This is a genomic window from Cyclobacteriaceae bacterium (assembly GCA_013141055.1).
GTDB lineage: Bacteria > Bacteroidota > Bacteroidia > Cytophagales > Cyclobacteriaceae > ELB16-189.
This window is the reverse complement of record JABFRS010000001.1, coordinates 634,386-749,728: the sequence shown is the minus strand read 5'-3', so window position 1 is coordinate 749,728 and position 115,343 is coordinate 634,386. Positions and strand designations below refer to the sequence as shown.

General features: G+C 42.0%; 93 protein-coding genes and 2 pseudogenes (2 of these 95 cut by a window edge). 45 read left to right on the top strand and 50 right to left on the bottom strand.

Annotation, left to right across the window (positions count from 1 at the left end; genetic code table 11):
- Positions 1-582, bottom strand: the beginning of a protein-coding gene (argG, locus tag HOP08_03270) for an argininosuccinate synthase (GenBank protein ID NOT73922.1). The gene continues 618 nt to the left of window position 1, outside the view; only the first 582 of its 1,200 coding nucleotides appear in the window; its start codon is at positions 580-582; its stop codon lies beyond the left edge, outside the window.
- A 92-nt stretch (positions 583-674) separates the two neighbouring features.
- Positions 675-1,412, bottom strand: a complete 738-nt coding sequence (locus HOP08_03265) for a GNAT family N-acetyltransferase (protein ID NOT73921.1) — start codon at positions 1,410-1,412, stop codon at positions 675-677.
- Between the two features lie 378 nt (positions 1,413-1,790).
- On the opposite strand from HOP08_03265, the gene HOP08_03260 reads away from it, so the two are divergent.
- Positions 1,791-2,369 (top strand): DedA family protein, encoded by a 579-nt coding sequence (locus HOP08_03260; protein NOT73920.1) that lies wholly within the window; start codon positions 1,791-1,793, stop codon positions 2,367-2,369.
- A 2-nt stretch (positions 2,370-2,371) separates the two neighbouring features.
- Here the strand turns inward: HOP08_03260 and HOP08_03255 are convergent, their stop codons facing one another.
- The 5 genes and pseudogenes from HOP08_03255 to HOP08_03235 all read right to left on the bottom strand — a co-directional run bounded on the left by HOP08_03255 (position 2,372) and on the right by HOP08_03235 (position 9,204).
- On the bottom strand, positions 2,372-4,831 hold the full coding sequence (locus HOP08_03255) for an FtsX-like permease family protein (GenBank protein ID NOT73919.1): 2,460 nt from the start codon (positions 4,829-4,831) through the stop codon (positions 2,372-2,374).
- Between the two features lie 152 nt (positions 4,832-4,983).
- The gene (locus HOP08_03250; protein NOT73918.1) at positions 4,984-6,846 is read right to left on the bottom strand and encodes a PAS domain-containing sensor histidine kinase; all 1,863 of its coding nucleotides are present in this window, start codon (positions 6,844-6,846) and stop codon (positions 4,984-4,986) included.
- A 220-nt stretch (positions 6,847-7,066) separates the two neighbouring features.
- The gene (locus HOP08_03245; protein NOT73917.1) at positions 7,067-8,323 is read right to left on the bottom strand and encodes an MFS transporter; all 1,257 of its coding nucleotides are present in this window, start codon (positions 8,321-8,323) and stop codon (positions 7,067-7,069) included.
- A 14-nt stretch (positions 8,324-8,337) separates the two neighbouring features.
- Positions 8,338-8,613, bottom strand: coding sequence for a hypothetical protein (locus HOP08_03240; GenBank protein NOT73916.1), 276 nt, complete (start codon positions 8,611-8,613; stop codon positions 8,338-8,340).
- A gap of 4 nt (positions 8,614-8,617) precedes the next feature.
- Positions 8,618-9,204, bottom strand: a pseudogene (locus HOP08_03235) (TetR/AcrR family transcriptional regulator).
- Between the two features lie 102 nt (positions 9,205-9,306).
- Here HOP08_03235 and HOP08_03230 point away from each other — a divergent pair.
- Positions 9,307-9,537 (top strand): hypothetical protein, encoded by a 231-nt coding sequence (locus HOP08_03230; protein NOT73915.1) that lies wholly within the window; start codon positions 9,307-9,309, stop codon positions 9,535-9,537.
- On the opposite strand, the gene HOP08_03225 is transcribed toward HOP08_03230, so the two are convergent.
- Genes HOP08_03225 through HOP08_03215 form a run of 3 tightly spaced genes read right to left on the bottom strand, consistent with a single transcriptional unit; the run spans position 9,538 to position 12,050 of the window.
- Positions 9,538-10,281, bottom strand: coding sequence for a ThuA domain-containing protein (locus HOP08_03225; GenBank protein ID NOT73914.1), 744 nt, complete (start codon positions 10,279-10,281; stop codon positions 9,538-9,540).
- Positions 10,278-10,988, bottom strand: a complete 711-nt coding sequence (locus HOP08_03220) for a hypothetical protein (GenBank protein NOT73913.1) — start codon at positions 10,986-10,988, stop codon at positions 10,278-10,280. Before HOP08_03220 ends, HOP08_03225 begins: the two co-directional genes overlap by 4 nt.
- Positions 10,989-11,006: 18 nt before the next feature.
- Positions 11,007-12,050 (bottom strand): nucleoid-associated protein, encoded by a 1,044-nt coding sequence (locus tag HOP08_03215; GenBank protein ID NOT73912.1) that lies wholly within the window; start codon positions 12,048-12,050, stop codon positions 11,007-11,009.
- A gap of 76 nt (positions 12,051-12,126) precedes the next feature.
- Here HOP08_03215 and bla point away from each other — a divergent pair, with 76 nt between their 5' ends.
- A complete protein-coding gene (bla, locus tag HOP08_03210) occupies positions 12,127-12,846 on the top strand; it encodes a BlaB/IND/MUS family subclass B1 metallo-beta-lactamase (GenBank protein ID NOT73911.1) in 720 nt (239 codons plus the stop codon).
- Here bla and HOP08_03205 read toward each other — a convergent pair whose 3' ends face one another.
- Positions 12,847-13,332, bottom strand: coding sequence for a nuclear transport factor 2 family protein (locus tag HOP08_03205; protein NOT73910.1), 486 nt, complete (start codon positions 13,330-13,332; stop codon positions 12,847-12,849).
- 139 nt (positions 13,333-13,471) lie between these two features.
- Between HOP08_03205 and HOP08_03200 the strand changes: the two genes are divergently transcribed.
- Positions 13,472-14,494 (top strand): LLM class flavin-dependent oxidoreductase, encoded by a 1,023-nt coding sequence (locus tag HOP08_03200; GenBank protein ID NOT73909.1) that lies wholly within the window; start codon positions 13,472-13,474, stop codon positions 14,492-14,494.
- 119 nt (positions 14,495-14,613) lie between these two features.
- On the opposite strand, the gene HOP08_03195 is transcribed toward HOP08_03200, so the two are convergent.
- Positions 14,614-14,874, bottom strand: coding sequence for a hypothetical protein (locus tag HOP08_03195; GenBank protein NOT73908.1), 261 nt, complete (start codon positions 14,872-14,874; stop codon positions 14,614-14,616).
- 162 nt (positions 14,875-15,036) lie between these two features.
- Here HOP08_03195 and HOP08_03190 point away from each other — a divergent pair, with 162 nt between their 5' ends.
- On the top strand, positions 15,037-15,636 hold the full coding sequence (locus tag HOP08_03190) for a hypothetical protein (protein NOT73907.1): 600 nt from the start codon (positions 15,037-15,039) through the stop codon (positions 15,634-15,636).
- Positions 15,637-15,666: 30 nt separating this feature from the next.
- On the opposite strand, the gene HOP08_03185 is transcribed toward HOP08_03190, so the two are convergent.
- The 12 genes from HOP08_03185 to HOP08_03130 all read right to left on the bottom strand — a co-directional run bounded on the left by HOP08_03185 (position 15,667) and on the right by HOP08_03130 (position 36,330).
- Positions 15,667-16,713 (bottom strand): DUF3089 domain-containing protein, encoded by a 1,047-nt coding sequence (locus HOP08_03185; GenBank protein NOT73906.1) that lies wholly within the window; start codon positions 16,711-16,713, stop codon positions 15,667-15,669.
- Positions 16,714-16,725: 12 nt separating this feature from the next.
- Positions 16,726-17,085 carry a hypothetical protein gene (locus HOP08_03180; protein NOT73905.1) on the bottom strand — a complete coding sequence of 120 codons (360 nt, stop codon included), beginning with the start codon at positions 17,083-17,085 and terminating at the stop codon, positions 16,726-16,728.
- A 3-nt stretch (positions 17,086-17,088) separates the two neighbouring features.
- Positions 17,089-18,186 carry an AI-2E family transporter gene (locus HOP08_03175; GenBank protein NOT73904.1) on the bottom strand — a complete coding sequence of 366 codons (1,098 nt, stop codon included), beginning with the start codon at positions 18,184-18,186 and terminating at the stop codon, positions 17,089-17,091.
- 119 nt (positions 18,187-18,305) lie between these two features.
- The gene (locus HOP08_03170) at positions 18,306-19,055 is read right to left on the bottom strand and encodes a hypothetical protein (protein ID NOT73903.1); all 750 of its coding nucleotides are present in this window, start codon (positions 19,053-19,055) and stop codon (positions 18,306-18,308) included.
- A 68-nt stretch (positions 19,056-19,123) separates the two neighbouring features.
- Positions 19,124-21,547: an FtsX-like permease family protein gene (locus HOP08_03165; GenBank protein ID NOT73902.1), complete on the bottom strand. Its 2,424-nt coding sequence runs from the start codon at positions 21,545-21,547 to the stop codon at positions 19,124-19,126.
- A 44-nt stretch (positions 21,548-21,591) separates the two neighbouring features.
- On the bottom strand, positions 21,592-24,060 hold the full coding sequence (locus HOP08_03160; GenBank protein NOT73901.1) for an FtsX-like permease family protein: 2,469 nt from the start codon (positions 24,058-24,060) through the stop codon (positions 21,592-21,594).
- Between the two features lie 167 nt (positions 24,061-24,227).
- The gene (locus HOP08_03155) at positions 24,228-25,478 is read right to left on the bottom strand and encodes a 7TM-DISM domain-containing protein (GenBank protein NOT73900.1); all 1,251 of its coding nucleotides are present in this window, start codon (positions 25,476-25,478) and stop codon (positions 24,228-24,230) included.
- Between the two features lie 114 nt (positions 25,479-25,592).
- A complete protein-coding gene (locus tag HOP08_03150; protein NOT73899.1) occupies positions 25,593-27,980 on the bottom strand; it encodes an FtsX-like permease family protein in 2,388 nt (795 codons plus the stop codon).
- A 77-nt stretch (positions 27,981-28,057) separates the two neighbouring features.
- Complete coding sequence (locus HOP08_03145) at positions 28,058-30,469, bottom strand: FtsX-like permease family protein (protein NOT73898.1); 2,412 nt, start codon at positions 30,467-30,469, stop codon at positions 28,058-28,060.
- Positions 30,470-30,474: 5 nt separating this feature from the next.
- Complete coding sequence (locus tag HOP08_03140) at positions 30,475-32,904, bottom strand: FtsX-like permease family protein (GenBank protein NOT73897.1); 2,430 nt, start codon at positions 32,902-32,904, stop codon at positions 30,475-30,477.
- Between the two features lie 122 nt (positions 32,905-33,026).
- Entirely contained in the window at positions 33,027-35,021 is a 1,995-nt protein-coding gene (locus HOP08_03135; protein ID NOT73896.1) for a KUP/HAK/KT family potassium transporter, read from the bottom strand.
- Between the two features lie 7 nt (positions 35,022-35,028).
- The gene (locus HOP08_03130; protein NOT73895.1) at positions 35,029-36,330 is read right to left on the bottom strand and encodes an NAD(P)/FAD-dependent oxidoreductase; all 1,302 of its coding nucleotides are present in this window, start codon (positions 36,328-36,330) and stop codon (positions 35,029-35,031) included.
- Positions 36,331-36,471: 141 nt separating this feature from the next.
- On the opposite strand from HOP08_03130, the gene HOP08_03125 reads away from it, so the two are divergent.
- Positions 36,472-37,218 (top strand): hypothetical protein, encoded by a 747-nt coding sequence (locus HOP08_03125; GenBank protein NOT73894.1) that lies wholly within the window; start codon positions 36,472-36,474, stop codon positions 37,216-37,218.
- Between the two features lie 58 nt (positions 37,219-37,276).
- On the opposite strand, the gene HOP08_03120 is transcribed toward HOP08_03125, so the two are convergent.
- From HOP08_03120 to HOP08_03110, 3 genes are read right to left on the bottom strand one after another with little or no spacing between them, the layout of a single operon-like run.
- Complete coding sequence (locus tag HOP08_03120; GenBank protein ID NOT73893.1) at positions 37,277-38,278, bottom strand: calcium/sodium antiporter; 1,002 nt, start codon at positions 38,276-38,278, stop codon at positions 37,277-37,279.
- A 27-nt stretch (positions 38,279-38,305) separates the two neighbouring features.
- Complete coding sequence (corA, locus tag HOP08_03115; protein ID NOT73892.1) at positions 38,306-39,331, bottom strand: magnesium/cobalt transporter CorA; 1,026 nt, start codon at positions 39,329-39,331, stop codon at positions 38,306-38,308.
- Positions 39,328-40,206 carry a mechanosensitive ion channel family protein gene (locus HOP08_03110; protein NOT73891.1) on the bottom strand — a complete coding sequence of 293 codons (879 nt, stop codon included), beginning with the start codon at positions 40,204-40,206 and terminating at the stop codon, positions 39,328-39,330. The genes corA and HOP08_03110 overlap by 4 nt, the downstream gene beginning before the upstream one ends.
- A gap of 94 nt (positions 40,207-40,300) precedes the next feature.
- On the opposite strand from HOP08_03110, the gene HOP08_03105 reads away from it, so the two are divergent.
- Complete coding sequence (locus HOP08_03105) at positions 40,301-41,275, top strand: polyprenyl synthetase family protein (GenBank protein ID NOT73890.1); 975 nt, start codon at positions 40,301-40,303, stop codon at positions 41,273-41,275.
- Positions 41,276-41,296: 21 nt separating this feature from the next.
- Here the strand turns inward: HOP08_03105 and HOP08_03100 are convergent, their stop codons facing one another.
- A complete protein-coding gene (locus tag HOP08_03100; GenBank protein ID NOT73889.1) occupies positions 41,297-41,755 on the bottom strand; it encodes a hypothetical protein in 459 nt (152 codons plus the stop codon).
- A 133-nt stretch (positions 41,756-41,888) separates the two neighbouring features.
- Positions 41,889-43,328, bottom strand: coding sequence for a redoxin domain-containing protein (locus HOP08_03095; protein NOT73888.1), 1,440 nt, complete (start codon positions 43,326-43,328; stop codon positions 41,889-41,891).
- A gap of 168 nt (positions 43,329-43,496) precedes the next feature.
- On the opposite strand from HOP08_03095, the gene gldA reads away from it, so the two are divergent.
- The 5 genes from gldA to dnaN all read left to right on the top strand — a co-directional run bounded on the left by gldA (position 43,497) and on the right by dnaN (position 48,990).
- Positions 43,497-44,426, top strand: coding sequence for a gliding motility-associated ABC transporter ATP-binding subunit GldA (gldA, locus tag HOP08_03090; protein NOT73887.1), 930 nt, complete (start codon positions 43,497-43,499; stop codon positions 44,424-44,426).
- A complete protein-coding gene (gldF, locus tag HOP08_03085) occupies positions 44,423-45,151 on the top strand; it encodes a gliding motility-associated ABC transporter permease subunit GldF (protein ID NOT73886.1) in 729 nt (242 codons plus the stop codon). The genes gldA and gldF overlap by 4 nt, the downstream gene beginning before the upstream one ends.
- Positions 45,145-46,848, top strand: a complete 1,704-nt coding sequence (gene gldG, locus HOP08_03080) for a gliding motility-associated ABC transporter substrate-binding protein GldG (protein ID NOT73885.1) — start codon at positions 45,145-45,147, stop codon at positions 46,846-46,848. The genes gldF and gldG overlap by 7 nt, the downstream gene beginning before the upstream one ends.
- A gap of 3 nt (positions 46,849-46,851) precedes the next feature.
- Positions 46,852-47,799, top strand: a complete 948-nt coding sequence (locus HOP08_03075) for a DUF4340 domain-containing protein (protein NOT73884.1) — start codon at positions 46,852-46,854, stop codon at positions 47,797-47,799.
- Positions 47,800-47,865: 66 nt separating this feature from the next.
- Positions 47,866-48,990, top strand: a complete 1,125-nt coding sequence (gene dnaN, locus HOP08_03070; protein ID NOT73883.1) for a DNA polymerase III subunit beta — start codon at positions 47,866-47,868, stop codon at positions 48,988-48,990.
- 75 nt (positions 48,991-49,065) lie between these two features.
- Here dnaN and HOP08_03065 read toward each other — a convergent pair whose 3' ends face one another.
- A complete protein-coding gene (locus HOP08_03065) occupies positions 49,066-49,584 on the bottom strand; it encodes a hypothetical protein (protein NOT73882.1) in 519 nt (172 codons plus the stop codon).
- Between the two features lie 133 nt (positions 49,585-49,717).
- Complete coding sequence (locus HOP08_03060) at positions 49,718-50,608, bottom strand: MBL fold metallo-hydrolase (protein NOT73881.1); 891 nt, start codon at positions 50,606-50,608, stop codon at positions 49,718-49,720.
- 203 nt (positions 50,609-50,811) lie between these two features.
- Here HOP08_03060 and HOP08_03055 point away from each other — a divergent pair, with 203 nt between their 5' ends.
- Both HOP08_03055 and HOP08_03050 read left to right on the top strand, forming a co-directional pair.
- Entirely contained in the window at positions 50,812-51,723 is a 912-nt protein-coding gene (locus tag HOP08_03055) for an ABC transporter ATP-binding protein (GenBank protein ID NOT73880.1), read from the top strand.
- Between the two features lie 3 nt (positions 51,724-51,726).
- Positions 51,727-52,497, top strand: coding sequence for an ABC transporter permease subunit (locus HOP08_03050; protein ID NOT73879.1), 771 nt, complete (start codon positions 51,727-51,729; stop codon positions 52,495-52,497).
- Positions 52,498-52,514: 17 nt separating this feature from the next.
- On the opposite strand, the gene HOP08_03045 is transcribed toward HOP08_03050, so the two are convergent.
- Entirely contained in the window at positions 52,515-53,075 is a 561-nt protein-coding gene (locus HOP08_03045; protein ID NOT73878.1) for an aminoacyl-tRNA hydrolase, read from the bottom strand.
- A 167-nt stretch (positions 53,076-53,242) separates the two neighbouring features.
- The gene (locus tag HOP08_03040) at positions 53,243-53,545 is read right to left on the bottom strand and encodes a hypothetical protein (GenBank protein NOT73877.1); all 303 of its coding nucleotides are present in this window, start codon (positions 53,543-53,545) and stop codon (positions 53,243-53,245) included.
- Between the two features lie 482 nt (positions 53,546-54,027).
- On the opposite strand from HOP08_03040, the gene asnB reads away from it, so the two are divergent.
- Positions 54,028-55,857 (top strand): asparagine synthase (glutamine-hydrolyzing), encoded by a 1,830-nt coding sequence (gene asnB, locus HOP08_03035; GenBank protein NOT73876.1) that lies wholly within the window; start codon positions 54,028-54,030, stop codon positions 55,855-55,857.
- Here the strand turns inward: asnB and HOP08_03030 are convergent.
- The 3 genes from HOP08_03030 to HOP08_03020 are packed head-to-tail and all read right to left on the bottom strand — an operon-like array spanning position 55,854 to position 58,527.
- A complete protein-coding gene (locus HOP08_03030; GenBank protein NOT73875.1) occupies positions 55,854-56,429 on the bottom strand; it encodes an LUD domain-containing protein in 576 nt (191 codons plus the stop codon). The genes asnB and HOP08_03030 overlap by 4 nt on opposite strands.
- Positions 56,426-57,793: a lactate utilization protein gene (locus tag HOP08_03025; GenBank protein ID NOT73874.1), complete on the bottom strand. Its 1,368-nt coding sequence runs from the start codon at positions 57,791-57,793 to the stop codon at positions 56,426-56,428. The genes HOP08_03030 and HOP08_03025 overlap by 4 nt, the downstream gene beginning before the upstream one ends.
- Complete coding sequence (locus HOP08_03020; GenBank protein NOT73873.1) at positions 57,793-58,527, bottom strand: (Fe-S)-binding protein; 735 nt, start codon at positions 58,525-58,527, stop codon at positions 57,793-57,795. The genes HOP08_03025 and HOP08_03020 overlap by 1 nt, the downstream gene beginning before the upstream one ends.
- 133 nt (positions 58,528-58,660) lie before the next feature.
- Here HOP08_03020 and HOP08_03015 point away from each other — a divergent pair, with 133 nt between their 5' ends.
- The 5 genes from HOP08_03015 to HOP08_02995 all read left to right on the top strand — a co-directional run bounded on the left by HOP08_03015 (position 58,661) and on the right by HOP08_02995 (position 64,145).
- A complete protein-coding gene (locus tag HOP08_03015; GenBank protein ID NOT73872.1) occupies positions 58,661-58,999 on the top strand; it encodes an MmcQ/YjbR family DNA-binding protein in 339 nt (112 codons plus the stop codon).
- Positions 59,000-59,078: 79 nt separating this feature from the next.
- Complete coding sequence (locus HOP08_03010) at positions 59,079-60,035, top strand: helix-turn-helix domain-containing protein (GenBank protein ID NOT73871.1); 957 nt, start codon at positions 59,079-59,081, stop codon at positions 60,033-60,035.
- 67 nt (positions 60,036-60,102) lie between these two features.
- Positions 60,103-60,897 carry a DJ-1/PfpI family protein gene (locus HOP08_03005; GenBank protein NOT73870.1) on the top strand — a complete coding sequence of 265 codons (795 nt, stop codon included), beginning with the start codon at positions 60,103-60,105 and terminating at the stop codon, positions 60,895-60,897.
- 38 nt (positions 60,898-60,935) lie between these two features.
- The gene (locus tag HOP08_03000; GenBank protein ID NOT73869.1) at positions 60,936-61,226 is read left to right on the top strand and encodes a DUF1272 domain-containing protein; all 291 of its coding nucleotides are present in this window, start codon (positions 60,936-60,938) and stop codon (positions 61,224-61,226) included.
- A gap of 123 nt (positions 61,227-61,349) precedes the next feature.
- Positions 61,350-64,145, top strand: a complete 2,796-nt coding sequence (locus tag HOP08_02995) for a peptidase (GenBank protein ID NOT73868.1) — start codon at positions 61,350-61,352, stop codon at positions 64,143-64,145.
- Positions 64,146-64,160: 15 nt separating this feature from the next.
- On the opposite strand, the gene HOP08_02990 is transcribed toward HOP08_02995, so the two are convergent.
- On the bottom strand, positions 64,161-64,364 hold the full coding sequence (locus HOP08_02990) for a hypothetical protein (GenBank protein ID NOT73867.1): 204 nt from the start codon (positions 64,362-64,364) through the stop codon (positions 64,161-64,163).
- A 201-nt stretch (positions 64,365-64,565) separates the two neighbouring features.
- Positions 64,566-64,886: a hypothetical protein gene (locus HOP08_02985; protein NOT73866.1), complete on the bottom strand. Its 321-nt coding sequence runs from the start codon at positions 64,884-64,886 to the stop codon at positions 64,566-64,568.
- Positions 64,887-65,102: 216 nt separating this feature from the next.
- On the opposite strand from HOP08_02985, the gene HOP08_02980 reads away from it, so the two are divergent.
- Complete coding sequence (locus tag HOP08_02980) at positions 65,103-66,194, top strand: galactose mutarotase (GenBank protein NOT73865.1); 1,092 nt, start codon at positions 65,103-65,105, stop codon at positions 66,192-66,194.
- A 14-nt stretch (positions 66,195-66,208) separates the two neighbouring features.
- Here HOP08_02980 and HOP08_02975 read toward each other — a convergent pair whose 3' ends face one another.
- The gene (locus HOP08_02975; protein NOT73864.1) at positions 66,209-67,360 is read right to left on the bottom strand and encodes an FAD-dependent oxidoreductase; all 1,152 of its coding nucleotides are present in this window, start codon (positions 67,358-67,360) and stop codon (positions 66,209-66,211) included.
- 6 nt (positions 67,361-67,366) lie between these two features.
- Positions 67,367-67,933, bottom strand: a complete 567-nt coding sequence (locus HOP08_02970; GenBank protein ID NOT73863.1) for a hypothetical protein — start codon at positions 67,931-67,933, stop codon at positions 67,367-67,369.
- 220 nt (positions 67,934-68,153) lie between these two features.
- Here HOP08_02970 and HOP08_02965 point away from each other — a divergent pair, with 220 nt between their 5' ends.
- The 19 genes and pseudogenes from HOP08_02965 to HOP08_02875 all read left to right on the top strand — a co-directional run bounded on the left by HOP08_02965 (position 68,154) and on the right by HOP08_02875 (position 91,211).
- A complete protein-coding gene (locus HOP08_02965; protein ID NOT73862.1) occupies positions 68,154-69,413 on the top strand; it encodes a c-type cytochrome in 1,260 nt (419 codons plus the stop codon).
- Between the two features lie 67 nt (positions 69,414-69,480).
- Positions 69,481-72,591 carry a TAT-variant-translocated molybdopterin oxidoreductase gene (locus tag HOP08_02960; protein ID NOT73861.1) on the top strand — a complete coding sequence of 1,037 codons (3,111 nt, stop codon included), beginning with the start codon at positions 69,481-69,483 and terminating at the stop codon, positions 72,589-72,591.
- A gap of 37 nt (positions 72,592-72,628) precedes the next feature.
- Complete coding sequence (gene nrfD, locus HOP08_02955) at positions 72,629-74,023, top strand: polysulfide reductase NrfD (protein NOT73860.1); 1,395 nt, start codon at positions 72,629-72,631, stop codon at positions 74,021-74,023.
- A 13-nt stretch (positions 74,024-74,036) separates the two neighbouring features.
- Positions 74,037-74,564, top strand: a complete 528-nt coding sequence (locus HOP08_02950) for a DUF3341 domain-containing protein (GenBank protein ID NOT73859.1) — start codon at positions 74,037-74,039, stop codon at positions 74,562-74,564.
- Between the two features lie 13 nt (positions 74,565-74,577).
- Positions 74,578-75,213, top strand: coding sequence for a cytochrome c (locus HOP08_02945; protein ID NOT73858.1), 636 nt, complete (start codon positions 74,578-74,580; stop codon positions 75,211-75,213).
- A gap of 24 nt (positions 75,214-75,237) precedes the next feature.
- Positions 75,238-76,629 carry a quinol:cytochrome C oxidoreductase gene (locus HOP08_02940; GenBank protein ID NOT73857.1) on the top strand — a complete coding sequence of 464 codons (1,392 nt, stop codon included), beginning with the start codon at positions 75,238-75,240 and terminating at the stop codon, positions 76,627-76,629.
- Positions 76,630-76,712: 83 nt separating this feature from the next.
- Positions 76,713-77,744: a cytochrome c oxidase subunit II gene (locus HOP08_02935; protein NOT73856.1), complete on the top strand. Its 1,032-nt coding sequence runs from the start codon at positions 76,713-76,715 to the stop codon at positions 77,742-77,744.
- Between the two features lie 15 nt (positions 77,745-77,759).
- Positions 77,760-79,643: a cytochrome c oxidase subunit I gene (locus tag HOP08_02930; protein ID NOT73855.1), complete on the top strand. Its 1,884-nt coding sequence runs from the start codon at positions 77,760-77,762 to the stop codon at positions 79,641-79,643.
- 77 nt (positions 79,644-79,720) lie between these two features.
- Positions 79,721-80,680: pseudogene (locus HOP08_02925) on the top strand (COX15/CtaA family protein).
- Between the two features lies 1 nt (position 80,681).
- Complete coding sequence (gene cyoE / locus HOP08_02920) at positions 80,682-81,578, top strand: protoheme IX farnesyltransferase (protein NOT73854.1); 897 nt, start codon at positions 80,682-80,684, stop codon at positions 81,576-81,578.
- Between the two features lie 14 nt (positions 81,579-81,592).
- A complete protein-coding gene (locus HOP08_02915) occupies positions 81,593-82,186 on the top strand; it encodes a cytochrome oxidase subunit III (protein NOT73853.1) in 594 nt (197 codons plus the stop codon).
- Between the two features lie 70 nt (positions 82,187-82,256).
- Positions 82,257-83,030: a cytochrome oxidase subunit III gene (locus HOP08_02910; protein NOT73852.1), complete on the top strand. Its 774-nt coding sequence runs from the start codon at positions 82,257-82,259 to the stop codon at positions 83,028-83,030.
- A gap of 20 nt (positions 83,031-83,050) precedes the next feature.
- On the top strand, positions 83,051-83,371 hold the full coding sequence (locus tag HOP08_02905; GenBank protein ID NOT73851.1) for a cytochrome C oxidase subunit IV family protein: 321 nt from the start codon (positions 83,051-83,053) through the stop codon (positions 83,369-83,371).
- A gap of 71 nt (positions 83,372-83,442) precedes the next feature.
- Positions 83,443-83,931 (top strand): hypothetical protein, encoded by a 489-nt coding sequence (locus HOP08_02900; GenBank protein NOT73850.1) that lies wholly within the window; start codon positions 83,443-83,445, stop codon positions 83,929-83,931.
- A 1-nt stretch (position 83,932) separates the two neighbouring features.
- Positions 83,933-84,457, top strand: a complete 525-nt coding sequence (locus HOP08_02895; GenBank protein ID NOT73849.1) for a DUF420 domain-containing protein — start codon at positions 83,933-83,935, stop codon at positions 84,455-84,457.
- Between the two features lie 8 nt (positions 84,458-84,465).
- The gene (locus HOP08_02890) at positions 84,466-84,720 is read left to right on the top strand and encodes a hypothetical protein (GenBank protein ID NOT73848.1); all 255 of its coding nucleotides are present in this window, start codon (positions 84,466-84,468) and stop codon (positions 84,718-84,720) included.
- 67 nt (positions 84,721-84,787) lie between these two features.
- On the top strand, positions 84,788-85,060 hold the full coding sequence (locus tag HOP08_02885) for a DUF983 domain-containing protein (protein ID NOT73847.1): 273 nt from the start codon (positions 84,788-84,790) through the stop codon (positions 85,058-85,060).
- Positions 85,061-85,090: 30 nt separating this feature from the next.
- On the top strand, positions 85,091-88,726 hold the full coding sequence (locus HOP08_02880) for a HAMP domain-containing histidine kinase (GenBank protein NOT73846.1): 3,636 nt from the start codon (positions 85,091-85,093) through the stop codon (positions 88,724-88,726).
- A gap of 121 nt (positions 88,727-88,847) precedes the next feature.
- Positions 88,848-91,211, top strand: a complete 2,364-nt coding sequence (locus HOP08_02875; protein ID NOT73845.1) for an FtsX-like permease family protein — start codon at positions 88,848-88,850, stop codon at positions 91,209-91,211.
- Between the two features lie 13 nt (positions 91,212-91,224).
- Here the strand turns inward: HOP08_02875 and HOP08_02870 are convergent, their stop codons facing one another.
- A complete protein-coding gene (locus HOP08_02870) occupies positions 91,225-91,977 on the bottom strand; it encodes an ATP-binding cassette domain-containing protein (protein ID NOT73844.1) in 753 nt (250 codons plus the stop codon).
- Entirely contained in the window at positions 91,977-92,711 is a 735-nt protein-coding gene (locus HOP08_02865) for an ABC transporter permease (protein NOT73843.1), read from the bottom strand. The genes HOP08_02870 and HOP08_02865 overlap by 1 nt, the downstream gene beginning before the upstream one ends.
- Before the next feature lie 38 nt (positions 92,712-92,749).
- Between HOP08_02865 and HOP08_02860 the strand changes: the two genes are divergently transcribed.
- From HOP08_02860 to HOP08_02840, 5 genes are all read left to right on the top strand, one after another.
- On the top strand, positions 92,750-93,454 hold the full coding sequence (locus HOP08_02860; protein NOT73842.1) for an SDR family oxidoreductase: 705 nt from the start codon (positions 92,750-92,752) through the stop codon (positions 93,452-93,454).
- A 67-nt stretch (positions 93,455-93,521) separates the two neighbouring features.
- Positions 93,522-95,480: a (E)-4-hydroxy-3-methylbut-2-enyl-diphosphate synthase gene (gene ispG / locus HOP08_02855; GenBank protein NOT73841.1), complete on the top strand. Its 1,959-nt coding sequence runs from the start codon at positions 93,522-93,524 to the stop codon at positions 95,478-95,480.
- A gap of 2 nt (positions 95,481-95,482) precedes the next feature.
- Positions 95,483-95,695: a hypothetical protein gene (locus tag HOP08_02850; GenBank protein ID NOT73840.1), complete on the top strand. Its 213-nt coding sequence runs from the start codon at positions 95,483-95,485 to the stop codon at positions 95,693-95,695.
- Positions 95,696-96,046, top strand: a complete 351-nt coding sequence (locus tag HOP08_02845) for an MmcQ/YjbR family DNA-binding protein (GenBank protein ID NOT73839.1) — start codon at positions 95,696-95,698, stop codon at positions 96,044-96,046.
- Between the two features lie 101 nt (positions 96,047-96,147).
- Positions 96,148-96,897, top strand: coding sequence for a hypothetical protein (locus tag HOP08_02840; protein NOT73838.1), 750 nt, complete (start codon positions 96,148-96,150; stop codon positions 96,895-96,897).
- On the opposite strand, the gene HOP08_02835 is transcribed toward HOP08_02840, so the two are convergent.
- The 8 genes from HOP08_02835 to HOP08_02800 form a co-directional block, all read right to left on the bottom strand.
- Positions 96,898-97,590: an SOS response-associated peptidase gene (locus HOP08_02835; GenBank protein ID NOT73837.1), complete on the bottom strand. Its 693-nt coding sequence runs from the start codon at positions 97,588-97,590 to the stop codon at positions 96,898-96,900.
- Positions 97,591-97,602: 12 nt separating this feature from the next.
- Entirely contained in the window at positions 97,603-98,532 is a 930-nt protein-coding gene (locus HOP08_02830; protein NOT73836.1) for an alpha/beta fold hydrolase, read from the bottom strand.
- Positions 98,533-98,589: 57 nt separating this feature from the next.
- Positions 98,590-99,120, bottom strand: coding sequence for a putative metal-dependent hydrolase (locus HOP08_02825; protein NOT73835.1), 531 nt, complete (start codon positions 99,118-99,120; stop codon positions 98,590-98,592).
- 55 nt (positions 99,121-99,175) lie between these two features.
- Positions 99,176-99,997: a TerC family protein gene (locus HOP08_02820; GenBank protein ID NOT73834.1), complete on the bottom strand. Its 822-nt coding sequence runs from the start codon at positions 99,995-99,997 to the stop codon at positions 99,176-99,178.
- A gap of 359 nt (positions 99,998-100,356) precedes the next feature.
- Positions 100,357-112,641, bottom strand: a complete 12,285-nt coding sequence (locus tag HOP08_02815) for a T9SS type A sorting domain-containing protein (protein NOT73833.1) — start codon at positions 112,639-112,641, stop codon at positions 100,357-100,359.
- Between the two features lie 143 nt (positions 112,642-112,784).
- Positions 112,785-114,005 carry a hypothetical protein gene (locus HOP08_02810; GenBank protein NOT73832.1) on the bottom strand — a complete coding sequence of 407 codons (1,221 nt, stop codon included), beginning with the start codon at positions 114,003-114,005 and terminating at the stop codon, positions 112,785-112,787.
- A gap of 6 nt (positions 114,006-114,011) precedes the next feature.
- Positions 114,012-115,088, bottom strand: a complete 1,077-nt coding sequence (locus tag HOP08_02805) for a PorT family protein (GenBank protein NOT73831.1) — start codon at positions 115,086-115,088, stop codon at positions 114,012-114,014.
- A 5-nt stretch (positions 115,089-115,093) separates the two neighbouring features.
- A protein-coding gene (locus HOP08_02800) for a High-affnity carbon uptake protein Hat/HatR (GenBank protein NOT73830.1) crosses the window boundary here: on the bottom strand, positions 115,094-115,343 show its 3' portion. Its footprint extends 2,912 nt past the window's final position; the window shows 250 of its 3,162 coding nt (coding positions 2,913-3,162); its start codon lies off the right edge, out of view — the gene reads right to left on this strand; its stop codon occupies positions 115,094-115,096.

Genomic DNA, 115,343 nt, shown 5'->3' with positions numbered 1-115,343 from the left:
CATCGAGTTAAGAGTTTCTTTGCCACCCACGGATGTTCCCCAAAGACCTTTATTAATAGAGTACTTCGCTTTTTCGAAATTGTAGATAACACCCTTTGATTTCAGGTATTCTATTTCCGCCTCACGGCTAAGTTTCATGTCACGAATAGGAGTGATGATCTCCAGTCCGGGCCCGAGGATCTGGATGACCATGTCAAAACGAACCTGATCATTTCCTGCACCAGTGCTGCCATGAGCCACGGCATCTGCGCCGATCTGCACGGCATAGTTAGCCGCGGCCAACGCCTGAGACATTCTCTCTGCACTAACGCTGAGTGGATAGGTGCCGTTTTTCAAAACATTACCGAAGATCAGGTACTTGATTACTTTGTCATAGTAATTTTTAGTTTCCTCTACGGCCTTATGAGAGGCTACTCCCAGGGCAAGAGCGCGCTTTTCAATTTCTGCCAGTTCTTCTTTGGAGAATCCTCCCGTATTTACCGTAAGGGTATGAACTTCATAGCCAAGGTCTTTTGATAAATAGATAGCACAGTAGGAAGTATCCAATCCGCCACTGAATGCTAAAACGACTTTCTTCTTCATGTTCAATTAAAATGGAGTCCAAATATACCCACACCGTTTGGGCGAGTATATTTTTATTTCAGTTAGTTAAAATTCTTTGATTTCGCCTGATATCACCAGAAGAACAGGAAGCTGAGAATGGAGTTTTTCCTTTCTTCAGGTTCGTCCTTCTTGCGCCAGCCTTTCAGCATGACGAATTGCTTGAGCCTCATAAATCGTTCGTAGATCTTTGAGTTAAGGGCGAACTCTTTGCTTTCCCTGGCTACTGGTACTGGAACCTGAGCGGCAATGCGAGCTGCCTCTTCAGCAGCTTTTTCTGCAGGGTCGTAGAGCATGGCGGTGCACATGCAATTCTTGCGACCTTTGCTCATGAGAATTTCGTAGTTCACGCAACTCCGGCAGCCTTTCCAGAACTCTTCATCGTTGGTGAGTTCAGAATAGGTGACAGGCTCATAACCGAGATCAGAGTTGATCTTCATTACAGCCAGTCCGGTGGTGAGGCCAAAAATCTTAGCATCTGGATATTTCTTCCGCGAAAGCGCAAAGACCTTGTTCTTGATCTCCTTGGCTACTCCTGATTTGCGGAAAGCTGGAGATACGATCAGTCCGGAATTCGCGACATATTTCTCATGCTCCCAGGCCTCGATGTAGCAAAATCCAACCCATGTGCCGTCGGGAGTGACAGCAATGACTGCTTTGCCTTCTTCCATCTTCATTTCGATGTAGTCCGGCGAACGCTTGGCGATACCGGTGCCGCGCGCTTTGGCCGATTCTGCCATCTCTGTGGTGATGGTCTCGGCATATTTTTTATCGTCCGGAGTTGCCTCGCGAACTATAATGTTCTGATCCACTAGGGTAATGTTGATTAAATTAAAAAACGATAGAAAGTAGAAAAAGCATCCCTGCTTGTGCAGAAACGCGATATAAGCGTGGAATGCTTATCAAATCCTGATCTGCCTTCGGAAACTTCTGATCACTGCGGGGAGTGAGATAAACCAACTGCGGACCAGGCTATCGAAGGAGCCCGTAATCGCTGCAAAGGTGAAGTTGTTTTTCAATTTCGTTGTTACAAGTTAATTGGTAGTAATCGCTATTAACGTCCACTAAAAATTTGTACAAAAATAAAGGATAAATAAGTTATCATACCAATAAACCTTCAACGATTTTTAAAAGAAAAAGATTTCAATTGAAGTAAATCTTGAAGTGATACCTTGTACGTAATTATTGAAATGGAAGAGTTTCTTCATCAGTACGGCTACATCGCGCTAGCGATCGGAACATTCTTTGAAGGTGAGACCGCCATCCTCGTTGCCTCTTCATTAGTAAGCAGTGGCTTCTTTAAATGGCCTTACACGGTCTTATTTGGCTTTTTTGGTTCATTCGTAAGCGACTGGCTTTACTTTACCATCGGGCGACTGAATGGGAAATACTTTGTCGACAAGAGGCCAAACCTCAAAGCAAAGCTGGCGCCCACACAGAAGTTTTTCAAAACTCACCGCCTCCAGATTCTTTTCAGCTACCGCTTTCTTTATGGCTTCCGGGTGATCCTGCCCCTCATGATCGGGATGAGCGACATCAAAGTAATTCAGTTTTTAGGCTACAGCATCCTTGCCGGACTTATGTGGGCAACGACTGTAAGTTCGGTAGGATACATTGCGGGAGTGGCTTTTGAACTCACTCCACGCTCCTTTGAGGAAAATGTACTTTTTATCGTGCTGGGCTTTTCCATGTTTGGATTGCTCGTCGGATACTCCGTAAAGCGGTATGCGGAGAGTAAAATGAAAGTTCCACATACCGATCTCCCATAAGCTTATTCGTGGTGCAAGGTGTTGGCTGGATTGGTCATGGCCGCCTTGACTGTTTGAATACTTACCGTCACCAGGGCAAGAACAATTGCCAGGATTGCTGCAAGTGCATAAATGGCAATGTTCATATCAATGTGATAAGCAAAGCCATTGAGCCATCTTCCCATGAAGATCCAGGCAAGAGGCCATGCGATTACATTGGCAATCAGAATCAGAATGACAATTTCTTTTGACAGCAATGTCAGAATATTGGGAACAGATGCTCCCAGAACCTTTCGTATTCCGATCTCTTTGATTCTCTGAAGTGTATTAAAAGTTGCTAGTCCAAATAATCCAAGACAAGCAATGAATATGGCCAGGCCAGAGAAGATTGTAAACAACTGACTTTGCTTCTGTTCACTTTCGTAGAGGTAATTGTATCGGTCTGATAGAAAATCGTATTCAAAAGGGCGCTTTGGCAGAAATTCTTTCCAAACCTTTTCTACGTGGGCAATTCCTTCCTGGAAATTTTCATGAGAGATTTTAATAGACAGGTTATAGTAGTTGTCCGACTTCACCTGGAAGAATACAATCGGAATAATGCGCTGATGCAGTGATTCGAAATGGAAATCTTTCACAACCCCGATCAGTTTGCCTTTTCTGTTTCCATAATTAAAATCCTTGTTGATTCCATCTTCAGGATTATTCCATCCATATTCCCGTGCTGCTGTTTCGTTAATTACAAAAGCGCTGGTGTCATCGGTTCTGATAGCTTTATCAAAATCGCGCCCCGCGACAAATTGAACTCCAAATGTTTTGAAGAATTCCGGATCAGTGTATACCATCTTTGTTTCCACCTGTGTTGATACCAGACTATTACCTTTGACAATGGAAGCGGTGCCATTGCTGTTGAGTAACCGATTGGTGGGAATCAACGTAGACCGGCCTACATTTTTTACATGAGATGATTTTGTCAGTTCATTATAGAACGAGTCAAAGTTTTCTGCTACATCATTGTAGGCGCGCAGGGTGATAACCTGATCTTTATCATATCCCAGATCGCTGGCGTTAAGGAAACCAAGTTGTTGAAAAATAACAGCGGTTGAAATGATCAGGAATGTGGAGATTACAAATTGTGCAACAACGAGCACTTTCCGGATTTCTCCTCTTCCTTTTGTGGAACCGGATTGTCCTTTCAAGACTAATGCGGGGTTATAGGAAGAGATGACAAATGCAGGGTAAATTCCCGCGAGTACGCCTACAAATGTTGTGAAAGCAATGAGACCTGCATAGATTTTCCAGTTTTGAATCAGGTTGAGAGAGAGTTCTTTATCTGTAAAGTCATTGAGCCAGCCAATAGCAATGGATGAAAATACCAGGGAAAGGGCCATTGCAAGGAACGATATCAAAATGGATTCGCTGAGATACTGATTTATGAGTTGATTCTTGTAAGCCCCAACTGCTTTTCGAAGACCTACTTCTTTGGCTCTGGTGCTTGCTCTTGCTGTTGAAAGGTTGACAAAATTGAAGCATGCTATGAGGATGATGAAGAGTCCGATGACTCCCATGATGTAAACATTGTTCATACTGCCGTTTGCTTCCAGTTCATCATCACGGTGTGAAAGCAGGTGAATGTCTTTAACCTTTTCAACATGGAGCTTGGTAGTTTTTGAAGCATCGAATGTAGGAGGAGCGCCAAACACTCGAATTGCATATGGTCCGAAATGCTTATTCAGGAAGGCGGGCATTTGGGCTTCCAGCTTTTCCGGATCGGCACCTTCTTCTAAAACGACATAAGTTCCAAATGCATTATTTCCCCAGTTGGTCTCCAGTCGTTTTCTTCCGTATACCAGACTGTCGTTGAGCGTGCTGAAGGAGACCATCATTTCAGGATGCCAGTGTGATTGAGTGGGGAAGCTTTTGTAGATCCCCGTTACTTCCAATTCATATTTATTGCTTCCAATAAGATGTTTACCGACAGCATTTTCATTTCCAAAATATTTTTCTGCTGCTTCTTCCGTTAGCATAATGGAGAACGGCTTTTCCAGTGCTGTCTTTGGGTCACCGGCGATCACTTCAATATCAAAAATCTTAAAGATGTCGGGCTCTACAACAAACAGCTTTTCCTCTGTGAATACTTTAGTTTGTTCACCATTTTCTTCGATTCCCAATACGAACCTGAAGTTGATGGCGCGCGCCATGGTTTCAATCTCTCCAAAATCATTTTTTACAAGGGGACCGATCGGAGGGGCAACATTTCCAAGTTTAAGATTGGTTGATCCATCCTGTGAAAGAAAGTCACGGGTGATGCGATATGTTCTGTCTGATTTTTCACTGTATCGGTCATATCCGGTTTCATCAGAAACATACAGATATATCATTAGCGCACAGCTCATGGCAAGAGCCAATCCGGCAATATTGATAAAAGCAGTTAGCTTATTGCGGAAGATGCTTCTGAAGGCGGTCTTGAGATAATTTCTGATCATAGGTTACTGTGTTGATAGTAAGTATGGTCATTGGTTTACCAATTTCAATCCAAAATTAAAATGATTGAAAACGCTGCGTTTATAGGTTAATTACCAATGAGGAGTGTTCGTGAAGGGGCAAACGTGGTCGTATGCGGACAGATCTGCTTGTATTAATCCTGACTCTCGGTATTCCTGTTTGGGATTATCACAACAAACTCAGATCCTATTCCATAGTTGGATTCGACTCTGATTGTGCCGCCGATTTTCTGAACGGCTTCTTTAACAATGTATAATCCGAGGCCGGATCCGGTTCCATTGGCGGAGGCACGGAAGAACATATCGAAGACCTTATCTTTTGAATCTTTAGGAATTCCTTCACCATTGTCAATCACCCTGATCTCTGCCGATTGTGAATTTGATTTGATGAGGACTTTAAGGCAAGGATCATCTTTTCTCAGATCGGCATACTTCAAGGAGTTTGAAATAAGATTGTTGAATATGATTTCCAGTCTACTCGGAGCTGTATAAAAATCCTGAGATTGATCAATGCTGATCATCTTTCGGATCTTGCTGACATTTTCCATGTATTGGAATTGCTCCAATGTTGCATGGACCAATTTTTCAAAACTTACTTTTTCGCATTCTACTGGCAGGCGTGTATTTCTGGAGTGATCAACAATGTCTTTAATAAAGCGATCTAGTCTCAATAAACTTTTTTCCTGCATGTCAAGCATGAACGTCATGTTATCCATGTCTTTTTCCAGGCGTGCAACTTCCACCAATCCAAGAAGTGAGGCGATAGGTGCACGAAGATCATGAGAAGCACTGTAAACAAACCTGTCTAGCTCGGTATTGATTTTGATGAGCTCTTCATTGCGATCCAATAATGCTTGCTGTGTTGCCTTTCTTTCTGTGATATCACTTTCGATAGCAACCCACTGTACTACTTTTCCGGATGCATCCCGAATCGGTTGAACTTCAATCGACACCCAGTATTCCCCACCGGTTTTAGTATAGTTGATGATCTCTACATTTTTGAACCCAAGGCCAGCGCGGAATTTCTCGCGGATAAAATCAGAAGTAATCCGGTCAGTCTTTGGTCCGCGCAATAAACTTCCTGGTTTTTTACCGACGACTTCTTCAAGTGTATAGCCAGTAAGTCGTGTGAAAGCAGGATTAACCCAGTTTATTTCGCCATTTACATCTACCAATAAGACGATATTGGTAGTTGCATTGACAACAGTTGCAAGTTTTTTATTGGTCTCATCAGTTCTCTTCCGTTCACTGATGTCTCTGACGATTGCCTGAAGCTGTTGTTCTCCATCGTGATGAAAGACGTTTAAAGATACTTCCGCTTCAAAAGGAGTTCCGTCATAACGGGTATGTCTCCATTCAAAAAATTGTGGTTCACCCTTGAATGCGGCTGCGATTTTTTCAGGCGCCACTTCTTCTGATAACCGGCCGTTCGATTGTCGCAAGGGTGAGAATCGTATAGGCGTCTGTCCAATGATCTGATCACGCGTGCATTGAAAGATCCTTAGTGTTGCTTCATTACAATCAAGAAACGTTGAGCGGTTCATCGTAAAGATGGCATCATGTGCAGAGTTGAAAAGTGTTCGCAATCTGAATTCACTTTTCTGAACGGTCTCCGATGCTTTCTTGCTTTCCGTGATGTCACATGAAACCCCAACGACGTTCTTTACTTTTCCATTACAATCAAAAACAGGAGAGAAACTTGTGGCATAAGTAATTCCGTCAATCGTTGCTTCTGTGGTGATCGCTTCACCGTTCAATGCTCTATTAACAATGTCAAGCAGGATAAGATCTTCCTGGAAGAGATCGAAGACTGATAATCCTGAAGAAGAGCCTGGTTTGAATCCAAAACAGGCAAGATCAAATCCTTTAGAGTAAGTGAGAATGCCATCTTCATCGATCAAAAACGTTTCGACAAAAAGCGGTCCTCCACTGTTTTTGTTGGATACCGGGTTTGTCACCACGATTTCTGAATCATTCCGAAACACTTCTTCTTTCATGTACGAACAACGCAACTTAATACTTAAGAGAAAACGGGAGGACACTCACTGGTCGGGCGACCAATGAGATAAAGTTAATGGATTTCAGGCCGGATTCAATAGGGCTATGTCCCTCACATTGAATGTTTTCCGGGTAATTTTAAGAGGTTAAAGCTGTATACTTCCTATATATGGAATCCAGCACAGCGATAAAGGCCAATTCTGAACGAATGGACTGATTTTATCCTGCTGCCTTATTTACTGCCGCGCCTTTCCTCTTGATAAACCTGTTGAGGAAGTACATCATGATAATCGTGATAGTAATGGATCCCGTAACAGTGTATCCAAGGATATCATAGCGTTCAAGATAACCACCCGGTGTTTGAACAACGATCTTACCTGCAATAACAGCGGCGAAGCCACCGGCAACCTGTGCGATGGATGAATTGATTCCCATGAATGCACCACGATCTTTTGGTTCGGGTATGGCGGTCATCAATGCTGACGACGATATCATACGAGATGACACCCCGACAAACATCAATGCATTGATAATGATCAGAATCCACAATGGAGTTACTCCGAGATTACAATAGATGAGTATGGTTGCAATGGCGAGCAATGATCCGAAAAAGAACACTTCATACTTTCCGATCTTATCGCTGAGTTTACCGATCAATGGTCCTGTGATAACGGTTACAATTCCAGTGATGATGTAGACGTAATTGAATTGATCGAGTGTCATCCCAAGATTATTGATGGCAAACGTACTGCCAAAAGGCATCAGCATAAAACCACCGGTTGCCAATAAGATTGTTGCGGCAAAAGCTCTCAGATAATTCGGTTGAGAAAGAGTATTAAGAAGATGGTTAAAAGCATTTCCATCCCCAGGATTCTTGAGATGAATGTCAACCGGCTTCATGTAAACAATGATTGCAATTCCAACAGCAATACTAAGACCGACGATCATAAAGAAAGGGGAGTGCCATCCCCAATATTCTGTAAGCTTGAGCCCGATAGGAATTCCCAGGATCTGACAACTTGCGAAGGCCATTTGTACAAAGCCCATAACTCGGCCTCTAACTTCCATTTTAAAAAGATCGGTAATGATAGCAAAGCTGACCGATCCAATGACGCCTCCGAATATTCCTGTAACAATCCGGGCAATTAATAGAAGGTGGTAATCTTTTGCGAGAGCACAGAATAGTGTTCCTAAAATGAATCCCGCATAAAAGAAAAGTAAGAGCTTTTTGCGGTCGAATTTATCGGCGAAGCCAGCGGCAAGAAACCCGGAGGCGCCAGCACTAAACGCATAGGCAGAGACTACCCATCCGAATTGCTCGGTGGTGATGGTGAGCTCTTTCAGAAGAATGACACCCAAAGGTGCCAATACCATAAAATCAAGAATGATGGTAAATTGAAGTATGGCGAGAATAGCTATGATAAATACCTGATAAGGAGTGAAAATCTTTCCTCCTGAAGGCTGAGTTGATTCCATTGATAGTTGTTTAATTAGTCGGGAAGTTCTTCACAAGAGTATCCTGCCCTATGAACTAATTGTTGAATGTCTGATAATTTTAATTGCTGTGACTCGACTCTGAATACACGGTCAATGTCATTCAAATCAACACTCCATTTTTTAATCCTGTATTCTTCGGATAAAAAGCGGGTCAGCAAAGTGACGTCCTGCTGTGAAAGGATATTGGTTTTTAAAACATACACATCATTTTCATTTCGGATCGATGCGTTGTCGGAATATTTTGAAAGCTCTATTGTAGGGTAGGTCATAGTATTATTTTTTTAATGCCTTCATGACAACCTGGAAGGCTTGTTTCATTTTTTTCTCATCAAAAACAAATTTGCTGCCCATCATGGACTTGTTGGATTGATGAAAACGGATCAATGTATAAAGTGGGGCATAAGCGATCGACCAGAAGACCTCAACGGGCAACTCAATCATTTCGTTTCTCTTGATCGCATTATTAAAGAAGAGGGTCATGGCTTTTTTAAAGCTGCTTTCCTTTATGTCCTTGTGATGGATAAGTGGTGAGTTTCTGAACTGCTCCATGAAACAGAAATTGTGGGGATAATTAATGGAGTATTCAAACCGGTTCTTCCACTGTTGCCACATTCCTTCTTCAAATTCCATTTCGGGATCAAAGTCTTTTAAAATCACCTCTGCGAAAAGCTTCTCTGTCCCGATAAATAACTGGTTCAGTAAATCTTCCCGATTCTTATAATAGAGATAAATGGTAGCAGGGGATACATTCGCTGCTTTGCCAACTGTTGCATGCTCAGCCCATCAAAACCATCTTTTACGATGATTTCGAGAGCTTTTTCCTTGATTGCCTGCTCTTTGCTTTCGTCTCTTGTGCGCATAACGTTGCAAATATAAATGAATGTTCATTCTTTTATAAAAACCGTGTCTTTTATTTTTACTTAATTTGATTTCGATTCGAAAACTAAAAAGTCAGCCCGTCCATGGACCTCATATCAAAAGTGATTCTCGGTGTTGGAAACAAAGGAGGGATGGGAAATGTAATGGAGGCGCTGGGCTACACTTCCGCAGATTTTCAAAAAGGATTTGATCTTGCCAACGAAATGCAGAATCGTGATCTGGTAAAGATGATCTATTCAAACTTCTCACAGAACAACATCGTGGTGGAATTTACTCTGCTTGGAAAAGCCGCCTACGAGAGTCTACCCCGTTAATCAATTTTCTTTTAGCGCCCATTTAATTCCACCCAGCAGATGCTGTAAAAACATCGGGTCCTGATAATATTCAGTCTTGTGGCCAAGAGAAGTATAGAACTGGCGTCCACCTTCAAACTCGTGGCACCATGCAATTGGAAAAAAATCTCCAAAAGTAGTTCCAGGATAGACTTTCTTTTCTTCATCCTGAATGCCAGTAAGATCTGCCGCCAGCAATACATGAATATCCGGATTCAGATTATTAATAAAGTAACACTCGTCTTCCCACGACCAGGGATTAGAGAGGGATTTTGTTGCAGGATGGTTCCCATCAATTACTTTAATGTTGAATTTCTGAAGCTTTGGATGGCGAACAAATTTCCCACCGAGCATTGCCCAGAACCATGGCCATTGTCTTTCTGATCCTGAAGCCGAATGAATTCCTACAAACGAGCCGCCGCGATGTGTATAATCAACAAAAGCCTGTCGTTGTTCTTCAGATGTAAATGCTTCGTTGTTGGAGTTTGCAAAAATTATGCAACTGAATTTCTTTAACTGTTCTGTTGTGAAGATAGAGGGATCATCGGTTGACTGCGATGCATAGCCGTTGGCATCGCAAAGCTTTGTTAGCGCAGCAACACTTGCGGAAATATTGTCGTGAACAAAACCCTTTCCGTTTTTTGTATAGATTAGAATTTTCTTCTGAGCTTTCGCTTCATTGAATACCAAAGCGATGGAAATAAAAATCAATACTAAGCTCTTCATTTTAATTCGACTTTTTCAAAAAGTGCTTTCTCTGCAAGAAGTTTCTCCCTGATCCTCTCTCCACATTCTTTATTGTTTTTGGAGGATCGGTTGGAAAGATGGATTCTCATTTCTCCGATTAAATACTCATCATATAAAGCTTTTGACCTGGAGGCAGTGAGTGGGATTGTGAATTCGAGATTCCTTAAATGATAATCTTCTTTATGTTTACTTGATTTTGCATTCCAATGATTGATCTGGTGTAGAAGTATCTCATTTTCATTGACAATGATCTGACTGTAATATCCAGGCCGATAGTCATCGCCGGAATTGCAATTGTATCCTTGTTTAGCAATGGCATCTGCAATTTCAAAATAGCGGTGTGTAAGGGCGCTATAATTGTTAAAATTGGTGGTCATCGGAAAATTGTCTACCGGTTGGTGATGAAGAATGAATTTTTTTAACTCCTCTTCCCGATCTTTCTTCTCGCAATATATTTTTTCCAATACGGGCTTATTGCTTTTTATTTCAAATCTGCACATGATATACAATTGACCTGTATGATCTTCAGCACCATTATGAATACGCAGTTCAAGCTTTATGAATGAATAGCTTAATGAAACAGATTTGCTTAAATCCTCCTTCACAAATGTCTGTTCGCGATCTTTCACCGCTGACAGCAGTGTAAGATAATCCTGTAATCCATTCAACAGCTCAATTGCGCTCATTCTGAAATGATGAATTCGTTAAAACTCTTCCCGGTAATAAATCTTATAATATTTTCTTCCATCTGCGTCAGTTCCGCGCTCGATCAACTCTTTGTCGCCGTGAATATAGATGTGAAAATTCTTATCCAGCTTTAAAACGCTTTTAAAGATTCTGGCTTGTTTCTTAACTGCAAAAGTTGAAATACCAAAATCGTCCTCCATTGTTATATCATGAACGGTGCGATAATTTGTATCAAATTTTTTGAATGACTCGATGATCTCAGGTTGTTGTAATACTTCCTTTTCAAAGTTGTTTCTGTCAAAATTGTCCTTCTTCTTAAAGTAATCCAGGGATCTGTTCAGAACATCAATCTGATCTGTCTTTGTGACTTCGAAGTCGTCTGTGAATTGCCCTGTTATATAATTCTTTGTTAATTCGAGGAATTGCTTTGTATGATGATAGCCGTCATTCCGGGGTTTGGCCATCAGGAACAATTCTTTCCAGTAATGTGCTTCAGATTTGTTTGATTTATCGATGATGCACAGTTTATAACCCGATTCTTTTTCGTCGTTGAAGATCAGGCAACCCTTATCAAGTTTTTCAACATTGATGCCGTCTTCATATTGAAGATTGAAATCTGAAGATGTTGCATCCAGCTTCAGAAAGGGCTGACGGTTTTCTGATTTAAAAATTCCAAGAGCATTGACGAGCTTTCCGTCTACCTCAATATCGGTAAAGTAGCCTACAAAAAGATCTCCTGATTTTATCTGTGGATGTACCGAAATTTCGTAGAGAAGTTTGGCAATGTTGACTGAAGTGGGATGAAATAAATTCTTGCTATCAAAGACCTGTGAAGCGAAACTATAAAGTGGATTTAATTTGAAATCCTCGTTGCTGAAGGAAAACGAATAGAATTCAGGGTGGGTGAAAGGAGAGAGGAAGAATTGTTTCACAAGCGCCAGGAGCTTTTCGTTTGGAATTGCCAGTTCGCTTTTGGACAGAAATAGTGTCTCTTCACGTGTAATATTTCCTACCTGATGAACAGATACTTTTTCCAGGTTGCAATCCGAATAATCAATCATAGTCCTTTAAGAAGGTTTCAAAAGTATTAAATTAAATTTTGAAATAAATCGACTTATTTTTGGTTGAATAAATGATATGAAATTGCGCAGCATCCTGCTTATATTCTTTATTGCATCGGTTTCCTCTCATGCTCAGAATATGAGAATTAGAGAGATTAAACCTGATTTTTATGTTTACACTACCTACAATTACTATAATGGAGCCCTCGTTCCATCCAATAGTATGTATGTTGTAACGACCGAGGGAGTTGTGATGATTGATACACCCTGGAAAGCTGAGGAGCTCCTTCCTCTTCTGGATAGTATTCAGCGAAAGCATAAGCAAAAGGTGGTGCTTTGTATCTCCACTCATTATCACGCGGATCGTACTGCTGGATTGGAACTTTTGAATCTGAATGGTATTAAAACCTACACCAGCAGAATGACGTGGGACCTTAGTGGAAAATACGGGGAGAAGCAGGCCTCACATGCCTTTTCAAATGACACAACATTTATAGTAGGCAATCATGCTTTTCAAACCTATTATCCCGGTGAAGGACATACGAAGGATAATATCGTCGTATGGTTTGGTAAGGAAAGAATATTGTATGGTGGATGCTTTATTAAAAGCACTGAAGCTACCGGACTTGGCAATGTTGCGGACGCAAATATTAAAGCATGGCCGATCTCAATGAAGAATACGATAATAAAATTCCCAGCACCAGATATTGTGATACCGGGTCACCAGGCGTGGTCTGATAATAAATCCCGGGAGTCTACGCTGAAGCTTTTAAAAAATAATGCAGAGAAGAAGTAATTACTGAATCTTTCCGTTGATATATTTTTTTACAATGGTTTCTTCTTTAGGAATATGTTTTTTGGAGACTGGAGTAATTTGTGCCTGAATGCACTTCCATTCATCGTTCTCTTTTATGTAAATGTCTGTGTAAATCGTGTGGTTCGTTTTCTCGACACCGTCCTTAAGATTTATACCTTTTGTAACGGAACTGACAAGGGCTGTATTTCCGAATATTTTAATATCCTGTTTTCTAAAATCAAAATAGATCAGACTGCTAGTGTATCCTGTTGCCCACTCTTCGAGGTACTTCTTTCGCTTCGTTCTGTTTCCATCGATATCAATCAGCGTAAAATCCTTATGTAGTATTTTGTTATGAGATGCAGTGTCATTCGTAATAAAATTATTAATGAATCTGGCATTCAGTGCTTTGAGCTTTGTCATGTCATCCTGAGCATGCAGGGTCATTGCAAGGAGCATTGAAAAGAGTGTAAGAAGTGATTTCATTTTTGTCGATTGGGAGCTGTAAACATACATTGTCTAAGTGTTTTTTCCGATAGCCTGAATTAAGGGATAAAATTTACAGAAACGGGCACTAGTTTTCACAAACTCTTGTTATCGGGCATATCTCAAGTAAATCATCAGGATGAAATTGAAATTAAGTGTACTTGATCAGACTCCTATACGGAGAGGGAGCAATGCCAAGGAAGCATTACAGGAGAGCATTCAGCTTGCCCGACATGCAGATAAGCTTGGCTATTCAAGATATTGGATATCTGAGCATCATAATATTGGCACTCTAGCATGCGCGGCGCCGGAAGTGCTGATCGCCCGTCTGGCAGGAGAAACCAGAAATCTTCGCTTTGGATCGGGCGGTATTATGCTGCCGAATCATAGTACGCTAAAGATGGCCGAGAATTTCAGATTGCTGGAAGCACTTTACCCTGGACGTATTGATCTTGGAATAGGTCGTGCTCCCGGTGGTGACCGTCTTACGGCATCGCTGCTCAATCCTTCCAATACTTTTAATCCTCAGGAGTATGTTCAGCAGATTGTTGATCTGAAAGCATTTCTTTCCGGTGCTTCAGAAGCAGGAACTGTTCATGAAAAAGTCAAAGCAATTCCCCAGGTTGATTCAGCGCCAGCACTCTGGATGCTGACGTCAAGTGGTGAAAGCGCTTTTATCGCAGCGCATTTTGGAATGGCGCTTTCCTACGCACAATTTATTAATCCTGTTGGAGGGGCAGAGGCTATTAAGGCATATCGTGAAAGATTCAAACCATCTGATGAATTGAAAGTTCCACAGGCAAGTGCTGGGATTTTTGTTTTTTGTGGTGAGACTGAGGAAAAAGCAGAACAGGTTCAGGCAGTGATGGACTATCGTCTTCTTAGTATTGAGAAAGGAAAAATTGATGAGGCCCCTTCATATGAATCAATCAAATCATATTCTTACTCGATGGATGAAATGATGAGGGTGAAGCAAAATCGCAGACGAATGATAACAGGCACTCGTGAGATTGTGAAAGAAAAGATTAGTCAGCTTGCGAAAACTCTCGATGTTGAGGAGGTGATGATAGCAACATTTGCGGATACTCAAGAAGAAAGACTTCAATCATATGAGATCATCGCAGATGCTTTCGATCTAAAAACTTTCAATCTGGTTCATTAATCTATTTCTTATCTCCTTTTTTATTGTTGATGAACCAAAAGATGGCAATCATTCCAATCATGACTGGAATAATAATGGAAACTAGTAATCCTGTATTCATAGATTAATGATTTAAACTCTTATTTCTTTCCTGATTTAAGTTTATTAGAAGCGTTCTCCCCAGCCTGCATTGCATTCTCAAGAGTTATTGCCATTCGTTCTTGTGCTCTCATTGCCTCTTCGGCGTTCTTTTTCGCCATTAGCTCCGCTTGCTCCGCCCTGTTAATATTTTCCATAGCAAGCGCTTCCTGCTCATCAGCTCTGTTTTTCTGACTGTAGCCATAAACTATGGCCGTCACAGACATAAAGGCAAGAATGGCAATGATTATGTTCTTTTTCATAGTGTGAGGGTATACTTCAAGTTACAGTTTTCCTTAAAAATTCCGAGAATCCTTAATTGATTTTCCTGTCTTTCACCGATCCTACCTTTGACTTAACTGAAATTTTAGCGCTTTCAAACACTCAGAATTGGAATGCAGCTATATATAGCATAAGTTTCTGTCATGAAATATCTATTTGCATTGATCGGGTTGTTGGCTTTTCAATCTCTCCTGGCACAGGTTACGGAAACTGCCAGTGTGGATGAAAAGTCGACGTTGAGGGAGCGTTACGTGGTGATGAAGGCAAAATCACAGACTTACAATGATTATAAAGTTGTTAAGGAATTTGTCCTGGATGGCGTGTGGAAGATCACAATGGATTCTTTAAATTCAGGAAAAGCAGTTCTGAGAGAAACCAGGAATAAAGTCACTGCCCTGGAAACAGAATTGCAAAGTATAAAAACAACTCTTCTGCAGAAGGAAGCTTCGATGGAGGAAATTACTTATGCAGGAACTCATATCAATGTTCTTGGGATTGATTTTGAAAAGAAAATGTTTATTACCATCTCGGCAGTAACCGTGATTGGTCTTCTGGTGCTGCTGGGAGCTTTAGGTGCAAGACTAAAATCACAACAAGCAACGATCAGTGAGAAATCAGATCTTATTGATTCAACAAATAATGAGTTTGAGGATTATAAGAGAAAGGCTCTGGATCGTCAGACCAAACTTTCCCGCGAACTTCAGAATGAGAGGAATAAGCTTACGGAGATCAAGAGAAGTTAAGATAGCAAGTGCAGTATTCCCCTGAATAGCTTACTTTATTTTTTCAAAACTCTCTATCCTCAACTGAACATTTTCCCGGATGTTCATGTAAAAGAAATTCATGTCTGCTATATGCCATCTCCTTACGCGTATTAAAAAGCGACCAGGGATGTAAGGCTTGTTGATCCACAAAACTCCTTCATGATTCTGAGCGTCAACGAGATTTGGTACAAATGTAAAATGACGACCCACACCACCATGATTTAATTCTTTGGCAGCGAAGTCGCTGCTGGAGTTCCAAAGAAGAGGATTTGTGGAAAGAGAATGCCGGAAGTATTTCTCATAATTATCCGGAAAGAATTTTCTTGCATAAGTATTCCAGGATGCCCATACTGCGACTTCATCAGGCTTTTCTGTTGGATGGATAAATCTGAACTCATCAGGCTTGATAGCACGACCTGCCAGATAAGCAACTACCAATTGTTTTTGTAAATCTTTTCCGTCAAAATAATCTCTTAAGAGTCTCATGGCATGATAGCTGCCCTGGCTATGAGAAGCAATCACAATAGGACGACCATTGTTATAATGCTTTAAATAATATTCGAAGGCTGCCTGAACATCTTTATAGGCCAGATTCAAAGCGCTGTTTCCATCATTTTCGTCCTTTGCGTAAAATGAGTAAAGATGTGCCTGCCGGTAGTAAGGTGCATAGATTCTGCAGGAGCCATTGAAGATACTTGCCTGATTCAGAATCGTTGTTGTCTGTGTTTTGTAATTGATATTCTTATCACCAATGTCGGCGTTCCACAGATATTGATTCTGAGGTTCTTCCGTAAAAGTTGTTGGAAAGACAAAGAACACGTCTGCCTTTGCCTGATCTTGGGTGTTCTTAAGATTCGATTTCAGAGGTACGCTATCCGCTGCATCCGCTTTGCCGGGAAGTGAAGCCCACTGCTCTTCCTTGCTATAGTCGGGGGCAGATGGAATGGGCGAATCGGCAAACTTCTTTTCTATTACGTATACGCCTTTGCTGCAGGCACTGGATATAATAATGCTAATAAAGATGAAAAGATGAGCTTTAGAAATTTTCCGGATCACTATGATTGTTATTTATTTTTTTGAAATGAACCACGCCCAAAGAATGAAAAGAAATTGGAATGGAACCCGCAGGATTGCTTTGCCCTGACTTCCCATTGCCGGATTGTCTCGGAACACATCCCAGATATGAATGGGGAGAAAAATAACCATCAATATTAAGATCCCCATTCCAGCGCGACTTCTGTAAGCAGGAATAATTGCTCCAATACCCAGTATTACTTCAATCGCACCAGTTATGTAATTGACCATGAGTTTTGGAAAGAAGTCGGGAATCAGTGGATCATACATTTCAGGTTTTATGAAATGATTGACGCCACCGATGATCAGAAATATCCCAAACAGGATAGCGAGAATGGACCTTAGAGTTTTCATCGATCAGTTTTCAGTAATGATACTTTCATCTTTTATCTGCAGGCCTTCAATATCTCCATGTTCTGTCAGCATGATGGCAATTCCTCTGGTAGAGGGAAACTGCGCGAATGTAATCAGCATAATGGAAGTGAAGGGTACTGACAACAGCATACCCAGTAATCCCCAAACCGCCCCCCAGAAGGAAAGAGCTACGAGTACCACAAGTGGACTAAGGTTGAGTGATTTCCCCATGACCTTTGGTTCCACATAATTACCAATGATAACATGGATCATCATAATACTTCCGAAGACATACGCAAACGGCCATAGCGATCCAAATTGAAGAACAGAAAATACTGCAGGTAGGAGGGTAGAGATGAGAGATCCTACATAAGGAATGAAATTCAATCCGAAGATCAATAGTGCCCAGAGAAAAGCAAAATCAACACCGACGATGATCAACACAATGTACCCCAGGACAGCGATTGCGAGACTGACGAAGGCCTTTACGGTCATGTATTTATTGGTGGAATGATAGATTTGATTCATGAGCCTCGATATCTTGTCGGCTTGTCCTGGTGCGTTGAAGACCATCGACATTTTCTTAACGAATGAATTTTCTTCAAGAAGAAGGAAGATAGTGTAAACAATTACCAGGAATAGATTCCCAACGAGACTTGATGTTGAAGTCACCATTTCTTTGAGAAAGCCTTCAATGTCAAGTTCACCGATCTTGGTTTCAATATTATTGGTAAGATTTTCCATTCCAACACTATTTCCCAATGAAGCAATCATGGTATCAAGCGTTGCCCTGTAGGCAGGGTAATTAGTAATGATCTGATTGATATTGGCAACGAGTACACGGATTGAGCCTTCGATTACACCAATGATGATCAGTAAAGCAATGCCTCTTCTTAACCAGATATTCAGAGGTTTGCCACGAAATTTAATTTTTTCGATAAGACCATTAAAAGCTTTGATAAAATACCACAAGAGTATTCCGAGCGCCAATGGCTTGAGAAGTTCTTTGAAGAATATCAGCAGAAAAATGATGATGCCAGTGAAAAGGGCGGCGCACAATGCCTTGAAAAGTATTGATTCCGTGAAACGGGTTTCTTGCATAAATGATCGATAACCCTTAAAGCTAGTAAAAAGCTTTATAAAATGGCGGAGCAGCTATCGTTTCAAGTTGGGGAAAGTAATACTGAAGCACTTTGATGTGCTTCAGTATCTTGATTGTATTAATTAACGTTGATGGTAGCACGACCTAAAATGACTCTCTTGCTGATAATGGATGTTCCTTCAACATTGATTGTAGGTTCACCCAAAGCGTTAACACGAACTTCGTCAGACGCCGATACGCTTATTTTCCCCTCACCGTAAATGCGTGTTAAGGCAATTTCACTTTTAAGTCCACGTGTATCAATTTTATTCTCACCAAAAAGTCGATACACCTGACGATCCGTTGTACCAGATTTTATTTTTAAATCATTTTCTCCATACAATGAAGCTTTGAACTTCTTTGTAACCAATGATGCAAGACGTATTTCTGTTTCGCCATAGGCTTTAAGTTTGAACTTGTCGGATGTGAGTTCATCGTCACAGCGCAATTCCTGTTCACCACGCACCTCGATAGATTTCAATTCTTTATAGGTAACATAGGCAGTAACGGCTGAACCGGCATAAATTCCCCGCTTGTGAGTATGACCATTTTCAGTAATTCGTACCTGACGTTCCGTTACACGGGCATGATCAAGATAAATTCTAAGCTTATTACCCTTCACGACAGCATTTACTTTGCTTTCGGGGATATCATTAAAAATAAAACGAATGGACTCCTGATCGCCTTTTATCAGGATCACATTCACCCGCGGTGAGGCAATGATTTTTTCAAATGAAGATAGAATTCTGCTTTCGCTTTCCTGTGCCTGGCTTATCCCTGACAATAGTATTGCAGAAGCGAAAAGGAATGTTTTTATGATGGTTTTCATGAGTATTTAACTTTGTTTCCCCTATGACAACCATAAAGGTCATGACCCCTAGTCGGCGCAAAAAAAGATTAATCAGTCCTGAGGGATGTTACCGGATTGCTTCTGGCCACTTTTAGCGCCTGATAGCTTACAGAAAGAAAGGCAATAATCACTGTGACAAATCCGGCAAACAAAAAGAACCAGACGTGTAACGTGATATGATACGCAAATTGATCCAGCCACTGGTACATAATCCATCCACTGATAGGCCATGCGATAAGATTTGCAAAAAGTACAAGTTTCAGGATATCATAATTAAGCATCGCGCCGATCTCAAGCATTGTCGCCCCAAGGGCTTTGCGAATGCCAATCTCTTTTGTTCTTTGTTCGGCAGTAAATGTTGCTAGTCCGAAAAGTCCAAAGCAAGCAATGAGAATGGCAAGAATGGTGAAGAACACAAAGAGCTTACTGATCTGCTTTTCAGTTTTCTGTTTTGCTTCAAAATTCTTATCCAGGAAAGTGTATTCAAATGGAGTTTGTGGCGCAAATTTTTTCCAGGCATTTCGAATGAATGCAATTTTATCTTCAGGATCACCTGGTGAAATACGAATCGCCATTTCCCAGTTAGGCTCATATCCAAGAATTATGGCCATGGGCTGTATGGGATCTTTTAGAGATTGGAAGTTAAAGTCTTTCATGACTCCAATGACTTCACGAAGGGCACCCTTTTCTGAATCATAAGTTGTGAATAACTTCTTTCCTTCGAAATCCTTAAGATTTAATTTTTGAACAGCGGTTTCATTGAGGATCACGGTATTTGAATCTACTCCTGCATCTTTTGAAAAGAAGCGACCCTTTTCCATGGAATATCCCATTGTCTTGAGATGATCATAATCCATCTCATACACCGCCAATAGAAAATCCTTGTCCGATTCAGGTGATCTGAAAACAGATTGCCAGTCAATGTTTGGCGGGAGACGATTGCAATAGCTAGCAGAAAGGATTTCTGGATTTTTTAGAAGTTCATCTTTAAATGCACTGGCATTTTTTCCAAGATTTTTGGTATGTAAAAGATTGATAAGGTTATCCTTTTCAAAACCCAGATTTGTTTTTTGTAGATGCTGAAGCTGTTCATAAACAACAAGGGTGGCAATGATCAGGCAGGCTGAAATAAAAAACTGAAAAATAACAAGAATATTCCTGATGCCGTATCTTCTCCGTCTCGCGCGCAGACTTCCTTTAAGAACCTCAATTGGATTGTATTGTGTCAGATAAAAGGCGGGATAACTTCCTGCCAGAAGTCCTATGATAAAAATGAAAAGAAGACATCCAATAAAAAAGAATGGATGGGATAGTGTGAAAAAACTGAGATGCTTATCGGTAAAGAAATTGAATGGAATCAATAAAACAAGGACAAAGAAGCAGGCAATAAAAAACGCGATAAGAATATAGAGGTATGACTCCAATAAGAATTGCCTGATGATAATTCCATCTAACGCCCCGATCGATTTCCGAATACTTACTTCTTTGGCACGACTTACAGATCTGGCGGTTGATAGATTAACAAAATTGATACATGCCAACAATGTAATGAAGAGAGCAATGGCTGAGAACATGTAAATGTATTGCATGTTTCCGTTGATTTCGATTTCATCATCCAAATGCGATTTAAGGTGTATGTCCAGCATCGGCTGTGAGGAGAATTCCGCATTGTCACCACGTCTTTTAAACTGAGTCAGATTGATTTTTTGCTCTCTTCTTAGCTCTTCATCAATTTTATCTTCCAGAAGACTGAATATTTTATCCTCAGCTTCTTTTGGAGAAACGTTTTCTTTTAACTTGTAATAAGTAATTACTTTCCCTTGAATCCATCCTGAAGTTGCAAGTTCATCCCATGAATTCAATGAAAGAATAAGTGAGTAATGGAGATGTGAATTAACAGGAGCGTCTTTTGCGATCCCAGAAATCACAGCTTCGTACCCCTGTGCAAGCATAAGTTTTTTTCCGATGGGTGAGGAATCTCCGGCGCCTTTATAATCGAAATACCGTTGGGCAGCAGATTCAGAAATCACAAGTTTTCCAGCGCCTTTCAAAACTTCGTTGCGATCTCCAGCAACTAATTCAAAATTGAAAAAAGTAAAAAAGTTTGAATCTGCGAGCAGAAGATATTTTTCAGTAAAAGCCTTTTCACCAAAACGGACTGGGAATGTTGCCCACTTCGTTAATCTAAAAACTGATTCGACTTCGGGTATCTTTTTTTGGATGACCTCAGCGGCAGGGCTGCCTGTCAGTGTTGAATTGATCTTCTTTTGTTGAAAGTTCCCTTGAAAACCAAGTCGATATGTGCGCTCCGCATCAGGATGGAACCGATCAAAGCTCAATTCATCCTGAACATAAAGCAGAATCAGAAGACTGCAGGTGATTCCAACGGTAAGACCAAACACGTTAATGACCGTAAAGCCAACTTGTTTCAGCATGAAACGAAAGGCGATGGTCAGATAATTGTGGATCATTTAAGGCGAAACAATTCTCAAATTAAAGAATTTTCGGGTTTTATTTATTCGCTTCTTAATGAATCAACCGGATTATTCAACGCCGCCTTCACAGCCTGTGAGCTTACGGTCACCAGAGCGATCAGTACGGCCATGCCACCGGCAATTCCAAATATCCACCATTGAATATCAGTGTGATAGGCAAAATCCTGAAGCCATTTTTCCATCGCATACCATGAAACCGGAGTTGCAATTAGAATGGCAATGAATACTAGTCTTAGAAAATCGAAAGAAAAAAGATTAGTGATCTGAGACACATTGGCTCCCAGTACCTTTCTGATTCCAATTTCCTTTTTTCGCTGCTCTACGGTAAACGTTGCAAGTCCGAACAGGCCAAGGCAAGCAATAAAAATTGCAAGTCCAGACGCTAATGAGAAGACTGTTCCATATTGTTGCTCGGATTCATATTGCTGATTGTATCGCTCATCGACGAAGAAGAATTCAAAAGGATTTCCAGGGAAATTTTTCTTGTAGAGTTCTTCCAGTCTTTCAATATTATTCTTTATGTCAAGTGTATTGAGATTGACAGTAAAGTAATGAGCGTTATAAGCCGGAAAGAAAAGGATCGGGTCAATGGATTTTCTTAATGAAAGATGATGGTAGTCTTTAATGACTCCCACAATCTCATATTCGACAAGGTCTCCGCCAAATTTCTTAACCTCCGCAGCATTGCTGACTTTTTCTCCAACAGCCTCCAGTGGTGAAGCAAATCCCAACAGGCTTGCAGCAGATTCATTGATCATAACCTTGTCATTTGCAGAGAAACGTTTGGAACACATCTCAGCAGTAAAATTTTTTCCTGCACTGATGGAAATACCAAACAGGTTCAAATAATGATCGTCGATAAATGTAATGGAGTAATTGATTTCTTCATCTCCCGGACTGGGATTTTTACCAGTATATCCGCTCGTGTTGTAGTTGTAAAAAGTCCCAGGCACTGAGCCTGACATTGAATAATCCTGTATAAAACTTTGTTGAGATAAATCATTCAGGAATGCCCGGCTTCTTTGTTTGAAAGTGCTGTCTCGTCCTACTTCAGGTTCCATCATGGTCATCAATTGATTCAAGCTCACACCAAGATCCTTATTTTGCATATAGTCAAGTTGGCGATAGAGAATAATCGTAGAAGCAATCAGTAATACAGAGATGCTGAATTGAAAAACGACAAGCGTCTTGCGCATCAGAATTCCTTTTGCCGATTTGCTGAATACTCCTTTTAAGGTTTGTGAAGGATTGAAAGAAGAAAGGGCGAATGCGGAATAACTACCTGTTGCAAATGCGCCAATAAGAATAGTTAGAAACCCACCCAGCCACAGCCAGTTTTGTTTGAAAATACTGAGAGAAAGTTCCTGATGAACCAATTGGTTGTATGTTCCCTGTACAAGATTCACGATTGCCAAAGCAACCAGAAGTCCTATGCTATTTAGGAGGAGGGATTCGCCAAGAAATTGAACAGCCAGTTGTTTGCGGGTAGCTCCTATTACCTTGCGGATGCCAACTTCCTTGGCGCGTTTCAAAGCACTTGCCGTGGAAAGATTTACATAATTAAACCACGCGATCACCAGAATCATGATGGCGATACCTTCCAGGATGTATAGAAAGCTGAGGTTGCCTGAAGTTGTATAGTAATCGGAAAGAGATTCAGGCAAGTGAATGTTTGCCATGGGTTGAAGTCGTGCAATCTCCTGCTGATCAGAGTTTGCTTTCTTTATTGCTTCATTGAGTTTTGACTCCAAGGCCAGGTAATTTGCATTTTCTCCTGTTAATAAATATGTTTCGATAAACTGAGCATCGAAGTTGTCAAGACGAGCCCAGTCGCTTCCATTTAGATTGGCTGGATTGGCGAGTGTTTGAAGGGAGAGAATAAAATTATAATCTAAATCTGAATTGGCTGGAGCATTTTCAAAAATAGAAGTTACTGTATAAAGGCCGGAGCCGAATTCATTATTAAAGACCAGTGTCTTGCCAAGTGCATTGTTCTTTCCGAAGTACTTTTCTGAAATGGATTTTGAAATAGAAACGGTATTAGGTTGAAAAAGACTTTCTGATTTTCCTTCCAGGATTTTAAATGTGAAAAGCTTAAAAAAGCTTCCATCTGCATAGACAACTTTGTTTTCGCGAAAAGATTTTTCACTCTTTTTCCCCGATTCGCTAATGACAATTCCATTTCCTGCTCCATCCAGAACCCTGCAATAATCAATTACTTCTTCAAATTTATCTTTCGCTAAAGGCGCTAGCGCAGGAGGAAGAGAGGTCCATGTGTTGGTCTTACCCTGAAAGGAAACTTCATACAAAACCCTGTAGAGGTTGGGCAGGTTGGTGTGGAATTTATTTACACTTTTTTCAAAACTTACATATTGAAAGATGAGAATGAATGCAGCCATACCAAGTGAAAGCCCCACAACATTAATGGCAGTAAAGACCGGATTTTTCTTAAGATTTCGTAGTGCTGTAGTGAAGTAGTTACGGATCATGGTGTTCTTGGTTTTTGGAGAATAAACAAAGCAAACGTCCCTTTGGCTTTGTCCATAGCCAATTATTATTCCAATTTCAAATGATGATTAATGCTTGAAAAGAGCCCTTCTTTTAACCTATTATGGTCGGTATTGGTCGATGATGTTCGATTGCGGTCAGGATTGACCTATTGGTAGAGGTCCTTATATGTGAGCTTTGTAATTGATTTCGTCTTGCTTTTGATAATATTCAAATGCAGAAGTAATCCCATGCTCATGAGTGAAAACATAAGAACATAGCCAATGCCAAGGATCAATGGATTGTAAGAAAAGAGTCCTTCATAAGTGAATACGTCGTAACTGAAAATCATCAACCCCACAAAAATAGACACTGATAAATAGTTAGCACCAGTTCTCTGATTGATCCATCCTCGCAGAATGACATAGGCAGCGTAAAGTAAAAGTATTGCGCAGAAAGTAATGTATAACGGCAGCCATTGGGTAAATGAAACCGGTGAAGCAAAAAGAGTATAACTTATAAAAAGACAATTACTTCCCACTAAAAGGTACTTGAAGATCTTGTTCTCTTCTTTCGGAAATGCCCTTGTAAGAAAGAGTATTGCCCAGATCATTGTCAGGAAAAGTGTTATGTATTCAATTCTGACCATGGCTGTCCAATTGAAATCGGGCCAATAGGAAATAGCAACGTATAGATTTGAAAATCCGACCCGTACTGCCCAGGTAAGACATAAGAATGCGAAATACAGAATGATCTTTTTCCTTGAAACGAAGAGAAAGATGATAAGGAAGATCAATGTTATAACACCAAGACCGATGGCTTCAATGATGTTGCTGGTTACTGCAAGCGATCGGTTACTTTGCAATAGCTCTGAAGAACCAAGGAAAATGGGATCTTTTGAACCACCTTTGAAGTGATTGAAATTGGCAATCTGAAGCACAAGTTTTAATGTGTCATTTGAATTTTCAAAGGAAACCGTCTGTGGCATCCATTGCGGAGTAGTTAGTTCCGGTGACCTTCCCACTTTGCCGTTAACGGCTACTAGCTTATCATTCGCCCACAATGAATAGCTCGAGTAAATTTGAGGAATCTCCAGGGCCAATGATTTGGTCCCTTCCGGAATAAGGATGAAAAGGGCATATGTAGCATATCCGTCGCCCCTTTCAGGGAGTCTGGATTCGTTCCAAATCTGTGGAAACTTCGCAAAGCTTCCAGCGGTAGCAGCAATATTTTGAGAAACGATTAATTGATTTTCAAAGAAATACCATTCTCCGATAAGTGGAACTCTGACATCGTTCAGATTGATATTCCTGACGTCCATTATTCCGGCTTGCGGACCGGGCTTCGCACATACAAGAAGCACATTCAGTAAAAGAAAAAATGCTAAAAGGCAAAGCCTCAGATTTAACAGAAATCTCATGCTCGGGTTTAAAGGACATCGAAGGTAGTACTTTAAGCGTAAAAAAAAAGATCCTCCTTTTGTAAAAAAAGAAGGATCCGTACATGGGTGATTTATGCAACAAGTTGCACAGCACTACTCACTTCGTAGCGATTTGATAGGATTGGATGTTGCTGCTTTAAAGGATTCAAATCCAACAGTAAACCATGCAATAAAAATTGAAGCAATTCCGGCAAGAATAAAGATCATGATGCTGATATCTACCTGGTAAGCAAAACCCTGAAGCCATTTGCTCATGGCAAAATATGCGACTGGGGCAGCAATCACAAAGGAGATAATCACGAGCTTGAGGAAATCCTTAGAGAGCATTGCTGAAAGCTGAACAACGGAGGCCCCCATAACCTTCCGTATACCGATTTCCTTTGTTCTTTGCTCTGTTGTGTAGGCAGCAAGGGCGTATAGTCCAAGGCAAGCGATAAAGATGGCAAGACCCGCAAAGATCAAAATGATTTTACCGAGTTGTTGTTCGTTGTTATAGAGCGCCTGTAACTGTTGGTCAAGGAATACAAATTCAAATGCGCTTGGAATTATTTTTTTAAACTCAGTTTCGATTTGTGAAATAGTCTCGCTCATGTTGGCTGACTGGATTTTGACCAGCAGTAATTCATAGCCTTCTGTTTGAGCATTGTGGAAAGCATAAGCACCGATCGGCTCCCGTAAGCTTTTGAAATGAAAATCCTCCGTCACTCCAACAATCTCTGCTCTGGTTTCAAAACCCTGAACTTCAATCCGGCGGTTAATAGCTTCTTCAGGCGTAAACCCGAGGAATTCAACTGCTGTCCTGTTGAGAACGATTTGTATTGTTGTGTCTTCAGGACTTTTTTCCGGCAATGATTTCCCTGCAATAAGTTTTATACCCAAAGCATCCGTGATTCCGGCAGTAGCTCTTACAGTAACAAGGGGTTTGCTTCCGCCACTTCCATCGGGTGTAGCCAATGATCTTCCGCTTCCTTTTCCTCCTGGATAGGATTGTGATCGTGCAGTGCTGCTGACACCCGCTAATCCATCTACTATGGTTCTAAAGGAATTTATCTGTTGACGACTCTCTGCGCCTGTTGTACCGATGGCAATTACCTGTTCCGGTTGAAATCCAAGTTCTTTGCTCTTAATAAATTGTAGTTGCTGATAAAGAATCAGGGTACTGATGATGAGAATAATTGAAACAGAAAATTGTGCAACTACTAAACCCTTTCTTAATGATGAGTTGCCACCCAATCCTGAAACTTTACCCTTTAGTACATCTTTTGGAGAAAAGGAGGATAGGTACATTGCAGGATAGAAACCCGCCAGTACAGTCAAGAGAATTGCAATCATCAGCATTGCAGTCCAGAACAATGGGGATACCAGAAATGCACTCGTAAAAGTCTTTCCAGTAATCGAGTTGAATAATGGAAGTGAAAGACCTACAAAAAGAACACCTATCAATATGGCGAGCAACACAAACAACGAAGTTTCCAGATAGAATTTTCTGGCTAGCTGCTGACTGGTTGCTCCAAGGCTTTTTGTTATTCCTATTTCTTTAAATCTTCTTTGCGACTGGGCAGTGGAAAGATTCATATAATTGGCAGCTGCAATAAGAATAATGATTAATCCCAATCCTATAAGGATATTCAGTTGACTGAGATTTCCTTTGAGGCCGCCTGAATTTTCTACTACATCAGCATATTGTAAATGAACATTCTTCAGGGGATGAACATCAAGTGTGTACCAGCGACTATCCTTTTGAATATTCCGTACAAGAGCCTCTTCTATTTTTTTATCTAAAGCGGAGGGATCAGCATTTTCATGGAGTAGAACATATGTTTCAAAACTTGCATTTCCCCATGATTCGTTTGTGTTTCCCCAATGCCCGGCCATTGATGCAATAACTGGATATTGGAATCGTGAATTGCCTGGATGATTTTTAATAACTCCCGTAACTTCGAACATGCTTGTGTCACGATCAATCTTGAGATCCTTACCGATAACATCAAGTGTTCCAAAATACTTTATTGCGGATGCTTCTGTCAATACCACGGTATGGGGTCTTTCAAGGGCTGTTGAGGGATCACCATGAATAAAGGGCATATCAAAAATTCCAAAGATGGAAGCATCAGTCCATACGAGATGGTTCTCGGATGATTTTATACTTTCCGAGCCTACATAGGCTTTCCCTGTAAAGTTGTTTGGAAGGATCCGAACTGCCTTTTCAACTTCCGGCACCTCCTTTAATAATGTGGGTGCTATTTTATTTGCTACGCCATTCCATTTAGAAATTTCTCCGTTGAAATTAGCAGTCGTAGTGAGCTGATAAATTCTGTCAACCTTATCATGATGCCTGTCAAATGAAAATTCATCTGTTACGTAAAGTCCGATCAGAATGAAACAGGCCAGCCCGATAGATAGGCCGGAAAGATTGATAATGGTAAACGTCTTATTGCGCGCAAGGCTCCTGAATATGACTTTGAAGTAGTTTTTTAGCATAGGGCAGGGTATTTATTAACCCTATGACTTAATTGAAACTAATAAAGTTGCAGGGAAAGGCGTTTTTATTTCAAATATTATTCATTTCTCAGGGATTTGACCGGATTTGAGAAGGCCGCTTTGATGGTTTGCATGCTGACTACCAAAAGAGTTAGAAATAGTCCTGCAAAAAGAGTGATAAAAAATATGCTTGTATTGATGGGAGCCCGGAAAGCAAAACCCTGAAGCCATTTGCTCGCCAGATAATAGGAGATGGGGCAGGCAATGATGATGGCAATCAATACCAGCATGAGAAATTCAGAAGACAACATCCTTGTAACACTTATAACATTGGCACCAAGAACTTTCCTTATGCCGATTTCTTTTGTTCTGGATACGATCATAAACGAAACGAGCCCCACCAACCCAATGATGGCAACAATTATTGTGATTACTGAGAAAACTGTAAACACGGTTGTAAGCTTTTGCTCTGCACCATATTGCTTCTCAAAATTCTCATCCAGAAAAAAATACTGGAACTCATAACCATCGTAGTGTTTTTTCCATAGAGCTTGCAGGCTTGAGATGAGTTCGGTTGTATTCTCTGTAGTAAACTTCACAGCATAGCATCGGGAATACTGTGGATTGTAAGCCATTGTCATGGGATAGATGTCGCTTTGAAGACCAAATTCATGATAGTTCTTCACTACGCCAATCACAGTACCTGAAGGTGTGCCTGATGGAGAAGCTATCTTCTTGCCAATGGCATTCTCGGGATTTTCCCAGCCCATCATCTCGACAGTTTTTTCGTTGATAATTAAACCCTCAGATAATTCAGCGGTTCGACTTAGATCAAAATTGTGTCCTGATACTAATGTAAGCCCAAGTGTATTCAGATAATCTTCGTCGATAGTCATGTATTCTACGCTGATTGTTTCGTCCGCAGATTTTTCTGAAGCATGAGCCCATTGACCTACCCACCCAGGCCTTCCTGGTAATGCATTGGTGAATGTTACATGATCAACTGACGGGATTGACTTTAATTCGTTCTTAAGTGCTTCAGGCGATATCCGGTCTGCAGGAGCTTTGGAAACATTTAACACCAATACCTGATCTCCCTGGAAACCAAGATCACGATTCTTCATGTATCGGATTTGATCCTGAACTAACAGTGTACAAATAATCATCGTGGCGGAGATCATAAATTGAAAGACTACCAATACTCTTCTGAGTTGTGAGCCTTTTGGATTTGAAAACATTTTTCCCTTTAGTATTTCCGTCGGCCGAATGGCAGAAATAACCAATGCAGGATAATAGCCGGCCAGAAGAGAAACTGTTGCAATCAATAGTATAAAGCAAAGGATGAGTACGGGTTGTAAGAGAATGGATACCGAATATGATTTTCCAACCAACTGATTGAAGAATGGCAACAGTAATCCTACCAATACAAGCGCAAGGAAGAATGATAACATTGTAAGCGACAACGATTCTGCAAGGAACTGTCTGATCAGAGCCCAGCGGGAGGAGCCCACTACTTTTCTTAAGCCAACTTCTTTGGCCCGGTAAGCGGATCGTGCCGTAGATAAATTAATAAAATTGATACACGCCAAAAGAATTACAAAAACGGCAATGCCTGAAACCATGTACACTCGTGTAAGACTTCCTGTTGGTCCCATGCCATTCTTTGTCTTTAAATAAATATCCTTCATTGGATCAAAAGTCACGTACATGTATCTGCCGAATCGTTCCATGTCTGCCTTTACATAATCCATGTAAAGATTCCGTGATTTACTAATGAAGCTTGTATGATCCGCTCCTTCTGCCAGAAGTACATAATTTCTGATGTTAAGATTTCCCCAACCTTCCGAGAATGAGAATTCTCTATTGATTCTTGTCGTATAGGTTGCAAAGGATGAAAGAATATCAAATTGCATGTGAGATTGTGAAGGAACATCTTTCATTACTCCTGACACAACAAATGAAAGTGTATCAGCGAATGTCATTGTCTTACCTAATGCCTGCTGATCACCAAAGAACTTTCGTTCCATGGATTCAGTAATAACAACACTGTTAGGTTGTGATAGGGCTGTGGCCGGATTACCCTCCTTAAAAGGAAATGTAAACACATTGAAAAAATCTTCACTGACGTAATAGAGCTTTTGATCAAAACGTTTTCCTTCATGAATGACTTCAAGGCCTGACCCATTTCGGATATAGACCATCGCCTCTACTTCAGGATAATCTTTCTTCAGTAACGAACCAACAGGCCAGCCATTAGCGTCGAGTTTTCCTGTGATTTCGCCAGTCTTAATATCAGCCATCTCGGTACTTACTCTGTAAATTCTATCTGCTTTTGTGTGGAACTTGTCGAAGCTCAATTCATCCAGGATAAACATCAGAATGAAAATACCAGTAGTCAGGCCAAGCGCCAGCCCGATCAGATTGATGGTAGAATAGCCTTTGAACTTTATTAAAGTCCTGAATGCGATGGTAAAGTAATTTTTAAGCATAGTTTTTATTCGTTTCGCAAAGATTTGACAGGATTGACGATAGCTGCCTTGATTGATTCAAAACTCACTGTAACCAGGGCGATCATTAATGCTGCAAAGCCCGCCCACACAAACAGTAATGGATTGATTGGAATCTTATAGGCAAAACCCTCCAACCACTGATTCATTGCATACCATGCCAGTGGCACGGAAATGATAAAAGCGATCAATACGAGTTTTAGAAATTCTTTTGACATCATTCCTACAATCTGATTAATGTTTGCTCCCATAACTTTGCGGATTCCAATTTCTTTGAAGCGACGTTCAGCCATATAAGATGATAATCCATACAGGCCAAGGCAGGAGATAAGCATGGCAATCAAAGTGAAGCTGCTGATGATCCTGGATATTCGACGATCTTCATCATATTGTCTGGTGATGTTTTCATCAAGAAAGGTGTATTCAAAAGGTGTATCTGAAACCTGCTCTTTCCACGTCTTTTCAATGGCAGAAAGGGTTTCGTTGAAATTTCCAGTTTGTACATTGGCAATCATAAATTGATACTGAATAGTAGTATCAGCCATTTGGAACAGCGTTGGAAATATTTTTTCTTTTAAATCTGTATGATGGTAATTTTCAATAACACCGATGATTTCCCACCTTGTTTTATCTCCATGCCAGTCATTATTGATAAACTGACCGACGGCTTCCTGAGGATTAAAGCCAAGATTTTCCGCAGCCACCCTGTTGATCATGATTTTGTAATCACTTTCAGGTTTTCGGTTGTCCCCAAATGAACGTCCGGCAATAAGCTTTATATTCATCAATTCGGTATATCCATGATCTACCTGTACTCTTCTGATGTCAACAGCCGTTTCATTCTGTCCTCCATCTGGAAAAAAGAAAGAATCACTCCAGATAGGAGAGCCCGGTATATAATCCGTTCCGGCAACCTGTTTTATTGAACTTTGTTTCTGAAGCTCATGAAGTAGTTCATCATAGCTTTGACGAGCATTGTCTGTCCTTAAGGGTAAAACAATTTTGGCATGTGAATCAAAACCAAGGTCTTCATTTTGCATAAAGGTCAGCTGATCTGAAATGATCAACATGCTGCATACCAACGTAATGGCGATCATAAACTGAAATACGACCAGTGATCTCCTGAGCCATCCGGAAGAATTGCTCATCTTGAATTTTCCTTTCAACACTTCGGCTGGCTGAAAACCAGATAGATAAAATGCTGGATAACTTCCGGCAACAACCCCCGTAACAATCGCAATTCCGCTTAGAGCGAAAATGAAGAACATAATATTCTGTGTTGAAAACGAAATGGATTTCCCTGTTAACTCATTGAATAAGGGAAGGCCTGCCTGAACGAGAATGATACTTATGAGTATGGAGATCAACACAATGATCATAGCCTCTCCCAGAATTTGTCTGATTAAGGAGCCTCTTACAGCACCCATTACTTTACGAATTCCAATTTCGGCAGCACGTCTTGTCGCTTTTGCAGTTGAAAGATTCATGAAATTGATGCATGCGATCAATAGAATGAAAACAGCAATCGTAGCGATGATGTAGAGATAGGTGATGCGCGGACTTTGGTTAATACCTGATCGAAGGTAAATGTCTCCAACGGGTTCAAGACGAAGCGACTTCTTTCTCCCCATTGCCTTGAGGTCATCAGCAGCATGCTTCATCAACACTGCATTCATCTTTTTTATAACTTCATCTTTGTTGTGTCCGGGAATAAGTTTCAGATAGGAAGGAACAAAGTTCTGACCTACCCATTCACCCTCCGCCTCATCACTTGTCAGATATTCAGCCATCCCCACCGCAGTAGTCATAGATGTAAAAAAGTTGGCTTTCAAAAAACTCTTTCCCTCTTCGCGGAATACTCCCGTGATCTTAAAATCTGTAGCTTCTCTACCTTGACTGATATTGATGACTTTATCCAAGGCCATTCCATCGCCAAAAAGTTTATGTGCCAGCTCTTCAGAAATAACAACGGAGTTTGCTTCTGCCAGCGCGTTTCTGGAATTGCCTTGTAAAAGATTATACGTGAAAACTTCAAATAATGTAGAGTCCGCTATAAAGCCATTCGTTTCATAAAACATCTTGTCTTCATACTTGATCAGGTTTCGTGATACTCCGGGAGGATTGATGATACGAACCGCTGACTCAACCTCCGGAATTTCATTGCGCATGCTCATTGCAATAGGAGGAGAGGTAGAAGTCATTTCATTGAAACCCTGTTCAATTTCAAATTCAGTAATGATCCTGTAAAGATCCGGCAGACGTTTCTGATGCTTGTCATAACTCATCTCATCCTGGATGTAAAGGGATAACATCAGACAGCATCCAATTCCGAGTGAAAGGCCTAAGATGTTGATAAGAGAATATACTTTATTTCGGGAGAGATTCCGGAAAGCAATTTTCAGGTAATTGAAAAGCATAGCATTCGATTTTGGATTCTCTATTCCAAATCAATGCCATTATAAAAAGTTAGAATTTCAATGATTGCCCGCTATATACTTCTTTTCCTTGGGCGTAAATGGACGTAAGCGTCCAGAATCGGTCATTGATTACTGTTGAAATAACGGATTTCCTTTTCGCGTTCAGCTTCTTCTTTTTCTCGCTTGATCCTGACCTTGGCAACAGGTCCAACCATAATAGGAACGGTTTCCAATTCCACATTAGCAAGTTCAAGGCCGTACATCTGTTCCGTAGAAAGGCTGTGTCGCTTGATGAAACGATATCCCTGTATGATTAAATTATCAAAGGATGTCGTCTCGCTGTCGACAGAAGCAAGTGAATGAAGCATGATGAATTTAAAATCGGCCGGCATGCTATGCTTCTGCAAAGATTCGTAATGACTAATGAGATCAATTTCTCCGGTCTCCGCCATATCATGAAGAATCTTGTTGAACAAAAGATTCACACGGTGATCTGACTTGAATCCAAGTTTAATTCTGACAAAGAAACACTTTCGTGGAACGACAGTATCAACGGAATACTTGGAGGTATAAGGACTATCGACGGTATCCACATGAAGAAACCAGTATACGTCTGCCCGCTTGGGACGCTTCTTGAAAATTGAATAAATGATATTTGAATCAATGTATCGTTTACTATCGGCAACCGCCATGAATACAAGGTTGGTAGCCTCCTTCGGAATGGAAGTATCTTTCTGAAGATCCTGAATCAGGGGAACGTAATGTTTTAAGTCAACGAATTCTGTATGCCGATCGCGGAGATTTCGTGCCTTGAGCAAAATGAACATCACAATGAAGAAGATGGATGCGATGGCAAATGTAAACCATCCTCCATGCGGGAACTTATCAAGATTGGAGATCAGGAACATTCCTTCAATTGAGAAGAAGATCACCGCAAGCATGGTTGACCGGAGTCTTGACTTCTTCACCATCGTGAAATAGTAGACCAGAAGTGTTGTGGTCATCAGCATATCAATGGTGATCGCAAGTCCGTAAGCTCCTTCCATGTGGACGGATCGTTTGAAATACAACACCACGATGATCGTTCCGGCCAGCAATACCCAGTTGATAGCGGGCAGGTAGATCTGACCCTTCATCTTGCTTGGATAGCGCACACGCGTACTCGGCCATAGCTTTAGTTTCATGGCTTCATTCACAAGCGTGAATGTACCTGAGATCAATGCCTGACTTGCAATGATGGCGGCTGCTGTTGCTATGACGATACTAAAGATCAGCAATGCCTCAGGAATGATGGAGTAAAAAGGAATTCTATCATTGAGATAAGTTCCTTCCTGCGTCAACAACCATGCAGCTTGTCCGAAATAATTTAACAGCAAGCAACCTACCACAAACACCCAGCCAACACGGATGTTGTTTTTTCCGCAGTGACCCAGGTCAGAGTACATGGCTTCCGCTCCTGTAGTACATAAAAATACTCCTCCAAGGATCCAGAATCCTCCCGGGTATTGGACCAAAAGATTGAAAGCGTAATAAGGATTGATTGCTTTTAGTACTGTAAGATTTTGCGAAAGCTGGATCGCTCCGAAGATGCCGATAAAGATAAACCATACCGTCATGATCGGTCCGAAGATGGCGCCAACAACATTGGTTCCGAATTGCTGGAAAAAGAAAAGTAATATCAGGATCCCGATGACGATCGGAACTGTAGGAATGTTTGGATAGTCAATCGTAAGACCTTCTACAGCAGCTGATATACTGAACGCGGGCGTAATAAATCCATCCGCAATGATAGCTGCACAACCAATGATTGCTGGAAAGATTACCCAACCTGCTTTATACTTTCTTACTAATGCGTAGAGAGCAAAAATTCCACCTTCACCTTTGTTATCTGCATTGAGAGCGAGATACACATATTTAATAGTGGTGACGAGCGCCAGGGTCCAGAAGACGCAGGAAGCTCCACCGATCACCAGCTCTTCTGTAATTACTTTCGCATCAATGATCGCGCGAAAAACATAAAGGGGAGAGGTACCGATGTCACCATAAATGATCCCTAGTGATACCAGGACACCGGCAGCTGAAAGCTGATACTTGCTAAGATCTTTTGAACCTTCCATACTTTGATTAAATCTCCTCCTTCGGCCTTCCGATAATCAATCGATTGCTCCGGTCGAAAGAGATATAACTCCATAACCAGCTCAGGAAGGTAAATACTTTATTTCGAAACCCTGTGATCGACATCAAATGAACAAACATCCAGATGTACCAAGCAATGAATCCCTGGGTTTTGAAAACTTTTGTATCTACAACGGCCCTGTTTCTTCCTACAGTCGCCATGCTTCCCTTGTCGAAATATTTGAATGGCTTGATGGGCTGTTTCGCAACCATCCGCGCAATGTTTTCTGCAACTAATTTTCCCTGCTGCATGGCAGGCGGTGCCATCTGGGGATGTCCTTTAGGAAAATCCACGTCACCATCCATTAACGCCACATCACCTATGGCGAAAACATTTTCAAAACCCTTAACACGATTAAATGCATCAACCGATAGTCGATTGCCCTTTACGATGTTCTCTGGTTTAAGTCCTTCAATAGGATTGCCTTTAATGCCTGCCGCCCAAAGAACGGTACGGGAAATAAGTTTTTCTCCTGTGCTCAGCAACGCTTCATATCCATCATAGGATTTTACAGCAACGTTCAAATGAACTTTGACTCCCATCTCCGTAAGATACTGGAGAGCCTTTTCGGATGACTTCTCAGACATCCCACCTAATAATCTTTCACCGGATTCTACCAGATGGATATCCATCTTGGTCATGTCTAGCTCCTTATAATCTTTTGGAAAGACATTTTTTTTAAGTTCTGAAAGGGCACCGGCTAATTCTACTCCAGTAGGTCCACCTCCCACGATCACATAATCCATCAGGCTGTTTACAATTTCCTGATCATCGCTGAGAAGAGCATGCTCCATGTTGCGGAGAACTTTATTCCGGAGATGAATGGCATCCTCGATGGTCTTCATTGACATCGCGTTTTGTTCGATGTCTTTCATGCCATAGAAATTTGTTGTCGCACCGGAAGCAATTACTAAATAATCATAGGTTGCTTTTCCAATCGATGTCTCGATGGAATTTTCAGCAGGATTGATCTGAGTTACTTCACCAAGCCTGAAATAAAAATTGGGTCTGTAAGAAAATCTTTTCCGGAGGGGGAAGACAATTGCACTGGTTTCCAAACCGGAAGTTGCAACCTGATACAACAAGGGTTGGAAAGTATGATGATTGTAACGATCAAATAATACGACTTGAGCTTTGAGATGTTTGAGATTCCGAACTACTTCAAGGCCACCAAAACCACCACCAATAACGATGATACGAGGCTCGCCCAGGTCTGCAATACGCGTCTGCGTGATAATCGATTTGGGCATTAAGAGCTGGTAAAATCCTGAAAACCGGGTCAAATTTATGCCATTATCGAAGATTTTGTTGATTCATCTAAAAATAATTTAGGGTCGTAGCTTTACTCGGGGTAAACGATTGTATTTTTGCGCCCATCAAACCAAAATCTTATGAAGAAATTATTGATTGTAGTAACAATAGGTGCATTTTTCGCAAGCTGCGATACTGCTGAGAAGGAAAAAATGAAAAGCCAGCTCGACTCACTTCAAAATGAGTTGCAGGTAAGTCAGCAAATGTCGCAAACGTTGCAGGAAGTAGGAACATTGATGGATTCCATTGACGCCAGCCGTCAGGTACTTCGTGTAAACATGGTGGAAGGTACTACTTATGCTGCCTACACTTCACGTATGAAGGACCTCAATAACTACGTTAAGGAAACTCAATCCAAGATTGGTGACCTTGAGAAGTCTCTTAAAAAATCCAAGTCTAATGCTAATGCTTTCGCTGCAACAGTGAAGAAGCTGAAAGCAGATCTTGAGACAAAAAACAACGAGATCGCTTTATTGCAAACTAAAGTTCAGGAACTCGGCACTCAGAATGAGAACATGAAGATCACCATCGACCTTCAGGAAGCTGAATTAAATGACAAGTCTGCTCAAATTGAAACTAAAACTCAGGAGCTTGCTTTGATCGAAGCTAAGATTCAGGAGTTGATGATCCAGAGCAAGATGAGTGAATCAGATTCTTACTTTGCCCGTGGTCAGGCGGTAGAAGAAGCTGCTAACCGTACAAAATTAGCTCCCCGCAAGAAGAAAGATACTTACAAAGAGGCAATCGAACTTTACAAGAAAGCCCTTTCATTGGGTAACGATAAGGCTCAGGCCAGAATCGACGAACTTGAGAAGAAGGTGAACTAATCAATAAAGTCACTTCTAAAATGAAGAGGCTCTCCGGAAATGGAGAGCCTCTTCTTTGTTATGGAGTAATGATGGCCGCAGCAACAGGCGCAACTCCCGTGTCACTTGATACGAGATAGGCCGTGTACATGAAGTAGAGTCCAAGCAAAATAAGAGCTTCCCAACGATCCAGCTTTCGGGTATTCAGTGTAAACATGAAGACCATCAGCACTATGGTAGATCCAGCAAGAACCCAAAGGTCGAAATTCATTTGATCGTTATAGGGGATTGGATGAATAACGCCGGTAATTCCAAGGATGAAGAAGATGTTGAAGATGTTGGATCCAACAACGTTACCAATCGCGATGTCTGTATTCTTGCGATAAGCCGCCACACAGGAAGTTGCAAGTTCCGGTAATGATGTTCCGGCTGCCAGGATAGTCAATCCGATGAGTCTTTCGCTTAATCCAAAATAATGAGCAATCTCAATGGCATTATCAACAACCAGTTGTCCGCCAAAGATCAACATCACCAGTCCCAGTACCACCATTCCAACTGACAATGGCGTGCTGTAAATCTTGATAGGTTCACCTTCATCCATCTCAGCCGCCGTACGCATGGTGCGATAGATGTAGATCAGGAAGGCAACAAAAAATAACAATAGCATGATGCTGTCGAAACGGCTTAGAATGTTTCCATCAGAATCACCCCACAATGAATCATTTACGATGAGGTACAAAAGACCTGCAGCCATCAAAGACAGTGGAACTTCGAATTTTACAGTATTGCGTTGAACGATCAATGGATAGATCAATCCGGCAATACCGAGAATAAACAGAAGATTGAAATTGTTACTTCCGATGACGTTACCGAAAGAGGCATCGTTTTTTCCATCCAGCGCTGAAAGGAGACTGACGATCAGTTCTGGCATGGAGGTACCAAAGGCGACAACCGTTAAGCCAATCGCAAGATTAGAGATGCCGTATTTTTTAGCTGCAGAGGAGGCGCCATTCACAAGGAAATTGGCGCCATAGATCAGGACAGCAAACCCGACCAGGAGTAGGAGTATAGATAAAGCCATGCATTATAGAGGTTAGGGGAGAGTAAGTTAAAACCATTTTTTGTATTTGAAATACCGGATCATACCAAAAACAATAAGGGCCATAAAAATCATTACGGCAGGGTAACCGTAGCGGGTGTGAAGTTCCGGGAGATTGTCAAAGTTCATCCCGTATACGCCGGCAATAAACGTCAATGGCATAAATATCGTTGAGATCACGGTCAACACTTTCATCACCTCATTCATGCGTGTGTTCTGCGTGTTGATATGAATATCCATAAGACTTGATGTCAGATCTTTATAGGTATCCAGCGAGTCAATCAGGTGGACCACATGATCATAGACATCTGCAAAATACCGGTAATTAGCCTGGTCAATAAAACCGGACTCATCTTTCGTGAGCTTGCTCAGAGCATCCCGCAAAGGATAAAGGGCCTTCCTCAGATAGATCAACTCCTTCTTTATTTTCTGGATCTTTTGAAATTCTTTGTCGGTCGGATTTTTATAGATATCATCTTCAACTGTTTCGATCTGCTGACCTACTGCATCCAGAACGGAATAGTAATTATCAACAATGACATCAATCAGGCGATATAATAAATAGTCTGCTTTTCGAGTACGAACGCGTCCTGAGCTATGCTTGATGCGATCCCGTAGTGGTCCAAACAGATCTCCTTCTTTTTCCTGAAAGGAGAGAAGGAAGTCCTTTCCTAAAACGAAACTTATCTGCTCGTAATCTATCTTTCCATTCTTAATGGAGTAGAGCATTTTCATGGTGAAGAAAAGATGATCATCAAATTCTTCTGCTTTGGGTGTGTGTTCGCTGAGAATATCTTCTACCAGAAGTGAGTGGAGACAAAAATGTTCGCCGAGCTTTGATACGATAGACTTGTCATGAAGCCCATCCACATTGATCCAGTTGACGTGGTCCGATTTAAACTGCGTCAGTAATTCATCTACAGGAATATCAGCCTGCATGCCGTAGTCCTTATCATTATATTGGATGAGTTCCAGGATCACGTGATTCTCGCTGGGATTCTTGGAATCAATACCCAATGTTTTCTTTTTTGTCATTTAGGTAACGCGTTAAGTTGATCTTTGTATGTAATCATGCGTAGTGGTATTGCCATGTCGATGCCTTCCTTGTCAAATCTCAATTTGATTGATTTGTTAAGATCACATTTTAATTCAAAGGCATCAGTAGGATTATTGGTCCATGCGTAGGCGCGCAATTGTGTGGCAAGCTCGGTAAATCCCATTACCCTTACCATGACCTGATGTTCGTTCTTGGAAAGATCGATCTCGTTCCTGTTGTCAATGCACAGCGGGTGCCGGACTGCTTCTTCCTGAATTATTCTTTGTGCCAGATCAATATCGGCCTCCAGCGAAATACCGAGTTCTACAAACACACATATCTTCTCATCTGTTATCGTCGAGTTGACAATAACTTCATTGCTGATGACGGTGTTGGGAATAACGATTCTCTTGTTTTCAAAATCCTTGATAACGACGTGGCGAAGGGTAATATCTTCCACGTCACCTGTATAAAGCTGGCCGACCTTGATCCGGTCACCGACGCTGAAAGGTTTAAAGATCACCAGGAAAATCCCACTAATGATATTGGAGAATGCCTGCTGGGAAGCAAAACCCACTATGGCAGCAAGAATTCCTGCCCCCGTCATTATTGTGTTGCCCAATAATCTTAAGCTTGGAATCGAGCGGAAAATGATCACCACTGCGATCAACAGGATGATGAAGTCGCTGGCGTTTTTGAAGAAATTGTATCGGGTATGATCTACCTTGAGCTTTCGGGCTGCAGATTTAAAAAATCTGCCAACGATGAATCGAACAATTCGTCCCACCAGAAAAGCAATGCCCAACACAATGACTGCGAATACCACCTGTTCCCATTGCTTGTCCATTGCGTACATACGCCCTAAAATAGTCATTAGTCAATTCTCCATGTCACACAGGACCTGTTTTTTTGGGTTTTGATTTGTAAGGCACTTCACTATCCATTATTGGCTATTATATTGCGCGCCTATGCCCCTACGCCTGGACGACATTAAAGCACCGATTGCTAAAGAGATGGAAGAATTCGAACAGAAATTCCGTGCTTCCATGCATACAAAGGTGCTTTTGCTCGACAAAATCATGAATTACATTGTCAAGCGCAAGGGTAAGCAAATGCGCCCGATGTTTATCTTTTTGAGCGCCGGCACCTGTGGGCAAATCACAGAATCCACTTTCAGGGGCGCCTCTCTTATAGAATTACTCCATACCGCCACACTCGTTCATGATGATGTTGTAGATGACTCCGATTATCGCAGAGGTTTTTTTTCTATTAATGCATTATGGAAAAATAAGATTGCTGTCCTTGTCGGAGATTTTCTCCTTTCGCGGGGACTTATGCTTTCCATTGAGCATAAAGAGTTTGAACTTCTCAGCATCGTCAATCAGGCGGTCAATGAGATGAGCGAAGGAGAGTTGCTCCAGATGGAAAAGTCCCGTCAGCTTGATATCAGTGAAGATATTTATTATCAGATCATTCGTCAGAAGACTGCTTCATTGATCGCATCCTGCTGTGCAGTAGGCGCAAGTTCTGTTGGTGCGTCTCCTGAGGTCACTATGAAAATGAAAACTTTTGGTCAGCATATCGGCATGGCATTCCAGATCAAGGATGACTTATTCGATTACGGTGAGGATGAGATCGGTAAACCTCTTGGAATTGATATAAAGGAAAAGAAGATGACCCTTCCTCTGATTTATGCTCTTTCAAAAGCTTCATGGATGGAGAAGAGAAAGATCATCAGCATCGTGAAGAATGAAAGTGAAAAACCAAAGAAGGTCCGCGAAGTAATAGATTTTGTAAAGAAGTCAGGCGGAATAGAATACGCAAAAGAAGCAATGGACCGGTATTACAAGCAGGCCCTTGATATATTAAAAGATTTTCCTGAGTCTGTTTATAAAAACTCCCTCATGCAACTGGTGGAGTTTACCATTCAGCGGGTAAAATAACTTCTGAATCCTCAGATTGATTTAATGAACCTTTTCGCGTCCCGCTTCGAGGATAGCGTAATTCTTCCAGGTTTGAAAAGTCTGTTCGTCAAGAGTGTTGTCGGCCCGACCTGTATTGGATGGTTTGTAATTGCCCTCAAGTTCCCACCACTTTTTAGCATTTTCCTTAGCGGTGCTTTTGTCTACTTCAAAATAATTAATCACTGAATCAGAGATGATCCAGGGTTTTTCGATAGAGGCATATTTTTCAAAGATCATAGAACGCATCTGTGTTCCGCTCGTCTGATTTTTGAAGTGAGAAACTGTATATGATAATGTTTCAGGTTCCGTCATGATCAGATCCCAGTACTTTTTACTGGCAACGATCTGGGAGGTTGTCAGCAAATAGCCATATCCCTTTTCAAGAGGTTCTTTAGTAATTCCACAGGAAGCGCGGAATTCTTTTTTCTTTTTACCGAAGAGTGAGTCGAGAAGGGCCATGATAGGTCTGGTTAATATTGTATTAGATACTCTCTAACGGGTAAATAGTTGCATCTGCAACCCTTAATTTTTCAGAAAACGTATTAAATCAACAGAATCAGGGGTTGAATTGTCATAATGAGTGACAGGATCCTCAGGTTCCCTTTGGTTTGACAACCGCCTTGCGCTGAAGGAATTTCTCATAATTGATAAAGAAATCTTCCATTTTATCTACCGGTAAACCTTTAGCGATGATCTTCTTCTTTTCATCCAGGATATATACGGCGGGTGTCTGTTCTGCATAGTATAATTTTGAATGAGGACCTACATAACTTCGTGGACCATTTACTGTAATCCATGTCATCTTCATTTCCTTCATGTAGTTCTTCATCTTTACCATCGAAGTATCTGTACTCACAGCAAAGACCTCGACGTTGAATTTCAGCTTATTCTTATTGTAAAAATCCACCAGCTTCGGAGTTTCTGTTCTGCAATGACCGCAGTCTGGATCGAAGATGTAAAGTACGGTGTACTTCTTCTTGATATCGTACATTGATTTCTGCTGGAAGTTCTGATCCTGCATGATCAGGTTCGCACCGGTTTTACCAATAAGACTACCCCGAAGCTTTTCAGCCTGATCTTTCATATTCTTTTTCAAAGCATCATTAACCCAGAAGTCCATCAATCCACTCTGATAGTATTTATCATTGAGTCTGACATAAACTTCATCCAGCCCCATAATTCCAGGCCTTTGATATTTGTAAATACAAAGCCATAGCAGATATTTATAGGTCTCCTGATTCTTGCGAACCTTGGGAACAAGCCCTTCAATAGCTGCCATCAAACTGTCAGGTGTTTGTACAAAAAGCTTGTCAAGATATTCATTGACTTTCTCAGCATAGATTGGTTTCTGCATGTGAATGAAAGCTTCGTCCGCCAGATCCATGTTGTCAAAAAAATGTGCACGATAGTATTTCAACTGAAAGGAAGAATCAATAGAACCATCCGCTCTTTTAGGTGGTTCGGGAATTTCAATTGGCTGCGTCATCTTCAGCATGCGGGCTGATAACGTCCTTGGATACTTTGCAATGATCTCAGCCTGATGCGCCATCACAACGTCATTGATCTTTTGAAAACCCGCGCGGGCCTCTTTCTTTTTTTCTTCGCTGGCGGTACTATCTTTTAATACTTTAATGAAAGGGTCAGCCTCTTCATGACGCTGCATATTGTACAAGAGATTTTCAAAGAAGATCTTATTGTCTTCATCCCCGATCACTTTCATATTCTTTATGTAGTCTGCTGTACTGGTTTCCAGTAAAAAGTGCTGCTGTTCACTTACTACAAAATCAAAAACTCTAGACTTGCCTAAAACGAAATAATAAACTCCATCCGGAAGTCGCGTTTTATTGTCAAATGTCATCGCGCCGGTACTATTGACCTTTGCAGTGTCTCTTATATAAGTGGTCTCACCATAGGAATATGCAAGGAAAGCAGTGGTATCCTTCAGGCCTTTAACCTTAATATCAATCTTGTAGCCTTGAGCGACGGCGCAACCTGAAATCAAAACGGCAATAAGAGTATTCAGTATTTTCATAGCTTCTTTAACGGTGCAAATTTCTTCAATTTTTTTGTATTGAACGGCAATTAATGTTCCAGTTTTGTGCGAGGTGACCCTTTGAAGTTGTTATCTGCTTGTTAACGACTGTATTCTGGCCCGAAAGAGCGACTTCTTGTTCTTTTGCTTTATTTTGCGCCCGCATCGATGTCAATTAAAGTCTCCAACCTCACCAAACAGTACGGCTCCCAGAAAGCTGTTGACCAGATCTCTTTTTCAGTTAATGAGGGAGAAATCGTAGGTTTTCTTGGTCCCAATGGTGCGGGCAAATCCACCACCATGAAGATCATGACAGGATTTCTTCCCCCGACCCTGGGAACTGTCGAGGTGGGCGGCAAAAATGTGATGGACTATCCAATGGACGTCAAACAGATGACGGGATACCTACCTGAGCACAATCCCCTTTACCTGGATATGTATGTTCATGAATACCTGACATTCATGGCTGGCATTTATGGACTAAAGTCTTCTTCCAGGAAAGACCGTGTTATAGAAATGGTAGGTCTTTGTGGTTTGAATGAAGAGCAGAATAAAAGGATCGGAATGCTGTCTAAAGGTTATCGCCAACGCGTAGGCCTGGCTCAGGCTCTCATTCACAATCCTAAAGTTCTGGTGCTGGATGAACCCACTTCAGGGCTGGATCCCAATCAGCTTATTGAAATCCGGAACCTTATTAAGACTATCAGTAAAAACAAGACAGTACTTTTTTCAACACACATCCTGCAGGAAGTGGAGGCGTTATGTGACAGGGTAATTGTGATCAACAAAGGACATATCGTGGCAGACGACCGGCTTGAGAATCTGCTGCAAGGTGGAGGAAATTACCTGATTGTCGAATTTGCCAATCAGATATCACGTGATGAGCTGATGCTTGTAAAAGGTGTTGAACAGGTTGAACATATTGAGAATTTTAAATTCAGAATCAGATCACAGGCAGGTTCTGATATCAGGCCATTGCTGGTTTCACTCGCTGTTGAAAAAAATCTCTCCCTTATTGGCTTGAAAAAGGAAGAGAATTCACTTGAATCAATATTTGGTCAGCTCACCACATCAGAAGAAAAGAAGCAACCGGCATGAGTTATATCTTCTTTAAGGAGTTTAATAGTTTTCTCAATTCCCTTATCGGGTATCTGGTCATGGGAGTTTTTCTCATTGTGATGGGATTGCTGCTGTGGGTTTTTAAAGATACTTCGGTGCTGGAATACGGATACGCTGATATGAGCACGCTGTTTTCCTTTGGTCCTTATGTACTGATCTTCCTGGTGCCAGCGATTACCATGAGAAGCTTTGCGGAAGAAAAGAAAATGGGCACTCTTGAATTATTGATGACCAAGCCGTTAACTGAATTTGATATTGTCCTTGGAAAGTTCCTGGCATCTTTTGTTCTGGTGATTGTCTCTCTGGCACCGACACTGATTTATTATTTCACGTTGCGTGGATTGGGAAACCCTCCCGGAAATATTGATACACCTGGCGTCTTTGGATCATTTATCGGAATGGTTTTACTGGGGGGTGTATTCTGTTCTATTGGAATATTATCTTCTTCTCTTTCCACAAACCAGATCGTATCATTTATTCTAGCCGCATTTTTCTGCTACGTTTTCTATACAGGCATTGATTCCATGGCTTCACTTTTTACGGATGGTGAAAGCTCATTGCTGGTAAAACAACTGGGTATCATTTATCATTATGAATCGCTTAGCAAGGGATTGATTGATAGTCGTGATCTCATTTATTTCCTAAGCATCGGTGGCATTATGCTGCTCTCCACTAAAACCGTTTTATCAAGCCGATCATGGTAAACTGGGGAAGCAAGAAGTTTGGCGATATTCTTTTGCTGGCCGTTGGCCTGATGTTTGCCATCGTGCTGAATCAATTGGGATCATTCTATTTCTTCAGAGCCGATCTTACCGAAGAAAAAAGGTATACAATAAAGGAGCCTACAAAGGAATTGTTGAAATCCCTTGAAGACGATGTTTATATAGAAGTTTACCTTGAAGGTGATCTCAATGCGCCTTTCAGAAGACTCAGAAAGGCTGTAGAAGAGACGCTTCAGGAGTTCAGAATCTACTCAGACAATAAAATCCATTTCAGCTTTACAGATCCCGCGCTTGCGATCGGTCAGAATGCCCAGCGTGAATTCATGACTTCGCTGGCTTCAAAAGGAATTCAACCAATGAACATCATCGACAATAAAGATGGTCAGCGTTCTGAGAAACTTGTATTCCCAGGGGCATTGGTTTCTTATGGCGGTGCAGAAAAAGGTGTCATGTTATTAAAAGGAGATCGTGCCCAGAAATCAGAGGAGGTTCTGAATCAATCTATTGAAGGATTGGAATTTCAGTTAGCCAGTGCAATCCAGGTTTTATCAACGGCCGACAGAAAGAGTATTGGTTTTATCCGGGGTCACGGAGAATTGGATAGTCTCAATGTGGCAGGCTTGCAGAACAGTCTACTGGAATCATATGACGTCTTCGATGTTACACTCGATAAAAAACCTTTGCCGACGGAGTATGATGTTCTGGTCATTGCAAAACCAACACGCCAGTTTTCGGAATTGGATAATTATGCATTGGATCAGTACCTGCTAAAAGGAGGGAAGCTACTGCTCATGATTGACAGGTTGAATGCAGCGATGGATAGTGCTTCAGGCGAAAATTATTTTTCGTTGCCGTATCCATCCGGTCTGGAAGATCAGTTATTTCATTATGGCGTGAGGATCAATCAGAACCTGATTCAGGATCGTGTGTCCATGAGGTATCCGATTGTAACGGGTATTGTTGATGGCAAACCTCAAATGACTCCCATTGAGTGGCCATTCTATCCACTGATCAACCATTATGCCGATCATCCGATTACCAGGCATCTCGACATGAGTGCCTTGAAGTTTGTCAGCAGCATAGATTCTGTCAAAGCTCCAGGAATTAAAAAGACTCCGTTACTGTATTCGTCAGGATATTCAAGAGATATGACTGCGCCTGTGAAAATAAGTGTCGCCGATCTTCGTAAAGAAAAACCTGAAAGCTTTTCACAAGGACCATTTGTTCTCGCCTATCTGCTGGAAGGAAAATTCTCATCGCTATATAAAAACAGATTTCTTCCGGAAGGAGCAGATTCAACAGGATTCAGATCAGAAGGTGTTCATTCAAAAATGATCGTCGTCGGTGATGGCGATCTGGCACGCAATGATGTTCGTGGAGGCAAACCTCAGCCACTGGGTTATGACGCATTCTCCCGGTATACTTTTGCCAATCAGGAATTGATTATGAATATGATCGCCTACCTGACAGATGAAGCGGGATTGATCAGCACACGCAATAAGGAGGTGAAAGTTCGTCCTTTGGATAAAGAAAAGATCAAGAACAGCAGATTCTCACTTCAGCTTTTAAACCTTGTGTTGCCTATCGTTGCTATTGCGCTTTTTGGAATAGTAAAGATCTATGTGCGAAGGCGTAAGTACGGAAGCTTTGACAAGACAGAAGTAAAGACCGATCGATAGTTCATGCAGAGAAAAAGAAACATATATCTTCTCATTGTTCTGGTATTCCTAATACTGGTCAGCAGCTCATTGTACATTTTCGACGGAAGTGAAGTGAAGGTAGACATCGACCGTAATCTTTTTAAGCCTGCTGAGTCTGAGAAAATTGATCAGGTGACGATCCAATCGCCATCACAGAACATTGAATTAAAGTTTGACAACAATCATTGGAAGGTGAATAATACCTGGGAAGCAGATTCCAGAATGATTAAAGTGTTATTTGCAACTCTTACACAAGCTGAACCCAAAAGACCCGTTGCTGCAACATTAAGGGACTCTATAAAATTATTGCTTGAAAAAACGGGTACACGCATTTCACTTTCCGAAGGCGGACAGAAGATCCAGGAATTTATAACAGGAGGAAATGCAGCAAAGACGGAGACATGGTTTTTAAAAGAGGGGGATTCGCAACCTTATATTATGACGATTCCGGGTTACAGGGTTTATGTCGGAGGTATTCTTGAATTGGATGAAAATGGATGGCGCAACAAGAGGGTCTTCGATTTCTACTGGCAGAACTTCAAATCATTGACATCGACCTATCCAAAAGATCCCAAGCAGGGATTTGAGATCGAGAGAAAGAGCCGCTATTTCGGAATCAAAGACGTAGCCAATGCCGATACAACGAAGGTGAATGATTACCTGGATGCGGTTTCCCTGCTCTTTGCAAGCAAGTTCCTTTCCTCCGGACAAAAAAGGGTAGACAGTCTGATGACCACGGTGCCAGCAGTGAAGATCGAGGTCAGGGATATTGCCAACCGCAGCTTCACACTTGAATTATTTACACCTGGAAAACAGGACAATGAAGTCTACGGGCGCATGGCTGACGGTCAAATCCTTACCTTGGAGAAAAGTAAGGTAGCGGAGATTGTGAGACGAAAAGACTATTTCCTTATCAATAAGGGCAATTGAGATTCTTTTTTCAAAATCCATTTTCTTCCTACCTTAGCAGACTATAATTAAAACCACCGAATTTACATGAAGTTCATCGTTAACTCCAGCTACCTGCTGAAGCAACTCTCTTATATCAATGGCGTGATCACGACCAATCCGGTGGTTCCCATTCTTGAGAACTTTCTATTTGAGATCGACAAGAGCCGTTTGACCGTTACGGCGTCCGACTTACAGACCTCAATGATCACTGAGATCAATGTGGAATCCAAGGAACGCGGCAATATTGCTGTTCCGGCCCGCATCCTTCTTGATACCTTGAAGAACCTTCCTGACCAGCCAGTGACATTCTCTGTTGATGAATCAACGTACAGTATTGAATTGAGCTCTGACAATGGTCGTTACAAACTCTCCGGTGAGAATGCTACCGATTTTCCGAAAGTACCTTCTGTCAGCAACGACTTTTCTGCACAGATATCTTCTGAAGTATTGGCCCGTGCCATTAACAATACCATTTTCGCTACCAGCAATGATGAACTCAGACCTGCGATGACAGGAGTGTATGTTAACCTGGGAGAGAAGAACACAACATTTGTAGCAACCGACGGTCACCGTCTGGTGCGTTACCGCAGAACCGATGTTAAATCTGATAGCGGTAATACAATCATTATTCCCCGCAAGGCTTTGAATCTATTGAAGTCAACGCTGCCGTCTGAGAATACAGACGTTACCATCGACTTCAATACCTCTAATGCATTCTTCAAGTTTGGAAACATCCGTATGATCTGCCGCCTGATCGACGAACGTTTCCCGGATTATGAAAATGTAATTCCTTCTACCAGTACGATCAAGATGACGATCAGCCGCGCTGACTTCCTCAGCTCACTGAAACGTATTTCGATCTATGCCAACAAAACTACTCACCAGGTAAGGCTGAAGATCACAGGGAGCCAGTTACAGGTTTCTGCTGAAGATCTTGATTTCTCAAACGAAGCAAATGAGCGTCTGTCCTGTGAGCATGAAGGAGAAGATATTGAAATTGGTTTCAATGCACGTTTCATGATTGAAATGTTGAGCAATCTGGATACTGATCAGATCAAGTTGAATATGTCAGCACCAAATAAAGCTGGTGTGATTCTTCCTGTTGAAAAAGATAAAGCTGAAGACATCCTGATGCTGGTAATGCCGGTGATGCTGAATCAGTACGTATAAAGAGTTTTTACCTAAACCTGAAAAAGCCCCGGAAGTAAATGCCCGGGGCTTTTCTTTTTTTTGCTTGCTTATTTATTATTCTGACTTGACAGAAGCAGTTGCCTTTGGAGGATTGGATGAGAACTTTCCTTTTTCATCTACCCATACTCTTGAAGTCTTTCCCTGCTTGTTTTGAAGTTCGAGGTATGAACCTTTTTTATCAGGATCGGAAGCTTTCCAGTAACCTGTTACCTCACTGTTCTTATAAGCACTTTTGCTATATGCCGTCTTCAGATCTTCAGGAACATCCGCTCCATTCCAGTCAGACTGAGTATAGGTATCCATGTACTTTCCGTCAAGGTCATAACGGGTAAGGAATTTTTCACTTCCGATAGAATAGTTTGCATAGTAACCTTTGCCTTTGCTTTCATACCAGGTAACTTCTGATTTCCCAAGCTTGGTATTCCGATAGCTCAGGTCAGCCTGCAACCTGCGACTCACTGCCGGATCATTGATGGGCGTTCCCATCGTCGTTGTTTGAGTTTGAGCAAATCCGGTGGTAAGGGCAACTGCACAAAGCAATGCCGGAAGGAAATTTTTGATTATTTTTTTCATGATAGTTTGATTTGATTTAGTTTTGAAAAGTCTTGTTGGACTTTTTTCAAAAAAAACCATGCCAGCGATCATAAGAAGAATTACGCTATTCAGGCAAAGAAGAGTGGGGATATTTTTCCTTTATCCCGGTAAATCACTTGCCGCCCAGTAATTTATAAACCATCCCCAGGTATTGATCTGTAGTTTGTGCTCCGCCTTCTCCGAGAGCATTGTATTTTGCAAAGACTTTTTCTTTGGTTAGCTGATCGAGTGTCTTTCCTTTCTTCAAAGCTGCTTCTACAATGGCTGTAGTCTCCTTCAGCATGGCAACATAATTCTGAAAATCCTGCATCGAAGCAGGGTCACCATGCCCCGGAACAACCTTCGATGCGGGATCGGCTTCTTTAATAATTGCTTCAAGATTTTTAATGAGCTGCCTGATGTCGCCTCCACCATTCGTGTACACGGCTGGGAACATGCCGAAGAAGAACATATCTCCCATGTGCAGCACTTTTGATTTTGTGAAATAGATGACAGCATCTGAATCGGTATGTCCGTTGGGTAAATGGATCAGGCGGATTTCTTCGCCGTTGAAGTACAGGCTGGTTCTGTCGGTGAATGTGATGTCCGGTAGTCTTCCATGATCGGCAGAAGCACCCACTCTTTTCCTTACATTCTCATGAGCGATGATGGTTGTGTTTTTATCCAGCACAGCATTTCCCTGGATGTGATCACCGTGGAAGTGCGAGTTGAGGGCGAACTTCACTGGTTTATCGGAAAGTTTTTTCAATGCTGCCTGCACCTTTGGCATCATAGATATAAACATGTTGTCTGCGATCAGTATTCCATCTTCTCCAACAGAGGCTGTTATATTTCCGCCTCCAAAGCCTCCTGTACAATCAAGCATGTAAACGCCTGGTGTGAGGGTAGTGGTTCGGATCTTTATACTGTCAGGATTATCCTGAGCAGACATGTTCATGCAGGAGAAGAACGCAATCAGAAGTGTTGCGCATGAAGTAATTGCGGGAAGGCTTATTTTTTTCATGCGCGCAAGATTGACCCTTTTTTGTGTTTTTGAAATCACCCAAAAGCCGTTAATAATTCTGATGAGTTGTTAAGACAAATCAGAAAGGTTTATTCAATGTGCTATATGTGTAAAGGTGCATTGCTTAGTGGCCCAATGATCAACACCTCTGTAACATTTCCCTCCATTCATCGTCGAGCCATCAGTGAAACCAAAACACACCAATGGCAGACTATTGTTTGGAGACAACTGATCTCACCCACAGCTTTTCATCCACTGAGACCGTGCTCAATGGCATTAACCTGAAAGTAAAAGAAGGAAGCATCTACGGCTTTCTTGGCCCGAATGGCGCGGGGAAAACCACCACCCTGAGATTGATCCTCGGATTGCTCAGGAAGCAACAGGGTACCATCACCGTTTTTGGAAAGAGTTTCCATGATCACCGTCTTGAAATATTAAAAAATGTTGGATCACTTATCGAAAGTCCTTCGCTCTACGGACATCTCACAGCACATGAGAATCTTTTGTTGTTCCAGAAGATATTCCAATGTCCCAAATCCAATATCACGGAAGTCCTGGAGCGTGTTGGTCTGGCGAGTACTGGAACCAAAAAAGCCAGTCAGTTTTCCCTGGGTATGAAGCAGCGTCTGGGCATTGCGGTGGCGTTATTGCACAAGCCTGAATTCCTCATCCTCGATGAGCCTACCAACGGCCTTGATCCCAACAGCATGATCGAAGTACGTGAGCTACTTAAAAAATTAAATCATGAATTCGGCACTACTATTTTAATATCAAGTCACTTGCTTGCCGAGATTGAAAAACTCGTGATGGACGTAGGTATTATCAACAAAGGCAACCTGGTTTTCCAGGGAACACTGCCGGAGTTGAAGTCCAAACAACAGGGAGCATCCTTCATCGCGATTGCTACCAATGATAACTCTGCCGCTATACAGGTGTTGAATAAGCTTGGGATAACGGCCACCATCGAACCTGAAAAGCTGATCATCCCGGTGGTATCACGTGTGGAAATGGCAGATATCAATCACGAGCTTGTCACGCAAGGCATTGGAGTGTATGAGATCACTTCTATCAAGAATGATCTGGAGACAATTTTTATGGACCTGATAAACAACTGACCTATGATGACATTTGTACACAGCTTTCAAAGTGAATGGCTCAAGAGAAAAAGAAGCCTTGCAACATGGCTGGTGATCGTGGGTGGATTCTTTACACCCGTCATCGTAATTGCCGCACGACTGTTACAGCCGGAGAAAACCATTAAGACATATTCATCCCCTGACTTCTGGTTTCAATTGTGGAGAAATTCATGGGAGTCTATGGCGATCATGCTTCTTCCAATGGGTGTCATCCTGGCGACGAGTCTCGTTACCCAACTTGAGTACAAGAACAATACCTGGAAGCAGGTCCATGCATCGCCTGTAGGGCTGGCTACGCTTTACTTTTCGAAACTCAGCGTGATCATCTTTATGATGTTCCAGTTCTTTATTTTATTTAACATAGGAATTTACCTCTCCGCGATCATTCCTTACCTGGTAATGGATGTTGAGTATCCGTCCACTGCTATTCCATACATGACGTTCCTCAAAGACAATGCACTTTACTTCGTGGACTGTCTTCCTATCATCGGCTTGCAGTATTTGATAAGTCTTAGATTTAAGAATTTTCTTGTGCCGGTAGGAGCAGGACTGATCCTGCTTGTGGGATCCATTTTTTCAATATCGTGGAAGTACGGATACCTGGTGCCATATTCATATTGCATGTATCATTATCTGATGGGAATAGGGAAGGCCCATCCTGCGGGGAACACACATCTGATGGCGACGGGATATTTTCTATTGTTCACAGTGACAGGGTTCATACTGTTTGCCACAAAGAAGGAGAGAGGATAGAATAAAATAAAATATCTCTAGTTATTAAAGAAGTTCATCGTGCGTTCTACGCCGATGGTGCAGAAGGAAAGCGTGGTCTCGATGGCTTTATCCATGATGTCGGGAAGTGCTGTGAGTTCTTCTTTCCTGAAATTGCTTAATACAAAGTCTACCTGCTGACCTTTGGAGAAATCACTGCCGATCCCCATGCGGAGACGTGAGTATTCCTGACCACCCAGTACAAGCTCAATATTTTTCAATCCATTGTGACCGGCAGAACTGCCTTTGGTCTTGAGGCGCTGGCTGCCGAAGGGCAATGCGAGATCATCGACGATAACCAATAGATTTTCTTTTGGGATCTTGAGTTCTTGTAGCCAGTATGCGACGGCCTTGCCGCTCAGGTTCATGAAGGTGTTGGGTTTGATGAGGTGGACCTGCTTTCCTTTGAATTTGAATTCGGCTCTGTCGGCGAGGCGTTCTGTTTTGAACTCAAGTTTATGGACGTCGGCGAGGCGGTCGAGGGTGAGAAACCCGATGTTGTGACGGGTGAGTTCGTATTCTGGGCCGATATTGCCAAGACCGGCGATGAGGAATTTCATGGGGTAAAAATAATGCTTATGCTTAAATATTAAATTGTGATGTACTTCGATTTAATAAAGGACTTTTCATCTTTTAACTGACTGAAATATGACCTTTTGATCTGAATCGTGAAGCTCTCCGTTAGCCGTGGCGGGTGCGTCAACGAATGGCGCGGCGCCTTGATGACTCATTTTTCACCCAGCGACATCTTCATAAACTTTTTTACCTCTTTGTTAATATCATCAATCTCCTGAATACGCAGATGATGATTGTATTGCTGGTCACCTGGAACCTGAGCGATCTTATGAAAGCATAAGTTGTCTGTAAAAGGTTTGTTGAAAGGAAAGACCACATCCACGAAATTTTTACCCAGCCGGATTACGTAAGCCACTCTTGTCTTTCCGGCAATTGCAATCATCGACTTGGTAGGATGGATCGTAATCTTTCCGATTTTCTGATAGGCTTCTACAAAATTCCAGAAGAGTGCAATGGTGTGCTCTGATTTATTGCCAAGAAAATCATCAAGAACTTTGTCGCCGCAGGAATGAACCTGATTATTATTGACAAACTTCTGATGACAGAAAGGGCAGGTCCACATAAGATGACTCTACAATATCGATGTTTTAAGATATACTAACAATGCGGTAAATTCAGCAAAGACCGACCTTCCATTGTCCTAAACCACCTATGGAAAGAGCGAATAAAACTTACTGAATTTGTTTAACTTTACGTCCAAATCTGAAGTCGAATTTTCTTGCATTATTGTCCGTTTGGACAGCTTTTCGTGTAATGAAAGCTAATTTTTCAGTAGATTGTTAAACGACAAGGTATTGGTAAAGTTTAAATGAGGTAAGGAATTCTAAATTATCGATGTTGGTTTGACAACGGTCCGTATCAGGATATTTTCCTCAAGCATCTGTGATTTAAAATGTTAGACCCTGATCATCCAGGGGGCTAGTCTTAAATTGACCTATGTGTAGAATAGCGGGTATAGTTTCTTTTGAGGGTCAGCAGGAAAATAGGAAAAGCTTATTGCTGATGCTGAATGCTATGGCTCATGGAGGTCCTGATGCAGAAGGCGTTTATTTTGATGGCCCCGTTGTTTTTGGTCACCGCCGGCTTTCAATCATCGATCTTTCTATTGCCGGCAATCAGCCAATGATCAGTGCCGATTCAGAGGTTATTATTTCCTTTAACGGCGAGATCTATAATTTCATGAACATCCGTAGATCGCTTGAAGATCTTGGTGTTTTTTTTACCACGAAATCAGATACAGAAGTAATCCTCCAGGCATATCAGGCCTGGGGCACAAAAGCCTTTGACCTTTTTGAAGGAATTTTTGCATTTGCGATCTATGACAAAAAGAAAGGGAAAGTATTTCTCGTCAGAGATCACATCGGTATCAAGCCGCTCTACTATTACATTAAAGACGGCAAACTCATCTTTTCTTCTGAGGTGCGCGGATTTAAATCCATGAATCCTGAATGGCCGGAGTTTGAAGATTGGAAAATACTTTTCCTGGCATTCGGATCTATCCCACATCCTTATACCACATTGATGGACGTTCATCAGTTGCCTGCTGGTTCATACCTGGAACTTACCTTGAACGATTTTTCAAATGAGGTCCATACTTATTATTCGGAAAGTAATACCAGCGTAATTCCTTCAAATAGTTCTGAAGATCTGAAGACCATGCAGTTTGCCATTCAGGACGCCATCAGGAGAAACATGATCTCTGATGCTCCCATTGGAATATTTCTTAGTGGTGGCATTGATTCATCACTGCTGGTGCTTCTCGCCGACAGAATCCGTTCAGGAGTGAATACGATCTCAATCAATTTTGATGAAGGTTATTATGATGAACATCAATATCAGCAGCTCGCGCTGGAGGAGACATTGAATGTTGATCATACTTCTCATCGTATCACCGAACAAATGTTCTGGGATAATCTTGATGATTTCTGGAAAGCAATGGATCAGCCTTCTATCGACGGAGTAAACTCATACTTCAGTGCAAAGTCCGCGCGCAAGGATGGTTTGAAAGTGGCCTTGTCAGGACTTGGTGCAGATGAGATATTCGGTGGATATCCTTCTTTCAAAAGAATAACCTGGCTGAAGCGCATCAGAAATCTTCCATTCAAAAGACTCATCGGAAAAATAATGGGATGGAAGAATCATGCCTATCGGAGGATCATGTTTTTAAATTTACCAGGCATCATCGGTGATTATCTTTTCCTAAGAGGTATCCATACTCCCGACTTCATTGCAAGCATTCTTCATGTTCCGGAAGAAAGAGTTTGGAAAGCATTGCAGAAGGTTAAAATTGATTTCAGTCCTAAATCAGAGGACATGGATTATGTGTCCAGGCTTGAATCAAAGATCTACATGACCAATCAATTGTTAAAGGATACTGATTGCATGGGCATGTGGCACGGACTCGAAATACGGGTTCCTTTTCTCGATATTGACCTCATTAAGAAAGTGGAGAGCATTCCCCCCGCTCAACGGTATAAACAGGGCTGGCCTAAGTATCTTCTTACAGCTTCCAACCAGCATATTCTTCCTCCTAAAATTATTTTTCGCAAGAAGAAGGGATTTACATTCCCGCTGGAGACATGGATGAGAGTGAGCAAGAACCGTTTTAGAAATCTGATAAAGATGGAGAATGGTGTAATAAAGATTGTAAAGTCTTTTGAAAATGGTCAGGGTCACTGGAGTAAATACTGGAGTCTCATTGTTCTTCATAAATTTGGTCCCGAGGCAAATCCAAGAGGCACTCCAATAAAAAAGCCTATCAATTAGTTTTTCAACAGGAATACCGTCAGGCTTCTTGGACCATGTGCGCCGATGACAAGTGCCTGTTCAATGTCTGCAGTTTTTGACGGCCCCGCTATAAATGTTCCAAACCCTTCTTTCTTTACATTGATCAAGGAATAAGCTTCATGCATCGTTGGAACAATCCTGCTGGTTTCCAACACTATGCATAGGTGCTGACAAATGAATGGCAGCGCACGATGCCCTGTGTTCGCTTGATCAACCCATATAGCACCATTCTCTGCAACTCCTACCTGACCTTCAATAATGCCAACTTCAATTTTCTCCAGACTCAATGCATCCTCTGATTCAATATCTTGAGAAGTTATTGATGAGATCCGGTCGACGATCCTCTGTTGTTCACCGTGAGTGTTTAAAATGTTTTCTCTTGCTTCCGCAATGTTACTTATCTCAACTACTTTGCCGCTGACATTTTTTATTGCAATTATAAAATTCTGAGCAGCATCCATTACGGGAGAATCCCATGTCCATTGTGGAAGAGGAGCAAGCGGCGGCTTATTCTTTTTAATATCACCTAGTATTTTTTCCCGTGAACTCATGATCTGTTTCTGTTTTCAATGTACCAGGATTTAAAGCTTTGACGCGGAACTGCCGGCATCTCTCTTTGCCTATACCAGGGATTGAACATTTTATTTTTAGCGATCCATGGAAATGCCCTGAGCATTACTCTTGCAATCTTTCCAATGAGATCATATTTCCCCGGAGTTGATAAAACTGAATTCAGAACCTGAATGCCTGCCTTCTTCGACGTGGAACCATAACCTTCCTTCATTAAGATCTGTCTCCATTTCCAAAGCTGATCATGAAGATTAATTTTCACTGGACAAACATTGGTACAAGAGCCGCACAGGGTAGAAGCAAACGGAAGATCTGCATTCTCCCTCATATTGAGATTGGGCGCAAGCACTGAACCTATCGGACCCGCAACAGCATTGTGATAACTATGTCCACCGCTTCTGCGATACACCGGACAGGTATTGAAGCATGCTCCACACCGAATGCACTTCAATGAGTCTCTGAAATCCGGTCTACCCAGTTGAGCGGAACGTCCATTGTCTACTATTACAATGTGTAGTTTTTGTCCTGCATGAGGTTTATGAAAGTGACTTGAATACGTTGTGATCGGCTGACCAGTCGCACTCCGTGCCAGGAGCCGCAGGAAGACTGCCAGGTGCTCAACTTTGGGAATGATCTTTTCAATACCCATGCTTGCAATATGAATCTTTGCAAGATGAGTACCCATATCTGCATTCCCTTCATTGGTGCAGATAACAAATCCACCGGTTTCTGCCAGGGCGAAGTTCACTCCTGTGATCGCCAGCTGAGCGGTAATAAATTTTTCACGCAAGTGCTGTCGTGCAGCTTCCGTCAGATATTGTGGATCCGTTGCGCCTTTTTCTGTTCCGAGATGCTGATGGAAGGTTTCTCCAATGTCTTCACGCTTCAGGTGAATAGCAGGCAGCACGATATGGCTTGGGTGTTCTTTTCTGAATTGTACAATCCGTTCGCCGAGGTCTGTGTCAACAACTTCAATGCCTTTGATAGTCAGGTACTCATTCATTCGGCACTCTTCTGTGAGCATCGATTTGCTTTTGACGATCCTTTGAATCTGATTGGCTCTTATAATCTCATAGATGATCTCATTGTGCTCCTCTGCATCCGAAGCCCAGTGAACTTCAAAGCCATTTGCTTTGGCTTTTGTTTCAAATTCAACCAGGTACTGATCAAGATTGGAAAGGGTATGTGATTTGATCTGTGACGCTGCTTCACGTAATTTTTCCCAGTCATCAACTTTATGAGCAGCGTTGTCTCGGTTGGTGCGAACACGCCAAAGTGTTTCATCGTGCCAGCGGGTGCGCTCTTCATCCCTATTGAATAATTTTGCTGCCTTTGCGTGATCCATCAGAAGTTGCTGTTAAGGATTTCAGCAATGTGCATTACTTTCACGCTGCTCTTCTGACGGTTAAGAATTCCTTCCAGGTGCATCAGGCAACTCATATCCACACCTGTGATATATTCCGCCCCCTTGTCAATATGATCATGAACCCGGTCTTTTCCCATAGCGACTGAAACAGCTTCTTCCGTGATGCAGAAAGTCCCTCCGAATCCACAGCATTCATCTTTACGGGAAAGCTCTGCCAGCTCTAATCCCTGGACCATTCCCAGAAGTTTTGCTGGTTTTGAGAAAGCAGGTGTCATTAACTCACTCATAGAAGAGAGATGAAGACCTCTTTGTCCATGGCAACTCACATGAAGCCCAACCTTATGAGCAAACGAAGCATTTAACTGACCGACCTTCAATATATCCACAAGGAACTCTGTCAGCTCGTAAATCGATGACTGTATTTTTCTTACTTCATTGCTTTCAGCCGGCTGAAGATGCTCTTTGATATGAAGGACACAGCTTCCGGAAGGGCAGACGATATAGTCGTAACCCTTAAAATTTGAAATAACGTTGGCATTACATGTTTGAGCATCGGAAGCAAATCCTGCATTGGCCATCGGTTGACCGCAGCATGTCTGCCGGAGTGGAAATTCAACTTCGCATCCCAGCTTTTCCAGTAATTCCAATGTGTTGATTCCAACCTTTGGATAGAACTGATCAACGTAGCATGGAATAAAGAGCGCCACTTTCATAAGTCACAAGATCTCAGGCTTAAATTAGTAAATCACCGAACTAATCCAGTCAGTGAGCTGATTTTATTATCGAAGGACACTCTGGTTACTATTGATTCTTATCCTTTATCTTTATTTTTTTTCTGTTATACCAATGGTGAGCATAGCATCTTTCAGAAAACTGGCATTGTCATTCCCTGAGGCAATTGAACAGCCGCATTTTGACAACCCATCTTTTCGGGTCGCCAAAAAGATATTTGTGACTCTTTCAGAGAAGAATAAAAGAGCATGTGTGAAATTATCAGAGATCGATCAATCTGTTTTTTCAAACTTTGACAAGACGGTGGTTTTTCCTGTTCCTAACAAATGGGGAAAGCAAGGATGGACCTTTGTTATGCTCAGTAAAGTGAGAAAGGAGATGTTGACTGATATTCTCACCACCTCATATTGTGGTGTTGCTCCCAAACGACTCTCCCGCGTTTTTAAAGATTGATCTTTGTTGAACCGTTGATTTTATAAATAGATTATCCTTGGTTTCTTCAGCTCCGGACAAATTCATACTCCATCAACCGATGCGCACTGCGGTATTTCTGATACCACCGGATGTTCATTTGCTGGATATCAGCGGACCTGCTCACGTGTTTTATGAAGCTCAGGATTACGGTGCTCCCTTGCAGTTAAGATTTGTTTCGCTTTACCCCGGTGTGTCGGAAGGAACCAGTACCAGCGGACTTGCTTTTGCAAAGCTTGAAAATTTCGAAAAGATAGCACTAAGCAAAGATGATATCGTTTTTATTCCAGGACTTGATTCCCGTTTTCTGACGGATAAAAAGTTCCTGCAGGGAATCAAAAGGTTCTTGCAATGGATCACTACCCAGCATGGCAGGGGTGCAAAGATATGTTCTGTGTGTACCGGTGCATTTTTACTGGCGGAGTCAGGATTGCTTAAAGGTCATCAGGCAACAACACACTGGAAATTCCAACAACTATTAAAGGAGAGATATCCGCAGGTTGAGGTGATGTCCAACAGGCTCTTTACTCAGGATGATCAGCTTTATTGCAGTGCAGGAGTTGCTTCCGGTATTGACCTTGGACTTTATCTCCTGGAAGAAATGTATGGAACCCGTTTCTCAGCAGCCATTGCACGAGAGGTGGTGATCTATCTTCGGCGGGGAAAGGAAGACCCGCAGCTCAGTGTATTTCTTCAGTACCGCAACCATCTTGAAGATCGTATTCATAAGATACAGGAGTGGTTGTCGCAGCACCTTGACAGGAAATTCACGGCAGAGAGTCTGGCAGAGCTGGTGCACACCAGTGGAAGAAATCTCACCCGTCTTTTTAAAGACACCACCGGAATTACGATCGGCGAATATGTTGAAAAGCTTCGTGTTTCTCAGGCTCTTCAGTTGCTTCATGAAAAACAGAAGGTTGAAAGTGTCGCAAAAGCATGTGGGCTGAAAAGCACCAACCAGCTGAGAACATTGCTCAAACGTCACGCCGGCATTTTGCCCTCCGAAGTATTGTCCTGATACTGCGCTGAGTTGTCCTTCTGATTGAGCATTACGAAGCATTCCTTTGTGGTGTTAAATCAAGTCTATGAAAAAGCTCCTGATCGTTTTGTTTCTGATCGTTTCAGTGAAATCGTTTTCTCAGAATGCGGCTGATGATGTCGCTTATTATTGCGCGCTTTGCAATAATGACTGCGATAAGATCGCATTTGAAAAACCGGGTGTATGTAATCATTGTAATATGACGCTAGTGAAAATGTCTAAAGCAGAACGTATGAAAGAATTATCGTGGAAACCGATCACAGTTGCTTTCTATCTTCAGGATGGTGTTGAAGTGCTGGATTTTGCCGGGCCCATGGAAGTTTTCGCTTACGCGGGATTCAAAGTCTTCACGGTGTCCAAAACTACCAGCCCAATTCTTTCTCAGGGCATCCTTAAGATCATTCCGGATTACAGCATTGCCAATGCACCCGAGTCTGACATGATCGCGTTTTTCGGAGGTAATGGAGAGCGTTCCTTTGACAGCGATGTGATTGGCTGGTTGAAATCACGTGAGTCAAAGACAAAATATTTCTTCTCTGTATGTACAGGGGCGTTTGCATTGGGGAAAGCAGGACTTCTGGATAATAAGACTGCTACCACTTTTCATCTCAGCATTGATAACCTTAAGAAATCTTTTTCTAAAACGACGGTCGTTTCTGACGCCCGCTTTGTTGACAATGGAACGGTGATCACTACGGCAGGGATCTCTGCAGGAATCGATGGAGCGCTTCATCTTGTGGCAAAGCTCAAAGGCGAGAAGGCAGCCATCGATGCAGCGTATTATATGGAGTATGATAAATGGACGCCAAAGCAGGGGCTTATTCTCGAAGCCAAACCCTGAATTGCATTTTCGTTCTTAAATTTTAATTTCAAAGAAGAATGCTGGAACTACGTCCCATCTGCGAAAACTGCGGTAAGAAGCTGCCACCCAACAGTACGGAAGCGATGATCTGCACGTTCGAGTGTACTTTTTGTACGGAGTGTGTTCATGATATTCTGCACAATGTCTGTCCCAATTGCGGAGGCGGCTTTGAAAGGCGACCTGTGCGTCCGCTTGAAAAACTAGTTAAGAACCCGCCGAAGCAAGAGCCATATCTCAAGCCGGTCGACTTTGAGAAATTTCAATCGCTGCTGTTAAAAAACAGGAACGTGGATCCATCGATGCGATAGGTTGTGAATATGTGACTTCAAAAGGCTATAAATGCTGGATGGTTAACCTTTCATCAAAATCTTCTTCCTCAGAAGCCAGGAATTTTCCTCCTTGTTGTTTCAAATTTCTAATTCTGATCAACTATGAGAATCTTCCGTCTAATCATCCTTCTTCTGATCTGGAATGCATCACAAGCTGTGGCTCAGAAGTTCCCAACACCCAAGGAACATTTCGGTTTCAATATTGGAGATGATTATCATCTGGCTACCTATTCTCAAACAGAAGCTTTCTTCAAGATCCTTGCGACCTCCAATCGCGCAAAGCTGGTAGATATTGGTCTTACTGAAGAGGGCAGGCATCAGTATCAACTCATTGTTTCTTCTCCGGAAAATATTAAGAAGCTGGATCGCTATAAAGAGATTTCTACGAAAATGGCCCGTGCCGAAGGAATTACAGAGCAACAAGCTTTGGCGATGGCGGCAGAAGGAAAAGCAATCGTATGGATTGATGGAGGATTGCACGCTGACGAAACAGTTGGAACGCATCAACTGATTCAGAGTGTCTATGAATTCATAACACGCGATGATGCTGAAACGCTACGCATTCTTGATAAAGTAATCATTCTGTTCACCCATGCTAATCCCGATGGTCAGGAGCTTGTGTCCAATTGGTATATGCGCGAACCAAAACCGGAAAAAAGATCTGTAGAGGATCTTCCCAAGCTTTATCAGAAATATGTAGGTCACGATAATAATAGAGATTTCTTCATGCTCAACATGAAGGAAACTCAAAATATGGGAAGGCAACTCTTCATTGAATGGATTCCCCAGATCATGTACAACCATCATCAAAGCGGTCCGGGAGGATCCGTTGTTGCAGGTCCGCCATATCGCGATCCGTTTAATTATGTTTTTGATCCGATGATGATCACCGGAATTGATGCGGTTGGTGCTGCTATTGTTAACAGATTAAATGCGGAAAAGAAACCAGGCTATACACGCCTTGGCGGATCCGTTTTTTCTACCTGGTATAATGGAGGATTGCGTACCACAACTCACTTTCATAATATGATTGGCTTGCTAACAGAAACAGTGGGCAGTCCGACACCAGGTGATATTCCTTTGGTACCAGGAAGATTGATCCCTAATAATAATACTCCGAATCCTGTAGCGCCTCAACGGTGGCATTATCAGCAATCCATCGATTATTCAGTAACCATGAATTATGCTGTGTTGGATTATGCTGCGCGCAACAGTGATCTGCTCTTAATGAACATTTACCGGATGGGAAAAAATTCTATTGATCGTGGAAGCGCTGACTACTGGACACCCTATCCTGCAAGAATAGAAGCGATTAATACTGCCTATAAAAGCAAACCGCGGAAAGAAACGCCGAGAGTTTCATCCGAGCAGATCGGACTCATGGGTGGAAGCTCAGACATTCCAACCAGTTATTATGACAGTATTTTCAGAAAGCCTGCTTTGCGTGATGCACGTGGTTATGTAATTCCGTCTGATCAACCGGATTTTGCAACAGCTGTGAAGTTTGTTAATGCATTAATAAGAACTGGGATCGGGATACAGATCGCCAAAACTGATTTTACTATCGGAAAGAAAAAGTATCCTGCAGGATCATACATTGTTAAAAATAATCAAGCGTTCCGTCCACACATTATTGATATGTTTGAGCCTCAGGATCATCCAAATGATTTTCAATATCCGGGCGGACCTCCGGTACGTCCCTATGATGCAGCAGGTTGGACGCTTGCATTTCAAATGGGAGTGAAGTTTGATCGCTTCATTGAAGACTTCACGGGACCCTTTGAAAAAATAAACTATGGTGAACTTCAAACATTAAAAGGAAGTATTGAGACTTCTTCTGCCGGATATCTATTAAATCCAAAGGCAAACAATTCTGTAATAGCGGTAAATGATTTGTTGAAAGAAGGTGTGGATGTTTATCGTTTGCCGGAAGGTGTTGCTGGTAAGAACATTGCAAGTGGAACGTATTATGTTGTTGCAAGTCCCAAAGCAAAGAGTATTCTGGAAAAGGATGCGGCAGAGTTTGGATTAAAAGCGACAGCAGTTTCCAAATTACCATCAACAGGGCTTGCTAAAGTTTCAAATGTTCGCATTGCCTTATGGGATGAGTTCGGTGGCTCAATGGCCTCCGGTTGGATCCGCTGGCTGATGGAGCAATATCACTTTAAGGCTGAAGTAATTTTCCCCAAGACGATCGATGCTGGTGATCTTAACAAGAAGTATGATGTGATCATTTTTGTTTCAGGAGCAATCCCGGCGGTTCGTACAGAGGGTGCAAATGAATTTGGAACGCCAAGAGAACCAAAGGAAAGTCAGATCCCGGCCGAATACCATTCGACGCTTGGAAAGATCACAGCAGATAAATCTATTCCGATGTTAAAAAAATTCCTGGAAGCAGGAGGGAAGATCGTAACGATTGGAAGTAGCACAAATCTTGCATATCATCTGGGGCTGCCAGTTAAAAATGCGATAACGGAGATTGGACCTAATGGAGTTGAGAGAAGATTGCCAGGAGATAAGTACTATGTTCCCGGAAGTATTCTGCGCATCAATCTTGATTCAACACAAAGTGCAACATGGGGAATGTCGAACAAGGCAGATGTATATTTTTCAAATAGCCCGGTATTTAAACTCGGACCTGATGCAGTGATCTCAGGAAAAGTAAAACCTCTCGCATGGTTCGGTGAAGAAAATCCATTACGCAGCGGCTGGGCATGGGGAGCAAACTATCTTAAAGGTGGTGTGGTAGCGTTTGAGGCACCTGTTGGTAATGGAAAATTATATGCTTTCGGACCAGAGATTACATTCAGAGGTCAGGCGCATGGAACTTTCAAACTACTCTTCAACGAACTTTTCAGTGTTGATGAACGAAGCGTAAAACTTGATGGCAAGAAATGAGAATGAGAGAATAATTTATTTGGTGACGACCTGATACTTCTTCTCTCCACCATCTTCAATCTCCTTAAGAACTCTGGTTTGCTTTAGTTCTTCGATCATTGATTTTAATTGAGCCTCATCTCCTTTGCCTACGGAAGATAGTATCTCCTGATAGGTTTTGATATCGTTGGGAGCTTTGCGAAAGCTTGTAATAAAGTTGAGGATGTCAATTTTTTTCATTCGAAAACGCGTTTTAAATCATTCTTAACGCATTATATTAAGAAAGGTTTGAATTTCAAAAATGCCCGGAATTAGATGCATTCCCCCAGATTAATACGCGCTGTTAAACTCAGATTTGATTCCTTATTGACTGTGAATACTGAATTAACTGTGTTTCCCGCGCATATATAATCTGTGTGGATGCCCAATGCCTGGTCGGATTTATGCACTCCTTCCAAATGGTTGCAATTCCATTTCTCCTGACTTGAATCTTTTTACTTCCACGCCCTTTCCAGGGTAAGAAAGTCTTCTTTGATTCTCATTTGAATCGCGTGAAGAAGTTATTCGAATGTAATTGTGATCACGTCTTAGTGTTTCATTTGAGGTAGCAGAGAGCAGATTCACGCTCATGACTTCATCGGAGGTCAGGATCAAAGATTCCTCATCGCTGAAGCGTCTTCCGCTGTCCCACAAATGCCTGAACAAGGCTTTGAGTCCGCTGAGAAGAAGGCCAAATAAGAAAAATGCCGCCAAAATATCCATAACAATAGGGGTGTAGCTTTGTGGAGAAAACGGCGTTATTTGATTGACGGACAAGGCGGATGCCCTTAATCAAATCGAAGTGCATAAGTTGAACTTCTAACTGTATCTTTTCCCACATAAAGCGTATATAGAAAAACGGAGCCAAACGATGAAGGTTCGGATTTCTTTCAAATATTTTCAATTTTATCACATCACATATTTATCTAACTTTCTTCTATGAATCGCGTAGTGCTTGCTTTTATATTGATACTGCTGATTAGCTGTTCGCCTCAGAAAAAGGAATTTAAGGTTTCGTCCCAACTCACCATGCACACTCTTCAGAACAAGAATGGATTGAAAATGGAAGTCACAAACTATGGTGGCAGGATCGTGTCACTATGGGTTCCTGATAAAAACGGTATGCTGAGCAACGTCGTTCTGGGATACGATTCTATTGATCAGTATCCTTCCGGAAATCCTTATTTCGGTGCCATGATCGGCCGCTATGGCAATCGCATTGCCAAAGGAAGATTTACACTGGATGGAATGGAATATCAACTGCCAATTAACAACGGTGAAAATTCTCTTCATGGTGGCCCTAATGGATTCCACAATGTTTACTGGGAGATTATTTCTGATTCTATAAAGTATCCCAATGCTCTTGTAATGTTATATAAGAGTAGGGATGGAGAAGAAGGATATCCGGGAAATCTTTCCACCACAGTTGTATATTCATTGACGGACAGCAATGAAGTTGTCATCGACTATGAAGCAACAACGGACAAGTCAACGGTTATCAATTTAACGCATCATTCTTTTTTTAACCTTGCGGGAGAGGGCAGTGGTAATATTTTAAATCATGAAGTAATCATCAATGCAGATAAATTCAATCCTGTTGACGCTGGACTCATTCCTACGGGCGAATTAAAATCAGTTTTGAATACCCCTTTTGATTTCCTGAAAGTTCATACAATCGGTGAACGGATAAATACTGAAGATGAGCAACTGAAATTTGGTTCAGGTTATGATCACAACTGGATCCTCGACAAGAAATCAAATGAACTTTCACTGGCTGCAACTGTCAGAGAACCCAACTCAGGGCGTATCATGGAAGTATGGACTACTGAACCCGGCCTTCAGTTTTATTCAGGTAATTTTCTGGATGGTTCAGACATTGGATTTAGCGGAAAGCCCTATGTTTTGAGATCTGCATTCTGCATGGAGGCGCAACACTTTCCGGATTCTCCTAATCATTCAAATTTCCCTTCTACTGTTTTGAATCCGGGTGAGGTGTACAAACAGAAGACTATCTATAAGTTTAAAAATTGATTGAGGTTCTCCTATCAATTTGTTAATTTTTTAGTGACAAGTTCTCCCAACGCCGGACCATGCTTAAACCCATGTCCTGATCCGCCTCCTAAAAAAATTACGTTCCTTGCTTCAGGATGTGTTTCAAAAATGAAGTTGCCGTCAGGAGAGTTTTCATAGGGACATACCCGGCTTTCAATGACTGGAGCATTTTTTAAGCCGGGAAATCTATGACTTATGAAGTTACGTGCATGCTCCAGCACTTTTGGATCAGATATTCTTTCACCGATTGTTGGATCAAAGGCTTCTCCACGGCGATCGACTCCGATCTTGAAGCCTCTGTTTGAATTACCAGGTATGCCGTAATAGAAATCCTTTCCGTCTACATCAATCCACACGGGCATAGAATCATAATCGATGGATTGATCTTTCGGGACACCGAGATAAAAGACTTCCTGCTTCGAACAGGTGATAACATTTCCTAAAACTTCCGGGAACATTTGTCCCATCCATGAACCACACGCGAACAAGTATGCATCTGCCTGCAGGGAAGTTCCGTTGGATAGTATTATTTTATCAAGGCCGGAAGATTGAATCTTACCAGGCTTCACGAATTCCTGAATATAATTACCGCCTTCTTTAATGAATGCTTCCAAAACTGTCTGACAACTTTCCCTGGCATTGAGATTTCCACCAAAAGGATCCAGGTAAGCATGGTGGAGATCATTGGTTTGTATCAGGGGATATCTTTTATTCACCTCCTGAACGTTCAGGTACTCATAATCCATCTTATGCTTTCTTGCAAAAGGAATAGAATCATCCAGCAGGGGTGTATGCTCTTCATAACAAAACCATAGCACACCTTTATTATAGAATAGCTTTTTGTTCCACCGCTTCTCATTCTCCTTCCAGAGTTCAAGGGCACGAACATTGAGATCAAAATAGAATTCATTCGATCCATAGGTAGAACGGATCACCCTGGTTTCATCTCCTGAACTGCTTCTGGAGTTTCCTGCTCCCCAGGCATCAATTAAAATCACATTAAGTCCTTTCCTCAACAATGAAAGGGCAGTCCATCCTCCAAAAGCTCCTGCGCCGACCACTACAATGGTTGATTTGGTAGAAAGCTGTGGAAGACCGACCGAACGAATGAGCGTTGATTTAGGGGAGAAGGTGTTCAGCGTCATTTCTAATCATTTGATAATCCACGAGTTCCAGTTTACGATGAAGCCGGCAATAAATGTGGCCAACATGGCTATGGCAATAAGCTGATGGACCCATTCTTTTCGATAATTCTTTATCGTCACCAGTCCAAGAATGCAAAAAAGGGAAATTTGTATGATCTGATCACCCATAAACCCGCGAACAATGATGTTGCTGGCAATTGACAGCACAGTCAGGATCATCGTGCTGATAAAAAACTTCCTGAAGTTTGCGTAATAGAATTCCTTAAGATCAATCGGGCCATCCTGAACATTGAAAGGAAAGAGAATTCTTGCCAGAATGAAAAGGGTTACCGGGTAAAGGCTGAGGAAGAGGAAAGTTGGAAGTCTCCACTCATCAAAATCATGAAGTTGATATGTCTCCCACCACTCCTGAATGTGAAGAATAAAAACTAAAACGATCCAAAGAAGGTGCGGCCAATAAAGTTTGACTTTGTTCCATTGATGAACAAGATCCGCGACACCTGTCATGATCTGAGTGATGCCTAAACCAAGGATGATAGAGATAAGAACAGATACGTAATCAAAAGGCGTCATTTCAGGCTGATTTGGAGCAAAAAACCATAATTTATATTAATTCTAAATTGTTGATTTTATGGTCTTGTAATGTAGTATCAATGCTTTGTGTCCAAGTTAGCAAAATGAGTTTCGCATGACTCAAACAATCATGCCAAAGCCAAGAAAAATATTTGAAATAATGGCATCCGAGTGTAGATTTGTGCATCTCCGTATAAAAGGCGGAACCCTAACCCACATGATGAAGCGATTGTTCTCGGGAATCTTTATTTGTGTAACACAAGTTCTCCTTTGTTTTCTCCTCTCACTCTCAGTTCAAGCCCAGGAAATTCCGACAGATGCAGCAGCTGTTGCTGCAGGTGAAGCTTTGTTCAACGGTAACTGTAAATCGTGCCACCGTGTGAAGACAAAGTTGATCGGACCTGCACTTGCCGGCGTTGAAGGTCGTGTTCCTTCAGTGGGTTGGATCATTAACTGGGTGCACAATCCTGCAAAAGTGATTGCCAGTGGAGATGATTACGCGGTAAAAATTTATGCTGAGTACAAGAACAGCCAGATGACGGCTTTCACCAGCTTCAAAGACGAACAGATATTATCGATCCTCGCATATGTGAAAGCAGAAGCTGCAAAACCGGATGTAGCTGTCACACCAACACCTGATCCTAAGAATCCAAACGGAGGAGGTGGTGCGCCATCGGCATATCTGGATGCTATCATGGTTGGAATGATCATCATTCTGATCCTTTTAGTCATCATATTAGCATTGATTATCAGCGCTTTGCGCAAATTCCTTGATACAAAAGAGCTTAGCGAGGAAGATCGTGAAATTGTCAACTCACCGATCACTTTCAATTCTGTAACCCGTAGCCCTGGATTTATCTTCCTGGTAATTTTCGTGGTCGGAACACTCGCATTCAAAACTACCATCGATGGTCTTTATTCGATCGGTGTTCAGAAGAACTATCAGCCGAAACAGCCAATTGCATTCTCACATAAGATCCATGCTGGTCAGTATGAGATCGAATGTAAATATTGCCATACCGGCGCAGCGAAAGGCAAGCAGGCAAACATTCCTTCACCAAGCATCTGTATGAACTGTCACTCACAGATCAGAACGGGTACCATTACTGGTGATGGTGAAATAGCAAAAATCTATGCAGCGGTGGGTTATAATCCTGATTCTGCAAAGTATATCGGACCTACCAAGCCAATCGAATGGATACGTATCCACAATCTTCCTGATCTAGCATATTTCAATCACTCTCAGCACGTGAACGTTGCGGGTGTTGTTTGTCAGACCTGCCACGGACCTATTCAGGAAATGGATGTTGTAAAACAATACTCCTTATTAACAATGGGATGGTGTATCGACTGTCACCGCAAGACCGATGTTAATACAAAGGGCAACGCATACTATGATAACCTTGTAGAAATCCACGATAAGAAAACATTTAAGGTTGAGCAGATCGGTGGATTGGAATGCGCTAAGTGCCACTACTAGTCTATTGCCGATTAAAGATTTATTGATTAAGAATTCAGCATAATAATAAAAGGAACGACCAACTCATATGAGTACTACTAAAAAGACATACTGGAAAGGTTTGGAACAACTTAAAAACGACACTGCTTTTGTTAAGCATGCCGGTAAAGAGTTTGCCAACATCGGTGTCGAAGAAGATCCGGGACACTCTCGCCGGGATTTCCTGAAGATGATGGGGTTCAGCGTAGCAGCAGCTTCATTAGCGGCCTGCGAAGCACCTATCCGCAACGCCATTCCTTTTGTTACAAAACCAATGGATGCAGATCCAGGAATTGCTAACTATTATGCGTCAAGTTATATCGACGGCGGTGATTATTGCAGCGTATTAGTAAAGGTTCGTGACGGTCGTCCGATCAAGATTGAAGGAAATACATTATCCAGTGTTTCTACCGGTGGAACCAGTGCGCAGGTGGAAGCTTCTGTACTCTCTTTATATGACAACTACCGCCTCCGTTTTCCAAAGATCGGAGCTGAGAATTCAGACTGGGAACATGTTGATGCTCAGGTAATTGCCAAGCTTACAGAAATTGCAGCCAAGGGTGGACAAATCAGAATTGTTTCCAATACAATATTGAGTCCAAGTACAAAAGTTGCTATTGATAAATTCAAAGCAAAGTATCCTACAACACAACACGTTCAGTACGATCCTATTTCTTATTATGGTATATGGAAAGCCAACGAAGAATCTTTCGGTGTTGGCATGATTCCATCGTATGATTTCAGCAAAGCAAAAACAATTGTAAGTCTTGGTGCGGATTTCCTTGGATCATGGATTTCTTCTATTGAAGCGACAAAACAATACGCAGCAACCAGAAAGATTGATGAAGAGCATCGTGAGATGTCCCGTCACTATCAGTTTGAAGCTAACTTATCATTGACCGGTGCTAATGCAGATTACCGTACAATGGTGAAGCCTTCAGAGTCCGGTTTGGTGGCAGCTCAATTGTATAACCTGATCGCAGCGAAAGCAGGCAAAGCTGGTTTATCAGCAAGCATCGATAAAGTTGTTAATCTTGAAAAGGCAGCCAATGATCTTTGGTCAACCAGAGGTAACTCATTGGTAGTATCAGGTTCTAATGATAAGAGTGTTCAGGTAATAGTGAATGGCATCAATGATATGCTCGGCAGTTACGGAACAACGATCCTTCCAAATCTTCCAGTCAATTTCCGTCAGGGAAATGATGAATTAATGGCAGCTTTTGTTGGTGAAGCAGAAGGTGGAAAAGTTGATGGAGTTATTTTCTATAACTGTAATCCGGTTTACGATCATCCAATGGGAGCAAAGCTTGGTGCTGCTCTTAAGAATATATCATTAACAGTTTCTACCGGAATCACAGAAGATGAAACCGGATCACTGGTTACTTACAAAGCTCCGGATCGTCATTACCTCGAAGCATGGAATGACTTTGAACCAAAGAAGGGTTTGTTCAGCTTATCACAGCCGGCAATCACTCCTTTATTTATGTCAAGACAAGGTCAGGAGACTTTCATGACATGGGCAGGTGCACCTGCGGATTATTTTACAGTTCTTCAGGACAACTGGAAAAACTGGTTCTATGGAAAATCAAATTCTTTGATGGACTTCCAGTCATGGTGGGATAAATGTCTCTATGACGGAGTGCTTGAATTGAAATCTGAAGATTCAAAAACATATACGTTCGCTGCAGATGTTACAGCTTCTGCCGCTTCAATTTCTTCCAACTACAAAGCAGGTGGTCAGGGGATGGAGCTTGCGATCTATGAAAGTTATGGAGTTGGAAATGGCTCACAGGCTAATAATCCCCTCCTTCAGGAATTGCCAGATCCTATCACAAAAGTAGTTTGGGATCATCCAATTACGATTTCTCAGCGCGATGCAAAGAGTTTAGGATTTACAAATGATGGTGAAAGCAATACTCAATACGGAAATCTTACTGTTGCAGGTAAAACTGTAAAAGTTCCTGTGTTGATTCAGCCTGGTCAGGCTCCAGGAACGGTTGGTATCTCATTGGGTTATGGAAGAACCAAGGTTGGTAAGGTTGCTGAAAATCTTGGTGTAAGCGCATATCCATTCATTACGATGATGAACGGATCACTGTCTACAGACATAGTAGCTGGTGTAACACTTGCTAAAACAGAAGAACCATTCCAATTGGCACAGACCCAAACTCACCAGACCTACATGGGGCGTGAGAATGTTATCCAGGAATCAGTTTTAAGTGAATTTAAGAAAGACGCCTTCGCAGGCCGGGATATTCCAAAGGTTACAAATTGGGAAGAAAAGGTTGATCCATCTTCACTCAGCTTGTGGAAAGGTCATGAATACAATCAGCATCACTGGGGTATGTCGATTGATCTTAACACCTGTACAGGTTGCGGATCATGTATCGTAGCATGTAATGTTGAGAACAACGTGTCATTGGTAGGTAAGGATGAAGTTATCCGCCGCCGTGAAATGCACTGGTTGCGTATTGATCGTTACTACAGCAGCGATTCAACAAACTATACATCAGAGGAAGCGGAAATTGCAGCAGAGAATCCGGAGGTTGTATTCCAGCCGATGTTGTGTCAGCATTGCAACAATGCTCCTTGCGAAACTGTATGTCCTGTGGCTGCAACTACCCACAGCACAGAAGGTTTAAATCAAATGACTTATAACCGTTGTATCGGAACACGTTATTGTGCGAACAACTGTCCATATAAAGTAAGACGTTTCAACTGGTTCAAGTATCACGACAATCAGCAATTCTATCAGTCAAACCCTGCGATGAACACTGATTTAGGTCGTATGGTATTGAATCCTGAAGTTACTGTCCGTTCACGCGGTGTAATGGAGAAATGTTCATTCTGCGTTCAGAGAATCCAGGCAGGAAAGCTCACGGCAAAACGTGAAAGAAGATCTGTGAAAGATGGTGAAGTAGTAACAGCTTGCCAGGCAGCATGTTCTTCAGGTGCGATTGTATTCGGAGATATGAATGATAAGGAAAGCGCTATCTCCAAGCTTCTTAAGATCACAAAGGATGAAAAGGGAGCGGCTGCTTCTGATAAGAAAACTGGTAATCCACGTGCTTACAGAGTATTGGAAGAAATCGGCGTGAAGCCAAACATCTTCTATCTGACCAAGATCAGAAACAAAGACGAAGTAAAAGAACACGCATAGTCGGATAAAAATTTAGAAACACGGAACGCTACTATATATGCATTCAGAATCAGTATTAAGAGAAACATTAGTAACCGGTGGAAAAACCGTTCACGATGTATCGCATGACATCAGCCGCCAGGTAGAAGGCGCGCCAACACGATTGTGGTGGATGGCCTTTGGAGTTTCACTTGCGGTATTGACGTATGGGGCATACTGCTGCGGTTACATGTTGTGGAACGGTATCGGTGCATGGGGTCTTAATAAAACGGTAGGCTGGGCATGGGATATCACAAACTTCGTATGGTGGGTTGGTATTGGTCACGCTGGTACACTGATCTCTGCGATCCTTTTGTTGTTCCGTCAACGCTGGAGAATGTCAATCAACCGCGCTGCGGAAGCGATGACGATCTTCGCCGTTATTTGCGCTTTGAGTTTCCCTGCGTTCCACATGGGACGTCTATGGTTAGGATTTTACTGGGCACTTCCACTGCCAAATGCATTCGGTTCACTATGGGTAAATTTTAACTCACCATTGCTTTGGGACGTATTCGCGATCTCAACATACTTCTCTGTATCACTTGTATTCTGGTACATGGGATTGATTCCTGACTTCGCAGTAATCCGTGACCGTGCTGTAAGAGCCGGTGCAAAGACACGTGCTAATGTTTACAATGCTTTGAGCTTTGGATGGGATGGCGCTGCAAAAACATGGTCACGCTATGAGTCGGTTGCTTTGATCCTTGCAGGTCTTTCAACACCACTCGTACTTTCTGTACATACTATTGTATCCATGGACTTTGCGACATCTGTCGTTCCTGGCTGGCACACTACGATCTTCCCTCCATACTTTGTAGCAGGTGCGATCTTCTCAGGATTTGCCATGGTGCTTACGCTCTTGCTGATCACCAGAAAAGTATTCAAACTTGAAGATTACATCACGATCTATCACGTAGAGTTGATGAACATCGTCATTATCATTACAGGATCCATTGTAGGGATCGCTTACATCACTGAGTTTTTCATCGCATGGTATGGACAGGTTCCTGCTGAGCAATATGCCTTCATCAATCGTGCAACCGGTCCATATTGGTGGGCATACTGGTCTATGATGACTTGTAATGTTATCTCTCCACAATTATTCTGGTCTAAAAAGCTAAGAACTAATCTGGTGGCGACCTTTGTGATCTCGATCATTGTAAATATCGGTATGTGGTTCGAGCGTTTCGTGATCATCGTTACCTCTCTTCACAGAGATTACCTTCCATCCAGTTGGACTATGTTCCACCCGACTCAATATGATATCGGTGAGTACCTGTTCACGTTTGGAATATTCTTTACAGCATTCTTATTATTTGCCAAGTTCTTCCCGGTGATCAATATGGCGGAGGTAAAGAGTATTGTGAAATCAACTTCTGAAAAGAAGAAATCATCAACTGAAGCACACCATTAAAAGATAGAATTCAATGAGTACTGCGAAAGAAAACTTTTTGGTTGGAATTTTTGACGATGAAGACGTATTGCTTCATGCTGTTGGAAACATCCGAGACAAAGGAGTAAAGATTAAGGAAGTCTATTCACCTTTTCCTGTTCACGGATTGGATGAAGAGCTTGGATATAAACGCACACGTCTGCCAATCGCTGCATTTCTTTTTGGATTGACAGGTACGATCCTCGCATTGTCAACACAGATCTGGATGTTGGGCTATGACTGGCCGATGATCATTGGTGGAAAGAATCACTATTCAATTCCTCCTTTTATTCCGGTAACCTTCGAGTTTACGGTATTGCTTTCTGCTTTTGGAATGGTAGGTACTTTTCTGGTGGTGAGTGGACTGAAGCCATACAAATGGCCACGCCAATATGATATCCGCAGCACAGATGATAAGCATGTAATGGCAATTGACCTTGGCGATAATAGAGTAAGCAAAGAAGAAATTCGTAGCATATTGAAAGAAAATGGTGCATCGGAAGTCAACGAGAAAAGCTTTTAGTGAAATGAGAACTATGCAGATCAAAAATATTCTAATAGCGGCGTCATCGGCTGTTGTCCTTTGGGGATGTACAGCACACGGTGATAACCCTGGTCGCGAGTATGCGCCAAACATGTATCACTCAGTTGCCTATGAGCCACTCTCTCAGATTACAGACGAAAGTGCTGGTCGTTGGGTAAACTCACTGGACAATGGAGCGAACAGAGGAGAGTACTTCAATTCAAACAAGTATAATCCTAACCGCATGAATATGCGTATGCCGGCCCCCAATACAGTGAAGAGAAATCAATTTGGATGGTTGCCATACAGAAGCAAAAAAGTTGCAAAGGATAGTATTGATTTCATTGTTGGCGGAATGAAGAATCCATTGGATTCAACAGCTGCTATCGTGGATGCAGGAAAGGTTCTTTATGAAGTGGACTGTAAGCATTGCCACGGTGCCAAAGGCATGGGTGATGGAAAAGTTGCAGACAAATTTCCTGGTGTTGCTAATCTTAAAGGAGATTCTTATTTAGGAATGTCAGAAGGACATATTTTTCATGTGATCACCTACGGTGCTGGTTTAATGGGATCTCATGGATCACAGATAAGCCCGGAAGACCGATGGAAGATTGCCAAGTATGTGAAAGTGTTGCAAAAGCAGAAATAATTGAATTGATAAACGATTGAACGAATGAATCATTCACACGAAGTAGCTGACGAAAAATACGAATTCAAGACTGGCACACGCAACAAGCTTTTTATGTTGCTGGGAGCTGGGGTCGTTGTTTTTCTAATCGGCGTATTCATGGCCATGTCAGGCGGAGGCCATCATGAAGCTGCACCGGCAGAAGGAAAAGAGCACGCAAGCTCTGAGATTTCCAGTAACCTGACAGCAAGTGTTGATCAGGAACATGGTGAAAAGGCGGAAGCGGCAAAAGGTGAAGGTGAGCATCATGCTGAAACTCCAAATTGGTTAAAAAGAATTTACTCAACACTGTGGATGAACAATGTGTTCTTTGCAGGACTTGGAATTATAGGATTATTCTTCATTGCAATTCAGTATGCAGCACAAGCTGGCTGGTCAGCAGGTGTAAAAAGAATACCGTTGGCCATGGGTCACTGGATTCCTTATGCAGGTATTTTGATGCTGGTTCTTTTCTTTATTGTAAAGCATGATGTATTCCATTGGACTCACTCAGGTTTGTATGATCCAAGCAGTTCAGAGTTTGATAAAATCATCAATGGAAAAAGCGCATTCTTCTTCTGGCCATTACCAGCAGGAGGGTTCCCGCTATTTTTTGTAATGAGATTGGTTGTGTTCTTCGGCCTTTGGTATTTGTTCTTCATATGGATTAAGAAAGAAATGCTAGCAGAAGACCTTGACGGATCGATTCAGCACTGGTATTCTTCACGCAAGCTTTCAACAATATTCCTGATCATTTTCGGATACAGCTCATCTGTAGCTGCATGGGATTGGGTTATGAGCATTGACACACATTGGTTCAGCACAATGATGGGATGGTATGTATTCGCCAGCTGGTGGGTATGCGGTCTTGCCATGATCACTTTCATCGTAATCTCTTTAAAGGATAAGGGTTATCTGAAAGTGGTGAATGAAAATCATATCCATGATCTCGGAAAATTTGTATTCGCTTTCAGCATTTTCTGGACATACATCTGGTTCGCCCAGTTCATGTTGATTTTCTATGCAAACATTCCGGAGGAAACAGTGTACTTCGTTCAACGCAGAACAGTTGCTCCTTACAGCTGGATATTCTTCGCTAATTTATTCCTGAACTTTGTCCTTCCTTTCCTGTTACTGATGATGAGAGATTCAAAGAGACAGATCGCTATGTTGAAAGTAGCATGTCCGATTGTGATCGTTGGTCATTGGCTGGATTATTATAACATGGTTACACCTGGAGTTATGCATGGTGAAGGTGGACTTGGGTTATTGGAAATAGGAATGGCGATGATCTTTATGGCAGCGTTCCTTTTGGTGACACTCAGCAGTCTGACGAAATTCCCGTTAGTAGCGAAGCATGATCCAATGATGGCAGAAAGTCAGGGACATCATATTTAGTGAATAAGAAGACAGAACGTTAATAACAGGATATGAACATAATTATTGGAATTGGGATCGTGTTAGTACTGGTGATCTTGTTTATGATCTTCCGGATTACCAATCTCGTTGGGTTGGTAAAGGAGAACAAGAGCAAGGTTGGTCCCGGAAATAAGATCAATGCGTTTCTCTTCATGGCGTTCAGCATTTTGAGCCTTGTAGGATTTTTCTACTGGTCATATGTACATTTTGATGAATACACGCTTCCGGTAGCTTCTGAGCATGGTGTTATAACTGATCATTTGTTCTGGATCACGATGGTAATATGCGTTGCAGCGTTCGCCATCATTTCAGTGATCATGTTCTGGTTCACATACAAATATCAATACGATGAAAATCGTAAGGCAGAATTCTTCTCTGACAGCCATACACTTGAAATTGTGTGGACATTGGTTCCGGCGGTTGTGATGGCTCTTTTAATTTTCAGAGGTCTCAATGCATGGAATGATATCACCGGACCTGCTTCAAAGGATGCGGTTGTCATTGAACTTGTAGCACAGCAGTTCGCCTGGACAGCTCGCTATCCAGGTACAACGGATCAGGAACTTGGAAAGATTGATTTCCGCTTGATTGATGCTAATAACGAATTTGGACTTGATCTCCGTGATAAGAATTCATACGATGATTTTAAATCACTTGAACTTCATCTTCCGGTAGACAAAGAAGTTTTACTGAAGATCCGCGCTAAGGATGTTTTGCACAGCGTATTTCTTCCACATTTCCGTGTAAAGATGGATGCGGTACCAGGAATGCAAACTGTTTTCAAATTCATTCCTAAAGTTACAACTGAAGAAATGAGAGCGAAGACAGGCAATCCAAACTTCAACTATGAAATGGCTTGTACTGAGATCTGCGGTAAAGGTCACTTCTCGATGAGATTTCCTGTGATCGTTGAATCAGAAGAATCATTCAGAAAATGGAAAGCATCCCAGGAATCATGGTTGAAACAAAATCCTGATTACGTTTCAAGAATCCCTGAAAACATGCGTGAGTATGCAATAATTAAGTCTGGTATTGCTCCTGATAATGGATCGCATGATACTGGAGTAGTTCAGTCTGTTTCAATCGTTAAATAGAAGACAAATAATACAATGGCAACTGTAGATATACACGTCAATTCAGAAGTTCACCATCACGATGATGATCATGGACATGAGCACCATCATGGTAATTTCTGGACGAATTACATTTTTTCTGAAGACCATAAAGTAATTGCCAAGCAGTTCCTGATAACAGGTATGGCCTGGGCGCTGATCGGTGGTGTTCTTTCAGTGATCTTCCGTCTTCAACTTGGTTTCCCTGATGCTCAACTGGAATGGCTTCGTCCATTGCTTGGCGGATGGATTACAGAACAGGGTAAACTTGATCCTGAATTCTATCTCGCCCTCGTCACTATGCATGGTACCATCATGGTATTCTTTGTATTGACAGCAGGCTTAAGCGGAACCTTCAGTAATTTCCTTATTCCACTTCAGGTAGGAGCAAGAGACATGGCTTCCGGGTTTATGAACATGCTCTCTTACTGGTTCTTCTTCCTTTCAAGTGCTGTTATGTTCACCTCTTTGTTCATCTCTACCGGTCCTGCTGGTGGTGGCTGGACAGTGTATCCTCCCTTAAGTGCATTGCCTCAGGCTGTACAGGGATCAGGTCTTGGTATGACACTATGGTTGGTTGCGATGGCTTTGTTCATCGTCAGCACACTCCTTGGAGGTATTAACTATATCACAACAATCATCAACATGCGCACACAGGGTATGTCCTTTACCCGTTTGCCATTGACGATCTGGGCGTTCTTCTTTACTGCTGTTATTGGTTTGCTTTCTTTCCCTGTATTATTTGGAGCAGCTTTACTTTTGATTTTTGACAGAAGTTTCGGAACGAGCTTCTACTTATCTGATATTTACATTGGAGGTGAAGCACTTCCTCACGTAGGAGGTAGCCCAATCCTGTTTCAGCATTTGTTCTGGTTCCTGGGTCACCCTGAAGTTTATATCGTGTTGCTTCCTGCACTCGGTATCACTTCCGAAATTATTGCTACCAATTCACGCAAGCCGATCTTCGGTTACAAAGCGATGGTTGGATCCATGCTCTTTATTACAATCCTTTCATTCGTCGTGTGGGCTCACCATATGTTTGTGACAGGAATGAATCCATTTCTTGGTTCAATCTTTACATTGCTGACATTGATCATTGCCGTGCCGTCAGCGGTGAAGATCTTTAACTATGTTACAACCCTTTGGAAGGGTAACATCAAGTTTACCGCTGGCATGTTGTTCTCCATCGGATTAGTTTCCTTCTTCTTAACGGGTGGTATTACAGGCCTCTTCCTGGGTAACTCAGCTGTTGATATACAATTACACGATACCTATTTCGTGGTAGCTCACTTTCACCTTGTAATGGGTAGCGCATCGTTCTTTGGAATGATTGCAGGTATCTATCACTGGTTCCCTAAAATGTTTGGCCGCATGATGGATGAACGTCTGGGATCAATACACTTCTGGTTGACTTTTGTTGGTGTGTACATGGTGTTCTTCCCAATGCACTACATCGGTATCGCGGGTTTCCCACGCAGATATTATTCATGGACTAACTTTGAAACATTCAATTCTTTTGCTGATTTGAATATGCTGGTGAGCATTGCAGCGATTATAACATTGTCTGCTCAATTCATCTTTTTGTTCAACTTCTTCTATAGCATCTTCCGCGGAAAACTTGCGCCTGCTAATCCATGGGATTCTAACACAATTGAATGGACTACGCCACGCGTTCCTGGTCATGGTAACTGGACAGGAGAGATTCCAACAGTATATCGCTGGCCATATGACTACAGCAAGCCAGGTGCTAAGGATGATTTTATTCCACAGACAATACCTTATTCAGAAACTCCAGAATCCAATTTGCCGCATGAGAATGATCTCATCAAATTAGAAATGGGAAACAACGGTGCTATTACACCTGATTCAGGTAAGCACTGAAAAGAAAATAATTGAACTCAACAGCGATCAGGCGTTTTTATAAGCTCAGCTTATCAACCCTGGTCGCTGTTTATATTTTAATCCTGGTGGGTGGTGTAGTAAGAAGCACAGGCTCAGGAATGGGTTGCCCCGATTGGCCCCGGTGTTTTGGGCAATGGGTGCCTCCAACTTCCGTTTCACAACTTCCTGAAAATTATAAAGAGCAATACGCTGCTTATCGCGAAAAGAAGAACATTAAGTTTGCCCGCTACCTTTCATTGATTGGACTTGAGGAGACTGCAAGGAAATTAAAGGAGGATAAATCCATTCTGGCGGAAGCGGATTTCAATGCTACCAAGACATGGGTTGAGTATATGAATCGCGTCACAGGAGTGCTGATAGGATTTATGATCATTGGACTGTTCATCGCCTCCTGGAAGATCAAAAAAGAATACCCTCAGTTGTTCCAAGGTTCCCTGATGATCCTGATTCTTGTTCTTATCCAGGGGTGGTTTGGATCCATTGTGGTCTCCACCAATCTCACTCAATGGACGATCACGGTGCATATGTTTTTGGCAATTGTCATGGTGGCTGTTCTGGTGTGGTTGATGGTGCGTTCCGGGGATAACAAACCTCTGGAATTGACAGGAGTGAATGGCTGGGTGATCGCAGGGATGATGGTACTCCTCATTCAGATATTTTTAGGTACGCAGGTGAGAGAAGCCCTTGATCGTTTGTCGGGCACATTGCCCCGCGAAGAATGGATTGACAATGCAGGAATTGATTTCCTTATCCACCGGTCCTTTTCATGGTTGGTAGCACTGGTGCCTGTGATTTTATGGCTAAAACTTCGCAAAACAACCATTGAAAAGTCTTTAACCCTTGTTCCTTTCCTGTTAGTTTTGTGCTCTGTAATGACGGGCATTGCAATGGCCTATTTTGCTGTTCCAGGATATCTGCAGCCAGTTCATTTGTTGCTGGCTGTTGTGACCTTTGGATGGCTTTTTCAGATGTATTTGCAGTTGAATATGAAGGGTTTAGAAGTATCAAAGAATTGAAATGATTACAACGCAAGAGCATAGTATTCCCTCCCTAACAGTGGCCATCAAATCGAAGGCGTACTGGCAGTTGCTGAAGCCAAGATTATCGTTTCTGATTGCCTTTTCCTGTGCCTTTGGTTATGGATTGGCAACACGCGGATCGGTTGACTGGTTTGTTCTTACGGTCTTGTCAATAGCGGGATTTTTTCTTTCAGGGGCATCGGGTGCGATCAATCAGGTTATTGAAAAAGATTATGACAAACTGATGGACCGCACAAAAATGCGTCCACTGCCGACTCAAAAATTAACGGTATATGAGGCATTGATTTTTGCTTCAATCTGTGCGTTGATCAGTCTCTTCCTTCTTTGGAAATTTACCAATCCTCTGACGGTAGGATTATCATTCATTTCGCTTCTCCTATACTGTTTTGTTTATACACCACTCAAGCGTGTCGGGCCGATCGCTGTATTTGTTGGAGCATTTCCCGGAGCATTGCCGCCACTGTTAGGATGGGTTGCAGCCACAGGAGAGATTACGCATGAAGCAATGATTATTTTTGGAATTCAATTCATCTGGCAGTTTCCACACTTCTGGGCAATTGCCTGGGTAGCGGATGAAGATTATAAAAAGGCAGGCTTTAAGTTACTTCCATCCGGTGGTGGAAAAGATTTGAACACGGCTATTCAGATAATGATCTATACCATGTTTCTTATACCACTGGGCCTGTTGCCAGCGAAGTTTGGGATCACAGGTTTGGATTCAGCTATTGTTGCCACAGTGTGCGGTGTAGCATTTTTTGCGGCTACCTTCTCATTGTTAAGAACGGGTAGCAGAAAGTCAGCATTGAGAATCATGTTTGGTTCATTTCTGTACCTGCCGATTGTACAGATCGCATATTTATTGGATAAAGTTTAAAGAGTTATAAGAAAATGGGAAAGGCGATCAGGAGTGAGATGAAGATAGTGGAGGAGCCTCAGAAGACTCTTTCTATGCATCCGAAAAAATTTGCAATGTGGCTGTTCATGGTAACCGTCATGATGCTTTTTGCAGGTCTGACATCGGCGTATATCGTTCGGCAGGCAGATGGAAACTGGAGGTATTTTGATCTTCCTCCAATGTTCTATTACACAACGGTAATTATAATAGTAAGTAGCGTCACGATGCAGATGGCATATTTTGCTGCTAAGAAAAACAACACCAGCCTGTTAAAAATGATGGTGACTGTGACAGCAGTTCTTGGAATTGCATTCCTGATTGGACAGGTAGTGGCATGGGGACAGCTGGTAGATATAAGTGCTCATTTTGTTGGAAATCCTTCTGGTGGATTTGTTTATGTTTTGACAGGCGTGCATGGTGCTCACATCATCAGTGCCATCATTTTTCTTGTTGTAGTTTTGAATTCAGCTTACAAACTGAGGATCAATTCCAAGAATATGGCTCAGATGGAAATGTGTACCACTTATTGGCATTTTCTGGGCATCCTGTGGGTCTACTTATTGCTATTTTTATTGTTTTTTCGCTAGTAAGTACATTGTTAATTTATCGATTCGGTAGTAGATTAGCCCCTGATTAGAAACCTGTAAATTCTCCTCTATGTCACAAACAACAGCCGCAGTTTCCCATGGTAAAAGCGTATGGGATGGCGGTACTTCCCCAATGGGAGTGAGCTACGGAAAGCTCATGATGTGGTTCTTCCTGATGTCGGATGCATTCACTTTCTCCGGCCTTTTGATTACCTACGGTTTGGTAAGATCTTCCAATCCTGCCTATTCCGGTGAAGTAGAGAATTTTGTTTTTTCTCAGAACTGGTGGCCAATCCCTGAAAAGGTATTTGAGGCAGTTCCATTCCTTCATGGATATTCCCTTCCACTGGTATTTGTTGGTATCATGACTTTTGTTCTCATCATGAGCTCTGTTACAATGGTGTTGGCTGTTGAAGCCGGCCATCGTATGGATCAAAAAGCGGTTGAGAAATGGATGTTGTGGACCATCCTTGGTGGTATGACTTTCTTAGGTTGTCAGGCATGGGAGTGGACTCACTTTATTGTTGGAACTGATTCAGGATCCGTCCTGTCTCATGTTGTAGATGGGAAATTCGTTAATGACTTAAAACCAACCTTTGGAGCTGGTCTCGTTGAAAATCAATATGGTCCACCTGCTTTTGCTGACTTCTTTTTCTTCATTACAGGCTTCCACGGCTTCCACGTTTTCACTGGAGTACTATTCAACTTCCTTATTTTCTACAATACTGTAACAGGTGTTTATGCACGTCGTGGCCATTATGAAATGGTAGAGAAGGTTGGTCTATACTGGCACTTTGTGGATCTGGTTTGGGTATTTGTATTCACGTTCTTCTACCTGGTTTAAACGAATAATTAAAAAGACCTATGTCACATCATAAAGAACCTCAGATTGTAGTGCTTCCTCCTGATACTGAAAAGATCAAGAAGTTGTGGAAGGTAGCTGGAATCCTGTTGCTCATAACACTCGTTGAATTTGCTATTGCCTTTACAGTGCCGCACGGTGTTGCTAAGACTTTCATATTTGTAATTCTTACGATCGTTAAAGCTGGATATATCGTTGGTGAATTTATGCACCTTCGTCACGAAGTAAAGGTTCTTTTCTGGGCAGTATTGCTTCCAATGATATTCATTGGATGGATGTTGGTTGCTTTTGTTTATGAAGGCACCAAGATCATAAGCTATTAGAGAAACTTCACCCCCTTACAAAAGGCTAAGGTTGAATAAACTTTAGCCTTTCTTTTTATCACATAAGCAAATTGAAAAAGATACTTTACCTGTTTCTCGCATTACTGCTCCCGGGGTTGATTTTTGTTTTCCTTAAGTATGCGGGAAAGAATGAATTTGTTGTGCCGGTTTATCATGACAAGGGAGTAATCGATCCTCCGTCTGATTGTAATATATCGTATCCTTCTCCATACATTATTCCTGATTCCGTGCGTTCATTACTAAATAGTGATCAGGAGTTGAATGCCATTATTTTTACGGATGGGAAGCTTGATGTTGCGAAAATTAAGACTGCATTAAAGGACGAGCTGGGAGATAATGCTATTAATGTGATAAATGCAATTGAAATCACAGGGCAATCGTCTGGAATTTTGCGGGAGTGTATTTTTTTATTGAACGATCCATTCCAATCAGTGCTTGTCAGCAAAGAAGGGATCATCAGAGGCTATTATGATCTTAGCGATAGGGATGAAATGGATCGCCTGAGAGTAGAGTTGAAAATCTTATTGAAGAAATATTAAGATGGAAGAAGTAAGACCTGAGCCGTACAAGAAACTGATCATTGCCCTTTCGATCATTATACCCGTTGCCGTAGCAGTCCTCTTCAGAATTCCACCTTTACCGGGCTATGATTTCACCTTTCTGCCTCCAATATATGCAACGCTTAATGGCCTGACTGCTGTTTTGCTAATGGTTTCCTTCTGGGCGATCAAAAATGGAAAGAGAGAGCTTCACGAGTTATTAAATAAAACCTGCATAGGTCTCTCTTCAGCGTTTTTGGTGATGTACATCCTTTATCACCTCACGAGCGAACCGACTCCTTATGGTGGAGATGGTGTTATACGAGGAATCTATTTCTTCATTTTGATCTCCCACATTGCACTTTCGGTGGTGGTAATTCCTTTTGTCTTATTCACCTTTTCCAGAGCTCTCAGTGGCAATTTTGAGCGTCATCGCCGATTGGCTAAATTTACATTTCCAATCTGGCTGTATGTTGCTGTGACTGGAGTAATAGTTTATTTGATGATCAGTCCATATTATAAGTAGCGAGCATTATGAAGAAACTCATTTCTGTATTCTTTCTGATCGTTATTGCCATACAGGCGGATGCGCAGTGCGCGATGTGTCGTGCAACCCTGGAAAATAATCTTAGCAACGGAAATATTGGCATCGCAGCAGGCATTAATACTGGTATTATGTACCTGTTCTTTGCACCATATGTGGCAATTGCTGTTATAGGTTATCTTTGGTACAGGACGAGCAAAAAGAATGAGCAAAAACAGTTACAAGACAGCACTACTCTCAGGTAAGTGTCCTCAGTGCAGAGAAGGAGATATTTTTAAATACCCTTTTTCCCGTATTTCACATTTTGCTGAAATGAATAATCATTGTCCAAAATGTGGGGCGCTGCTTGAGCCAGAACCCGGCTTCTATTTTGGGGCGATGTACATCACATATGCTTTTAATGTTGTCATCCTTGTTGCGTTTGGTCTCACGATCTATTATCTCGTGGAGCTACCGGAATTTGTTTACCTGATTCTTATTGCACTCGTTGCAGTTATTACAACTCCTCCATGTTTTCGAATCTCCAGAGTCCTGTGGCTTTACTGGTTTGGAGGACTTCACTACAATCCTGACCTCAATCCGTAGCGGGTTTTTGGTATATTCGTACGGTTGCCTATGAGCCTGCGGAACTCCCTATTACTACTTTTACTTTCAGTCCTGCTTATATCCGGTGGTCTGCTCATTCGTTCTCAATACGCTAAGAGTTTTCATGGAGATCTTCTCATTCATATACAGAAAAATGCCGAAGCTGAATTAGTTTCTATCAATGCCGACGCAAAGAAGCTGATCAGTAATCTTTCTGTAAATTCTACTTCATGGGATGAGGTGGACCATTTTTTTGTTCATGCCGACAGTACTCACATTATCTCATGGAATCGTTCTGACTTTCTTCCTGATCTTACTTCCTTTTCAGGAAATGACAGCATAGTTTTTATTAAGTCTCAACGTGGTGACTTTCTTTTAAAGCGCTGGAATCTTCCAGATCGCTCCACTTTGTATTGTGTTCTTGAACTTGCTGATCGATACCCCATTATCAATAACTTCTTATCTTCCCAGTGGAATTCAAGTATTTTCCCGGTAAGAGATCTGACAATAACCTCTCCACTTTCTTTTGTTGGGGAATCTGTCTCCGTTGATGGACGGGTGCTGTTCAAAATTATTCCTGAAAAACCTGATGTTCATGAAAGTGGATTATCATTTTTATTAATAGCCTTAGCATTTTTTATTATAGGGATTTTGACATGGAACTATAGAAGAATCATTGAGAAATCGTACGGGTATGATGTAACACTGGTTTTCCTTTTCGTAATTCTTCTAGGAGTGAGGATGGGAATGATTGCGATTAACTTCCCCGCGATGTATCTGGCAACAGATCTTTTTGATCCTAAAAAGTTTGCTTCATCTTCTTTGAATGCATCCATGGGTGATCTGTTCTTCAATTCCCTGGCGCTTTTGATTCTTGTGAGCTATCTGTTTTGGAATTTCAAAGAGTTCAGAACTGTTCAATGGATGTTGCAACGATCTGGTATTCAGAGAGCTATCCTGGGAACGGTATGCCTTCTTGCCTGCTTTTTCGCATTGCTGTTTCCGTACGATTTTATTGAATCGATTTATCACAATTCTACACTTGCACTGGATCTCATTCAATCGCTTTCTTTTGATAAGGTCGTCATAACAGCAATCACTTCTGTATTGATAGGGTGCATCAGTAGTTTCCTGATTATCCACGTTCTTTTTGCTCTTGCGAATCACTTGTTTGAAAAAAGCAACATTTCATTTTTTATAGGCTTAGTGGTTGCGGCAGGCATTTTTGTTGCTCAATCATATTTACTGAATCGTGACTTATCTGTGACGTTATTCCTTGGTTTGTTGTTCTTTTCCGTATTAAAAATTTCAAGGATCAATGGCGGAGTGTTCAGGATTTCATTTCAGGTATTTATCTACCTGATATTTTCCCTCAGTATTTTCAGTTATCAAAACGCATCGGCAATACGAGTCTTCTATAAGGAACGTCAGCTTCAGGATCAATTCAGATTTGGAAAGGACTTTCTCATGGAGCGCGATGTACTTGGAGAATATCTTTTGGATGACACGCGTCAAAAGATACAGAAGGACCAGTTTATTCAAACAAGACTAAACAGTCCATTTCTCTCAAAGTCTGCCGTTGTTGACAAGATCAGACGGGTGTACCTCAATAATTATTTTGATCGCTACGAGATATCCATCACGACAAAGAAAACTGAGCAAATTGCAGAGGAGTTGTTTGAGGATTCTGATAGCGTAGTATCACCGATTAGTTTTATTCCAACAGACTATCCTGGAATATCATATGCAAAAGCCACAGAGGGAAATACTGTAAAGAGATATCATGTAAGAATTCCTATTTACTATCAAAGAATGGTAGGTATCGTCCAGCTTGACCTCTCATTGAAAAGAGTTATTCCTCAAAATGTTTATCCTGAGCTTTTAATTGATAATCGGTTTAATCAGATCTATCGGAATAAGGATTTCAGTTACGCAATTTTTACCAAAGGAGAGCTGATCACAAGCTTTGGGCCTTTTAACTATGAGAAGGGATTTCCGCTTGCGCGAATTGATGATCCGCTTTTATATAGTGCAGGTGTAGTTGATAGAAATTACTCTCATATAGGAATAGAGGATTCTGATGGTTCAGTGGCCATTGTGTCAGCATCTTCTTATCCTTCGTTTTATTTGATTACAAATTTCTCCTTCTGGTTTGCGGTGGGTCTTGCCTCGTTGTTCATTGCCCAATTGATAGCAGGATCATTTTCTTATTCACGTGGAGAAAAATTTAACTACACCTCGCGCATTCAGCTCTTCATTTTCTTTGCTTTCCTTTTGCCTGTGCTTGCTGTGAGTATCACCACTCTTACCTTGATAGGTAAATCCAATGAGGAGGGCATTGAGAAGGATTTTCTCGAACGATCAGGAACCATTAGTGAACGTATTGCTGGCTTGATTGCTCTCGATAGTCTTAATGATGTAAATGAAGTGAATCTTGAAAGCTGGATAGAGGAGAATGCTGTGTCTTCAAAGATCGACATATCGGTTTACACACCTGCAGGAAAACTTATAGCCACATCCCAACCTGCCTTGTTTGACAATCAATTGATATCTCCATTACTGGATCGAAATGCATGGAAAGAAATTGTCCTGGAAAAAGAGATTCATGCCGTTACCAGTGAGCAAATTGGAAAGTTGAAATACAGCTGCGCATACTCCTCGGTTCTTTCCCCTGAGACGGGAAAATTGCTTGCTATCGTAGGACTTCCCTTCTTTGAATCAGCTACATTTCTTCAGCGAAGTCAATCTCTGATTATATCCAACATCCTTATTGTCTTTGTGATTGTCTTTGTTCTGTTCTCCCTGCTGTCATTCTGGGCTTCCAGTAGTCTTACTTTTCCGATCAAGTTCATCACAAAAACACTTGGACAAACGACACTTACGGGTCAGAATAAACCTATACAATGGAATTCTTCTGATGAAATAGGAACGCTTGTGAAAGAGTATAATAAGATGGTGCAGAATCTGGTGGAGAGTAAGGATGCATTAGCCTTGAGTGAAAAGGAGAATGCGTGGCGTGAGATGGCCAAGCAAGTGGCTCATGAGATAAAAAACCCATTAACTCCGATGAAGCTTACCCTTCAGCAAATGGAACAGGCTTTAAAAATGGGAAATATTCCCTTGGAGAAATCACAAAAGTCAGTGGATGTACTTCTGAAGCAGGTTGAGATATTGAATGAGATCGCTACGTCTTTCAGCACGTTTGCCAGCATGCCGGCACCTTCACCTCAGGCCGTAGACCTCAACGACACGCTCCAGACCGCTGCCAATTTGTTTGCTGATGAAAGCAGTGGGAGAGTCGTCTGCCATTTGGGAAGCGACTCGTGTAAAGTTTTAGTAGACCTAACATCGTTTAGCCGAGCATTATCGAATATTATTATCAACGCCATTCAATCCAGAAAGGAAGAACAGCGGCAAGTTGAGGTGAGTATTGGTTTTGAGGTGAACAAAAATTCTGTTCTCATTACAATTCGGGATAACGGAAAAGGGATGAGCAAGGAAGTTCAGGAGAGAGTATTTCAGCCTCAGTTTACGACCAAACAATCGGGCTCAGGATTGGGTCTGGCCATGACACGGCAAATTATTCACCAGGCAGGCGGAAAAATATGGTTTGAATCTATAATGGATCAGGGAACCACTTTTTTTATTGAATTGCCAGTCGTCTGATAGAATCGCTTTTTTTATTTGCCTAAGCGTAACCATTATTTCTTTCGTCAGTATATTATTAGGAAGACTGGCATGCATCCCTTGCGTACCGGATTCTGTCTATCCTAAAAATTTTCGGATTATGTTTAAAAATTACCTGCTCGTTGCCTTGCGCAACATATTTCGGAACAAGCTATTCTCATTTGTAAATATTCTTGGACTTGCATTTGGAATGGGGAGTGCGCTTTTGATTTTTCTTTGGATCAACGATGAGTTGGGGGTGGATCAATTTCATGCAAATGGCGATAGAATTTATCGTGTCATGGAAAACCAGAAGTACACGGATGGCAGACTATTCACTTTTTCATCAACGCCAGGCCCGATGGCTCCATTCATTAAGGACAAATATCCGGAGATTGTTCTTGCGACCCGCTACACATGGGAAGTGAACCAGCTTTTTCAATTGGACGATAAATCATTCTATGAAAAGGGCAGGTTTGCGGAACAGGATTTTTTTGAGATGTTTTCGTTTAGTTTACTTTATGGCGACAAGACTTCCGCTTTAAGAAATAAGAACTCCATTGTTATTAGTAAAGCTATGGCATTAAGGTTCTTTGGAACAGTTGATGCTGTTGGAAGGATTCTATTAATGAATACTAAAGATTCATTCACCATTACAGGAGTGCTCAATGATCTTCCTTCTAATTCATCTTTAAAGTTTGATTATCTCATCCCTTTCCAGTTTTTCTGGAATGAAAATATCTCATGGTTGGATAAATGGGATAATAATAACATCAGGACGTTTATCATGCTGGAGAAAGGCACCAATGTCACCGACTTTGAAAGGAAATTTGCAGGTGAAATCAAACTACATGTAGAAAAGTCAGATACGGATCTTTTTATTCATCCTTTTGGAGATGGATACTTGTACGGAGATTTTGAGAATGGTAAACAATCTGGAGGAAGAATTGAATACGTTAGAATATTCTTCGTTGTTGCCATTTTCGTTCTCATGATTGCCTGTATCAATTTCATGAACTTGGCAACTGCTCAAGCATCAAAGAGAGCAAAAGAGGTCGGTTTGCGAAAAGTTATTGGCGCATTCCCACGTCAATTGTTCAGACAATTTATGGGTGAATCATTTTTAACAGTGATGTTATCAGCAGTGATAGCAGTAGGATTGGTGATGATTATTCTTCCTATGTTTAACGAATTGACGGGCAAGCATCTTGGATTGTTTTTGCTGGATGCAAAAATTGCCATCATATTTATCTCAATAATTGTCTTCACTGCATTTCTTGCAGGAAGTTATCCGGCTATCTTCATTTCTGATTACAAACCTGTTGAGGTCTTGAAAGGCCAACTTAGATCTGGCACCGGTGCTTCATTGTTCAGGAAATCCCTGGTGGTAGTTCAGTTTTCACTCTCTATAATCCTGATCATTAGCACGATCGTTGTTTTCAGGCAAATGAATTTTATGGAGAAGCGAGACATAGGATTTGTGCGTGAAAACGTCTTTTACATGTACATGCAGGGAGATATGTCAAAAAAGTTTGATGCAATTAAGAATCAACTTTTATCGGACCCCTCCATTGAAAGTGTCACCGCCACCAGCCAGCTTCCAATTGATATTGGTAATTCGACCACTGGGGTCAGTTGGGAAGGTAAGAATGAAGATGAGCGAATTCTGTTTTCTAATCTTGATGTTGACTATGATTTTATTCAAATGATGAAGATGGAGATGCTGGAAGGCAGGCCTTTTGATAAAAGTATAGTTTCAGACAGTCTTAGTTATATTGTAAATGAAAAAGCTGCATCGAAATTCGGATTTAAGGATGGTGTTGCTGATCAGGATCTGACCATGTGGGAACGCAAAGGCAAGATCGTGGGAGTTGTTAAGGATTTTAATTTTGGATCTCTCCACAATCCTATCGAGCCATTGATATTAAGAATTCGTGAAAGTGAAAATTATAATTGCCTGCTGGTTCGTACCAAAGAAAATCAAAGCAGCGAGGCATTAAAGGCAACGGAAAAAATCTGGAAGCAATATGCTTCTGCATACCCTTTTAAATATTCATTTCTAAATCAGGATTGGGATAATTTCTACAAAGCTGAAGCACAGCGTGGAAAAGTCTTTAACGCCCTCGCGGCTTTATCAATTTTTATTTCATGCCTTGGATTGTTTGGACTTTCAGCCTTTTCAGCTGAGCGGAGAACAAAAGAACTTGGTATTCGAAAGGTGCTGGGTGCAACGAAAGTCGGACTTGTGGGATTGATGGGAAAGGAATTTGCTACGCTTGTAATTACTGCTTCTGTAATTGGTTGTCCGGTAGGCTGGTATATTATGGATTCGTGGTTAAAAAATTATGCGTTTCATGTTGAAGTAGGATGGATCTCCCTTGCAGCTGCCGCTATTGCCTGTTTCTCGGTCTCACTGGTCACCGTAGCTTATCACTCACTCAGAGTTTCAGGTGCTAATCCAGTGAACTCACTTCGATATGAATAAAAGACAGCTTCTTCTAAAGCCTTTCTTTCAATCCTTGCATAACCTTATTTGAGAATACGAAATTATCTAGCTCTTTCACGCCAGAATGCATGATCTCCTGACTGGAGCCTTCCCATAGCTTCTGGCCTTTATAAAGAAACATGATCTTTTCTCCAATACCCATCACAGAATTCATATCATGGGTTACAACCACTGTGGTAATATTGAACTCGTGAGTGATTTCGCGAATGAGGTCATCAATCACAATGGAAGTTTGAGGATCCAGGCCCGAATTAGGTTCATCGCAAAAAAGATAGTTAGGATTGTTAACAATCGCGCGCGCTATTCCCACCCTCTTTTTCATACCTCCTGAAATCTCTGATGGCATTTTTTTATTGACGTTCTCCAATCCTACACGTTTCAAGCAGAAATTTACTCTGTCAAGCTTTTCTGCATGTTCCATTTTGGTTAAAATGTCCAATGGGAACATAACGTTCTTCTCAACATTCTTTGAATCGAAGAGGGCGCCGCCCTGGAAAAGCATTCCAATCTCGCGACGGATCTCGGCTTTCATATCTTTCTCAGCCTCCGTAAAATTTCTGAGATCATAAAACACATTGCCTTGATCTGGATTAACCAGTCCTACAATGCATTTTAAGAGTACGCTTTTTCCCGTTCCGCTGGAGCCGATGATAAGATTGGTCTTCCCCTTATCAAACTCACCGGAAATACCGCTGAGGACGTTTTTCCCGGCAAAAGATTTCGAAATGTCTTTGATCTTTATCATTACCGAACGTAAAGTAATTGAGCCAGTAAATAGTCAGCCAATAGAACTGCAATGATGCTTGAAGTCACAGCCGCCGTCGTAGCAACTCCAACCTCCAGCGCTCCTCCTTGAGTATAGTAGCCTTTAAAAGATGATATTGATGAGATCAGGAACGCAAATACGAAGGCTTTGATAAGAGCAAAAGTTATGGCATACGAATCGAAATAGAATCGTAGTCCATACACAAAATCAGTTGGACTTATTATATCCGTAACTGATCCTACTATATAGCCCCCGAATAATGCACAGGCACCTGCCACGATCACCAGCGCAGGATACATCAGCAACGAAGCAACAATTTTTGGAAGGACCAGATAGGAGGCAGAGTTGATCCCCATAACTTCCAATGCGTCTATCTGTTCTGTAATTCTCATTGTACCAAGACCCCCAGCCATGCTTGAGCCAACTTTACCGGCATAGATCACCGCCATAATAGTGGGGGCCAGCTCAAGCACCGTCATTTCTCTTACTACCTGAGCGATAATGTACTTCGGAATCAGTGGACTTATCATATTGTAGGCAGTCTGCACCGTAGTCACAGCACCTATGAAAAATGCTACCAATGCCACCAGGGAAATTGATTTTACGCCGATCTGGACGGATTCTTCAATGATAAGCCTGTAATACGTTTTAAATGATTCCCGCCGAACAACCAGTGTTCCCAAAAAAATCATGTACTGACCAAATCCCTTCATGAAAACATTTAACTTGCCCTAAAGATAAAATAAAAATCATGAGGAAAGTGATGGTCATCACCGGTGGAACGAAGGGTATCGGCAAGGCTATCATCGAGAAATTTGCCTCTCAGAAATTTGATATTGTTACCTGTTCCAGAAATTCCATGGAGCTGACTGCCCTTCAATCGTATCTCGAAAATACCTACTCAATTAAGGCTCATACTTTCAAAGCCGACATGTCCGTAAAAAGCGAAGTGAAGGGATTCACCTCCTTTGTTTTGGGATTGGGGTTGCCAGTGGATGTGCTGATTAATAATGCAGGGTTTTTCCTTCCGGGTTCTGTGATCGATGAAAAGGAAGGTGCTCTTGAAAGTATGATAAATGCCAATGTGTACAGCGCTTATTATACAACGCGGGAACTCGTACCAGCCATGAAGAGCAGGAAGAGTGGTCATATTTTTACCATATGCTCTATTGCCAGCATCAAAGCCTACCCAAACGGAGGTTCTTATGCCATTTCTAAATTTGCATTGCTTGGATTTACAAAGGTCCTTCGGGAGGAGTTGAAGGAATCAGGAATCCGTGTAACGGCGGTTTTGCCAGGTGCTACAAGGACATCCAGTTGGGATGGGGTTAACTTGCCAGACGAGCGATTTATCAAGCCAGAAGACGTTGCAGAGGCCGTATACGGAGCGTGGTCCCTTTCAGAAAGGACTGTTGTTGAGGAGATCCTGATCCGTCCTCAATTGGGAGATATTTAGCCTCCATTGCCCTCTTCCTTTGAACTTTTTAATTCGGTAAAGGTTAACTTTGTGTAACTGAATTAGCGTGGAAACACCCATCTCTCAAATACGTCAATATTGTAATAGTCTTATAAGCTACTCCCGGAGAAAAACGAGAGAAGTGAATATTGGAGGCATCCCAATGGGAGGTACTAATCCTATCCGTATCCAATCAATGACAACCATTGATACAATGGATACTAAAGGATCGGTGGAGCAAACAATACGGATGGTTGAAGCTGGATGTGAATATGTTCGTATTACTGCTCCTAGTATTAAGGAAGCTCAGAACCTTGCTGAAATCAAAAAGGAACTTCGGGCCAGAGGTTATAATGTTCCTTTGATTGCAGATATTCATTTTACTCCAAACGCAGCAGAGCTGGCGGCTCGAATTGTTGAAAAGGTTCGGGTTAATCCAGGAAATTATGCTGACAAGAAGAAGTTTGAGGAGATCGATTATACCGATTCTGGTTATGAAGCAGAACTGGATCGCATTCGGGAGAAATTCACCCCTCTTGTAAAGATCTGCAAGGAGTATGGGACGGCCATGAGGATAGGAACCAACCATGGTTCCCTTTCTGACAGAATTATGAGCCGCTATGGAGATACGCCTCTTGGAATGGTGGAATCGGCTCTTGAATTTCTGAGAATATGTGAAGACCTCAAGTATCATGAGATAGTGCTTTCCATGAAGGCTAGTAATCCTCAGGTCATGATCCAGGCGTATCGATTGCTGGTTCAGAAGCTTGACGAAGAAGGATTTCAACCATATCCGCTTCATTTGGGAGTTACCGAGGCTGGTGATGGTGAGGATGGAAGAATCAAATCATCTGTAGGAATTGGTACGCTTCTGGAGGACGGACTGGGAGATACCATTCGTGTTTCCCTTACGGAAGAACCTGAAGCTGAAGTTCCGGTATGCATTGAATTGGCAGATCGCTATAAAGAGAGACTTCCACATGACCCTATCCCGGAGATAAAGCATTATCCCATTAATCCATTTGAATATAAAAGAAGACTGACCACAGAGGTTGGAAATATTGGTGGACATCAGGTGCCAAGGGTGGTAGCAGATTTTTCCATGAAAGAGAAGATTACTCAGGCTTCCCTTTATGCATTGGGATATCATTATTCTGTTCCGTTGGACAAATGGAACATCACTGATGTAGCTTGTGATTATATTTTCCTGGGTGATAAGTCCGTTGATTTTGAAATTCCCGGAACGCTAGGATTGATTTATATCCATACTGAATGGTTAAAACATAAAAATCAGAAGAGAAGCTATCCCTTTATTAAATCAGTCGATTATCTGGAGGGAGTTGAAGTATCAGATAAGGTCAATTTTATTTATGCATGCCTTAAAGATTTGTCAGAACCATTGATCGCTAAATTGAAATCCGATAAGACGGCTGTTCTCCTGATCGATACCTACAATAAGCATGGTTATGCAGAACAGCGAAGACTGTTTGTCGAACTCATGGAAAAAGAGTGCCAGGTTCCGGTAGTAATTGGCAGGGCATATGGTGGCCTGACTTCAGAAAAGCTTCAGCTTTATTCAGCAACTGATATCGGGGGATTACTCATGGATGGCCTTGGTGACGGTGTATTTATCGCCGCTGAGAATTGTGGTCCAGATAAAATAGTCAATGAAACCGCCTTTAATATACTTCAGGCAACACGTACCAGAATATCCAAGACGGAATACATTTCGTGCCCTTCATGCGGTCGGACTTTATTTGATTTACAGGAGACAACGGCAAAGATCAGGTCGAGGACGAATCATCTGAAAGGGATTAAGATCGCTATTATGGGTTGTATTGTGAATGGTCCGGGAGAAATGGCTGATGCAGATTATGGATACGTCGGTTCCGGGCCTGGAAGAATTACTTTGTATCGAAGTAGAGATGTGGTGAGAAGAAATGTTCCGGCAGCACAGGCCGTAGATGCATTGATTGGATTGATACAGGAGGACGGAAATTGGATTGAGTTAACAGAGAAAGTGTAGCCATGGAAAACGAACAGGATCAGGGTCTTAAGAAAAAGAAAAGCGGTCTCCGGGATTTTATTTCCCTTGGGGAGGTTGGAGGTTATTTCTTTCGAAAGAAAGATCCCAACCGTCCGCAGAATGTTAATATCAGGATCATGCATGGAATTAATAAAATATCGATTGCCATTTTCCTGCTGGCTGTAATTTATCTGGTGGCCAAACGTTTCTTTTAGGTGAACATCGAATCATTCAGGGAGTATTGCATTAGAAAGAAAGGAGTAACAGAAGAGTTTCCCTTTGACAGCAACACGCTGGTGTTTAAGGTGATGGGCAAGATGTTTGCGCTGACCGATGTTGAGAAGTTTGAAGGGATTAACTTGAAAGTAGAACCTGAAGCAGGGGCAGAGCTTAGAGATAAATACGATTCTATTCAGGCTGCCTATCACATGAATAAAAAGCACTGGGTTACTGTACTTATGGGCGGCTCTGTTCCTGAAAAGTTGCTCAAAGAGCTAATTGATAATTCATATGCTTTGGTAGTCCAAAAATTGACTAAAAGCCAAAAATTAACACTTAATAGCTAAATACTCTGAATATCAATACTTTATATTGGTTACTTATAGTCAATATTTAGGATTAGTTGGGGTTAATTCCTTAATTTTGTTGATTGCACCTTAATCTACCCATGACCAGGGCATTTCTTGTCGTAGTTGTATTGGTTTCTATGCTTAGCGCTTGCACTCAGCGTCTGGCTTGCCCTGCTTATCAGAGTTCTTTCATCTATGATAAAGATGCACTCCGTCAGAAGTTCAGCTACTTTAAGGAAGACTCTACGCCAAAAATATTAACCGCCAGCAAGAGTAAATACCTGATCGCCGTTCCTGAGTCTTATCGTAAGAAATACAGGAAGATGCAAACTGTAGAAATGAAGCCGATCTATCCGAAAATCCCTGATTCGCTAAAGACGAATAAGGATGATAGCATGCTTATGGCAGAGCGCGACGAATCAGATAGCACTGGCATAACGGAAGGGGATACGGCTCCAGGGGATAGCACGTATGCCATCACTAAAACGAAAGAGAAATTCAATCTGGACCAGGACCTTTATATGTGGTACTTCCGCGAAATGCTCGTGCTACCGGATGTCCGGGCCTCGATGGAAAATAATTCTGAAAAGAAGAAAGCTGCAACTTCAGCCGGAACGGTTAAGAAGGAAAAAGTAGGCTTCTTTAAAAGTCTGAAAAATATTTTTAAGAAGAAGGAAAAGACAGATTCTACCTCTACTGATTCCAAGGCAAAAGTGACAGACGTTAATAACCCCGAGCCGAAACCTAAGAAAAAAGGAGGGTTGTTTGGCAAGAAAGACAAAACACCGGAAGCTCCCGTACAGAAGAAGCCAGATCCCAAGAAAAAGGAAGAAGGAGAAGGGTTCTGATTAATCGAATAATGTAAGATTTCCGAATTGATCAGATGCCGGCGCAGGCATAATTATTAACCGATCATTTCTTTCCGGAAAATTCACGGACGGCGAAACTGAATAAAAATCAAGAGGAGGTGTGGGAGTTTTTAGTATTGAAAGAAGCTCATCCTCATTTGCAGATTGCAGCCACATCTTACCTATTTCCGGACTAACTATGACTGGCATCCGATCGGTAACAGGGGTGACAAATGAATTAGCTTCAGTTGTAATCACCGTGAAAGTATGATGCATCTCACCCTTTTCGTCATCATATTCTTCCCAAAGTCCTGCGATGGCGAACATGTCTTTATCTTTCAGAGTAAAGCGGTAAGGAATGCTTGTCTTTTTACCGGCTCTTTTCCATTCATAGAATCCATCAGCAGGAATCAGGCATCGTTTTTCTCTTAGCTTTTTAAGCAACACAGATTTCTCCGCAACCAAATCGAGACGGGAGTTAATAATCTTTTCTCCCAGAGGCTTCTTGTTGGCCCAGGAGGGCGGTGCACCCCAATAGAAGAAAGAAACACCTTCCTGACTATCCTGGGTGATCACAGGCAGTAAATGCGTTGGGGCTGCGTTATATTTTGGCTGATACGCCTCTGGGATATCAACTGAAAATCGGTTCGCAATCTCCGTGCGGGATCCAGTAAGTGAATATCGGATAAACATAATCAGATCACATCAAATTGATTTATCGATAAACGACAAAGCCCTAAGCTCTGACCAATATAGTCCATTCTGATTGAACAAGGCGAATCCGACATGTCCTCCGCGATCCGGAAATTCACATTTTAAGTTTTGGAAATTTTCCTTTGGGAAACACTCTTCGCTCAGGAATGGATCATTGAGAGAATTGACCATGAGAGTAGGAACCTGAATATTCTTAAGGAAATGTATCGAACTGCACTGAGTGTAATAATCAATCGCATCTGTAAAACCATGAAGGGGACCGGTAAAGTGATCATCGAACTCCTTTAAATTTTGAACTTTATTCAGCATACTGGTGTCTAAATCTTTCCTCACGGCAGCTTTAGCTCTGACTTTTGCTTTTAAATTCCTGAGAAATCTCTCAGAATAAATCCAGTTATGAGGTTTTGATATCTCAAGGCAACTTTTATGAAGATCGATGGGTACGGAAAAAGTGGCAGACCTTTTGACAGCTGAATTTACTTTTGATTCTCCCAGATATTTAAGAGTGACGTTACCCCCAAGACTAAATCCAATGAGAAATACCTCGTTATAAAATTTGGAGACATGATTCACAACAGTACCGAGATCATCCGTTGCGCCACTATGATAAAATCTCAATTGTTTGTTGATCTCGCCACTACACCCTCTGAAATTCCAGGCCAGGACATCGTACCCGTTTGAAAGAAATGCTTTTGCCATTCCGGTTACGTATGCTCTTGAGGAATTTCCTTCCAGTCCATGACTAATAATAACACAGCGATTTGAACCACTGCGAAACCAGTCTAAATCCAGAAAGTCGTCGTCGGGCGTTGTAATTCGTTCACGTTCAGGATTTTGCAGGGTAACCTTCCTGGCAACGGATGGATAGATCGTCTCAATGTGCCGGTTGAAAAGTATAGAAGGCGGGCTGTAAGGAGACATTTCGCAAATATACTATTGAAGAGAACAGCCTACCTCAATAAACTTCTGCTAATAATTCTACCAGCCCATTTTCTCTTTCAGGGAGGTGATATGCGCAAGATGATGTTCACCGTGCCAGGCATATGTAGCGGTCAGGCGATCAAGAGGTACCTGCTTTTTTGTTTCGGGATGAGTAAATTCTTTTCTAAGATCTTCTTTCTTGAGACCCTTCAATAAAACAATCCATTTTGAATGAAGGGAATGGATTAGCGGAAGAGAAAGTGCAATGGGAGCGGAGGTTTCTGGTGTAACGGCCCATTCTTTTTCAAAGTATGCTTTGATCACGGGATTATCTTCTGTTAGAGTCCATTTATAGCGTATGTAAGCATTCATATGACTGTCGGCTACATGATGTACGACTTGCCGAACGGTCCATCCACCATCACGATAAGGGGTGTCAAGCTGTGCATCATTTAATCCACGAACGGCATTCTCCAATTTTGCTGGGAGGGAGGCGATACGATCAATATTTTTAGAAACATCTTCCATTGAGTAAGATTCTTTGGGTTCAAATTTCCCAATAGGATATCGTGGATCGATAGCAGTCATGATATTTTGTGTTTGGTTATCCGGAAAAGGATAATACGATAAGTTCTGATACTATTTATTTCTCAAGTTCTTTCATAGCCTCTTTCATTTCATCTTCACTGAAGGGCTTATTGAGCTTGACGGGTTTCGTTTTTCGCTTTTTCCGGACTCGGATATTGGTGAGCTCGATGAGCATTGAGAAGGCGACAGCGAAATAGATGTATCCTTTCGGAATAACGTAGTGCAAAGCTTCCAAGAATAACATGAATCCGATTAGGATCAGGAACCCGAGGGCGAGAACTTCCATGGAGGGGTGCTGCTGAATAAATCGGCTAATCGTTCCACTGAAGAACATCATAACGATGATGGATACGATCACAGCAATGATCATGATAATGACCTTATCGCGATCCACAATACCGACCGCCGTAAGAATTGAGTCAAATGAAAATATGATATCCAAGAGGATGATCTGAACAATGGTGCCTGATAACGTAATGCTGGCTTTCTTAGCGATGCTTGATTCATCATCATCGTCATCACTGCCTTCCATTTCATGGTTGATCTCCATGGTGCTTTTGGCGATGAGGAATAATCCACCGAAGCCCAGGATAAGATCACGACCGCTAACGGCAACATCATGATCAAAAAGAAAATTAGCAGGAACTGTAAACAATGGTTCTGTAAATCCGATGATCCAGGTAATTCCAAGGAGGAAGCAAATACGAACGATCATGGCTAATGCTAAACCAATGTTTCGTGCGCGTTGTCTCAGTTCTTCAGGGAGCTTGTTTGAGACAATGGAGATAAAAATAATGTTATCAATTCCGAGGACTATTTCAAGAAAGCAAAGAGTAAGAAGCGCCAGCCAGGCATCAGCATTTAGAAATATTTCCATGCGAAAGAGAGGTAGGGGTTAATTAAAGCAGCATCAAATTAGCGAAAGGACTGAACAAACAAAACCGCTACACGTAAATAAAAAAGGCCCTTTTCATTAGTAAAAAGGCCTTTTTTGAGAACTCAATAACGACCAAAATTAACAGCTAAATGTTTATAAGAGATTAGTCAGTCAAAAGTTGTTTTAAGAGGTATAATCAAACATTCCACCAAGAAGCAGAGCGGGTTTGGATGCTGAATAAATGAGGGAAAATCTCATATATACCGGGTGTTCTGCAGGATATAGCTGAAGAAGTAACTTTCATAACATAAAAAAGGCTGCCTTTTCAGACAGCCTTCTCTTATTAAAGCTAAACTCTCTTAATGAATTACCATGACCTTCTTTCTGACGAAGTTTTCTTTACCAACTTCAATCTGAAGAATGTAAACTCCTGCAGCCAGATCACTTGTATTAATCACTTTCTGACTTGAGCCACCTGGTATGGAAGACAGCTGAATCACCTTACCCATCTGGTCAATCATTTGAAGAGGTGCATCTTGTGCGAGTACTCCCGGAAGCAGGATGTTCAATTCATGATTTGCAGGAACAGGGAAGAAGGTAATCTTCTCAGCAAATGCAGGTTCTAATCCAGTGACCACTGCTGGTTCAGAGAGATTCCTCTTAATCTCAACCTGATATATTTCATGAGGCCTTTCCTCTTGTTGCAGGAATACCGCGATGGCTAGATCACCAGTAGGAGCATAAAGCTTCTTTAGCTCAGGTGTCCAGACGAAAGAGAATGTTCGAGCTACGGTGTTAGGAAGAGGTGTTCCAAAGCGCGTACCCGCTGCGGATGGAAGCATTCTTTTCATAACATATTCAAAGCTTGTTTCCCCACTCTTGATCATTGCTTGCTGAGTTGAGCTCAATGAAGCGGCAGGTACAGTTTGCTCAAGAATTGCTACATGAAGTATCGTGCTGGCAGGAATACCAGTTAATACGGTAGCAGTGATCTTCGCATCAATCTGAATTTGATTATCCGCCAATGTTGAAGTGGTGATTTCCACATCCGCTTGTGCAAGTTGAAGAGTTCTCTTTTGATATAAGTTTGGAACCCAATCTTCAAATTTGCGATCCAGATCATCCTTTTCTCCATCCAATAATGATTTTGGAGTAGCGGTGATATTATATAATAATGCTCTGGAGCTTGGATCACCAGGATTATCTTCATTGAATGGATCCTTTGCCGGGAATCCTAAGTGATAGTTAATCTTTACTACTTCTGTTCCAATGCTTGTGCTGATAAAATCGGCAATCTTTCCATTCTGTATTTTTTCTTCAGCAGTTGGATTACTATTACTAGCACTGGTAAAGCTCTCCAATAGAATTGTACGGGTTCTGTCCCCGATACGAACATTGTCGAGTGCAAATCCCTGAACTCCAATTCCTGAAGCAGCACTTCCAATTGCCCATCTGAAGACAGTTTTGTTAGGAATGATTGATGCATTTGTAACAGGATCCTTAAAAATTGCATCCAGAACGTGCTTCGGTGCCTGCCATTTTTTAATTTCAGGACCACTCCATCCGAAATCATTCGACCCCTGAGTTCCAGGTCTTCCTGCAATACCCTGATCTGTAAACCAATCTTCCCCATCATCGATTTGACCTAAAGCCCACCATTTCTTATTGGGATCTGCGATATTGAGATCATCCGTAGAGTATTCCAAAACAACTCCATCACTTTGCTCAGTTTGAACAACGCTGTTAAAAGAGATCATAGATCTGGTCAAACTTGAAAGATCAAAGCTTGGTGAGTAAAGCGCAGATTTTTCACCTGCTTTATAAGTCCTTACCTGTGTAATACCATCTGGCAAAGTAGTCAGTGGACCTGTTAGGTTTGTTTTCCAGATATTCACTTTGCTGATATCTGTATCATCTGGTACTGCAATGCCACTATAGTATGGTCCATATTCCCAGGTTGCTGAACTCAGGCCTTGCTTCATTAATGGTATGGTTGTTCCAGTTCCCCACACTTGCCATTGTTGGCCAGAAGGTCCTTCAAAATCTTCCACCAATACGCCAGTGGTTGCCGGAGGCACTACCACCAATGATTGTCTTGGTAAAACTACGATTGAACGATATGAATTTTGAAGTGCAAGACTATTAACACAGCCAATGAGAGATGTGACGGTAAGGTTGATATCCTTACGACCAATAGATGAATAAGTGTGTGTAACAACATTCGCATTATATGCGGCGTCATTTGCTAAACCTGTTCTTGAGACAATAGGAGAGGCATCTCCAAAATCCCAATCGTATTTGGCAATGACATCGGAAGCGAGTCCCACAATATCAGTATCATCCGCCGGAAGATTTCCTACTGGAGTAAATGGAGAGGAAGCCCCGAAAGCAGTTGAAGTCTCATTACTATTGAATCGGAAAACATCATTTGTTGAAACCCCATCCATTTTGAATTTAACAACTGGTATGCCACCTACTCCAAAAATCTGAGTAACAGGTGTAGATGCGCAACCCAAGGAAGATAGCACCGACATGGTTACAGCTTTAGGACCGAAAGTATTGTAGGTATAATTCAGTGCACTGGCAGGTCCAAAAGCAATCCTCTGTCTGTTGGTACCAGAAGTGATATCACCGAAATCCCATTTAACACTATCAATAACTCCACTGCTGATGGTCGAGCGGAACGGTAATGCTCCGTTTGCTGCATCAAAAGTAATTTGCTTTCCAACGCAGAAAGAGGTTGGATTTGGAGTTTGAGGATCTGCTGTGTTTGTAACAAACTTCACAAAATTACCTACTGGATTTGGTGCAATCCTGATTGTAATGCTGGATGTACCTGAACAAGGAGATATGTTTAGTTTGTAGTTGTAAACGACTCTGATATTGGCATAACCATTTTTGCTCAAGGAAGGATCCAGTGTTGCTGTTCCGTTTGAGTTATCAATAAATCCACCTCCTGTAATTGGAACGCCACTCACAGCATCAACGGCACTGAAGGTTCCAACAGATGTTCCTGCAAGCGCAGCAGGGAAACCGTTGAACTTCACAATTCCACCCGCTTCACAATAGATTGGGACTGGCTGAACAGAAGAAGGTTTGGATTCATTTATACGATCTACTTCAACAAGTGGTGCTGGTGCGATAAAGAACTCCACGAGCTGCTTACGAGGGAATACAACTGTTGAGTTTGTAGTGCTTTGATAGGTACCAGTGAATTCAACAGAACCTAATAATCCACCATCGTTATAGAAATTTCCCTGAGCAGTCGGGCCTTTTCTGAATACGAGTGTTGGATCTGGAATCGCAGAATTGATTGTATGTGCGTTAAGAATAGTAGCATCATCAAAGGTATAGTTGTAGAAAGTAGTAGATCCAACAACAAATGGATGAGGTACTGGTAAGGTCTTGATAAGATTTTGCCAGTCAGTACCACTTATTACCTGTGTTCCAGGATTGTCGATAACACTTTGTGGCAGATCAGCTCTTAGATTATTAGCAGCTACTGCCGGATCTCTCATATAATATCCTGCAACGTTATTTACAACAACGTGTCGAATGCTTCCATCTACGCAGAACGGACTCTTGATCAACGTAATGGCAGGTGGAGGAGGAGGAAGTGCACCAGGTGGAATCGCTGGGGCAGCATTCGAAATATTAATACCCGTTGTATGATCATAAACTGTATACTGAACCGGATTATTGGAAATACATCCATTGTTGTCGGTATGACTGATAGTGATATTGAACGGAGCATCTTTTGTAACCGACCCGAGATTAAGTGTTGTTACACTTACACCCTGACCGATAAAGGTACTTGGTCCGAAATCACCGGCTGCAAACAGATCACCACCTGAAGATGTTGTAGGTGTTAATTGAACTGCCAATGATGGACTGTTAAAATTATCTGGAATCGAAGTCACCGTATTTGCAGGTGGAGACGCCAGGGATTTATGATAGCTGTTTGTGAATCCAACCGCAACTGCATCTGATGAAGTAAGCGTACCCATTGTGGTACCATCAGGAATAAAGGATGTCAGCGCATTTCCTCCAAGTCTTCTGAATGAACCACTGGATGAACTTGTAGCAATTACACGTAGGCCCGATATAACGATCCTGTCACGACTGGTGAAATTCCTGTTGATATAACTCACGGTAAGAATACTATTTCCAAAGAAATCAAGTGTTCCGCTTCCTGCCTGGAAGTCAGACCCAATCAGTTGTAATGTTCCATAGGTCGGAACAGATCCTGTTTTAGAAACATCAAACTGGAAACCTGCTGGCAATACGATGTTCATCGTTTGCAGAGTGGTACCCGCATAAAACTGTGTGGCCGTTCCCTCAGTAATAGTTAAAGGAACGTTGAGCACCTGATAGCTATTATTACAAACCTTTATATCAGGTTTGTTTAATGTAACCGTTGTCACCGCTGCAGCAGTGAAAGTTAATGTTGGGCCTGTTACCGGACCTACTAAGGGCAGTGGTGGGGTCGTTCCAACGACAAGGAAATTGAATGAAGACGAACCATAAGGTGCTGCTGTCGCGTATGGTGTAGGTAATCCATCATTTTGGGCATACATCCAGACATCATAATTTCCTGCTGGCCATGATCCCCCTGTCGGAGTGATAACTCCCGTTTGAGAGATAGGGTTTGTCTGAGTGATGGCAAAACTACCTCTTGATCGAACGGTACCCGTGTATGAAAGATCTGTACCATTAATCATGTCATTAGTGGGTTGAGGATTCCCTGAATTAACAACCATAAAGAATGCTGTTCCCTTCTGATCGAAAGTAGCAGAGATCAATGCGCCTGACAACGAAGCACCACCAATTGTTGGATTGGGCACAGGGGTTGGTGAGTTAGCATTCAGAAGTACCGGAGGTGTTTGTGTGGTAGTTCTGAAATACAAGGATCCTGGATTTGAAAATCCCTGGAACACATTGTTCGCAGCATCCATGATACCTGTTAGTGCTGAGAAATTTCCTGTTGGTATTGTTATATAATAGAAAGTATTGTACGCCAACGGCAATACAGCTGGTGGAATCTGGAATCTGATAGGATTTGCCGTAGGTCCGCTTCCGGGGCCACCGCCATTATCATATTTACCCAATGGTAAGATCAGAGGACAATCAGCGATGAAAGCCCCGGTAGCATAATTATATAATTTCACATAGCCATCGAGTGTCCAAACCGGCACGCTGAAATACAAATCAATGCTGCTCTGATTAATGTTTACGTTGAGCTGCGCTTTAGCAGGATTTGAATTTGTCAGGATCGGAGGGAAGATAGAAGCAAAAGTATAAGACTGTCCGAAGGTAGAAGATGTAGCCGACCCATTGCTTGTAATAATATTGGTATCAGATCCAGAACCAAACCCACCATCGACAATCGATGGCTGAATGGTTGGAGTGCTTCCGCTTGCTGTAGGATCAATATCCACTTCAAGGAAATAAGTCAAAGACTGTGTGGCGATGTCTCTAGGAGTTGGGAAGACTACCTGAATAGACTGGAATGGCGCTGGCGAGGTTACAGTTGCACCAATGGTACCCTCAACATTCTGAGCTGTTGCTGTGCTGAAAGAAGTTGAAGTGGATTCATAAATTCTGAAATCACTGAATACGCTGGTAATTGGTGTACTCACTGGATTATTGAATGAAATCGTAAATCCATTCAGCTTTGGTTCAGTACCAGCAGTATAAGGAACATTAAAAGTAAATCCGAAAATCACTTTGTCTGTTGAATTTCCTACGAGGTTGGTAGAAGTGATAACTCCACCTGTGGCAATGAGGGTGGTTACGTCCAGAACTTCTACAGCACTTGATACCCCAGGAGTAAGTGCTCCTGAACTGGCAGTCAATGTTCCTAATCCTGCATTTTGATATTGAAGGGTGCTAAGGTTAAGAATCCCATTTACAACATTAAAGGTTCCGCTAATTCCAACAGAACCAGCTCCCATGAAAGCGGGCGCATTGTAATCCAGATCAAGTAATCCGTTTACGTCACGCGCATGAACAACTCCAGCCGCTACCGGCTGACTCACTCCTGCATAAGCGGGAGGTTGAGTTATGAAATCAAGCTGAGTTGCAATAACGTTTACAGTACCAGCCGCCGCCTGATAACCTCCAAAAACCCCTGCTATATAATTCACATCAGGTGGATTAGGATAGAATGAAGAGCCATTGCTGAGCACAGCATCCATAATTCTTACGTTAATAGGATCGTGATCTCTTACGGCAGTTGCACTTGGGGTTTCATCACGGAAACTTACGCGAATGCTCAATGGAACAATTGAATTGTCAGGGGCTACCAGTAAAGGACTTCCGGTGAAAACAAAATCATAGAATGCTGTTGCATCGGTGATAGCACCAATTGCTGTAACATTCTGCTCCGAAAGTTCAACGCCATTACTATACAATGCAATCCTCCTGAGATTAGAAGGATTTGTAACTCGTATCGTTATAGACGTAAGCGCGGTAGCGGCACCATCGACGTCAGAATTAGGCTGTCCGTCATTATTTGTTCCAGTGGATACAACTGAAGCAAAGTATGGGGCCAGGACCTTACTACCGTCAACCAGAAGCATTCTTGAAATTTCAAGACTAGTTGTTGTGTTCTGAATGTCTGATGTCTGGAAGTTAATATAGTTAAGTGTTGAATTAGGAGTGAATGTCGGATCACCAATGATCGACGACTCAAAGGAAGAAAGTAATGTAATGGTTGGCGACACATCTCCAGTGGCACAAATGATTCCATTTACACCGCACGTTGTGCCTGGACCTGCACCTGCGCGAACATGAAGCGATACATCCTGTGCATTTACACCCGAAGTGAATTGAAAGTTAGTCGCCAGATCCAGTACACCAGAAATAAATGGTGTGGTGTTGACTACAGGACCATTGATTGTTGAAACGCCGGAGCCTGCAACAAAATACCTTACTGGTTGAATGTAATTCAAATCACGATTGCCATTCACATCAGTTGCTTCAATGGAAACGTTAGGATAATTAGTATTCAGGCTGGCTGAAGTAGGACCGGTAGGGGAGATGTAATTCAATTTGGTTGCAACTACATCCACAGTATTATTGGTACCTGAATTGACTTGTTGTGACAGTATTCCAGTGCTATTGGCACTTAGGACTATGTTATAATATATTACTTCAAAGCCAAATCTTAACCCATCAACTGAAGGTGGAAGAGTTCCTGTCATTGGTGCTTTCAGGTGTATCTTCAGCGTATAGGCCTGGGTTCCATTATCAGGAACATAACCAAGGGTATTGATAGCCGTTGGGATACCTAAAAATTCTATATAAGAACTCGTAATCGAAGTTGAAGCAATCGAATGTCCAAGACCATCTTGAAGAGTTGCGCCAGCGATCGCATCAGCCCAATTAGTAATGGTATTGGAACCTCCAAACTGGGTAATGTAAAGTGCATTGATCAGTGTTGGTAAACCGTCATTATTGGCAACAGCAGTTCCAATTGGATCATCATTAATGTTGAAATTGAAAACTGTGGCTTGTGAACCAGGGAGCGTTGTAAGTGATGAGATCGTTGCAGGAGCAGCAACACCATTCGTGATGGAAGTAGCAAGACCTGCTTGCACGCTAACAAATGAGCTAGAAGTAGATGTCAATGCTCCGGATGTCGCGGTAAGAGTTCCAGTACCCGTCTGCGTATATCGGAATGACGCAGGGGCGGGAGGATTCACTGGGAATGTATAAACACCCCCGTTAGGTGAAGGGTTATCAACTGTTAATGTATTCGATGGACTGATCGTTACTGCAGATGCTAATGTAACATTGGTAACATAATCGCCATCTGTATTACCATTGGCATCAAGGGCTTTGATCACTGGCACTGGTGATTGATCCTCAATATCAATATTGGGCAATAAAGGAGTGCCGGGATTTGTGGTAAATGCAAGACGTGTCGCATTAACTTCTATTCGGTTGTTATCTGAAGCGGTAGAAGTAACAGCCGAACCTGCACTTGCATTAATAAACTGCGAAGAGGTAAGAGTAGCTACTGTGGCATTGCTAATGGTAAAGGTTAATTGTGAATTATCCGTTACAGTTGTTCTGAAGCTAACCCTTACAGTAAATGAATTGGCTGCACCACCATCCAATGTGGTGATGGAGAGTCCTGTAAAGTTTACTGTTTGAAGAGAAACGGCTTGTTCAGCAAGCTCTACTGTTCCAGCTGAATTATAAAGAGCAATTCTTCTGATCGCAGTAAAATTCGAACCCAGGTCAAGTGTTACACCTGTAAGAGTTGTGGCAGCACCGTCAGCATCAGGGCCGTCTACTATATCAAACCTGGCTACAAGAGCACTATTAGCAGAAGTCAAATCAACCGCTTCCTGTATGCCTGCATACAAGATGTTCTGTGGATAGACAAAACTTGTGTTCTCAATGATTGTTGAAAGGTTGGAAACGTTTACTGCAAATAGATTACTTGAAGTATTAGGCATTGCATAAATATTGGAAGTAGATAACTGCAATCCTGTTCCTGTGTTATTATGGATAACATTTGGGAAGGTTGCAACTCCTAAACCACTGAACGTTGCAGATTGCGCTGAGGCAAGGCTTCCTGTAGAAAGGAGACTTACAATACCAGTCGCCCAGTCTACATCCCGGTTGTTTAAAACATCAGCAGCTTCTACTGTTATGGATGGTGACATAGCAACTCCCAACAAAACGGAAGCTGGTGGTTGCTGAACAATTCTAAACCTATTCGCATTTACGTCAATGGTATTTTCGCTGCTTCCGGTTGGTGTTGTGGTTCCAGCACCACCACCAGCCGCGCTGCTGAATTTCGAACCGGTATTCTGAGCTGAGGCTGCCTGTACATGAAGAGAGAACTGACCATGATCTAATACATTCGCAGTAAAGCTAACGCGCACCGTGAGAACAAACGTCCCATCATCCGGAGCGACCAATGATAATCCTGAAAAGACAACGGTTGATGATGAAACGTTCTGATCAGTTCCGCTTACTTCAGCAGCTCCATTGTAAAGCGCAATCCTTCTGATATATCCAAAATTAGCCCCTAAGTCAAGCGTAAGACTTGTAAGTGTAGTCGGGAACAAGTCACCATCCGCTGAACCACCACCATCTCTGACATCAAATCTTGCAACCACTATACTGTTTCCGGTTGTCAAATCGGTAGGTTCTTGAAAATTTTCGTATTGAATAAAGGTTGGGTAGAAGAATGTTGGAGGAAGCTGAGCTGTAATGGTAGAAGACGCTGCGTTGATCTGGAAGAATGAACTCAATGCTTCCGTGAATCCTGAAATAGTGAAAAGTTCAAGGTTTCCACCCGCTGCGCTATGCACAATATTTGTATAGGTACCCACACCTGCTACGAATGTTGCACTCTGCGGAGATGAAGCAAGTGTTCCGGTAGAATATAAATCTACAGAGGATACGAAATCCAAATCACGGTTGTTCAAACCGTCAACAGCCTGCATGGTAGGAGATGGGGACATCACTACATTGACATCTGTGGTCGAAGGTTGTGTAATGAACAGGAATTTTGAAGCGTTTATTTCAATGCGATTTCTGTTTCCAGAAGTAGAGGAGGACGCTCCGCTGGCATTACCCGCCGCAAATTGAGAAGAACCTGCTGCTGTCGTTGCTCCTGTAATAAGGAAAGAGAATTGTTGATTATCTGTTACAGTAGTCTTAAAGCTTACGCGAATCGTAAAGCCTAAGGTGCCACCATCCGTCGTAGCTAAGGCGTTTAAACCTGAGAACAATACTGTTGCAGAGGATACAGTTTGTTCTGTTCCAATTTCAGTTGTTCCAGTTGCATCATAAATCGCAATTCTTCTAATAAAATTGAAGTTAGATCCAAGATCAAGCGTAAGAGTTGATAAAGTAGTACCAACAACGTCACCACCTGCACCGTCAAGATCCTGAATAGTAAATCCTGCTGCGAGGAAACTGTTGGCAGGAGTCAGATTAACACCTTCCTGATAAGTATCGTATAGTACATTCGATGTATATGTGAAGCCGGCATCTTCGATTATGTTCGAAAGATTTGAAAGAGAAGCACTGAATGTCGAACTGGTGGGGTTCGATAATGTTCCTGAATTGGTTGTTAATGTAAGACCCGTTCCAGGGGCAGTAAGAATGATGCCTGAGTAAGTTCCTAATCCAGCAACAAATGTCGCGTTTTGAGGACTGCTGCTTAATGTTCCTGTAGAAGTGATACCAATAGATGAAGTGGTATTTAAATCACGGGTACCCTGAAGATCTGCAGCTTCAACAGTAACAGCAGGTGTCATGGCAACACCCACCGTTGAGTTGGAAGGTTGTTGTACAAACACGAGCCTTGTTGGTGTTACATCAATTGCTCCATTGGATGATCCTGAGTTAGCATTTGAAGAAACCATTCCACTTCCTGTTCCAGCCGTAGTAACGTCTGTATGAATAAGGGATAAGACCAGATTTTTATTATCTGCAGTAGCGCGTATGGCAGTATTTAATGGGGCATTTAACCAGATCTTTAAAGTATAGGTCTTAGATCCACCATCAGGGACTTCTCCTAATTGTCCTGCAGCATTAGGAATAGTGGCAATGGTTATTGTTCCCGCAGCAATGGTTACAGTTCCAGCCGGACCATTTGGTATGTTATCATATAATTCCGCTCCAGCGATCAGATGAGTGAAATTGCCAAAGAAGTTTCCTGCCCCTGGCTTAAAGACCATTTGAGAAATTCTGGTTGGCACACCATCCGCTCCGGCATCCGCTATCTGGAATGTGAAGATGTTAGCTTCTGCACCTTGTGTAATAATAGTAGATGCAATCGTAGCGGTTCCGCCTCCAGTGGAGATGGTTGCTTCATTTGCAATGGCAATGGTACTCACGTTCTGAACAAGGGGTGAGGTGAGCATGTAACAATCACTGGCTGTGTTATATGCATAAACCGCAAAGTGATAAGCAGTGCTTGCCGTCAAATTGGATAGTGTAACAGTTGCTGCGTTACCGCGATAGACAATTTTATTACCACTTCCCTGATTGGCTGCTAAGCTGAAGTCGCTATTGATCTGTCCTGCATATGCATTGCCACTTACCGGAGCAAATGAGACTGCGGAACCCTGTCGCGCGATGACGATCACGCCACCTGTTCCGTCTCCATTAGTCCAGTCGTATTTGAGTGAGTTGCTTTTAAGCTGCGCAGCTGGGAAAGGAGTTGCTGCGGTTGCCGCCTGCATGGTTGGAGCTACGCAGGTAATGACCGCCATGTCACTCGTTACTGGAGTTGATTGATTTGTAACTATATCTTCTGACACACTATAGATGTAGTAGGTGCCAGGTGTAAGACTTCCGATGGTTACCGGAGTGCTCACATTCATTGCTACCGGAAAATTTCCAAGAGAAAGATGTCCTGTACCAGTGCCTGCCTTGATTTGAGCAGCAGTGGGTGCAGAAGCACTACTGGTTACTTCATAATATGTTGTTGCAGCTTCATTGCTGACTGTGATATTAAAATCAAAGCTATTGGTAGTTATGTTTGATACGCTGTGCGCTGATACGGTAGGAAGAGTACTATCAATGGTAAAAGATCCACCGGAAGAAGGAGTTCCAAAAACAATATTTCCTGCCTGACTTTGACCAGTACCAAAAGTGATATTCACGGCTCCGCTTCCTGCACCTACAGTATGTGTGTAAGTATACACGGTAGAACTTATCTTATTCATGTTAGTAAGAGCAAGCGTGTTAGCACCTGACAAGCTGATCTGCATTGCAGGAGGCGCATCCTTAATGGCTTCACTAAACGTTGCAGTGATCAATAAAGACTGACCCACTTTCACTAATGCATCTGGATCATCATACGTTATAGCTCCGGTAGGTTGTGTATAGGTTACGATGACCTGACCTTTCGCACCAACACCCCCGCTACGATCCGTATTTGTATCGGAATAACCGCCAGAACCACCACCACCCGGTGCATTCCCAGTAGATCCATTACCTCCTCCAGTATTTCCATTAGCACCATTTCCTTCCCCCGTTCCACCAGTGCTAGATGCACTTGCTGAAGTAGGATTTCCAACTGCTAATGCTGTTGCACTTCCACCACCACCACCACCAGCTGTTGCATTAGTTGCAGTTCCCGGGGCTGTAAGACCAAAGCCACCATTAAAAGTAACACCAACTCCCCTGGTACCACCTGCTCCACTAGAAGCTCCGCTAGTTCCTCTCACGCCGCCACCACCACCATCCGCGCTAACAGGGATTGCAGAACTGAAAGTAGTGGTTCCACCATTACCTCCGCTTGCATTACTGCCTACCGTTCCACCATCTCCAATAGTAACACCAACATTTCCGGGTGCTACCACTACGTTAGTTGTTTTAGTGTAGCCACCACCGCCACCACCACCACCACCACGATTTTCACTACCACTACCATTCACACCACCACCACCACCACCACCACCCCAGCATTCTACGGTGACATTGGTAATCCCTGCAGGCACAGTAAAATTACCTGATGCCGTAATGGCAGCAGAAGTAACAACATGCTGGGAGACCGCTTCAATGATCCCTGCCGACAGCAGTAAAAATGTTAAAGAATATTTGAGAAAATTATAAGACCGTTTTACAGTAAAGAACCGTGAAGGGTTAGCTTGATTGGGTGACATTTCTTTATTGATTAAACGTAATGATTGCATGTTTTCCATATCTCCAACTACTTGTTGTATTGATTAAAAAAAAATCAAATTTTCAGTTTCTGTTTTAAAAAATAGTATCCTATAAAATATCCGCCGGGTAAACAGCAGGCTTGTTATTCAATTTTTCCGTTAACGTCGGTCTTAGTAAGTGTAATAATTTTCAACTGACCTTGAGTAGTGGTGCCCAGTACCGCATATCCACCATCGCTGGTTTGGCGAACTGTAACACCATCATCTTTATATCGGCTGCCAAAGCCACTGGTCCAGATCTTATCACCAAAGGCGTTGATACGAATGAGGAAATAATCTGTATCTCTATCTGCACGACCTGAAATAGCAAGTGAGTTAACAGAAGACAAGATGACTAATCCACCATCGCGTGTAGCGCTGATAGAATTACCAACGTCGTTTTGTGTATCGTTATCAAATGGAAAAGATTTAGTGGCGATCACCGTTCCATCAGTAGCCACCTGCTTAAATAAAATATCTGTATCACCTCCTGCAGTTGCAAGACCCGCCTTTTGATTGGTTGATCCAGTCATTGCGTAGTTGATTCCGAAGCGACAAAAATCTTTGGCTACCTCGCTGAATCCAGGAACACTAATCAATAAATCAAAGTCAGTATTTTCTGCGTTAGGGGCAGTCTTTACCATTCGGATTCCAGTGAGACCACTTTTAGTTGCAACACCAGACCACAATGCCTTACCTGATTCATCAATAAAAAGTCTTGTAGCCAGGCTGGTAGAGCCGGCTGAGTAGGTCTTGCTCCACTTTACAGCAGCAAAATTACCTTTATCAACCTCTGCAAGTCTCATAGAATCTGTTCCGGTTGAGCTCAAAACGAGGAAATTACCGGCAGAATTTACGGCTACAGCTTTTCCGCTACCCAGCGGAGTAAGTGATGCTACAGTTCCGTCCAGGGCGCCGGTTTGATTGACTTTCATGACGAGGAGTTTGCTTGTGCCGTTCTGCTGAATATCTTCTCCTGTAATGACGTAACCGCCATCGGCCATAATTTGTAGACTGGATGCTGTATAATTTTTATCCTTGACGTCAATGGGTGGGAAAATCGACTGCCAAACAGGATTTCCTGCTGCGTCCGTCTTAATTAGTTTGATTTTAAAGTTTGGAATTTCTGCTTCGGATTTCTGAATCCGGGTAGTTGCCAGAATGATAAAACCCTTGTCAGGAGTTTCTTCCATCGCCTGTGCAGTGTCATTATTGCCACCATTATAGTAGCGTACAAATGTGCTTGCATTGCCCGGACTCGCTCCATCTTCCGACAGACAAGAACCCAACATCAACAATGAAATGACGGTAAAAATCTTTCTCATTTTCAACTACTTAATAAGTTTTTTCGGTTTGAAGTAAGGATAGGCTACACCAATACTTATGCTCAGATTGCTAAGTCTTGTATCGTTGTACTGACCCTGATAATCAAAGGCAATTTCCTGATTGGTCCGATGTGCAGGATCTACTATGTTGTTCAATCCATACTGATATCGCACTTCTCCCAACACATAAACATCTCCAAATTTTAATTTTGCTCCGATTGCAGCATTGATGGAATATACCAGTTGCTTGTAGGATGTCTTATCAATGACACTTCCCCCCGTTACAGTAAATCCATTTCCCAATACCGTGCTTGCCTGAACCGTTGATGACAACAGGTAGCTTACGCCAGGCCCGATTCCGATGTATGATTTATAATTCTGAGTATTTCTCAACTTATAATTCACCATTACATTGAGATCAATCCAGCTTTGACTAAACTCAAAGGTCTGACTGCTGATGGGAGAGGAGGTTTCATCTGATAACGCAAGATTGGGATTGCTGTATCCAAAGCTTCTGGCAACATACCCTACTTCTGGAGCAACTGACAACTTATTCGGAAGCCATTTATTCAGAATGTCTTTTTCGAATGCAAGTGCCAGCTGAATGTTCGGACTAAGTGCGTATTTGCCAGCGTTCGCAGCGTGACTTCCAACATAGTAATTACCGGAAACTGATGGCTGAGTAACATTTACACCAAACTTCAGGCTAAGCCAATATACTGGATCGTGACGAAACTTATTGTACAATGCAATGAACTCTGCAGGATCCAATGAGTTGTTGATTTGAAAGAAGTGATCGGTGTTAAGCAATGCCAGCATCGACTCATCTGCTTTCTCCGGCTCTTCCAGATATATGTAGGCGAGGGTAAGAAGGCGATAGGCTTCCCTTCTTTCTTCTTTTGTAAACCCTTTGCCTGACTTATCATTCAAACAGCCTTCCATCAAAGCTGGCATTTCATGCAATCTTCCCTGTTCATATTGTGAGCGCGCCAGGCGTAATACCTGACTACAGTTAATGTTCTGTGCGAGAACATTTGTGTATGCTGCTCCTAAAACAAGAAATAAAAGGTAAAGTTTCTTCATAGTCACTACTTATTGTTTGCCGGATAATTGTCACACGTTCTTTCGTACGTTAGATCTTCTCCAACATTATTATTCCATTCTTCTCTTGTCATGTTTCTACCGACATAACCGCAAAGTGAATTCGCCATGGTTTCAATCTTGGTTGGCCATACGTGAATTGTTTCACTTGATTTTTCCGAGTTGTTATGAACGCCGATCATCAGTTGCTCATCATCCGGAGTAAAGGTTGCGCTCCATACCCAATAATCCTGACCC

Coding starts and splice junctions, on each gene's coding strand:
- HOP08_02820 (NOT73834.1), bottom strand. CDS start 99,997: ATGGAAATATTTCTAAATGCTGATGCCTGGCTGGCGCTTCTTACTCTT.
- HOP08_03140 (NOT73897.1), bottom strand. CDS start 32,904: ATGCTTTTCAATTACCTGAAAATTGCTTTCCGGAATCTCTCCCGAAAT.
- HOP08_03260 (NOT73920.1), top strand. CDS start 1,791: ATGGAAGAGTTTCTTCATCAGTACGGCTACATCGCGCTAGCGATCGGA.
- HOP08_02870 (NOT73844.1), bottom strand. CDS start 91,977: ATGATAAAGATCAAAGACATTTCGAAATCTTTTGCCGGGAAAAACGTC.
- HOP08_02975 (NOT73864.1), bottom strand. CDS start 67,360: ATGACGCTGAACACCTTCTCCCCTAAATCAACGCTCATTCGTTCGGTC.
- gldA (NOT73887.1), top strand. CDS start 43,497: ATGTCAATTAAAGTCTCCAACCTCACCAAACAGTACGGCTCCCAGAAA.
- corA (NOT73892.1), bottom strand. CDS start 39,331: ATGACAAAAAAGAAAACATTGGGTATTGATTCCAAGAATCCCAGCGAG.
- HOP08_03170 (NOT73903.1), bottom strand. CDS start 19,055: ATGAAAACCATCATAAAAACATTCCTTTTCGCTTCTGCAATACTATTG.
- HOP08_03195 (NOT73908.1), bottom strand. CDS start 14,874: ATGAAAAAGAACATAATCATTGCCATTCTTGCCTTTATGTCTGTGACG.
- HOP08_02935 (NOT73856.1), top strand. CDS start 76,713: ATGATCTTCCGGATTACCAATCTCGTTGGGTTGGTAAAGGAGAACAAG.
- dnaN (NOT73883.1), top strand. CDS start 47,866: ATGAAGTTCATCGTTAACTCCAGCTACCTGCTGAAGCAACTCTCTTAT.
- HOP08_02945 (NOT73858.1), top strand. CDS start 74,578: ATGCAGATCAAAAATATTCTAATAGCGGCGTCATCGGCTGTTGTCCTT.
- HOP08_03030 (NOT73875.1), bottom strand. CDS start 56,429: ATGAGTTCACGGGAAAAAATACTAGGTGATATTAAAAAGAATAAGCCG.
- HOP08_02895 (NOT73849.1), top strand. CDS start 83,933: ATGGAAGAAGTAAGACCTGAGCCGTACAAGAAACTGATCATTGCCCTT.
- HOP08_03065 (NOT73882.1), bottom strand. CDS start 49,584: ATGAAAAAAATAATCAAAAATTTCCTTCCGGCATTGCTTTGTGCAGTT.
- HOP08_02995 (NOT73868.1), top strand. CDS start 61,350: ATGAGAATCTTCCGTCTAATCATCCTTCTTCTGATCTGGAATGCATCA.
- HOP08_03240 (NOT73916.1), bottom strand. CDS start 8,613: ATGACCTACCCTACAATAGAGCTTTCAAAATATTCCGACAACGCATCG.
- bla (NOT73911.1), top strand. CDS start 12,127: ATGAAATTGCGCAGCATCCTGCTTATATTCTTTATTGCATCGGTTTCC.
- HOP08_02960 (NOT73861.1), top strand. CDS start 69,481: ATGAGTACTACTAAAAAGACATACTGGAAAGGTTTGGAACAACTTAAA.
- HOP08_03075 (NOT73884.1), top strand. CDS start 46,852: ATGCAGAGAAAAAGAAACATATATCTTCTCATTGTTCTGGTATTCCTA.
- HOP08_03130 (NOT73895.1), bottom strand. CDS start 36,330: ATGCCCAAATCGATTATCACGCAGACGCGTATTGCAGACCTGGGCGAG.
- HOP08_03165 (NOT73902.1), bottom strand. CDS start 21,547: ATGATCCACAATTATCTGACCATCGCCTTTCGTTTCATGCTGAAACAA.
- HOP08_02835 (NOT73837.1), bottom strand. CDS start 97,590: ATGTTTATCCGATATTCACTTACTGGATCCCGCACGGAGATTGCGAAC.
- HOP08_03150 (NOT73899.1), bottom strand. CDS start 27,980: ATGCTAAAAAACTACTTCAAAGTCATATTCAGGAGCCTTGCGCGCAAT.
- HOP08_03110 (NOT73891.1), bottom strand. CDS start 40,206: ATGACTATTTTAGGGCGTATGTACGCAATGGACAAGCAATGGGAACAG.
- HOP08_03175 (NOT73904.1), bottom strand. CDS start 18,186: ATGCAAGAAACCCGTTTCACGGAATCAATACTTTTCAAGGCATTGTGC.
- HOP08_03220 (NOT73913.1), bottom strand. CDS start 10,988: ATGAGCGCAATTGAGCTGTTGAATGGATTACAGGATTATCTTACACTG.
- HOP08_03020 (NOT73873.1), bottom strand. CDS start 58,527: ATGAAAGTGGCGCTCTTTATTCCATGCTACGTTGATCAGTTCTATCCA.
- HOP08_02885 (NOT73847.1), top strand. CDS start 84,788: ATGAATAATCATTGTCCAAAATGTGGGGCGCTGCTTGAGCCAGAACCC.
- HOP08_02905 (NOT73851.1), top strand. CDS start 83,051: ATGTCACATCATAAAGAACCTCAGATTGTAGTGCTTCCTCCTGATACT.
- HOP08_03190 (NOT73907.1), top strand. CDS start 15,037: ATGAAATATCTATTTGCATTGATCGGGTTGTTGGCTTTTCAATCTCTC.
- HOP08_02940 (NOT73857.1), top strand. CDS start 75,238: ATGAATCATTCACACGAAGTAGCTGACGAAAAATACGAATTCAAGACT.
- HOP08_03105 (NOT73890.1), top strand. CDS start 40,301: ATGCCCCTACGCCTGGACGACATTAAAGCACCGATTGCTAAAGAGATG.
- HOP08_03000 (NOT73869.1), top strand. CDS start 60,936: ATGCTGGAACTACGTCCCATCTGCGAAAACTGCGGTAAGAAGCTGCCA.
- HOP08_03200 (NOT73909.1), top strand. CDS start 13,472: ATGAAATTGAAATTAAGTGTACTTGATCAGACTCCTATACGGAGAGGG.
- nrfD (NOT73860.1), top strand. CDS start 72,629: ATGCATTCAGAATCAGTATTAAGAGAAACATTAGTAACCGGTGGAAAA.
- HOP08_03010 (NOT73871.1), top strand. CDS start 59,079: ATGCGCACTGCGGTATTTCTGATACCACCGGATGTTCATTTGCTGGAT.
- HOP08_03025 (NOT73874.1), bottom strand. CDS start 57,793: ATGGATCACGCAAAGGCAGCAAAATTATTCAATAGGGATGAAGAGCGC.
- HOP08_02860 (NOT73842.1), top strand. CDS start 92,750: ATGAGGAAAGTGATGGTCATCACCGGTGGAACGAAGGGTATCGGCAAG.
- HOP08_03215 (NOT73912.1), bottom strand. CDS start 12,050: ATGATTGATTATTCGGATTGCAACCTGGAAAAAGTATCTGTTCATCAG.
- HOP08_02910 (NOT73852.1), top strand. CDS start 82,257: ATGTCACAAACAACAGCCGCAGTTTCCCATGGTAAAAGCGTATGGGAT.
- HOP08_02990 (NOT73867.1), bottom strand. CDS start 64,364: ATGAAAAAAATTGACATCCTCAACTTTATTACAAGCTTTCGCAAAGCT.
- HOP08_02880 (NOT73846.1), top strand. CDS start 85,091: ATGAGCCTGCGGAACTCCCTATTACTACTTTTACTTTCAGTCCTGCTT.
- HOP08_03050 (NOT73879.1), top strand. CDS start 51,727: ATGATGACATTTGTACACAGCTTTCAAAGTGAATGGCTCAAGAGAAAA.
- HOP08_03230 (NOT73915.1), top strand. CDS start 9,307: ATGGACCTCATATCAAAAGTGATTCTCGGTGTTGGAAACAAAGGAGGG.
- HOP08_03160 (NOT73901.1), bottom strand. CDS start 24,060: ATGATCCGTAACTACTTCACTACAGCACTACGAAATCTTAAGAAAAAT.
- cyoE (NOT73854.1), top strand. CDS start 80,682: ATGATTACAACGCAAGAGCATAGTATTCCCTCCCTAACAGTGGCCATC.
- HOP08_03045 (NOT73878.1), bottom strand. CDS start 53,075: ATGAAATTCCTCATCGCCGGTCTTGGCAATATCGGCCCAGAATACGAA.
- asnB (NOT73876.1), top strand. CDS start 54,028: ATGTGTAGAATAGCGGGTATAGTTTCTTTTGAGGGTCAGCAGGAAAAT.
- HOP08_02825 (NOT73835.1), bottom strand. CDS start 99,120: ATGACTGCTATCGATCCACGATATCCTATTGGGAAATTTGAACCCAAA.
- HOP08_02970 (NOT73863.1), bottom strand. CDS start 67,933: ATGACGCCTTTTGATTACGTATCTGTTCTTATCTCTATCATCCTTGGT.
- HOP08_03015 (NOT73872.1), top strand. CDS start 58,661: ATGGTGAGCATAGCATCTTTCAGAAAACTGGCATTGTCATTCCCTGAG.
- HOP08_02930 (NOT73855.1), top strand. CDS start 77,760: ATGGCAACTGTAGATATACACGTCAATTCAGAAGTTCACCATCACGAT.
- gldF (NOT73886.1), top strand. CDS start 44,423: ATGAGTTATATCTTCTTTAAGGAGTTTAATAGTTTTCTCAATTCCCTT.
- HOP08_02850 (NOT73840.1), top strand. CDS start 95,483: ATGGAAAACGAACAGGATCAGGGTCTTAAGAAAAAGAAAAGCGGTCTC.
- HOP08_02980 (NOT73865.1), top strand. CDS start 65,103: ATGAATCGCGTAGTGCTTGCTTTTATATTGATACTGCTGATTAGCTGT.
- HOP08_02815 (NOT73833.1), bottom strand. CDS start 112,641: ATGTCACCCAATCAAGCTAACCCTTCACGGTTCTTTACTGTAAAACGG.
- HOP08_03125 (NOT73894.1), top strand. CDS start 36,472: ATGAAGAAATTATTGATTGTAGTAACAATAGGTGCATTTTTCGCAAGC.
- HOP08_03245 (NOT73917.1), bottom strand. CDS start 8,323: ATGGAATCAACTCAGCCTTCAGGAGGAAAGATTTTCACTCCTTATCAG.
- HOP08_03250 (NOT73918.1), bottom strand. CDS start 6,846: ATGAAAGAAGAAGTGTTTCGGAATGATTCAGAAATCGTGGTGACAAAC.
- HOP08_03180 (NOT73905.1), bottom strand. CDS start 17,085: ATGAAAACTCTAAGGTCCATTCTCGCTATCCTGTTTGGGATATTTCTG.
- HOP08_02965 (NOT73862.1), top strand. CDS start 68,154: ATGAAGCGATTGTTCTCGGGAATCTTTATTTGTGTAACACAAGTTCTC.
- HOP08_02810 (NOT73832.1), bottom strand. CDS start 114,005: ATGAGAAAGATTTTTACCGTCATTTCATTGTTGATGTTGGGTTCTTGT.
- HOP08_03100 (NOT73889.1), bottom strand. CDS start 41,755: ATGGCCCTTCTCGACTCACTCTTCGGTAAAAAGAAAAAAGAATTCCGC.
- HOP08_02840 (NOT73838.1), top strand. CDS start 96,148: ATGACCAGGGCATTTCTTGTCGTAGTTGTATTGGTTTCTATGCTTAGC.
- HOP08_02890 (NOT73848.1), top strand. CDS start 84,466: ATGAAGAAACTCATTTCTGTATTCTTTCTGATCGTTATTGCCATACAG.
- HOP08_02985 (NOT73866.1), bottom strand. CDS start 64,886: ATGGATATTTTGGCGGCATTTTTCTTATTTGGCCTTCTTCTCAGCGGA.
- HOP08_02865 (NOT73843.1), bottom strand. CDS start 92,711: ATGAAGGGATTTGGTCAGTACATGATTTTTTTGGGAACACTGGTTGTT.
- HOP08_03005 (NOT73870.1), top strand. CDS start 60,103: ATGAAAAAGCTCCTGATCGTTTTGTTTCTGATCGTTTCAGTGAAATCG.
- HOP08_03055 (NOT73880.1), top strand. CDS start 50,812: ATGGCAGACTATTGTTTGGAGACAACTGATCTCACCCACAGCTTTTCA.
- gldG (NOT73885.1), top strand. CDS start 45,145: ATGGTAAACTGGGGAAGCAAGAAGTTTGGCGATATTCTTTTGCTGGCC.
- HOP08_02875 (NOT73845.1), top strand. CDS start 88,848: ATGTTTAAAAATTACCTGCTCGTTGCCTTGCGCAACATATTTCGGAAC.
- HOP08_03120 (NOT73893.1), bottom strand. CDS start 38,278: ATGGCTTTATCTATACTCCTACTCCTGGTCGGGTTTGCTGTCCTGATC.
- HOP08_03095 (NOT73888.1), bottom strand. CDS start 43,328: ATGAAAATACTGAATACTCTTATTGCCGTTTTGATTTCAGGTTGCGCC.
- HOP08_02805 (NOT73831.1), bottom strand. CDS start 115,088: ATGAAGAAACTTTACCTTTTATTTCTTGTTTTAGGAGCAGCATACACA.
- HOP08_03155 (NOT73900.1), bottom strand. CDS start 25,478: ATGAGATTTCTGTTAAATCTGAGGCTTTGCCTTTTAGCATTTTTTCTT.
- HOP08_03145 (NOT73898.1), bottom strand. CDS start 30,469: ATGCTTAAAAATTACTTTACCATCGCATTCAGGACTTTAATAAAGTTC.
- HOP08_03205 (NOT73910.1), bottom strand. CDS start 13,332: ATGAAATCACTTCTTACACTCTTTTCAATGCTCCTTGCAATGACCCTG.
- HOP08_03255 (NOT73919.1), bottom strand. CDS start 4,831: ATGATCAGAAATTATCTCAAGACCGCCTTCAGAAGCATCTTCCGCAAT.
- HOP08_02950 (NOT73859.1), top strand. CDS start 74,037: ATGAGTACTGCGAAAGAAAACTTTTTGGTTGGAATTTTTGACGATGAA.
- HOP08_02915 (NOT73853.1), top strand. CDS start 81,593: ATGGGAAAGGCGATCAGGAGTGAGATGAAGATAGTGGAGGAGCCTCAG.
- HOP08_03060 (NOT73881.1), bottom strand. CDS start 50,608: ATGAAAAAAATAAGCCTTCCCGCAATTACTTCATGCGCAACACTTCTG.
- HOP08_03225 (NOT73914.1), bottom strand. CDS start 10,281: ATGAAGAGCTTAGTATTGATTTTTATTTCCATCGCTTTGGTATTCAAT.
- HOP08_02830 (NOT73836.1), bottom strand. CDS start 98,532: ATGTCTCCTTACAGCCCGCCTTCTATACTTTTCAACCGGCACATTGAG.
- HOP08_03135 (NOT73896.1), bottom strand. CDS start 35,021: ATGGAAGGTTCAAAAGATCTTAGCAAGTATCAGCTTTCAGCTGCCGGT.